Annotated in this window: 83 protein-coding genes and 5 tRNA genes; 41 read left to right on the top strand and 47 right to left on the bottom strand. The window is 39.2% G+C overall.

What is annotated here, in order from left to right; translation table 11 throughout:
- Window positions 1-103 precede the first annotated feature (103 nt).
- From HCG49_RS16255 to HCG49_RS16240, 4 genes are all read right to left on the bottom strand, one after another.
- On the bottom strand, window positions 104-2,374 hold the full coding sequence (locus HCG49_RS16255) for a GEVED domain-containing protein (RefSeq protein ID WP_168470574.1): 2,271 nt from the start codon (window positions 2,372-2,374) through the stop codon (window positions 104-106).
- 348 nt (window positions 2,375-2,722) lie between these two features.
- On the bottom strand, window positions 2,723-5,137 hold the full coding sequence (locus tag HCG49_RS18770; RefSeq protein ID WP_168470573.1) for an Ig-like domain-containing protein: 2,415 nt from the start codon (window positions 5,135-5,137) through the stop codon (window positions 2,723-2,725).
- A gap of 298 nt (window positions 5,138-5,435) precedes the next feature.
- Window positions 5,436-7,076 carry a hypothetical protein gene (locus HCG49_RS16245; protein WP_168470572.1) on the bottom strand — a complete coding sequence of 547 codons (1,641 nt, stop codon included), beginning with the start codon at window positions 7,074-7,076 and terminating at the stop codon, window positions 5,436-5,438.
- 237 nt (window positions 7,077-7,313) lie between these two features.
- Entirely contained in the window at window positions 7,314-8,267 is a 954-nt protein-coding gene (locus HCG49_RS16240; RefSeq protein ID WP_168470571.1) for a type IX secretion system membrane protein PorP/SprF, read from the bottom strand.
- A 390-nt stretch (window positions 8,268-8,657) separates the two neighbouring features.
- Between HCG49_RS16240 and HCG49_RS16235 the strand changes: the two genes are divergently transcribed.
- Window positions 8,658-10,247: a peptide chain release factor 3 gene (locus HCG49_RS16235; protein ID WP_072764661.1), complete on the top strand. Its 1,590-nt coding sequence runs from the start codon at window positions 8,658-8,660 to the stop codon at window positions 10,245-10,247.
- A gap of 78 nt (window positions 10,248-10,325) precedes the next feature.
- Here the strand turns inward: HCG49_RS16235 and HCG49_RS16230 are convergent, their stop codons facing one another.
- The 27 genes from HCG49_RS16230 to HCG49_RS16100 form a co-directional block, all read right to left on the bottom strand.
- Entirely contained in the window at window positions 10,326-10,637 is a 312-nt protein-coding gene (locus tag HCG49_RS16230; RefSeq protein ID WP_072764662.1) for a DUF3467 domain-containing protein, read from the bottom strand.
- 97 nt (window positions 10,638-10,734) lie between these two features.
- Window positions 10,735-15,033: a DNA-directed RNA polymerase subunit beta' gene (gene rpoC / locus HCG49_RS16225; protein WP_168470570.1), complete on the bottom strand. Its 4,299-nt coding sequence runs from the start codon at window positions 15,031-15,033 to the stop codon at window positions 10,735-10,737.
- A 62-nt stretch (window positions 15,034-15,095) separates the two neighbouring features.
- Window positions 15,096-18,905, bottom strand: coding sequence for a DNA-directed RNA polymerase subunit beta (gene rpoB, locus HCG49_RS16220; RefSeq protein WP_168470569.1), 3,810 nt, complete (start codon window positions 18,903-18,905; stop codon window positions 15,096-15,098).
- Window positions 18,906-19,039: 134 nt separating this feature from the next.
- Window positions 19,040-19,417, bottom strand: a complete 378-nt coding sequence (gene rplL, locus HCG49_RS16215; protein ID WP_168470568.1) for a 50S ribosomal protein L7/L12 — start codon at window positions 19,415-19,417, stop codon at window positions 19,040-19,042.
- A 54-nt stretch (window positions 19,418-19,471) separates the two neighbouring features.
- Complete coding sequence (gene rplJ / locus HCG49_RS16210) at window positions 19,472-19,987, bottom strand: 50S ribosomal protein L10 (protein WP_072764666.1); 516 nt, start codon at window positions 19,985-19,987, stop codon at window positions 19,472-19,474.
- A gap of 22 nt (window positions 19,988-20,009) precedes the next feature.
- Window positions 20,010-20,699 carry a 50S ribosomal protein L1 gene (rplA, locus tag HCG49_RS16205; protein ID WP_072764667.1) on the bottom strand — a complete coding sequence of 230 codons (690 nt, stop codon included), beginning with the start codon at window positions 20,697-20,699 and terminating at the stop codon, window positions 20,010-20,012.
- Between the two features lie 20 nt (window positions 20,700-20,719).
- Complete coding sequence (gene rplK, locus HCG49_RS16200) at window positions 20,720-21,157, bottom strand: 50S ribosomal protein L11 (protein WP_072764668.1); 438 nt, start codon at window positions 21,155-21,157, stop codon at window positions 20,720-20,722.
- Between the two features lie 74 nt (window positions 21,158-21,231).
- On the bottom strand, window positions 21,232-21,783 hold the full coding sequence (nusG, locus tag HCG49_RS16195; RefSeq protein ID WP_168470567.1) for a transcription termination/antitermination protein NusG: 552 nt from the start codon (window positions 21,781-21,783) through the stop codon (window positions 21,232-21,234).
- A gap of 10 nt (window positions 21,784-21,793) precedes the next feature.
- Window positions 21,794-21,982 carry a preprotein translocase subunit SecE gene (secE, locus tag HCG49_RS16190; RefSeq protein WP_072764670.1) on the bottom strand — a complete coding sequence of 63 codons (189 nt, stop codon included), beginning with the start codon at window positions 21,980-21,982 and terminating at the stop codon, window positions 21,794-21,796.
- A gap of 177 nt (window positions 21,983-22,159) precedes the next feature.
- Window positions 22,160-22,232: transfer RNA gene (locus HCG49_RS16185), tRNA-Trp, on the bottom strand.
- Window positions 22,233-22,292: 60 nt separating this feature from the next.
- Window positions 22,293-23,480, bottom strand: a complete 1,188-nt coding sequence (gene tuf / locus HCG49_RS16180) for an elongation factor Tu (protein WP_168470566.1) — start codon at window positions 23,478-23,480, stop codon at window positions 22,293-22,295.
- A gap of 54 nt (window positions 23,481-23,534) precedes the next feature.
- Window positions 23,535-23,606 (bottom strand) — tRNA-Thr (locus tag HCG49_RS16175).
- Between the two features lie 170 nt (window positions 23,607-23,776).
- A tRNA-Gly gene (locus HCG49_RS16170) sits at window positions 23,777-23,849 on the bottom strand.
- Between the two features lie 90 nt (window positions 23,850-23,939).
- Window positions 23,940-24,021: transfer RNA gene (locus HCG49_RS16165), tRNA-Tyr, on the bottom strand.
- 55 nt (window positions 24,022-24,076) lie between these two features.
- Window positions 24,077-24,150 (bottom strand) — tRNA-Thr (locus HCG49_RS16160).
- 96 nt (window positions 24,151-24,246) lie between these two features.
- Entirely contained in the window at window positions 24,247-24,549 is a 303-nt protein-coding gene (gene hpf / locus HCG49_RS16155) for a ribosome hibernation-promoting factor, HPF/YfiA family (RefSeq protein WP_072764672.1), read from the bottom strand.
- Between the two features lie 48 nt (window positions 24,550-24,597).
- Window positions 24,598-25,488, bottom strand: a complete 891-nt coding sequence (locus HCG49_RS16150; RefSeq protein WP_168470565.1) for a tyrosine-type recombinase/integrase — start codon at window positions 25,486-25,488, stop codon at window positions 24,598-24,600.
- 776 nt (window positions 25,489-26,264) lie between these two features.
- Complete coding sequence (rpsU, locus tag HCG49_RS16145) at window positions 26,265-26,459, bottom strand: 30S ribosomal protein S21 (protein ID WP_072764674.1); 195 nt, start codon at window positions 26,457-26,459, stop codon at window positions 26,265-26,267.
- A 68-nt stretch (window positions 26,460-26,527) separates the two neighbouring features.
- Complete coding sequence (locus tag HCG49_RS16140) at window positions 26,528-27,667, bottom strand: acyl-CoA dehydrogenase family protein (protein ID WP_168470578.1); 1,140 nt, start codon at window positions 27,665-27,667, stop codon at window positions 26,528-26,530.
- A gap of 36 nt (window positions 27,668-27,703) precedes the next feature.
- Complete coding sequence (locus tag HCG49_RS16135; RefSeq protein WP_168470564.1) at window positions 27,704-28,582, bottom strand: ComEA family DNA-binding protein; 879 nt, start codon at window positions 28,580-28,582, stop codon at window positions 27,704-27,706.
- Window positions 28,583-28,585: 3 nt separating this feature from the next.
- Window positions 28,586-28,741 carry a hypothetical protein gene (locus HCG49_RS16130; RefSeq protein WP_168470563.1) on the bottom strand — a complete coding sequence of 52 codons (156 nt, stop codon included), beginning with the start codon at window positions 28,739-28,741 and terminating at the stop codon, window positions 28,586-28,588.
- The gene (locus HCG49_RS16125; RefSeq protein ID WP_168470562.1) at window positions 28,738-30,552 is read right to left on the bottom strand and encodes a sodium:calcium symporter; all 1,815 of its coding nucleotides are present in this window, start codon (window positions 30,550-30,552) and stop codon (window positions 28,738-28,740) included. The genes HCG49_RS16130 and HCG49_RS16125 overlap by 4 nt, the downstream gene beginning before the upstream one ends.
- A 156-nt stretch (window positions 30,553-30,708) precedes the next feature.
- Window positions 30,709-32,772 (bottom strand): amino acid carrier protein, encoded by a 2,064-nt coding sequence (locus tag HCG49_RS16120; RefSeq protein WP_168470561.1) that lies wholly within the window; start codon window positions 32,770-32,772, stop codon window positions 30,709-30,711.
- 94 nt (window positions 32,773-32,866) lie between these two features.
- A complete protein-coding gene (locus HCG49_RS16115; RefSeq protein WP_168470560.1) occupies window positions 32,867-33,871 on the bottom strand; it encodes a potassium channel family protein in 1,005 nt (334 codons plus the stop codon).
- 2 nt (window positions 33,872-33,873) lie between these two features.
- Complete coding sequence (locus HCG49_RS16110; protein ID WP_168470559.1) at window positions 33,874-34,101, bottom strand: PspC domain-containing protein; 228 nt, start codon at window positions 34,099-34,101, stop codon at window positions 33,874-33,876.
- Between the two features lie 9 nt (window positions 34,102-34,110).
- Window positions 34,111-35,394, bottom strand: coding sequence for a DUF2851 family protein (locus HCG49_RS16105; protein WP_168470558.1), 1,284 nt, complete (start codon window positions 35,392-35,394; stop codon window positions 34,111-34,113).
- A gap of 119 nt (window positions 35,395-35,513) precedes the next feature.
- Window positions 35,514-35,825, bottom strand: coding sequence for a rhodanese-like domain-containing protein (locus HCG49_RS16100; RefSeq protein ID WP_168470557.1), 312 nt, complete (start codon window positions 35,823-35,825; stop codon window positions 35,514-35,516).
- 211 nt (window positions 35,826-36,036) lie between these two features.
- Between HCG49_RS16100 and HCG49_RS16095 the strand changes: the two genes are divergently transcribed.
- From HCG49_RS16095 to HCG49_RS16045, 11 genes are all read left to right on the top strand, one after another.
- Entirely contained in the window at window positions 36,037-36,483 is a 447-nt protein-coding gene (locus tag HCG49_RS16095) for a MarR family winged helix-turn-helix transcriptional regulator (protein WP_168470556.1), read from the top strand.
- Window positions 36,484-36,495: 12 nt separating this feature from the next.
- Window positions 36,496-37,128: an NAD(P)H-dependent oxidoreductase gene (locus tag HCG49_RS16090; RefSeq protein WP_168470555.1), complete on the top strand. Its 633-nt coding sequence runs from the start codon at window positions 36,496-36,498 to the stop codon at window positions 37,126-37,128.
- Window positions 37,129-37,160: 32 nt separating this feature from the next.
- Entirely contained in the window at window positions 37,161-37,739 is a 579-nt protein-coding gene (locus tag HCG49_RS16085) for a YceI family protein (protein WP_168470554.1), read from the top strand.
- A gap of 276 nt (window positions 37,740-38,015) precedes the next feature.
- Window positions 38,016-39,413 (top strand): anthranilate synthase component I family protein, encoded by a 1,398-nt coding sequence (locus tag HCG49_RS16080; protein WP_168470553.1) that lies wholly within the window; start codon window positions 38,016-38,018, stop codon window positions 39,411-39,413.
- 48 nt (window positions 39,414-39,461) lie between these two features.
- A complete protein-coding gene (locus tag HCG49_RS16075; RefSeq protein WP_168470552.1) occupies window positions 39,462-40,076 on the top strand; it encodes an anthranilate synthase component II in 615 nt (204 codons plus the stop codon).
- Between the two features lie 118 nt (window positions 40,077-40,194).
- Entirely contained in the window at window positions 40,195-41,190 is a 996-nt protein-coding gene (gene trpD / locus HCG49_RS16070; RefSeq protein ID WP_168470551.1) for an anthranilate phosphoribosyltransferase, read from the top strand.
- Between the two features lie 30 nt (window positions 41,191-41,220).
- The gene (trpC, locus tag HCG49_RS16065; RefSeq protein ID WP_168470550.1) at window positions 41,221-42,003 is read left to right on the top strand and encodes an indole-3-glycerol phosphate synthase TrpC; all 783 of its coding nucleotides are present in this window, start codon (window positions 41,221-41,223) and stop codon (window positions 42,001-42,003) included.
- On the top strand, window positions 42,003-42,623 hold the full coding sequence (locus HCG49_RS16060) for a phosphoribosylanthranilate isomerase (protein WP_168470549.1): 621 nt from the start codon (window positions 42,003-42,005) through the stop codon (window positions 42,621-42,623). Before trpC ends, HCG49_RS16060 begins: the two co-directional genes overlap by 1 nt.
- A gap of 65 nt (window positions 42,624-42,688) precedes the next feature.
- Entirely contained in the window at window positions 42,689-43,870 is a 1,182-nt protein-coding gene (gene trpB, locus HCG49_RS16055; RefSeq protein ID WP_168470548.1) for a tryptophan synthase subunit beta, read from the top strand.
- Between the two features lie 69 nt (window positions 43,871-43,939).
- On the top strand, window positions 43,940-44,713 hold the full coding sequence (trpA, locus tag HCG49_RS16050) for a tryptophan synthase subunit alpha (protein WP_168470547.1): 774 nt from the start codon (window positions 43,940-43,942) through the stop codon (window positions 44,711-44,713).
- A gap of 239 nt (window positions 44,714-44,952) precedes the next feature.
- A complete protein-coding gene (locus HCG49_RS16045) occupies window positions 44,953-45,096 on the top strand; it encodes a hypothetical protein (RefSeq protein WP_168470546.1) in 144 nt (47 codons plus the stop codon).
- A gap of 59 nt (window positions 45,097-45,155) precedes the next feature.
- Here HCG49_RS16045 and HCG49_RS16040 read toward each other — a convergent pair whose 3' ends face one another.
- Window positions 45,156-45,887: a uracil-DNA glycosylase family protein gene (locus HCG49_RS16040; RefSeq protein ID WP_168470545.1), complete on the bottom strand. Its 732-nt coding sequence runs from the start codon at window positions 45,885-45,887 to the stop codon at window positions 45,156-45,158.
- Window positions 45,888-45,901: 14 nt separating this feature from the next.
- A complete protein-coding gene (locus HCG49_RS16035) occupies window positions 45,902-49,354 on the bottom strand; it encodes a pyruvate carboxylase (protein ID WP_168470544.1) in 3,453 nt (1,150 codons plus the stop codon).
- 284 nt (window positions 49,355-49,638) lie between these two features.
- On the opposite strand from HCG49_RS16035, the gene HCG49_RS18875 reads away from it, so the two are divergent.
- The gene (locus HCG49_RS18875) at window positions 49,639-49,767 is read left to right on the top strand and encodes a 30S ribosomal protein THX (RefSeq protein ID WP_168470543.1); all 129 of its coding nucleotides are present in this window, start codon (window positions 49,639-49,641) and stop codon (window positions 49,765-49,767) included.
- A 43-nt stretch (window positions 49,768-49,810) separates the two neighbouring features.
- Here the strand turns inward: HCG49_RS18875 and yaaA are convergent, their stop codons facing one another.
- The 3 genes from yaaA to HCG49_RS16015 form a co-directional block, all read right to left on the bottom strand.
- Window positions 49,811-50,572 (bottom strand): peroxide stress protein YaaA, encoded by a 762-nt coding sequence (yaaA, locus tag HCG49_RS16025; RefSeq protein WP_168470542.1) that lies wholly within the window; start codon window positions 50,570-50,572, stop codon window positions 49,811-49,813.
- Between the two features lie 131 nt (window positions 50,573-50,703).
- Window positions 50,704-51,735 carry an RluA family pseudouridine synthase gene (locus tag HCG49_RS16020; RefSeq protein ID WP_168470541.1) on the bottom strand — a complete coding sequence of 344 codons (1,032 nt, stop codon included), beginning with the start codon at window positions 51,733-51,735 and terminating at the stop codon, window positions 50,704-50,706.
- A gap of 3 nt (window positions 51,736-51,738) precedes the next feature.
- A complete protein-coding gene (locus HCG49_RS16015) occupies window positions 51,739-52,326 on the bottom strand; it encodes a PASTA domain-containing protein (protein ID WP_168470540.1) in 588 nt (195 codons plus the stop codon).
- A gap of 97 nt (window positions 52,327-52,423) precedes the next feature.
- Here HCG49_RS16015 and HCG49_RS16010 point away from each other — a divergent pair, with 97 nt between their 5' ends.
- The 5 genes from HCG49_RS16010 to HCG49_RS15990 all read left to right on the top strand — a co-directional run bounded on the left by HCG49_RS16010 (window position 52,424) and on the right by HCG49_RS15990 (window position 58,247).
- The gene (locus HCG49_RS16010) at window positions 52,424-53,407 is read left to right on the top strand and encodes a D-alanine--D-alanine ligase (protein WP_168470539.1); all 984 of its coding nucleotides are present in this window, start codon (window positions 52,424-52,426) and stop codon (window positions 53,405-53,407) included.
- Window positions 53,408-53,527: 120 nt separating this feature from the next.
- Window positions 53,528-53,983 (top strand): pantetheine-phosphate adenylyltransferase, encoded by a 456-nt coding sequence (gene coaD, locus HCG49_RS16005; protein WP_168470577.1) that lies wholly within the window; start codon window positions 53,528-53,530, stop codon window positions 53,981-53,983.
- 150 nt (window positions 53,984-54,133) lie between these two features.
- Entirely contained in the window at window positions 54,134-55,984 is a 1,851-nt protein-coding gene (locus HCG49_RS16000; protein ID WP_168470538.1) for a PAS domain-containing protein, read from the top strand.
- Window positions 55,971-56,375, top strand: a complete 405-nt coding sequence (locus HCG49_RS15995; protein WP_168470537.1) for a two-component system response regulator — start codon at window positions 55,971-55,973, stop codon at window positions 56,373-56,375. Before HCG49_RS16000 ends, HCG49_RS15995 begins: the two co-directional genes overlap by 14 nt.
- Window positions 56,376-56,498: 123 nt before the next feature.
- Window positions 56,499-58,247, top strand: a complete 1,749-nt coding sequence (locus tag HCG49_RS15990) for a M14 family metallopeptidase (RefSeq protein ID WP_168470536.1) — start codon at window positions 56,499-56,501, stop codon at window positions 58,245-58,247.
- A gap of 3 nt (window positions 58,248-58,250) precedes the next feature.
- Here the strand turns inward: HCG49_RS15990 and HCG49_RS15985 are convergent, their stop codons facing one another.
- Complete coding sequence (locus HCG49_RS15985; protein WP_168470535.1) at window positions 58,251-58,838, bottom strand: NUDIX hydrolase; 588 nt, start codon at window positions 58,836-58,838, stop codon at window positions 58,251-58,253.
- Between the two features lie 7 nt (window positions 58,839-58,845).
- Here HCG49_RS15985 and pyrE point away from each other — a divergent pair, with 7 nt between their 5' ends.
- Both pyrE and HCG49_RS15975 read left to right on the top strand, forming a co-directional pair.
- Window positions 58,846-59,487, top strand: a complete 642-nt coding sequence (gene pyrE / locus HCG49_RS15980) for an orotate phosphoribosyltransferase (protein ID WP_168470534.1) — start codon at window positions 58,846-58,848, stop codon at window positions 59,485-59,487.
- 4 nt (window positions 59,488-59,491) lie between these two features.
- Window positions 59,492-59,884, top strand: coding sequence for an SRPBCC family protein (locus HCG49_RS15975; protein WP_168470533.1), 393 nt, complete (start codon window positions 59,492-59,494; stop codon window positions 59,882-59,884).
- 34 nt (window positions 59,885-59,918) lie between these two features.
- Here HCG49_RS15975 and HCG49_RS15970 read toward each other — a convergent pair whose 3' ends face one another.
- The gene (locus HCG49_RS15970; RefSeq protein ID WP_168470532.1) at window positions 59,919-60,650 is read right to left on the bottom strand and encodes a biotin--[acetyl-CoA-carboxylase] ligase; all 732 of its coding nucleotides are present in this window, start codon (window positions 60,648-60,650) and stop codon (window positions 59,919-59,921) included.
- A gap of 93 nt (window positions 60,651-60,743) precedes the next feature.
- On the opposite strand from HCG49_RS15970, the gene rsfS reads away from it, so the two are divergent.
- Genes rsfS through HCG49_RS15940 form a run of 6 tightly spaced genes read left to right on the top strand, consistent with a single transcriptional unit; the run spans window position 60,744 to window position 65,545 of the window.
- Window positions 60,744-61,121, top strand: coding sequence for a ribosome silencing factor (rsfS, locus tag HCG49_RS15965; RefSeq protein WP_168470531.1), 378 nt, complete (start codon window positions 60,744-60,746; stop codon window positions 61,119-61,121).
- 9 nt (window positions 61,122-61,130) lie between these two features.
- Window positions 61,131-63,146 carry an ATP-dependent zinc metalloprotease FtsH gene (gene ftsH / locus HCG49_RS15960; protein WP_168470530.1) on the top strand — a complete coding sequence of 672 codons (2,016 nt, stop codon included), beginning with the start codon at window positions 61,131-61,133 and terminating at the stop codon, window positions 63,144-63,146.
- A 59-nt stretch (window positions 63,147-63,205) separates the two neighbouring features.
- A complete protein-coding gene (locus HCG49_RS15955; protein WP_240938722.1) occupies window positions 63,206-63,820 on the top strand; it encodes an LUD domain-containing protein in 615 nt (204 codons plus the stop codon).
- Window position 63,821: 1 nt separating this feature from the next.
- Window positions 63,822-64,625, top strand: coding sequence for a phosphatidate cytidylyltransferase (locus tag HCG49_RS15950; protein ID WP_168470529.1), 804 nt, complete (start codon window positions 63,822-63,824; stop codon window positions 64,623-64,625).
- Window positions 64,615-65,289 (top strand): phosphatidylserine decarboxylase family protein, encoded by a 675-nt coding sequence (locus HCG49_RS15945; RefSeq protein ID WP_168470528.1) that lies wholly within the window; start codon window positions 64,615-64,617, stop codon window positions 65,287-65,289. The genes HCG49_RS15950 and HCG49_RS15945 overlap by 11 nt, the downstream gene beginning before the upstream one ends.
- On the top strand, window positions 65,279-65,545 hold the full coding sequence (locus HCG49_RS15940) for an acyl-CoA-binding protein (protein WP_168470527.1): 267 nt from the start codon (window positions 65,279-65,281) through the stop codon (window positions 65,543-65,545). The genes HCG49_RS15945 and HCG49_RS15940 overlap by 11 nt, the downstream gene beginning before the upstream one ends.
- Window positions 65,546-66,128: 583 nt before the next feature.
- Here the strand turns inward: HCG49_RS15940 and HCG49_RS15935 are convergent.
- The 3 genes from HCG49_RS15935 to HCG49_RS15925 all read right to left on the bottom strand — a co-directional run bounded on the left by HCG49_RS15935 (window position 66,129) and on the right by HCG49_RS15925 (window position 69,784).
- Window positions 66,129-67,397 (bottom strand): sterol desaturase family protein, encoded by a 1,269-nt coding sequence (locus tag HCG49_RS15935; RefSeq protein WP_168470526.1) that lies wholly within the window; start codon window positions 67,395-67,397, stop codon window positions 66,129-66,131.
- A gap of 59 nt (window positions 67,398-67,456) precedes the next feature.
- The gene (locus HCG49_RS15930; protein WP_168470525.1) at window positions 67,457-69,028 is read right to left on the bottom strand and encodes an SDR family NAD(P)-dependent oxidoreductase; all 1,572 of its coding nucleotides are present in this window, start codon (window positions 69,026-69,028) and stop codon (window positions 67,457-67,459) included.
- Window positions 69,029-69,190: 162 nt separating this feature from the next.
- Window positions 69,191-69,784, bottom strand: coding sequence for a hypothetical protein (locus tag HCG49_RS15925; RefSeq protein ID WP_168470524.1), 594 nt, complete (start codon window positions 69,782-69,784; stop codon window positions 69,191-69,193).
- A 124-nt stretch (window positions 69,785-69,908) separates the two neighbouring features.
- Between HCG49_RS15925 and HCG49_RS15920 the strand changes: the two genes are divergently transcribed.
- Window positions 69,909-70,253 carry a HopJ type III effector protein gene (locus HCG49_RS15920; protein WP_168470523.1) on the top strand — a complete coding sequence of 115 codons (345 nt, stop codon included), beginning with the start codon at window positions 69,909-69,911 and terminating at the stop codon, window positions 70,251-70,253.
- Window positions 70,254-70,384: 131 nt separating this feature from the next.
- Here the strand turns inward: HCG49_RS15920 and HCG49_RS15915 are convergent, their stop codons facing one another.
- Both HCG49_RS15915 and HCG49_RS15910 read right to left on the bottom strand, forming a co-directional pair.
- Window positions 70,385-71,623, bottom strand: coding sequence for a DUF2130 domain-containing protein (locus tag HCG49_RS15915; protein WP_168470522.1), 1,239 nt, complete (start codon window positions 71,621-71,623; stop codon window positions 70,385-70,387).
- A gap of 179 nt (window positions 71,624-71,802) precedes the next feature.
- On the bottom strand, window positions 71,803-74,439 hold the full coding sequence (locus HCG49_RS15910) for a valine--tRNA ligase (RefSeq protein WP_168470521.1): 2,637 nt from the start codon (window positions 74,437-74,439) through the stop codon (window positions 71,803-71,805).
- 200 nt (window positions 74,440-74,639) lie between these two features.
- Here HCG49_RS15910 and HCG49_RS15905 point away from each other — a divergent pair, with 200 nt between their 5' ends.
- On the top strand, window positions 74,640-75,026 hold the full coding sequence (locus tag HCG49_RS15905; RefSeq protein ID WP_168470520.1) for a DUF1573 domain-containing protein: 387 nt from the start codon (window positions 74,640-74,642) through the stop codon (window positions 75,024-75,026).
- A gap of 62 nt (window positions 75,027-75,088) precedes the next feature.
- Here HCG49_RS15905 and HCG49_RS15900 read toward each other — a convergent pair whose 3' ends face one another.
- Window positions 75,089-76,420, bottom strand: a complete 1,332-nt coding sequence (locus tag HCG49_RS15900) for an aspartyl protease family protein (RefSeq protein WP_168470519.1) — start codon at window positions 76,418-76,420, stop codon at window positions 75,089-75,091.
- Between the two features lie 151 nt (window positions 76,421-76,571).
- On the opposite strand from HCG49_RS15900, the gene HCG49_RS15895 reads away from it, so the two are divergent.
- From HCG49_RS15895 to HCG49_RS15855, 9 genes are all read left to right on the top strand, one after another.
- Complete coding sequence (locus tag HCG49_RS15895) at window positions 76,572-77,762, top strand: pyridoxal phosphate-dependent aminotransferase (protein ID WP_168470518.1); 1,191 nt, start codon at window positions 76,572-76,574, stop codon at window positions 77,760-77,762.
- Window positions 77,762-78,778, top strand: coding sequence for a UDP-N-acetylmuramate dehydrogenase (gene murB / locus HCG49_RS15890; RefSeq protein WP_168470517.1), 1,017 nt, complete (start codon window positions 77,762-77,764; stop codon window positions 78,776-78,778). Before HCG49_RS15895 ends, murB begins: the two co-directional genes overlap by 1 nt.
- Before the next feature lie 193 nt (window positions 78,779-78,971).
- Entirely contained in the window at window positions 78,972-79,541 is a 570-nt protein-coding gene (locus tag HCG49_RS15885; RefSeq protein WP_168470516.1) for an RNA polymerase sigma factor, read from the top strand.
- Window positions 79,542-79,624: 83 nt separating this feature from the next.
- On the top strand, window positions 79,625-80,383 hold the full coding sequence (locus HCG49_RS15880; RefSeq protein WP_168470515.1) for an anti-sigma factor domain-containing protein: 759 nt from the start codon (window positions 79,625-79,627) through the stop codon (window positions 80,381-80,383).
- Between the two features lie 79 nt (window positions 80,384-80,462).
- Window positions 80,463-80,675 carry a membrane or secreted protein gene (locus HCG49_RS15875; RefSeq protein ID WP_168470514.1) on the top strand — a complete coding sequence of 71 codons (213 nt, stop codon included), beginning with the start codon at window positions 80,463-80,465 and terminating at the stop codon, window positions 80,673-80,675.
- A gap of 26 nt (window positions 80,676-80,701) precedes the next feature.
- Window positions 80,702-81,271, top strand: coding sequence for an RNA polymerase sigma factor (locus HCG49_RS15870; RefSeq protein WP_168470513.1), 570 nt, complete (start codon window positions 80,702-80,704; stop codon window positions 81,269-81,271).
- Window positions 81,272-81,349: 78 nt separating this feature from the next.
- Window positions 81,350-82,225, top strand: coding sequence for a lipoyl synthase (gene lipA, locus HCG49_RS15865; RefSeq protein ID WP_168470512.1), 876 nt, complete (start codon window positions 81,350-81,352; stop codon window positions 82,223-82,225).
- A gap of 67 nt (window positions 82,226-82,292) precedes the next feature.
- Window positions 82,293-83,303 (top strand): type I glyceraldehyde-3-phosphate dehydrogenase, encoded by a 1,011-nt coding sequence (gap, locus tag HCG49_RS15860; RefSeq protein ID WP_168470511.1) that lies wholly within the window; start codon window positions 82,293-82,295, stop codon window positions 83,301-83,303.
- The gene (locus HCG49_RS15855) at window positions 83,300-85,525 is read left to right on the top strand and encodes an ATP-binding protein (RefSeq protein WP_240938721.1); all 2,226 of its coding nucleotides are present in this window, start codon (window positions 83,300-83,302) and stop codon (window positions 85,523-85,525) included. Before gap ends, HCG49_RS15855 begins: the two co-directional genes overlap by 4 nt.
- Here the strand turns inward: HCG49_RS15855 and lpxK are convergent.
- Complete coding sequence (gene lpxK, locus HCG49_RS15850) at window positions 85,512-86,504, bottom strand: tetraacyldisaccharide 4'-kinase (protein WP_168470510.1); 993 nt, start codon at window positions 86,502-86,504, stop codon at window positions 85,512-85,514. The genes HCG49_RS15855 and lpxK overlap by 14 nt on opposite strands.
- 49 nt (window positions 86,505-86,553) lie before the next feature.
- Here lpxK and HCG49_RS15845 point away from each other — a divergent pair, with 49 nt between their 5' ends.
- Together HCG49_RS15845 and HCG49_RS15840 are read left to right on the top strand one after the other, a co-directional pair.
- Window positions 86,554-87,648 carry a Nif3-like dinuclear metal center hexameric protein gene (locus HCG49_RS15845; protein WP_168470509.1) on the top strand — a complete coding sequence of 365 codons (1,095 nt, stop codon included), beginning with the start codon at window positions 86,554-86,556 and terminating at the stop codon, window positions 87,646-87,648.
- Between the two features lie 2 nt (window positions 87,649-87,650).
- Window positions 87,651-88,430: a zinc ribbon domain-containing protein gene (locus HCG49_RS15840; RefSeq protein ID WP_168470508.1), complete on the top strand. Its 780-nt coding sequence runs from the start codon at window positions 87,651-87,653 to the stop codon at window positions 88,428-88,430.
- Between the two features lie 80 nt (window positions 88,431-88,510).
- On the opposite strand, the gene HCG49_RS15835 is transcribed toward HCG49_RS15840, so the two are convergent.
- Window positions 88,511-89,851 carry an FAD-dependent oxidoreductase gene (locus tag HCG49_RS15835; RefSeq protein WP_168470507.1) on the bottom strand — a complete coding sequence of 447 codons (1,341 nt, stop codon included), beginning with the start codon at window positions 89,849-89,851 and terminating at the stop codon, window positions 88,511-88,513.
- Window positions 89,852-90,130: 279 nt separating this feature from the next.
- On the opposite strand from HCG49_RS15835, the gene HCG49_RS15830 reads away from it, so the two are divergent.
- Window positions 90,131-90,289, top strand: a complete 159-nt coding sequence (locus tag HCG49_RS15830; protein WP_143150493.1) for a lmo0937 family membrane protein — start codon at window positions 90,131-90,133, stop codon at window positions 90,287-90,289.
- A gap of 62 nt (window positions 90,290-90,351) precedes the next feature.
- Here the strand turns inward: HCG49_RS15830 and HCG49_RS15825 are convergent, their stop codons facing one another.
- Window positions 90,352-90,900: a ClpP family protease gene (locus HCG49_RS15825; protein WP_168470506.1), complete on the bottom strand. Its 549-nt coding sequence runs from the start codon at window positions 90,898-90,900 to the stop codon at window positions 90,352-90,354.
- Window positions 90,901-91,391: 491 nt separating this feature from the next.
- Here HCG49_RS15825 and HCG49_RS15820 point away from each other — a divergent pair.
- Window positions 91,392-96,007, top strand: a 4,616-nt coding sequence (locus HCG49_RS15820; RefSeq protein WP_317167511.1) for a Calx-beta domain-containing protein, incomplete at its 3' end; no start/stop codon positions are given.

The following is a 96,007-nucleotide window of genomic DNA, read 5'->3' as shown; positions in this document are numbered from 1 at the left end:
TTTACTCATGCCGGTAAAAAGTAGATGGAAAATTCAAAATACCGAACCTGAAAAAAATATAGGGCAACTCAATTTAATGCTCAATTAAAAAAACGGGGGATGGCTAAATATCGTTAAAGTTCATAAAGAATTTATTGATAATCACAGGGGTGGACCCACCAGAATTTACAAAATCAATTTTGTATTCTATATACCCCCTATCTCCTACATTGGCAAAATTAAAAGCCGTTTGCGGTTTAAAAGCAGCGGGCTCCGTACTATTGTTATCCAAGTTGGCCACGGTCGCATTTACGGTTTTGGCAATAGTAATGAGGGCGTCTGTTCCTGCTGTTATATTCGGTATCCTATACACGGCACCTTGGGTCAAGGCTGTACCAGATACCAAGGTAGCCGCAGCGCTAAAATCGAGGGTTGTTTCCCCTCCACAAGAAGGTTGGGAATTACTAATAATGGTGCTTAACTCAAGATCGTCAGGAATTCCATCGTTATCGTCATCCAAATCGGTTCTGTCGGGAATGCCGTCTCCATCATTATCTGGAGCACAGTTATAAGTAGAAATAGATTTATCAGCTTCGATATAACTGATATGATTATCTCCTCCTGATCCTCTTTTAAGTCTTATATACAACCAATTAAATGGCGAGGAGAAAGTATAATCCAAAGCGGCAGCATTTCCTACCTGTGTCCAAGGCCCCGTAGCACTAGAGGAAACCCAAATATCAAAAACATCTTCATCAGGACCATTGACTGTTACGGCATCTCCCTTATTGATCTCTTCCCCCATTTCAAGAATCAATTCGTCGTTATCATTATTAAATCTTGCCGTAGTACTGTCATTATTACCCAGGGAGTTACTAGCATTATTTACACTGTCATCAGTAGTAACCGATGTCGCATAAACTTGAGTATAACTTATGGATTCTGTCATGGTATATCCAGGACCACAACTTATATTGTCCCTAAAAATCACTTGGTAATCTTCAACTTCCCCATTACTTGCCTCAGAATTGCCCGGTGGCAATCCGGTATCCGAAGAAAATCTAAACCGGGCATAGGAAGTCCCTATACTTGCCGTTGCTGGCACTGCAACATTTAGTGTAATACTACCTCCACTAGGAGCTACATCGGAGGCGATTTGTTCTCCTATGTCATCAAAATCGCCATCCCTGTTAAAATCGATCCAAGCGTTTAGAACACCTGCACCGTTAGTAATTATATCTATAACCTTAGTGCTTCCTAAATCTAAGAGCTGTCCATTAAAATCGATTCCTCCACTGGTTACGCCATCTTCATCGTCACCATTGTTATCGTCACTAGAACCGGTACTAAAATTAACAAAGGGATCTTCGCTGTCTGGGGCGATATTCCCTAGATAAATGGAAACAGGTGTCGCTACAAGAACGGGTAATATATGTGCGGCATACCCATAGGTTGAAGGAGCATCACCAGCATCGTTACGGACGCCTAAATTCCCCATAATAGATTCCACATCGCCCGTACTTCCTAGTTCTGCTACGGGAATAAGGTTTCCAGTAGTAATGTCAACCTTAAATATTTTTCGACCTTGCCCCGCTTGCCCCTCATCTTCAATATAATTTTCCCCATCACTGGCATAGGTAATACCCTCCCCGTCTACTGCCAAAGAAGTCCTAAAGGCATAAGTGGTTACCCCAGTTGCAATATCGATGGTATAATAATCTACGGTATCATCATTTTGGATATAAAAATTAGAAGAAACAGGGTCCCAAGAAATACCATCTGCTGTTGTTCTATCCCCAGAAATGTTTTTAGGGTAACCAGCATAAGGCGACCAGGCCGGGTTCGTCCCATTAGCATTTGGATTAATGGCCATTATTTGATGAGATCCTCCACTAGTACCATTTCGATGAACAACCACTAAAACCTCTTCACCCGTTACATTGTTTATATAAAACTCTGCCCCTTCCACGTGGCCAGGAACAATATCAGATTTGGCTAAGGTTGTTATTCCTGTTGAGGGATCTATCGCATATAAATCTGATGTTGCATTACTATTTCGACCTTGAAAAACATATACCATCCTATCAATGGACCTATATCCTCCTCCTTCTCCAGAGAAAGTGATGGGTGTCCCTCCAAAGGTTATATTTATAAAGGTCGGACTTGGAAGTGGCGATGCCATTGGATCTGGTGCTACAAAATACAATTCCGATCTATTATCTGCAATACTATACAATAAGGGCAAACCTCTATTGGGATTAGGCACTATTGAAGGTAATGGATCTAACTGAGCAAAAGCAGCGTTAGATATTATTAAAAGAACTAGAAGGAGCAATGTTTTCATAGACATTATACATTGCTCCTTTAAAATACGTTTTTTGACGGTTCGTTTCATATATTGCTTTTGAACTATACTACTGTAAAAGATTCGTTGCCGTCTTTTCTGAAATAAAATCCTCATCAACGAAAATATTAATTCGCATTTGAAGGTTTTATAAATGGCCAGTACACCATCATAGTCTTTTAACACAAGGTCAAACTTCTTAATGATTTGTTAAATAAAATGTTGTGTATGCCCTATTCTATAGTGTAAAACGTAATTTTTCAAGGGTAGCCTATCTTAAAACCTTTCCCTATTTTGTGGTCATTGCTCGATTATTTATGTATTTAGCCCACCTCTAAAATGGCTATTAAAGAAATAAAAAGGAGTGTTTTATATAGGGACGGTAAAAGAATTTAAGCACTAATTCATTCCAACCCTATGGGTAATTCTTTTATTGGTAATTACCGACCTAACTACTACTTTTAAATATGCAGGAACAGTGGTATCCGTAGGATCACAATTAAAGGCGTCATTAGAAACAATTACTCTAAACTGATAGCTATTCATAGCTAATTGAACCGAGTTTATTTGAAGTGTAGCGGTATCACTACCGGAGTATTTCCCTCCATTGGATAGATTAGAAAAGGAACTGCCTCCATCGGTACTTATCTGCCATTGATAAGTTATTGCCGAAGTAGCGGTAATTGTAAAAGAAGTATCAGCGCCATCTAACACATTAGTATCAGTTGGCTGCATTGTAATAACAGCAGCTTGCCCGACTTCCAAGAAGTCATAAATACTATTGTTATCACCATCTTTGGGAGTGGTATAGCCATCTGAAACGTTGGTTCCGATAACAAGTCCATTAGCATCGACCGTTGTCGCTAAATCTCCTAATATACCATCACCGTTAGCATCTGTAAATCCGGCTTCAGTCACATCGTTACAACCATCGCCGTCACTGTCCAAATCTAAGTGATTAGGAATCCCATCTCCATCTGGATCCAGGTTTTCACAGACGCCATGGATATTTAAAGTACAAAAGTCAGGATCTCTATAATTAGGAATCCCATCACCATCATGATCCGCACTGGGATCTATACCATTGGACTCTGTAGTATCTAGGATACCGTCATTGTCATCATCCAAATCATCAATATCAATAATTCCATCTCCATCAAAATCTGCAAACACAACAAGGCTAACCACTGCTGTATCACATAAACCAAAAAAATCGCATACCTGATATGTAAAAGTATCTACTCCTGTAAATCCAGGATTTGGCAGGTAGGTAAAGCTACCATCAGAGGCTAAGTTAAGGGTCCCATTAGAAACATCTACCACAGGAATAGTCGTTACGGTTAGGGTATCATTGCTATCGTCATCGGTATCATTTCCTATCAATCCACTTGCTGCCACGTTTAAGCTGATATTTTCTGTAACATTATAGCTATCGGCAAAGGCACATGGTTTTGCACGAATACTAATAATATCTGTCGGGTCGGTTGCCGGGGTACACCCTAACAAAGGTGCTATCCCCAATTGATAGTCTCCCATAGTATCTATAACAACCTCATCCATTCCTACTCCGGATATTTGTGAAAGCCCATTGGCTGGAAAAACCACTCCGGGTGTTAGTGAATACCAAACATATTCCGAGGAAGTCGAAATAAACTCTGCCTTCAGGGTTAAGGTTTCTCCCGTAACACAAGAATCGAAATCTCCGGGATCGACTAAAGTGGTATTTACCTGAGTCCCTTCGGCAGAACCCAAAAACGCATAAGGCCCGGCAAAATCTTTAAGAGCGGAAGTGAACGATTCCGAAGTTCTAGATTTTGCCAACACCGCACTAAAAGGTGAATCGCAGGCCGCACCATTTCCAAATAGCGCTCGTGGGTCAAATCCTAATTTGGTAAAATTCACACCAACTTCCGCAAAAACTCCCCTACCATAATTGTTTACATAACCTTTAGTATCTGCGGTTCCCCAAGGCGGTCCGGTTTTAGCAAGAAGGCTGTTTACATTACTTAATAAGGCGCCAGGAGGAACGACGATTTGTGCGTATCCGTAGGTACTTCCTCCGTCTATGTTATTTCCCCAGGTAAAGGTAGAAGTGCCTCCCGGTGAAGTTCCAGGTTTATGGACTTTCCTATCTACCCAAAGCCTTACTTCTAAACCAGAAACTCCCGATCCCCCAAAAGAAAACCCTATAATCATATCCCCAATAGTGATTACATTTCCACTTGAATCGAAAACCCAGGCTGTATGTCCTTCTTGTGGCCCCGAATTGGTGAATCCATTACTGGTGGTCTGTAATTCGGATACAAATAACTCAAAATCTATAAAGTGACTACCAGAAGAAGACAAGGTCGATATCATCAAATTCACCCATAGGTCATCAGTGACATTTATTCCGTTTCTTCTCATATGTACCCCTGCATCCACGATATCTGATTTATCGGGCACCTGACCTGAACCTATCGGCCATGATGTATTGGGGTTATCCCCGTTCTTACCTCCTGTAAATGTTGTAAGATCTGGAGAAGATATATTTACGTAATCCCGTCCATATCGGGTACTATACCAGATGTACCCTCCATTTGTGGCGTAATTGGGGATGCTTTGTCGTAAATCGAAAGCTATATTTTGATTAGCCATCAGTTGTGCTTTATAGCCCATAGTGATAGCTGTGGCTTCATCTACAACTCCTGCGCCAGAACTTCCGTTATAAAACCAGTCGTCGGTAGAGAGTCCAGATATTGCATCTCCTGAATACACATCGGCTTCTATCCCAAAATTTGCACCTACTCCTATTTGGGCACAAATTTGATTCACAGATAAAAACAAAGCCCATATAATCAGATAAACAAAGATGTTACGTTTAAAGGAATGCATTTGAAATTGTTATATTGGTTAATCACCATGATTTAATGATTATAAATACAAAGTTAGTCCACCTACGATCACGGCAAATTAATTGTTGCAAAAAGCTTGTTTTATGAAGTGTAAACAACATATTAGTCATATCCGTGACGAATAAGCCTTATTAAAATTCAGGGTAAGTCCTTGCCACGTAAATCGGCTATATAGAAGTTTGATAGCTACTCAAAAACTAATAGCGAGCCCTATTTATTTAAAAGACTCTATGGCTAATTCTTCTGTTAGTAATAACGGTTTCTACTTTTACCGTTAACAAAGCGGAAGCAGAAGTTGTTGCCGGGCAACTAGATCCCGACTTTGAAGCCAGAACGCGATACCTGTATCCATTTTTATTAACACCGGCAGTCTTGACGGTTAAGGCAGTTGATTGTGTTCCGGCGTATTCCATTCCATCACCAATAGTATTGAAGACGGTTCCCCCATCTGTACTGACTTGCCATTGATAGGTATCTGCATTGGTAGAAGTTATAGTAAAAATAGCATTCCCGCCCACAAAAACAGTTTCATCGGCATTAATAGAAACGGAGGAGGGAGCGTTTTGTATAACTGTAATAGCGGTTCTGGCCCCACTTATACAATTGGAAATCGTATTTCTTGCTTCGGCATAATAGGTCCCAGGTCCGGCCGGTTGGTATGTTGTATTTCCCAAGAGCAGTAAGTTTCCACCACTGGCCGAATCATACCAATCTACTGTATCTCCAAAATCAACCGATGCTGTTATAGAGGGAACGGTATCTCCGGCACAATAAAATTTGTTACCGTCGCTGCTAGGGTCATTTACCAATGGACAAGTGCAATTAGGTGCGGTTACCGGGAGTTGTTCGGTACAACTATTGGCATCGGTCACTGTTACTACAATATTGGTTCCCGAGGGCACATTGGCAATATCCCAAACATTGCCCGCGGTATTGGTCACCGTACCTGCGGTGCTGGTTACAGTTCCCGAACTCACGGTAACCTCTAGTGAGTAATTCGTAAAAAGCAAATTACACTCTGGAGAACGAGTGACTGCAATAATAGGCCTTGGATGAATGGTAAGTTTCACCGGAGTTCTAAAAAGACTTCTTCGATTGGAATCTGAATTATCGACACTTTCTCCATAATAGGTAACATTTCCTACCGTACTTAAAGTTGGAGAAACTGAAGATCCACCACTGGTAGCGGTATACCACACCACATGGGCACCCGAGGGCGGCGTGGCGGAAGCCGTTAAGGTTTGGATGGGATTTTCTGCACATTCGGTAATATCCCCATTACTGCTTGGCGGGGGCAAGGCCCCTTCTATATCATCAAAAGAGTAGTCAGAACCTCCCTTTCCGTTACAGTTTGAGAATTTACTGTTCCCAATAAAAATGTTTTGCGAAGCATTACAATTGTTGTTCGTTGTAATCTTTCCTCCGTTATTGTAAATCATTGCCCCATTGGGCAAATGAAGATCCGCATTCTTTACCCAGGAGAGAATACCGTCACTTTGCACAGCGACCAACATAATATTGACTGTAAAATCCCCATTATCCGGCAGTGATAAAGTGTCCTTGCCCCCCGATTCATCTCCAATGATAAGCTGGTTTATGGTATAGGATGTTATATTAGTGTTTAATGTCACCGTATTATCACTCCCAATAGTTACCGTAGCCACATTACTGTTTTGGCCGGGATATGACGTGGCATTCACCCATGAGGCACCATTAAAGAATTGCCAAGTACTGGGGCTATTCCAGTTACCGGTTGCCTTGGATCTGTAATCACCGGTAACCTGTGCAAATACAGGGAGTCCTACCAAAAAGGAAAATACTAATATTACAAAACATTTTAATTTATGCTTTAAACACATAGACCCATGTACTTATTTTTCTGGTTCTTGTTAGCTATTACCAACAACTTCCTAATAGTTAACAACAAATAGATTAATACCGGAAAGTATAGAATTTCTAAAAGAATTAAAATTTAATGTTGTGAATGTTCTCTATCCCCTAGTCAAAGGGACTTTTGTATATGCCAAACCACAATAGGAGAGTATTATATTTGGCTATTTCCTTATCCATAAAAAGGCAGTCAAATGGATATCCTTTTAAAAGAAACGTCTTGACCTTATTCTTCGGATGGACTTTTCTACTTCAAATCTTAAAAACACCTCAAAAGAGCCATCATTAAATTGGGTATTTCCCAAGGCTGTTGTTTCTCTGTCATATGCTAAACCAATCATAAATTGGTCGCTAATTTGGAAACCTACCATCCCACTTACAGCAGCATCCCATCTATAGGCAGCCCCAAAGCTAAACTTTTCATTATACAGAAAATTGGCAGAAACATCTAGTTGCAAAGGGGCACCACCAACTACCTTTGTCAATAAGGCGGGTTTAAATTTAAAACCACCTTCTAGGTCAAATACATAGCCGGTAATCATATAAAAGTTGATTCGTTCTGCGGCCAGGAACTGAGTGTCCTTCGCATTTCTTTGTGAATTATCAAAATGTTTGGTTTCTATCAGATTGGGAACAGACAGGCCTGCATAAAATGTATCGGTATGGTAATACAGTCCAACCCCAAAGTTTGGCGACACCTTGTTATCTATATTATCTCCTTGCACATTTTCGGACTCATAATTTTTCAATCCGTTAAAATCCAGGTTTAGAATATTGGCACTTGCTTTTAGTCCAAAGGACAGTTTTCCCTCTAGTGACACTTCTATGCTATACGAGATCATAGCGTCTAGGTACGTCTCTTGCACCACGCCATTCCCTATTTCATCGTTTACAATAGATATTCCATATCCCAGCTTACTGTCCCTTATAGGAGCATGCAGGTTTATAGTTTGGGTTTTTGGAGCTCCTTCTACGCCCACCCATTGTGAACGATATAGCCCTGCAATGCTCAATTGGCCTCTAGACCCGGCATAGGCAGGATTAATACTGATAGTATTAAACATATACTGCGTAAATTGAGCATCTTGTTGTGCATAAAGCCCAGAAAAAACGGTACAAAGCAACAAAACCAACAGTAAGGACCTCCTTTGATGTCTCATTTAAAATAGCTAAATTGTTTATTAAAAAGAACCATAGCGAGTTTCATGCTATTCTCTATTACTTAGAAAGTTATAGCAAAAACTCGGCTAACAGGTAATTATTCTTTTAAACGCTATAACACCCTTTTGTATTGCCGAACGATATGAATATTTACAAGCACCAATTGTCTGCCTCCCCATACAACTCATTCAATGGTTTACATATTAAAGGTTTTACGGTCCATATAAGGCTTCCATCCTGGCCCCTTTTAGCACTCCATAAAAAAATGTATTCCTCTCCCTTTGGTGCTATTTTTACAACTATATAAATTCCATTATTTGGTGATATTTAAAGTATTTAGGGCCTTCAAGAAGATTTATTTACATTATTTTTGCGGAAATCATTGATGAATGAGTTTCAAGACAGAAATAGAAAGAAGAAGAACTTTCGGCATCATATCGCATCCAGATGCCGGTAAAACCACCCTAACCGAAAAACTATTATTGTTTGGAGGTGCTATTCAGGAGGCTGGTGCAGTAAAAAACAATAAAATAAAAAAGGGAGCTACCAGTGACTTTATGGAGATTGAGAGACAAAGAGGGATCTCTGTAGCTACTTCTGTTTTAGCTTTTCTTTATAAGGACAAAAAAATTAACATTCTAGATACCCCCGGGCACAAAGATTTTGCAGAGGATACCTTTAGGACGCTTACCGCGGTAGATAGTGTTATTGTAGTTATAGATGTTGCCAAAGGTGTTGAGGAACAAACCGAAAAATTGGTGGAAGTCTGTCGCATGCGTAACATTCCCATGATTGTTTTTATAAACAAACTAGATAGGGAAGGAAAAGATGCCTTCGATCTTTTGGATGAAGTAGAACAAAAACTAGGCTTATCTGTTAGTCCTCTTAGTTTTCCGATAGGAATGGGATACGATTTTAAGGGGATATATAATATCTACGAGAAAAATATAAATCTATTTAGTGGGGACAGTAAAAAGAATATTGAAGAAACAATTGCTTTTGATGATATAGATAGCCCAGAACTAGAAAACATCATAGGGACCAAAGCAGCCGCCGATCTACGAGATAATATAGAATTGGTGAAAGGTGTTTACCCAGACTTTGATAAGGAAAGTTATTTGGCAGCCAAGCAGCAACCTGTATTTTTTGGCTCGGCACTGAACAATTTCGGTGTCAGAGAACTATTGGATTGTTTTATTGACATAGCGCCTTCTCCAAGGGCCAAAGCAGCCGAAGAACGCACGGTACAAGCCAATGAAACTGCATTGACAGGGTTTGTATTTAAGATCCATGCCAATATGGACCCGAAACACAGAGATAGACTTGCTTTTATAAAAATTGTATCGGGAACCTTTGAAAGGAACAAACCTTATTTACATGTTCGCCAAGGCAAAAAGTTTAAATTTTCAAGTCCAAATGCCTTCTTTGCAGAGAAAAAGGAGATTGTTGACATTTCTTATCCAGGAGACATTGTAGGATTACACGATACCGGTAACTTTAAAATCGGAGATACTCTTACAGAGGGCGAAATATTAAATTACAAAGGAATTCCTAGTTTCTCTCCGGAGCATTTTAGATATATAAACAATGCCGATCCTTTAAAATCCAAACAGCTTTACAAGGGTATTGACCAACTTATGGACGAAGGTGTTGCCCAGTTATTTACGCTAGAGATGAACGGAAGAAAGGTTATCGGTACTGTAGGAGCCCTTCAGTTCGAGGTCATCCAATATCGATTGGAGCACGAATATGGCGCCAAATGCACCTACGAGAATTTCCCTGTTTACAAGGCTTGTTGGGTACAGGCAAAGGATAAAAACAGTGAAGAGTTTAAAGAGTTTAAAAGGGTAAAACAAAAGTTTTTAGCCATGGATAAAAGAAAGCAATTGGTATTTCTTGCCGATTCTCAATTTTCTTTACAAATGACACAACAAAAATATCCGAATGTAACGCTTCATTTCACCTCGGAATTTGAATAGTAGTTGTTTTGAATTGCCTAATTAAGGCAGGTACAAAAGGTAAAAAGCCCCATGAATTAATATTCATGGGGCTTTTTATTATGCTTCACCAGTGGGTCCAAAATTCATTGGAATCGGAGGTTGTTCATAATCTTTTATGGTTCCATGGGCATTCTCAAAACGTTGAACGTTATCGCTCAGCGCTTTTAAAAACTTTTTGGCATGTTGCGGAGTAAGTACAATTCTACTCTTCACCTTAGCCTTTGGCGCCCCGGGCATTAAACTTATAAAGTCTACCACAAATTCGGATACCGAATGGTTGATAATTGCCAAGTTAGAATAAATTCCCTCGGCAGTCTTCTCATCCAATTCGATATTGATCTGCTGTTGTTCTGATTTTTTATCGCTCATTGTAATAGTTTAAGTTACTAAAATATTAAAACAACCTTAATATAATGGTATGCTTATAAAAAAAAACCTCGGTGATGATCACCGAGGTTTTTAATATTTAGAATTTCAATTCCTCTTTACGAGCCATTATCTCGTCGTATTCTTCTTTAGAACCGACAATGATATTATCATATTCTCTCATACCAGTACCTGCTGGTATTTTGTGTCCTACGATTACATTTTCTTTCAATCCTTCCAAAGTATCTACTTTACCATTTACTGCGGCTTCGTTTAATACTTTAGTTGTCTCTTGGAACGATGCAGCCGATATAAACGATTTCGTCTGTAAGGATGCACGTGTAATACCTTGTAGAATTGGCGTTGCTGTTGCTGCTACTGCATCTCTAGCCGATACCAAATTCTTATCGGAACGTTTCAAGATAGAATTCTCATCTCTTAATTCACGTGAAGTGATAATTTGACCTGGCTTAAGATTCGTAGACTCTCCAGCATCCTCGACCACTTTCTTACCAAACATCTCATCATTTTCTCTGATGAAATCGTCTTTATGAATCAATTGATTCTCTAAGAAAATAGTATCTCCCGGATCTTGAATACGTACTTTACGCATCATCTGACGTACTACAACTTCAAAATGTTTATCATTAATTTTCACCCCTTGCAAACGATATACTTCTTGCACTTCATTTACCAAGTACTGCTGTACAGCAGATGGCCCTTTAATTCTAAGGATATCTTCTGGCGTAATAGAACCATCGGATAATGGCATACCTGCACGTACATAATCATTTTCTTGTACAAGGACTTGATTTGATAATTTCACCAAATACTTTTTAACCTCGCCCAATTTAGACTCGATAATGATTTCGCGGTTACCACGTTTAATTTTTCCGAAGGAAACAACTCCGTCAATTTCAGAAACCACCGCTGGGTTAGATGGGTTACGCGCTTCAAACAATTCAGTAACTCTTGGTAGACCCCCTGTAATATCTCCAGACTTGGCAGATTTACGTGGTATTTTAACCAAAATTTTACCTTCTTTAATTTTATCGCCATCATCAACCATGATGTGAGAACCAACAGGCAAGTTGTATGAACGCAACACCTCGTCATTATTGTTTTTAATCAATAATGTTGGGATAAGTTTCTTGTTCCTTGATTCAGAAATTACTTTCTCTTGGAATCCGGTCTGCTCATCGATTTCAACTTGATAAGTAACACCTTGCTCAATATTTTCGTAAGCAATTTTACCAGGGAATTCTGAAACGATTACACCGTTATAAGGATCCCAAGAACAAACTACCTTCCCTTTTTCAACTTTATCACCATTTTTGATGAACAATTGAGAACCGTAAGGAATGTTATTTGTACTTAAGGTAATTCCTGTCTTAGCATCAACAATTTTTATTTCAGAAGTTCTAGAAATAACGATTTCAGCATTGTTACCTTCTGCATCTAAGCTAGTAACGGTCCTTAAATCTTCAATCTCTGCAATACCTGAGAATTTAGCCTCTAGCTTGCTATCTTCGGAAATGTTCCCTGCAATACCTCCCACGTGGAAAGTACGCAATGTCAACTGTGTTCCTGGTTCTCCAATTGATTGTGCTGCCACAACCCCTACGGCTTCCCCTCTTTGAACCATTTTATTGGTCGAAAGGTTTCTACCATAACATTTACCACAGATACCTTTAGAGGCCTCACAGGTCAATGCTGAACGCACTTCTATTTTTTCGACAGGAGAAGCTGTAATCTTCTTCACATCGCTCTCCATGATTTCCTGACCAGCTTTCAGCAATAACTCTTCTGAAATCGGATCGTACACATCATGTAAAGAAACCCTACCTAATATTCTTTCCCCTAAGGATTCAACAATCTCTTCATTTTTCCTAAGTGCTTCCACCTGAATACCTCTTAGGGTACCACAGTCCTCAGTATTGATAATCACATCTTGGGAAACGTCTACCAATCTACGGGTTAGGTATCCTGCATCTGCCGTTTTTAACGCAGTATCCGCAAGACCTTTACGCGCACCGTGAGTAGAAATAAAGTATTCCAAAATTGAAAGTCCCTCTTTAAAGTTCGATAAAATCGGGTTTTCAATAATTTCTCCACCTCCTGCGGTCGATTTTTTCGGTTTCGCCATCAATCCACGCATACCGGTAAGCTGACGGATCTGTTCTTTAGATCCCCTTGCTCCAGAATCCAACATCATATACACAGAGTTAAATCCTTGTTGGTCTTCACGAATACGTTTCATAGCCAACTCGGTCAACATGGCATTGGTAGATGTCCAAACATCAATCACCTGGTTGTAACGTTCGTTGTTAGTAATAAGCCCCATGTTATAGTTGGCCATAATACCTTCAACCTGTCCGTTAGCATCGGCAATCATTTCATGCTTTTCTGGCGGGATAATAATATCACCTAAACTAAAGGACAATCCACCTTTGAAAGCGAACTCGTACCCCATAGTTTTAATCTTATCCAAAAACTCAGCCGTTGTAGGAACATCGGTAACATTTAAAATATTACCAATAATATCTCTTAAAGATTTCTTGTTCAATACATCGTTGATATATCCTGCTGCCTCTGGTACAACCATGTTAAACAACACTCTACCAACGGTTGTAGGTATCACTTGGTACACAAGCTCTCCTGCTTCGTTGAAATCTTTTGCTCTTACTTTAACGCCGGCATTCAAGTGTAATCTTCCTTCGTTGAAGGCAATCACTACCTCTTCATAAGAATAGAACGTTAACCCTTCCCCTCTAACAGGTACTTCTGGTGTAGACTTTCTTTCCTTAGTCATATAATACAGACCCAAGACCATATCCTGAGAAGGTACGGTAATAGGAGATCCATTTGCAGGGTTCAAGATATTGTGAGAAGCCAACATTAAAAGTTGGGCTTCCAAAATAGCCTCTGGTCCTAATGGAAGGTGAACCGCCATCTGATCCCCATCAAAATCCGCGTTAAATGCGGTACATACCAATGGGTGTAAACGGATCGCCTTTCCTTCAATAAGTTTTGGCTGGAACGCTTGAATACCCAAACGGTGCAATGTAGGAGCACGGTTTAGCAATACAGGATGTCCTTTTAGGACGTTCTCTAAAATATCCCATACTACCGGTTCTTTTTTGTCTATAATTTTCTTAGCAGACTTTACCGTTTTTACAATTCCTCTTTCGATCAACTTACGGATCACAAAAGGTTTGTACAGTTCAGCAGCCATATCTTTAGGCAAACCACATTCGAACAATTTCATTTCCGGTCCAACGACGATTACCGAACGCGCAGAATAATCTACACGTTTACCCAATAGGTTTTGACGGAAACGACCTTGTTTACCTTTTAATGAATCTGAAAGTGACTTTAAAGGTCTGTTAGATTCGGTTTTAACTGCCGATGCTTTACGTGTATTATCAAAAAGAGAATCCACTGCTTCTTGAAGCATACGTTTCTCATTTCTAAGAATCACTTCAGGAGCTTTTATCTCTACCAAACGCTTTAAACGGTTGTTTCTGATAATAACCCTTCTATAAAGGTCATTTAAATCCGATGTAGCGAAACGACCACCATCTAATGGTACCAAAGGACGTAATTCTGGTGGAATTACAGGGATCACTTTCATGATCATCCAATCTGGTCTGTTTTCTCTATTTTCTTGAGACTCTCTTAAGGCTTCAACTACTTGAAGTCTTTTTAAAGCCTCTGTCTTACGTTGTTTAGACGTTTCGGTATTTGCTTTGTGTCTTAGTTCGTAAGACAAATCGCTTAAGTCTATTCTTGCCAATAGATCGATAAGGCATTCTGCCCCCATCTTAGCAATAAACTTATTTGGATCCGTATCGTCTAAATACTGGTTATCCTGAGGAATAGTCTCTAAAATATTTAGGTACTCCTCTTCGGTCAAGAAATCCATTTTCTGGATTTCTTCACCTTCAGGACCTTTGGCTACACCTGGCTGAATTACTACATAACGTTCGTAGTAAATGATCATATCCAATTTCTTGGAAGGCAAACCTAAAAGGTAACCGATTTTATTTGGCAGGGAACGGAAATACCAGATATGAGCTACAGGAACCACCAAATTAATGTGTCCTACTCTGTCTCTACGTACCTTTTTCTCTGTTACCTCTACCCCACAACGATCACAAACGATACCGCGGTAACGGATTCTCTTATATTTTCCACAGGCACACTCATAATCCTTTACAGGACCAAAGATACGCTCACAAAAAAGACCATCACGCTCAGGTTTGTGCGTTCTATAGTTAATAGTTTCAGGTTTCAAAACCTCACCTCTTGACTCTGCCAAAATAGATTCTGGAGAAGCCAAACCGATGGAAATTTTATCAAACCTTTTTATGGTATTATTATCTTTTAGTCTAGCCATAACTATATTCTGATACTAATTTAATTGTATATGTTAGGAATAGTGTTCAAAACCTATTCTTGTTATTCTTCCAATCTAATGTCTAAACCTAATCCCTTAAGTTCGTGCATTAATACGTTGAAAGATTCTGGTAAACCAGGTTCTGGCATGGTTTCTCCCTTAACGATTGCCTCATATGTTTTTGCTCTACCAATAACATCATCCGACTTCACCGTTAATATTTCCCTTAGGGTTGCCGAGGCACCATATGCTTCCAAGGCCCAAACTTCCATTTCCCCAAAACGCTGACCACCAAACTGGGCTTTACCACCCAATGGCTGCTGCGTAATCAATGAGTATGGTCCTATAGAACGAGCGTGCATCTTATCGTCGACCATATGCCCTAATTTAAGCATATAGATAACCCCTACAGTTGCAGGCTGATCAAAACGTTGACCAGTACCACCATCGTGTAGGTAGGTATGACCAAACCTAGGAATTCCGGCCTCATCGGTATAGTTATTGATCTGTTCCAAGGTAGCCCCGTCAAAAATTGGCGTTGCATACTTCTTCCCTAATTTAAGACCTGCCCAACCAAGAACAGTTTCATAAATCTGACCAATGTTCATACGAGATGGTACCCCTAGTGGATTCAATACGATATCTACAGGTGTTCCGTCTGCCAAGAACGGCATATCCTCATGACGTACAATTCTAGAAACGATACCTTTGTTTCCGTGACGTCCTGCCATTTTATCACCAACCTTTAGTTTACGTTTTTTAGCTATGTAAACTTTTGCCAATTTCATAATACCAGCTGGCAATTCATCTCCTACAGATATTGTAAACTTGTCTCTTCTTAGGTTTCCTTGAAGGTCGTTTAACTTTATCTTATAGTTATGTAATAGATCTGCTACTAAAGTATTACAATCCTTATCTGTTGTCCAACTTCCACCAACTAAATGGGCAAAATCGTCTACAGCGTTAAGCATTTTCATACTGTACTTCTTACCTTTTGGAAGAACTTCTTCGCCAAGATCGTTCAGAACGCCTTGAGATGTTTTTCCATTGATAAGGGTAAATAACTTCTCTACCAATACATCTTTTAGTTGTTGGAATTTTACTTCGTACTCCAACTCCAATTTAGAAATAGCTTCTTTATCTTCAGAACGCTTACGCTTATCTTTTATAGAACGCGAGAACAATTTCTTATCAATAACAACTCCTCTTAAAGAAGGAGAAGCTTTTAGAGAAGCATCTTTCACATCACCGGCTTTATCACCGAAGATGGCACGTAATAATTTTTCTTCTGGTGTAGGATCTGATTCCCCTTTTGGAGTAATCTTACCTATTAAAATATCACCAGGTTTTACTTCTGCCCCAATACGGATCATACCGTATTCGTCCAAGTCTTTAGTAGCTTCCTCAGAAACGTTTGGAATATCATTGGTCAACTCTTCAGCCCCCAACTTAGTATCCCTAACTTCCAAAGCGTACTCATCTACGTGGATAGAAGTAAATATATCTTCGCGAACAACCTTTTCAGAAATTACGATAGCATCCTCAAAGTTATACCCTTTCCAAGGCATAAAGGCCACTACCAAGTTTCTTCCTAAGGCCAATTCACCTTTTTCCGTTGCATATCCTTCACAAAGTACTTGACCTTTATTAACTCTATCGCCTTTTCTAACAATAGGCTTAAGGTTAATACTTGTCCCTTGGTTTGTTTTTCTAAACTTCACCAAATCGTACGTCTTGGAATCTTCTTCAAAACTTACCAAACGCTCTTCTTCGGTACGGTCGTATTTAATAGTAATTTTCTGAGAATCTACATATTCAATAACCCCATTACCTTCAGCGTTGATCAATACTCTTGAATCTGAAGCTACCTGACGTTCCAATCCAGTACCAACGATCGGCGATTCTGGTTTTAATAATGGAACTGCCTGACGCATCATGTTCGATCCCATCAAAGCACGGTTAGCATCATCATGCTCCAAGAATGGAATTAAAGATGCCGAAATAGAAGCAATTTGATTAGGAGCAACATCGGTATAATTAATTTCTGCTGGATCCAAAACTGGGAAATCCCCTTCATCTCTAGCAATAACCTTTTCTGCAGTAATAGTACCATCTTCTTCCATAGGAATGTTTGCCTGGGCAATTTTCATTCCTTCTTCTTCCTCTGCACTTAGGTATGCATAATTCTCTAAATCCACTTTTCCGTTTTCTACTTTACGGTATGGTGTTTCCAAGAAGCCCATTGGGTCTACTTTAGCAAACACAGATAAAGAAGAAATAAGACCAATGTTCGGTCCTTCCGGTGTTTCGATAGGACAAAGTCTACCGTAGTGAGTATAGTGAACATCTCGCACTTCGAAACCGGCTCTTTCTCTTGAAAGACCACCTGGTCCTAATGCTGACAATCTTCTCTTATGTGTAATTTCGGCCAATGGATTGGTTTGATCCATGAACTGAGATAACTGGTTGGTACCAAAGAAAGAATTAATAACAGAAGACAAGGTCTTTGCATTAATTAAATCGATAGGTGTAAACACCTCGTTATCACGAACGTTCATACGCTCACGAATGGTTCTGGCCATACGAGCAAGCCCCACACCGAATTGTTGAGACAACTGCTCCCCTACGGTTCTAACTCTACGGTTAGAAAGGTGGTCAATATCATCAATCTCGGCCTTAGAGTTAATTAACTCGATCAAATATTTTATAATGGTAATGATATCTTCCTTGGTTAAGACTTGTTTGTCCATTCCAATATCCAAACCAAGTTTTTTGTTCATTCTGTAACGACCAACTTCACCTAAGTTGTAACGTTGATCAGAGAAGAACAATTTATCTATAATACCACGTGCAGTTTCCTCATCTGGCGGTTCTGCGTTACGCAACTGACGATAGATATGTTCAACAGCTTCTTTTTCAGAGTTTGTTGGATCTTTTTGAAGGGTATTATGAATAATTGCATAATCACTTTGTGCATTATTCTCTTTATGTAAAAGAATAGTTTTCACATCGGCATCAATTATCTCTGCGATATGATCTTTTTCTAAAACGGTATCACGATCTAGAATAATTTCGTTTCTTTCAATAGAAACAACTTCACCTGTATCCTCATCCACAAAATCTTCGTGCCAAGTATTCAATACTCTTGCCGCCAATTTACGGCCTAGCACTTTTTTCAACCCTGCGTTAGAAACTTTAATTTCTTCCGAAAGGTCAAAGATTTCCAATATATCCTTATCTCTTTCAAAGCCGATAGCTCTAAATAAGGTTGTTACTGGTAATTTTTTCTTTCTATCAATATAAGCGTACATTACGCCATTGATATCTGTTGCAAATTCTATCCAAGAACCTTTAAAAGGTATTACTCTTGCAGAATACAACTTGGTTCCGTTGGCGTGAAAAGATTGGCCAAAGAAAACCCCTGGGGAACGGTGTAATTGAGAAACTACAACACGCTCAGCTCCATTGATAACGAAGGTACCACTTGGAGTCATGTAAGGAATAGTTCCTAGGTAAACATCCTGTACAATGGTCTCAAAATCCTCGTGTTCTGGATCTGTACAATATAATTTTAATCTTGCTTTTAATGGAACACTATACGTAAGTCCACGCTCAATACATTCTTGGATGGAGTATCTCGGTGGATCAATGAAATAGTCTAAAAATTCTAATACGAACTGGTTCCTGGTGTCTGTAATTGGAAAGTTTTCCATGAAGGTGTTGTACAACCCCTCATTGCCCCTTTCGTCAGATTTAGTTTCAAGTTGGAAAAAATCTTGAAATGATTTAATCTGAATGTCCAAGAAATCCGGATAATTCGGCGTGTTCTTAGCGGATGCGAAACTTATTCTTTCAGTCTGATTTGTGAACATCTATGGACAAAATTTTGATCGTGAATACTATAATTGGGTTGTGTACTCCTAAATACACGATATATATAAATAGGCTTAGGTCTAGCTACAAAAATGCAGAAAGACCTAAACCAAAATTATTATGGTTGTAGCTATTATTTAAGCTCAACTTCAGCTCCAGCTTCTTCCAAAGAATTTTTAATACCTTCAGCTTCGTCCTTAGAGATACCTTCTTTAATAGCTTTTGGTGCGCTATCAACGATATCTTTAGCTTCTTTCAAACCTAAACCAGTTAATTCTTTAACCAATTTAACTACAGCTAATTTAGAAGCTCCAGCAGCTTTCAAAATAACATCAAATTCAGTTTGCTCAGCAGCAGCTTCACCACCGTCAGCAGCTCCACCAGCAGCAACTGCAACAGCAGCAGCAGCAGGCTCGATACCGTACTCTTCTTTTAATATAGCAGCTAACTCATTTACTTCTTTTACTGTAAGGTTAACTAATTGTTCTGCGAAATCTTTTAATTCTGCCATTTTTCTATCGTTTAATAAAATTTTTAAAATATAATTGTTTGTAGTGCGTACGTATTATCTTTCTGATAATGTCTTAAGAATTCCGGCGATTTTTCCACCACCAGATTTAAGTCCAGAAATAACATTCTTGGCTGGAGACTGTAATAATCCAATAACCTCACCAATCATTTCTTCTTTAGACTTGATGCTTACTAAGGCATCCAATTGATCATCACCAATGTAAATTGCTTCAGCGATATAAGCTCCTTTCAACAAAGGCTTCTCAGCCTTTTTTCTAAAAGCTTTGATCAGCTTAGCAGGGGCGTTTCCTGTTTCTGAAAACATTAAAGAAGTACTCCCCTTTAACACCTCTGGAAGCTCACCGAAATCTTTTTCTGAAGCCTCCATTGCTTTTGCAAGCAAGGTATTTTTAACCACGGCCAATCTAATATCTGCCTTAAAACAAGCCTTTCTTAAAGCCGATGTAGCATCCGCGTTTAATCCAGAAATGTCTGCCAAATATATAGAAGGACTATCAGCTAACTGCGCAGTTAAATCCTCTATAACGTTTAATTTATCTTCTCTTGTCATATTAAAAACTTTAAACTACCAGTTAAACTACTTTTGGATCTAATGCAACACTAGGACTCATTGTACTGGACATGTAAATCGTTTTTACATATACACCTTTAGCCGCTGTTGGCTTTAATTTTACCAATGTTTCTAACAGCTCTTTTGCATTTTCTGAGATTTGCTCAGCAGAGAAAGAAACTTTCCCGATTCCTGCATGTACGATACCTGTCTTATCCACCTTAAAATCAATCTTACCAGCTTTTACTTCTGTTACTGCTTTCGCAACATCCATAGTAACGGTACCGGTCTTTGGATTAGGCATCAAACCTCTTGGTCCTAAAATTCTACCCAAAGGTCCTAATTTACCCATTACGCTAGGCATAGTGATGATCACATCAACATCTGTCCAACCGCTTTTTATTTTTTCCAAGTACTCATCCAACCCTACATAGTCAGCACCTGCTTCAGTAGCTTCGGCTGCTTTATCTGGAGTTACCAATGCCAATACTTTTACGTCCTTACCAGTTCCGTGAGGAAGGGTAACAACTCCACGCACCATTTGATTCGCTTTTCTTGGATCTACACCCAAACGTACCGCGATATCAACAGAGGCATCAAAATTTGCATTGGTTATTTCTTTCACTAAAGCAGAAGCTTCTAAAATAGAATAGTTTTTATTCTTATCTATTTTACCGTGCGCTTCCTTTTGCTTTTTTGTTAATTTTGCCATTCTAAATTGCTTTTAAGATTTTAAAAAGGTCTATTACCTGAAACTTTTAAACCCATAGATCTAGCTGTACCAGCTACCATACTCATAGCGGATTCAACCGTAAAAGCATTTAGATCTACCATTTTGTCCTCGGCAATTAACTTGATCTGATCCCAAGATACACTTGCCACTTTGTTTCTGTTAGGCTCGCCAGATCCTTTTTTAATCTTAGCCGCTTCCATTAATTGAACTGCCGCCGGCGGTGTCTTTACAACAAATTCAAATGATTTGTCTTTATAAACCGTGATCGCTACTGGTAAAACTTTACCAGCTTTGTCCTGCGTACGAGCATTAAACTGCTTACAGAACTCCATAATGTTGACCCCGGCAGCACCTAAAGCGGGTCCGACCGGTGGCGATGGATTCGCAGCACCTCCCCTAACTTGTAGTTTAACTACTTTACTTACTTCTTTTGCCATTGTTTAAATTGAATTTAAAGTGTGTTTGTTTTGGAAGCAACAACACTTTTTAACTATATATGTAACAGTTCTTGTTAAATCTTCTCTACCTGCATATAACTTAACTCTAACGGTGTTTTTCTTCCGAAGATCTTCACCATTACCTCAAGCTTACGCTTTTCTTCATTAATCTTTTCAACGGTCCCGTTGAAGCCATTAAATGGTCCGTCGATAACCTTAACAGTTTCGCCGAACGCAAACGGAATCGCCACGCTGTCGGTCTTCACCGCCAACTCATCTACTTTTCCGAGCATTCTATTCACTTCCGATCTTCTTAAAGGCACAGGATCTCCTCCTTTAGTCTCCCCTAAAAACCCGATTACATTAGTAATAGAACGAACAATATGCACCATCTCCCCTCCAAGGTTTGCTTTGATCATGATATAACCAGGGAAATAAACACGTTCTTTGTTTATCTTCTTCCCGTTTCTTATCTGAACAACCTTTTCAGTAGGCACCAATACTTCTTCCAAATAATCTTCGAAACCAAGTCTAGCAACTTCAGCCTCTATATAACCTTTGATTTTATTTTCTTGACCGCTAACTGCCCTTACAACATACCACTTCTTATCCAACACTTCCGACATAAGGCACTTCTTAATTTATTATGCTATTAAAATACAACAGTATTAATTCTCCCAACAAAGTATCAACACCCCAAGTTGCAAGCGCAAAGATAATAGAAAATACCGCAACTACCACCATAAGATTGGTAGATTCCTCTCTCGGAGGCAAAGTCACGTTATTCTTAAGTTCGTCTATAGATTCCTTTATATATGTTAACATGTCGCGAAATATTTTTATTTTAACCAAAAATGAAAGACTCAGATTAGAACAAACTCATAACCTTATCTTTCTATTATAGGGCACGTATATTTTAGCGTATCAGCTTAAAATTTACGGGCCCTATTTCTAAAATTTCTTTAAAACATTATAATCGACCTACTGACCAATCTTGTTTTGCACGGGCGGAGAGACTCGAACTCCCGACACCTGGTTTTGGAGACCAGTGCTCTACCAACTGAGCTACGCCCGTATATTTACATGGAAAGGTGTCTCACAAGAGCAAGACACCCTTCATGTAATATATTCAATATTAGTCTATAATCTTAGTTACCTGACCAGCACCTACTGTTCTACCACCTTCACGGATTGCGAAACGCAAACCTTCATTTAAAGCGATTGGAGACAATAGATCTACAATAATAGTAAGGTTATCACCTGGCATAACCATCTCTACTCCTTCAGGAAGGTTAATAGTACCAGTAACATCAGTTGTTCTTACGTAGAACTGAGGACGGTAGTTATTGTGGAATGGAGTGTGACGTCCACCTTCTTCTTTTTTAAGGATATAAACCTCAGCTTCGAATTTAGCGTGTGGCTTCACAGAACCTGGCTTACAGATTACCATACCTCTTTTGATCTGAGTCTTATCAATACCTCTCAAAAGAAGACCTACGTTATCACCAGCTTCACCTCTATCCAATATCTTACGGAACATCTCTACCCCTGTAATAGTTGAAGTCAATTTCTCAGCACCCATACCGATGATCTCTACTGGATCTCCAGTGTTAGCAACTCCTGTTTCGATACGACCTGTAGCAACAGTTCCACGACCAGTAATTGTAAATACATCTTCAACAGGCATCAAGAAGTTCTTATCAACATCTCTCTGTGGCAATTCAATCCAGCTATCAACAGCTTCCATCAAAGACATAACTGTATCAACCCATTTTTGCTCACCATTCAATGCACCTAAAGCAGAACCAGAAATAACAGGACCATTGTCACCATCATACTCATAGAAAGAAAGCAATTCTCTTACTTCCATCTCTACTAACTCTAACAACTCCTCATCATCAACCATGTCAACTTTGTTCAAGAAAACAACGATTCTTGGAATACCAACCTGACGACCTAAAAGGATGTGCTCACGAGTTTGTGGCATAGGACCATCTGTAGCAGCAACAACTAAAATCGCACCGTCCATTTGAGCAGCACCAGTAACCATGTTCTTAACGTAATCCGCGTGACCTGGACAATCTACGTGTGCATAGTGACGATTCGCAGTAGAATACTCTACGTGAGATGTATTAATTGTAATACCTCTTTCTTTTTCTTCTGGAGCGTTATCAATAGAGTCAAAACTTCTCAATTCAGAAAGACCTGCGTTAGCCAATACCGTAGTAATCGCAGCAGTCAATGTAGTTTTACCGTGATCCACGTGTCCAATAGTACCTATATTTAAATGCGGTTTGGAACGATCAAATGTTGCCTTTGCCATGTTTGTTAAATTTAATTCTTAGTTTATATTAGTGTACAAATTATGCCTTAATTGAGCCAATGATGAGATTTGAACTCATGACCTCTTCCTTACCAAGGAAACGCTCTACCCCTGAGCTACACCGGCATTTTTCTCTTAACACCCGAGAGACTTATACTTATAAGCACTTACTCAAAGATCAAAAATTTCAGACCAAAAACTTTTTGGTCGCGCAAAAAACCCGACGACGACGCCAAGCCCTTTCAAATATAATCACATAAAGCCCCATACGAAGGAGCCTTTTGTTTTTAAAATAGAGCGGGAGACCGGGTTCGAACCGGCGACATTCAGCTTGGAAGGCTGACGCTCTACCAACTGAGCTACTCCCGCAATTTAATTTCCAGGCAAACCTAAAAATTATATTCAATATTTCAAAAATTATTTCGCTGTACTTTCGTACTCAAATCTTTCGATTCGTTGTGGGGAGAGCAGGATTCGAACCTGCGAAGACGTAGTCAGCAGATTTACAGTCTGCCCTCGTTGGCCGCTTGAGTATCTCCCCAACACTTAAAATTTTAAAGAACGTTGAAAATCCGAAGACCTTCTTTTAATTTTTGAGCCGATAGAGGGACTCGAACCCACGACCTGCTGATTACAAATCAGCTGCTCTAGCCAGCTGAGCTACATCGGCTTTTGCTCTTCTTTCTCTTCAAAAGAAGACCGCTATTGCTAACGGTGTGCAAATGTAGAAGGTTTTTTCAGTTCTGCAAAATATTTTTGATTTTTTTTACGCATTTAGACGCATTTTTTCTTTTCGCTTTACCAATTTACGCTCTAAAGAACTGCAAGCCATATCAATAGCCTCCTCAAAAGACTTACACTGTTTTTTTACAATGAAACTATCCTTGGGAACAAGGACTTTAATTTCCACTATTTTGTTCTCCTTGGCACTGGTGTTCTCTACCTTAAGATACACATCCGAACTTATTACCTTATCATAAAAGAGCTCCATCTTATCTAACCTTGTCTGGATAAAGCCTATTAATTGTTCGTTTGCCGTGAAATTTACTGATTGTGCATTTACTTTCATAGAATGAAGTGTTAATTTTGTTATACAATAAAACTGTTCTCTCTAGCGCTATTCCTTGCTCCTTGGATGAGCATTGGAATGCACCTTCTTTAATTCCGATATATTATTATGGGTATACACTTGTGTGGAAGCCAAACTCGCATGTCCCAATAATTCTTTTACAGCATTTAACTCTGCCCCGTTATTAAGCAAATGTGTTGCAAAAGTATGCCTTAAAATATGTGGGCTTTTTTTCACCTTAGAGGACACTAAACTAAAATACTTATTTATTATTCTATACACAAGGGTATCGTACATTTTATCTCCCTTATTGGTAAGAAAAACATATTCCGCATCCGCGATCAACGGCAATTGGGAACGCACCTCCAAATACTCCAAAAACAAGTCTTTGGTAATTTCCAAAATCGGAATCACCCTCTCTTTATTTCTTTTCCCTATTACCTTAATGGTATTGGCCCCTAAATCCAGATTTTGCAAACTAAGACTTATCAGTTCCGCCCTCCTAATTCCGGTAACATAAAAAAGCTCTATAATCAACCTGTCCCTTTTTCCCGCAAAAGTATCCTCGAAGGAAAGCTCAGAAAACACCTTTACCATTTCTGCTTCGGAAAACGGAATCTCAACTTTTTTATCCGTTTTTAACGACCTGTGCTTCGCCAAAGGATTCACATCGATCGCTCCAATTCCCAAAAGAAATTTATAATACGCTTTCAAGGAGGCAATTTTACGGTTAACGGTTCTATTAGAAACCCCGGAATCTACCAAAGCAACAATCCAATTCCTTATAATATTATACGAAACAGAAGCTATATCTTCCAATTCCAACTCCTCCTTACAAAACCCCTTAAATTCTTCTAGATCTTTTTCGTAAGCTACAGAGGTATGCGGAGAGTAGTTCTTCTCCAGGGACAAATAATTTATAAAGGAATCGACAGCCATATCGGAAGCTACAAGGTGAATATAATAAATAGGTAACCTTATAAAATTAAGAAACAATATGCAGAAAACAGCACTTTTACAACAGTAATAATCAACAACTACAAATTAATTCCCCCTTACAAAAACAAGATTACAACCCTCTTGCTCCCTAACTTTTTGACCCCCATCTTTTTCAATATAAAAACAAGCCCTCTATGAACGCCAAAAAAATAGCATATGCCATTAAAAAAAGTAAGGACTTTAGCATTTAATACTAAGCCGTTCCTATTCCCGGTAGCTTTTATCAAGATAATTTGGGCGTTCCCTCCTTCGTCGGGCGGGCTGTTGGCTATATCCCTTGCGCTGCTGCGGGGATGCCGCCGCCATCCCTAACGCAGTTTCGATTAACAATAACAAGTTGGCAATTATCAAATGTCTAAAAACGGTCAACGCTAATCAGGGAAGTACAGAAAGTATATTTATGGATTGAATACTGCTAATTGCTTATCAAAGAAAAGCGTTAGCTATTGCAGCGACATCCTTTTTTAGTTGGCCTGGCCGGCTAAAAAAGATACAGCGGAAAGAGCGACCCGCTAGGGGAACGCCCATATAAAACACCCCCGCCAACCTTAACCAATTAGGGCGGCAACACTTTTACCAGCCATTGCACCGACCACACCCAAAGTCCTACGCCCAAATACCAGGACGACGCAAGCACCGAAAAGGCCTAAAAACAACAAGACCGTCTAAACTTGCATTTAGACGGTCTTATAAATTATTTTAAGAAACTTTAAAATCTAGATTTCTTCTTGATCTCTTAGTCCTTGAATATAGGCAGCTTTTTGAATCTTAGCTCTATTAAGCACAGATGGCTTATTAAACTGCTGACGACTTCTTAACTGACGCATTGTACCTGTTTTGTCGAACTTACGCTTGAAACGCTTTAAAGCTCTATCGATATTCTCTCCTTCTTTTATTGGTATAATTAACATGGGCGATAACCTCCTCTCTTTTATGATTAAGGCTGCAAATATAAAGATTAATACTAGAAATCAAATAATTATTTTAAAATATTTCTTGCAATGACGATTTTCTGGATTTCGGTTGTCCCCTCGCCTATGGTACACAGTTTAGAATCCCTGTAAAACTTCTCTACAGGAAAGTCTTTGGTATAACCATAGCCACCGTGAATCTGTACCGCTTCGTTAGCAACTCTCACACAAACCTCGGAAGCGTACATTTTTGCCATAGCCCCTAATTTGGTTACGTTGCGCCCTTCATTTTTCAGAAAGGCAGCCTTGTGCAACAATAATTCGGAAGCTTCTATTTCTGTTGCCATATCGGCCAACTTAAAGGAAATAGCCTGAAACTTGCTTATTGGCTTCCCAAATTGCACTCTTTCCTTGGAATATTTTAAAGCGGCCTCATAGGCACCTTTGGCAATCCCCAAAGACAAAGCGCCGATAGAGATCCTACCTCCGTCCAATATTTTCATGGACTGTATAAAACCATCTCCTACTTCTCCTAATCGGTTGGCATCGGGCACTCGACAGTTATCGAAAACCAATTCTGCCGTTTCACTGGCCCTCATCCCAAGTTTATTCTCTTTTTTCCCACTGCTAAAACCTGGCGTACCCTTTTCAATCACAAAAGCTGTCATACCATGGCTATCACCTTTCTCTCCCGTGCGGACAATTACAACTGCTATATCCCCACTTTTACCATGGGTTATAAAGTTTTTTGCCCCATTGATTACCCAGGAATCTCCATCTTTTACAGCTGTAGTGCTCATACCGGCCGCATCGGAACCGGTATTGTGTTCCGTTAACCCCCAGGCCCCTATCCATTCGGCCGTGGCCAACTTAGGGATCCATTTCTTTTTCTGCGCTTCGTTTCCAAAAGACAAAATATGGTTGGTACATAAAGAATTATGTGCAGCGATAGAAAGCCCTATAGAAGGATCTACGATGGAAATCTCCTCAATTACTTTAATATATTCGTGATACCCCAGATCGGAACCCCCTAGCTCTTGCGGTACCAACACCCCCATAAAGCCCAGTTCTCCCGCTTTTTTAAAAACTTCTACAGGAAAGGTTTGCGCCTCGTCCCATTCCATGACATGTGGTCTAATATATTGTTCTGCGAATTCCCTGGCAGAAGAAGCTACCAATTCCAAAGTTTCTGAATAATCAAAATTCATTTCCGCACCTGAGTTCAAGTTCATTGAATAAGTTTTTTATTTTAACGCCAAATATAATTGAATTACCGCTATTTTTTCGGTTGGAAAATTTTCTATTTTCGTTAATTCATCAAATGAATGAATTAATCTGTTCTCTTCCCTATACCGTACAATTTCCTTTGCAAGGACTTTGTTAATGTACACTAATTTTGCTATATCACTGGCAGTAGCACTGTTAATATTAATTTTTTGCACTTCTGGAGTACTAAGCACCTTATACTTTTCTAGGATTTTTTTCACCACTTGCCTCTCCAAGCCATACACGTGGTACAGTTGTTCTTCCGTTATAAAACCACCCAATCTATCCCTAAACTTAACAATGCGCTGAGACAGCACCTCCCCCACTCCTTTTATCAATCTAAGATCGTCCGGACTGGCCAAATTTATATCCTGATAAGAATAGGACGAAGCAACCACTTTAGTTTTCTTTTTAATTGGTTTGCCTCTTGACTCTTGTGTCCATTTAGGAAACTTAAAAAAAGGAGCTATCTCCTTTAACAAAGAATCTGAAATTAAGGTCAGCTCTTGAAATTCTATAGCCGAGTTTACAAAGCGCCCCTTTTCCCTAAAACGGTGCAACCTATCAATCTCAACAGGTGTCATCCCTAAGGCATAGCCTTTATAATCTGTGATAAAATTAGGATTAAACGGAAAAGGTTTTATGGTGTCCTGCAGGGCGGCCTGTTTCTTTAGTTCCTCTAACTGCAACTGAACTTCATGATCTACCTGTAGGCTGTGCTTGTCAATTGGCACATAATATGCCTTCGCAAAGAAATAAAGGAGCTGAATAAACACTATGATAAAAAGCAAAAAGAAAATCCCACTTCGTTCTTGTCTATTAAAACTGAAATGGGATTTACCTAGCTTCTTATTCAAAACCTACTCTTTTTGTCTGTTTGCAACATCGTCATTCTCGGAGTAGGAATCGGGCTCTTGTTTTGGCGGGGTAGTCAATACCCTATAAAAAAAATATCCTGCCAAAAATATCATGGTCCCTTGTGCCAATAACATTATTATTAATGCTGATGAATTCATAATGTTGCCCTCCCTTCTTTTCTTCGTTTATTGAATGCTAAATATACTAATAATGAAATAAATAAAAACAACACCACTAACATAACTCTACCGATGTTTTTATAAAATACATCATTTACAAAAGATCCTGTCGCAATTTGTGCGCCAGGTTTTATTTGATCCCCTACCCTAACGATCGTTTTCTGATCTTCCTCGAAACGGTACTCTTTATAATCTACAAACTTTTCGTCCAAGGATACTTGATTCTCCTTATCATATCGTTTACGTGTATTTTCGAAAGAAAACTTGATGTATTGCGGATTCACCTCCTCTACGGTTCCTATGGCATTTCCTGACCTATCGAAATTTTCGGCATAATAAACCTCCGCAAAGGAATCTCTATTAAAGGTATCCTGATGTGTTATTTTATCGAGCATACTGGGCAAACTTGCCAAGAACACCCAACCTAGCAATACCGGGGTCACAAACTTTATGACATACTTGTATACTAGCGGCACTTTAATATCGGCCCCTGAATTAATTTCTGCCCATCCTTTATTCATACCAAAAACCCAGGAATAGGTAATTACTTCAAAAAACGCAAAGAACACCAAACTCACGGTACCGGCCCAATAATCGTAATCATCGAATACTCCTTTTTGGAAAAAGAATACTGTCGGCAATCCCATAATCAGGGCTAAAGCTCCAAAAGACCAAGCCCCCTTATTGGTACTCCATCCAAACTCATCTCTCATAAATCCTAACCAAGGAGTCCCCATGGCCAAGGAACTGGTAATCCCTGAAAAGAACAAAAGGCCAAACCACATAACTCCGCCTACAGCGGCCAATATAGGCCCCCATTGTTGAAACAAATAAGGCATTGTTTGAAAAGCCATTCCAAAACCGGCATTGTTAATTACCCAGTCCAAGCCTAAATATCCGGCCGCAATTGGAATAACGATAGCACTACCCAATACCACCTCTACAAATCCGTTCATAAATCCGGCAGACACCGAATTAAGAGCAATATCGTCCTTGCTTTTAACATAAGAGGCATAGCAATGAATGGTACCCATACCTACGGAGAGCGTAAAGAATATTTGACCTGCAGCAGCCAACCACACCTTCGGATTCAATAAAGAATCATATTGCGGAGTCCATAAAAAGTTCAGTCCATCCCAAGCGTTGGCATCTGGAAAAAGCGCCGAAGCCCCACTATCACCCAAGGTATACCCTCTTATTGCCAGAACAACGCCAAATAATATCAATAACGGCATTCCTATTTTAGCTACTTTCTCTACCCCTTTGATCCCCTTTGACAAAATATAGGTGTTAAAGGCAAGACAGAGGACATAAAAAACAATCGCTTCGTATGGGATTCCCGTAGAACTACGGGTAACATCGACATAAGAATTAAAAAATCCGGCTACTTCACCTTGGGACATCCCTTCAAAAGTCCCCCTTAGGGAATGGTACACATAGGACAAGGTCCACGATTCTATATAGGCATAATAGGCCACAATAGCCAAATTGGTAAAGATCCCGAAGACCCCAATATATTTAAAGACCCTACCTTTAATCATAGTATCCAAAATATAAGGAGTACTATGGTTTCCAAACTTACCACCGTATCGGCCAGAAGACCATTCGATAAAAAGCAATGGGATTCCCATTAACAAGAAACATACCAGATATGGAATAATAAATGCTCCACCTCCATTTTCAACAGCCTGTACAGGAAATCGCAAAAAATTCCCTAAACCTACCGCATTACCCGCCATTGCCAATATGAGTCCCAAACGCGAGCCCCATGATTCTGCTGATTTTGCCATTCTTAAATTCTACTGATTATAACTATTTAATAAAAGTTTCGCAAGATCGTAAAATTTGGATAGACAACACACAATAAAATAAGAATTCCGCTTATCACCGTTGCTTTTAACACAATGATAAGCGGAATTCTTTACATAATTCTTAACGAAAACTCTCTAAACTTTTTGCTTTTTAAACAGCTGATTAGCTTTCAGTTTCGTCCAATAATCTTCTAAGTCCACTTTTACTTCTCCGGACATAATATAAAGTCCGATTATATTAGGAAAAGCCATGGCTAAAATCATCATATCCGAAAAATCCAATACGGCACCCAAGCTTACAGAGGCCCCTATAACAACAAAGACCAAGAACAGCATTTTATATACAAACTCTGTTTTTTTGCTTTTCCCAAAAAGATAGGTCCAAGCTCTCATGCCGTAATACGACCAAGAGATCATGGTAGAAAATGCAAACAAGAACACTGCTAATGCCAACACATATGGGAACCAAGAGATGACACTACCAAAGGCATCTGAAGTCAATTGTGCTCCGGCCAATCCGTCTACCTCGTGCATTCCTGTAAAGATAAGCACCAGGGCCGTTAGGGTACAAACCACGACCGTATCTATAAAAGGTTCTAACAAGGCAACAAACCCTTCTGATGGCGGGTGATTTGTTTTGGCGGTACTATGGGCAATTGCAGCCGATCCTACCCCTGCTTCATTAGAGAAGGCTGCCCTTTGAAACCCTACGATTAACACTCCTATTACGCCACCTTTAATAGCACTTGGACTAAAAGCACCGTCTACGATAGCGGAAAATGCAGGCCCTATATTTTCAATATTAATAATAATTACGGCCATGGCCGCTAAAATATAAATAGAAGCCATTACGGGCACCACTCTTCCGGTAACCTGTGCGATACTATTGATACCACCAATAATTACCACGCCTACAAGAATAGCTGTAATGACCCCAAACCAAAATCCGTTTCCTTCCAATACCGGAAACTGGCCGGACAGCTGTTCAAAGGATTGGTTTGCCTGAAACATATTCCCGCCTCCAAAGGATGCTCCTACTGCCAACACGGCAAATAAGCTGGCTAACACTTTACCCAATCCTTTCAAGTTTCTTTTTTCGAGCCCATAACGCAAGTAATTCATAGGTCCGCCAAAGACCCTACCATCGGGAAGGATATCCCTATATTTAACCCCTAGGGTACACTCCACAAATTTCGAAGACATTCCTAACAAGCCACATACGATCATCCAAAAGGTTGCCCCAGCCCCCCCTAGGGAAACCGCAACACCAACTCCGGCAATATTCCCGAGTCCGACGGTCCCCGACACGGCTGTTGCCAACGCCTGAAAATGGGTCACCTGTCCCGGTGCATCCGGATCGTCGTATTTTCCTTTGGCCAATTCTAAAGCGTGTCTAAAGCCCCTTATATTGATAAAGCCCATTCTTAAGGTAAAAAACAAAGCCCCTACCACTAACCAAATAACGATAAATGGAATAGCCTTTTCCTGAGGGTCTCCGTTAGGATGTGTTATAGCTACTGGTTCATCATAAGATATAGCGGCCAAAAAATTTGCGCCTTGTTCTATAACATGTTCCATGTTTTCGGAATTATAAATGACGCCACCTTCCTTGACCAAATATTGTAATCCGCCATTAACGGGTGCCAAAATAGTCTCCGTGGTACCGCTCTTGTTTTCAATAACAGCGATAGCTTCCCCTTTTTTCACTTTACTACCCTCTGGTCGCAACCATTCCTTAAGCGTATATTTATCTTCTACTTCTGGCGACCAATTAGGGATAGACACTCTTTTTACATCGGCATAGACAACAGGATCGTATATCCCTATTGCCGCAAAAGGATCCCAAAACAGTACCGCCCCCATAGCACTTACGGCAGGAGTCATAGCACCATTAAATATTTCTGTTATTGCTTTGGCCGGCACCTTATAGGATTTGGTAAGCTGTGCGCCACTGGCATCTGAAATTACGACTTCATAAGATAAGCCTTCTACCAAATTTACCGATTCATTAGAATTAAGGGAGGTAGCCTGATTGCTCCATTTATATTGGTAGGGCGGCGTACCCCCCTCGACTTCCAGTTTTATGACTCCGTCATTAATCTTATTGGAAGGGTTTAATAAAGTTTCCTTGACTTTAAGCTCTTGAGCAAACAAGCTTATGGAAAAAAGCAAAAAAACGAATGACATGTATTTCTTCATAATCTATTTTAAGGTTTTGTTGGTTTTATTTAAATTTTTTAACAATATCACAATAATATAACTCCTATTCAAATATTAATTCTAAGGATCGTTATTAGATCTTAAACATTTCATTTAATTTTTTTATTTGTTCTGGTCTCCCAAGGACAATTACTTTCCCTTTTGGATGTAATTGCAAATCTGCCTCGGGGTTAATAATATAGTTGCCATCGGGCTCTACATAACCGATAATGGTACAACCTGTTTTGCGTCTCAAATCTAGGTCGCGCAGGGAACTACTATTTATTTTGGCCGTAAAACTTTCTACGGCAACTTCCTCCAAGTTGGTAGTGTCTTCCCCTTCGGTAGAAAGTTTGTCCATAAAGGTGATCAAATTAGGCATCACCACCAGGGAGGCCATATGATCGCCCCCAATTTTATCGGGCATAATTACCTTATCGGCCCCGGCCAACATCAATTTTTTTTGGGAAGTAATCTGTGAAGCCCTACTGATGACAAACAGCTTCTTATTTAATTGCTTTGCAGAGAGTACTACAAAAAGATTATCGGCATCTTCGGGCATAGCCGTAATTAGAAATTGAGCCCTTTTTATCCCAGCTTGGATCAATACCTCATCTTCGTTCGCATCGCCTTCGACAAATAAAACATCATTCTCGTACTTTAGAATTACTTCTTTATCCTTTTCAATGACCACAAATGGTTTTTTATATGCCTGTAGCTTTTCTGCTGCTTGGTTTCCATTTCTTCCAAACCCACAAATAATCACATGATTGGTCAAACTATCAATAGTATTTTTCACTTTTTTGTTCTTTAAAAGTTGCAGTGTGTTTTTACTTAGGATATACTCTGTTATTACCGAAATCGCGAAGGCAAAAATAAATACACTAGAAATGATTAGTAATACGGTGAAAAGTTTCGAAGAAACATCCAAGGGCCTTACTTCGGAAAAACCAACCGTTGTGACCGTGATAATGGTCATATAAAAGGCATCTACCCATGTATAACCAGAAAGAAATCTATATCCAAGAACGCCAATTAATAAGACCAGCACTAATAACGTCAGTGCTAAATATATCTTGGAACGAAAAAGCTTTATCATATTTATAGATCAAAAACCGAGGTCCTTTTGGTATATATCAAATCTTTAATTTTTAACCAAAAAGCAAGGAACAGATACAAGGCAAATCCAAATCCCAAGGTCACAAAGGTTAGATAGATAAAGGTAGTGCGGACTACTCTAGTACGCATCCCTAACCTTTCGGCAATTCTACGACACACCTCAAAACCACGTTTCTGAAAATAATATAATAACTTATAAAAATTACTCATAGGATGTATTTAAGCTTTTCGGTTCATTAATTGATTGCCAACCGCACATTGCAGGCATTTATTTTTTGTACAGTAATTATTATATAACTCCAATACACCTTGACTTTCCTTGGCCGAAGGCACTGTTATTTGTAAGCCATGGAAACTTGAAACTATATGATTGCTTTCTGCTTTTATTCCTGTTATTATTCTAAGGATCTGATCATTTTCTTCTTGCCCCAAATACTTGGCATAAGACAGTTTAAGCGGCAAGATAGTATTGATCACCAATAAATCTATAAATCGTTTCGTAAGCCTTTTAGGGCTCTTTTTAGACAGCTTTCCAAAAGTATAATGGTTGTCCCAATACGCATTGGCCGACACATTAAAAATATTATAAAACTCCTCTATATGGGAGGCATTTATAATTTTGCTAAATAGATTTTGGTGCTTCGCATACACCGCCGTCAGCTGCGACAGCCTAATAGTGGGAAAATTATGTGGCCTTAATTTAAAAAACTCGGCCTTTTGAAACGGCTCTTCCAAGATATTAAATTTTAGTCCTATATAATGGTACTCCTTTTTTAACAGGCCCAAGTACTCTTCTCCCTGGGTTTCTACAGACAACAACCCCGCCTTTCCCAACAAGAGAGCCTCTAATTGAAGAGGGTTGTTCTGGATCTTTCTCACTATTGAGAAATCTATTTCTTTTGCGATTCTAAAAAATATATCCCCATTTATTTTCAGTCCAAAACTTTTGGCCAACAACGCAAAAAACACAGCTTCCCAATCGTTCTTAGATTGTTCTAATAGCCCCATAACCTGTAAAGATTTTTGCTCTAGTCGTTCAAAATACAAGCGTTCTACCCAATTGTCAAAAACAAAAGGTTCTATATGGGCTATTTCCTTTTCGCAATTGATAAAACCATTCCCCTTAGTGAGAAACAATTTTTGATAGGCCCCTAGAATACTGGACGAAATATAATCCTTAAGCACTAGTGTGGGAATCTCGGTATTATTACTACTGAACACAGCTATGTCATCTTCCCAAACCACATGCAATATTACATTGTTATAATTATCGTCTACTTCATGGTGGTGTGCGTACCAGTCTGAAGATTTTACATGTATCTCTACAGTCCCAGCCCAAAGCTGCCCCCCTATTTCAATTTTTGAATTGAAAAAATCGGGACCGGATAACATATTATGAACGCCGACATCCATAATGGTAACCTCTTCATTTTTGGAGGTATACAATTCCTCTAAAGGAAGTTTTTTATATTTCCATATAAAATGCAAAAGGTCTTCGCGCATAATCCAAATTAAGGAAAAAAATTATACAAGATCCATTTTCCTAGAAATTAAGATTATTTGATCGACTAAAAATAAAAAGAGGCTGCCTTATGGGGCAACCTCTAAATATATTTTCATAACTACTCTACTACTTCTCCCTGCCAGTTCATAAAACCACCTTCTAAATTAAAGGCGTTTTCAAAACCTAATTGATTCATTAAAGCACAGGCTTGACCGCTTCGGTTACCAGACCTGCAATACACATAATAGTTTTTCGTCTTATCTAGTTTCTCTAATTCGTCAATAAATTCTTGTCCTAAATAAATATCGATATGGATAGAATTAGGAATATATCCTTCCTCTACTTCCTCCTGGGTCCTAACATCCAATATCAATGCATTATTGTCGTTCTCTAATTGCGAACTCCACTCTTCTTGCGATAAATCTGCCATTACTTTTTTTAATTTAAAGGTCAAATTTAAGTTTTTCCAAAACTACATCCAATATTTAAGCGATAAATCAAAGCACACTTTTAATTTACTGTTAAGACTTGGTAAAACAATGGTTAGCCTCATTTTTTCATAAATAATTGTTAATTACGAAAAAGACTCCCTACAATCTAATTAAAAACCATACATTTGTATATACAATTATTGTATCGACATGAATGTAGAGAAAATAATAAAAACAGAGAAACAACTTCCTTTAGAGGGCAGGACACTTATTCATATAAGTTTGGTTCAAAATAAGATCAACGAAGTTATGATCAATAGTTTAAAACCACATGATGTTTCGCCCCAACAATTTAATGTCCTTAGGATATTAAGGGGCCAAAAAGGGAATCCTGCGAACTTATCTACGCTAAACGAACGTATGGTCACCAAAATGAGCAACACGACAAGGTTGGTCGATAAATTGATCTTAAAGGGTTTTGTTCATCGTACTGTATGTGAATCGAACAGAAGGAAGGTAGAAATAAACATTACCCCCGAAGGGCTAGAAGCCTTGTCCAACATGGACGTTGCCATAAAAGCTGCGGAGAAAGAACTGTTACAAAACTTTACAAACGAAGACCTCATATTATTAAACAACTTTTTAGACAAATTTTAATTCTACAATATAATGAGTAAATATATAGACAATTTAAACTGGCGTTATGCCACCAAAAAATTTGATGTTACTAAAAAAATACCTTCAGAAGATTTAGAGTTATTAACGGAGGCTATTACCTTAAGTCCGTCTTCTTATGGCTTACAGCCGTACAAGGTTCTTATTATAGAAGACCAAGACCTTAGAAAGAAATTGCAACCGGCCGCTTGGGGACAATCTCAGATTACCGAGGCTTCTCATTTAGTTGTTCTTGCCAATCTAACAAGTTTCGGAGAGGAACTTGTAGATGACCACTTGAATAATGTTAGCGAGACCCGTGGCATTCCGTCCGAAAATCTAGAAGGGTATGCGACTTTTATGAAGTCTAAAGTAGTCACCATGTCCGATGAAGACAAGGCTACATGGACTGCAAAGCAAGCCTACATTGCCTTGGGAAATTTACTGTCCGCCGCCGCAGATTTAAAAATAGACGCTTGTCCCATGGAAGGTTTCGATGCTGTTGAGTTCAACGATATATTGGGATTAAACTCCAAAAATCTAAACACGGCAGTTCTAGCAACTATAGGCTACCGCTCTGAGGAAGACGAGACCCAACATTATAAAAAAGTACGAAAATCAAAAGAAAATTTAATTACCTTAATATAAACCTAAACACAAATAAATTAAAAATCAGCATTATGAAAAAAAGTATTTTAAGCTTAGTATTGGCCGTTGTAACAGGTTTTACAGCAACAGCAGCAACACCGATAGACGGCGTTAAAAAAGAAGTTAAAACCGCTGAGAGTACTGTAACCTGGAAAGGATACAAGGTTACAGGATCTCATTATGGAACTATTGCATTAAAAGAAGGTGCTTTAATTTTCGATGGCGACAAACTTACCGGAGGTGAATTCGTAGTAGATATGACTACTTTAATAGCTACCGACTTAGAAGGCGAGTATAGAACAAAATTAGAAGGCCATCTTAAATCTGATGATTTCTTTGGTGTTACCAAGAACCCGACTTCTAAACTAGTCTTTAAAAAAGTAAAAGCAACCGGAAAAAACTCCTATAAAGTTACTGGAGATTTAACCATTAAAGGAATTACCAAGCCTGTGACCTTCGATATCTCTGTTTACGGTAGCAAGGCCTCTGCAAACTTAAAAGTAGACCGTTCTTTGTACAATGTACAATATGGTTCTGGTAGTTTCTTTGATAACCTAGGAGACAAAACAATTTATGACGAATTTGATTTGGTGGTAGATTTAGCTTTCTAAGACCATTTTATATAAGAATGTTTTAAACCTCACTATTGTGGGGTTTTTTATTTAATAATCTAACATTGATTTGTTATTAAGGAATTCATTCTTATATTTGAGGCAATGAATAACAGAATATCAAATACTTGGTGGTGGAATAACTTACGGCAAACATCGTGAGCAAAGCACCCTTGTAGTTAAACTATAGAAAAAGGCTTGTCATCACGACAAGCCTTTTTTCTTTTTAAATAAAAATCGCAGATCAACAGCAATAACATCGAATAAAACCAGCACATGAAGTACCCATTACATTCTCACCACAAAAAAATCCTTGCAGATACCATTACCCCTGTAAGTGTATATCTAAAAATAAGGGACAGGTTCCCCAATAGTATTCTATTAGAAAGTAGCGATTACCATGCTAACGACAATAGCTTTTCATATATCTGCTGTAATCCCATTGCTTCGATTAGAGTAGAAAACGAAATGGTAGTACAACAGTTTCCTGATGGAAGTTCTGAAGAGATCCCCATTGACAAGGACACCAATATTCCAATGATACTGCACGATTTCAGTCGCAAATTTGAATCGGACACCAACGATTTTAAATTCATCAACAATGGTTTGTTTGGGTATATGTCTTATAACGCGGTGCGTTATTATGAAGACCTAGAAATTTCAAAAAAACCAGATTCTTTGGAGATTCCGGATATCTATTATGCGGTTTACCAAAATATCATTGCGATCAACCACTTTAAGAACGAGGCCTATATTTTTGCCCATTGTTATAAATCCGAAAATAATATTTCAGAAATACAACAAATCCTAAGCGCCAAAACCTTCGCTTCCTATAATTTCTCTAAAGAAGGTCTTCCCGAATCTAACCTTAAAGACGAGGAGTATATAGCGCAAGTAGAACAGGCAAAAAAACACTGTCAACGCGGCGATGTTTTTCAATTGGTACTCTCTAGAAGATTTTCACAAGATTTTAAGGGAGACGAATTCAATGTATATAGAGCCTTGCGCTCCATAAACCCTTCTCCTTATTTGTTTTATTTCGACTATGGCGATTTTAAAATTTTCGGGAGTTCCCCAGAAGCCCAATTGATCGTAAAGGAAGGCAAGGCCGAGATTCACCCCATAGCAGGTACTTTTAAAAGAACCGGTAATGATGAGCAGGATGCAGAACTTGCCAAACAATTAAGGGCCGATGACAAGGAAAATAGCGAGCATGTTATGTTGGTAGATCTCGCGAGGAACGACCTTAGCAGAAATGGCAGTGAGGTAGCCGTGGAAAAATACAGGGAAGTTCAATTTTTCTCACATGTTATTCACTTAGTTTCAAAAGTTTCCGGGAAAATCAAAAAAGAAATCTCTACCATGAAAGTCGTGGCAGACACCTTCCCTGCCGGAACATTAAGTGGTGCTCCCAAGCATATGGCCATGCAATTGATAGAGAAGTATGAAAAAACCAGTAGAGGCTATTATGGCGGAGCCATTGGTTTTATGGATTTTAACGGCAATTTTAATCACGCTATCATGATCCGTACTTTCTTAAGCAAAAACCATCAATTACATTATCAGGCCGGTGCTGGTTTGGTTGCTGCTTCTAACCCCGCCGATGAATTACAGGAAACCTATAACAAATTAGGAGCCTTGACCAAAGCCTTAGAAATAGCAGAGACCCTATAATCCGATCATTCCTTAATGGCGGAACTATTAAATACAGAGATAAAAAATATGAACAACAACATACATTCCGATTCTAACCCCTCTTCCTCAAAGCCATCAACTTTGGAAGTCTTAGTGATAGACAACTACGATAGTTTTACCTATAACCTTGTGCACTACCTAGAAGATTTAGGTTGTGTGGTAACGGTAAAAAGAAACAATCAATTACGTCTGGAAGAAGTTGACGCCTTTGATAAAATTGTTCTTTCTCCAGGCCCCGGGATTCCGGACGAAGCTGGACTATTAAAGGAAATTATTGCAACCTACGCTCCGACCAAAAGCATTTTTGGCGTTTGTCTAGGCCAACAGGCCATTGCGGAGGTTTTCGGTGGCTCACTAATAAACATAGACCAAGTATACCACGGTATTGCTACGAGTATAAATATTATTAAAGACGATGTCCTATTTAAAGGAATGCCCAAGGAAATTGAAGTTGGACGTTATCATTCTTGGGTAGTGCACCCTGAATTGCCCGATGTTTTGGAAGCCACTTCCTTGGATGAAAACGGACAAGTAATGTCCTTGCGCCACAAATTATATGATGTGTGTGCCGTACAATTTCATCCAGAGTCCGTACTTACCCCAAATGGAAAGGATATGCTTAAGAATTGGCTCGAAAAGTAAAAATCGGACATTAAAGAACTCATAGGACTAGTATACCTATTAGTATCCCATTAAAAAATAGCGAAACGGGTACTGAGATGTATAATCATCGGCACCGTTCGCATAAAAAGGAATTAAAATGAAAGATATATTAAACAGACTCATCAATCACGATGTTCTTCCCAAGGAAGTAGCCAAGGAAGTTTTGGTCAATATTGCAAAAGGAGATTACAACACTAGTCAGATTGCGGCTTTTTTAACCGTATATATGATGCGTAGCGTTACCATTGAAGAACTGGAAGGTTTTAGAGATGCTTTATTAGAATTGTGTTTGGCGGTCGATTTATCGGCATACAACCCTATAGATCTCTGTGGTACCGGTGGCGACGGCAAGGATACTTTTAACATCTCTACACTTGCAAGTTTTGTAACTGCCGGGGCCGATGTCAAAGTAAGTAAGCATGGTAATTACGGGGTATCTTCTTCTTGTGGCAGTAGTAATGTTATGGAATACCTGGGCGTTAAATTTAGTAATGAGCCCGATTTTTTAGAAAAATGCATCGATAAGGCTGGCATATGTGTTTTACATGCCCCTCTGTTTCACCCTGCCATGAAAAATGTAGCCCCCATTCGCCGAGAACTAGGTGTAAAAACCTTCTTCAATATGTTGGGGCCTATGGTAAATCCGGCTTTCCCGAATAATCAGACCGTAGGGGTGTTTAATTTAGAATTGGCTCGAATGTACGGGTATCTATATCAGAAGACCGATATAAATTTTACGGTATTACATGCCTTGGACGGTTATGATGAAATTTCATTGACCGGAGACACCAAAACCATCACCAATCATAGTGAGGGAATGTTAAAACCCTCCGATTTTGGAGTACCAACCATCTCCCAAAACGATATTACAGGAGGCGGAAGTATCGAAAAATCGGCCCAAATATTCCTTAACGTCCTGGAAGGAAAAGGTACGGAAGCTCAAAATAATGTTGTCTGTGCCAATGCTGGGATGGCGATTGCTACCGTAAAAGGCTTGAGTCCGTTGCAAGGTTTTGAACAGGCGATGGAATCCTTACAGAGTGGTAAGGGATTGGCTTCTCTTAAAAAATTACAGACATTAAGCGCACTATAAATTTAAACACTACCTCTCAAGGTTAAAAAAATGAATATACTCGATAAAATAGTCATTGACAAACGCAAGGAAGTAGCCTTAAAAAAATCTATCATTCCTATTTCCCAATTGGAAAACTCCGTGCTTTTTGATCGTCCTACCGTATCCTTGGCACAAGCCCTAAGGAACAGTGGTACGGGTATTATTGCAGAACACAAGCGCAGGTCGCCCTCTAAAGCTGTCATCAACCAAAACAGCAGTGTGAGCGAGGTAGCCGTAGGCTACGAGCATGCCGGGGTATGCGGTATGTCGGTACTAACCGATGGCAAGTACTTCGGAGGTTCTTTGGACGATTTGCTTCTTGCACGGGCCTCGGTACAACTCCCACTTCTTAGGAAAGAATTTATTATTGACGAATATCAGATCATAGAAGCAAAGGCCTATGGGGCCGATGTAATTTTACTGATAGCCGCAATTCTGAGCAGGGAAGAAATAAAAGCCTATTCTGAATTGGCCAAGCAATTGCAGCTCGACGTATTGTTAGAGGTGCATAATGAAGAAGAACTACACAAGTCTATTATGCCCAGCATAGACATGTTAGGGGTAAATAATAGAAACTTAAAGACCTTTGAGCTTAGTTTAGAAACCAGCAAATCTCTTTCTAGCTTAATCCCCAACGATTTTGTCAAGGTTTCCGAAAGCGGCATTAGCAATATACCCGCCATTAAAGAATTACAACCATATGGTTACCAAGGCTTTTTGATTGGAGAGAATTTTATGAAAACCGACACTCCCGGAAAAAGCGCTACTGACTTCATAAATCAATTAAAGTGATGAAACTCAAAGTATGCGGAATGAAATACCATGATAATATGTTGGCTGTCGCAAATTTACAGCCCGATTACATGGGGTATATATTTTGGGAACCTTCTTCCCGTTATTTTAATGGCAGCATGCCGAAGATTCCTGACAATATTAAAAAAGTAGGTGTTTTTGTCGACACCTCTCTTTCCGATATTATAAAAACTATTGCAACCTATGACCTACAGGCAGTACAGTTGCACGGAAAAGAATCGCCAGATTTTTGTAAGGCTTTAGGCGCTACAGCCCAGGGGATCGAAATCATAAAGGTATTTTCTATTAAAGACGATTTCGATTTTCAATTGTTAACTCCCTACGAAAAGGTATGCGATTATTTTTTATTCGATACCAAGGGAAAACTACCTGGAGGAAACGGCTATACATTTAGTTGGGAGGTTTTACAAAGCTACCCTTCCACCAAACCTTATTTTTTAAGCGGCGGTATTGGACTAGAAGAAGCGGGCAAGGTGGCCGATTTCCTTAGTAGACCTGAATCTGAATATTGCTACGCCATTGACGTGAACAGCAAATTCGAAATTAAACCTGGTGAAAAGGACATAGCGCTTTTAAAAGCATTTAAGCAAAACATATAAAAAGACCTTCCTTCTTTGGCCATCGTTATTGGCTAATAAAGTATAGGGATAAAACACTTTAAAGAATGAATTATAACGTAGACGAAAAAGGATATTACGGTGAATTTGGCGGAGCCTTTATTCCCGAAATGTTGTACCCCAATGTAGAGAACCTGAGACAGCAGTATTTAAAGGTGATGGCAGACCCTACATTTATCGCTGAATTTGACCAATTATTAAAGGATTATGTAGGTAGGCCTTCTCCCCTATATTTTGCCAAGCGCCTTTCGGAAAGATACAACACCAAAATATACTTAAAACGCGAAGACCTTAACCATACCGGTGCTCATAAGGTAAACAATACCATTGGGCAAATATTAATGGCCAAACGTTTGGGCAAGACCAGAATTATTGCTGAGACTGGCGCCGGACAGCACGGTGTGGCCACCGCTACGGTGTGTGCCCTGATGGGAATGGCATGTATTGTGTATATGGGTGAAATTGATATTGCCCGGCAGGCCCCCAATGTTGCTAGAATGAAGATGTTGGGTGCCGAAGTAAGGCCTGCCCTTTCCGGGAGCCGAACCTTAAAGGATGCGACCAATGAAGCCATTCGCGATTGGATCAATAATCCGGTAGACACGCATTATATTATAGGTTCCGCTATTGGCCCACACCCCTACCCAGATATGGTGACCAGGTTTCAGTCTATCATCTCCGAAGAAATAAAATGGCAGTTAAAAGAAAAGGAAGGCAAGGAAAACCCAGATTACGTGGTAGCCTGTGTTGGGGGTGGTAGTAATGCTGCCGGTACCTTCTATCATTTTTTACACGAAAAAGAAGTTGGTATCATTGCTGTTGAAGCGGCCGGAAAAGGTATTGACACTGGAGAAAGTGCCGCCACATCGGTACTGGGCAAAGAAGGTATTATTCACGGTTGTAAAACCTTATTAATGCAGACCCAAGATGGTCAGATCACAGAACCATATTCTATTTCTGCCGGCTTGGATTACCCTGGTGTTGGCCCAATGCATGCCCATTTGTACAAATCGGGACGGGCAGAATTTATTGCAGTAACCGATGATCAGGCCATGCAGGCCGGAATGCAACTCTCCAAATTAGAAGGTATTATTCCAGCCATAGAATCCTCGCATGCCTTTGCTGTTTTAGAAACAAAAACTTTTAAACCAGATGATGTGGTCGTTATCAACCTATCGGGGCGTGGCGATAAAGATTTAGGTACCTATATCGATTATTTTAAACTATAGATTGGATGGATAAACAAGGAGATAAGCTTATTTCCTTGTTTATCCCCCAACGACACTATTTCCAAAAAGATGAACAGAATAAATCAAAAATTACAAGAGGACAAAAAATTATTGTCCATATATTTTACAGCGGGATACCCTGCTTTAAACGATACGGTAAAAATCATTCAAGATCTCGAAAAAAACGGGGTCGATATGATAGAGATAGGATTGCCCTTTAGCGACCCCTTGGCCGATGGCCCTACCATTCAGGCCAGTTCTACCCAAGCATTAACAAACGGAATGACTACCGCTATTTTATTCGAACAGCTTAAAAACATCCGTAAATCGGTACGCATTCCTTTGATCATCATGGGGTATTTTAATCCTATTTTTCAATACGGCGTAGAAGCCTTTTGTAAAAAATGTCAGGAAATTGGTATAGACGGACTTATATTACCCGATTTGCCTTTAGATGTATATCAGGACCAATACGAGGATATTTTTAAAAAATACGGCCTTGCCCATATCTTTCTAATAACCCCACAGACCAGTGACGAGCGTATTCTAAAAATAGATGCTGCCTCGGACGGGTTTATTTATATGGTTAGTTCTGCCAGCGTAACCGGATCCCAGGATGGTTTTGGAAACACCCAAGAGCAGTATTTCCAAAGGATAGCCGATATGCACCTAAAAAACCCTCAGATTATCGGGTTTGGCATCAGCAATGCCGAAACTTTTCAGCAAGCCACGAAAACGGCCAGCGGGGCCATTATAGGTTCGGCTTTTGTAAAGCATCTCACCAACCATGGTGTAGAAAAGATTCCAGATTTTATAGAGGGAATTCTAGCTGTTAAACAATAAACATTTCCTGTTAAGGAATGCTATACCCGATGGTCCATTTTCTACAATACAGAAGTGGACCATAATGCTTTCATCTATAAGCTGCACACATAAAAGAGCTCACTTATCACTAATACTAATAACACAAAACCCTACCGCACCCCATATTTAACAGTCTATAACAAAGGTTTTATACTTCATTAACGGAAATATTGACAGCTTTTTTTTATGTTATAGGTGAACCTAAAAACATAAAATATATGGGAATAATTAGTGAAAACAGAAAGTTTAAAAGAAAAGTAACACAAGAGAATCCAACCAACCCTACTGGTAATACCAGCATTGAAACCAATAAAATTAATTTCGATGAAGACACCATAAAAAAACAACAAAACAAAAAGTAGGAAGTATCATAATAATAATAGGTCTATTTTTCAAAGGGAGCAAGCTTGTTCTTCATAATTTAGAAAAAAGCCTTATACTGCAACACCCGGAAATCGATAGTATTGAGTTCCGGGTGTTGTTTTTTCATTTCCTTATATGCCTGTAAACTCCCCACTGCCCTATTGGCTGCACCGGACGGGGCTATTAAGGACACGGTTTTTATTTGCCTTGTACTAATTTCTGTTTTAGCGCTTACTAATGGTTGTCTCCCCCTAGAAATCGCAATATCCAAGGCATTTGTAATTGGCAAGTCAAATTCATGGATACGAGGCACCTCATTGGACAGTAGTCTTAATCGCAATCCATTTTCTTTTAAATGTCTCCTGAAAAAATACTCAGGTCCATTTTTACTATTCCCTCCGGTAAATAAAAGGGTATTTACATTGGGATATTCTCGTAAGTATCCCAATAAATTCCGCAATTGGATATTTTCCATGCCGACATCGGAGGCATCAATCTTAGTTCTTTCTGCGCTTGCTACAATATCACAGATACCTATTTTACGTTGCCTCAAAAAATCGATCCGTTGTTGAGCCGCTTCCTCAGTTGTTTCAAACTTTAGATTCAGCTTAAAAATCTCATCTAATATAGGCCATAATTGCCCGTCCCTACTACCGTAACAAAAATCGACATCGCCTTCCTTTAAATCGCCGATGGTAAACCTTGGTGGCGGTAGGGTACCTACAATTAATTTAGTCGCCTCTTTAAATAAAAAAGGTTCGTACGGATGGGTATGTAAAAAAGGCGCCATGGGTGATTTTCAGTTTACTTTAAGACCAGCACCAAATCTTCGGAGTTTACCAAGGATCCGCCTTTTAACTGAATTCTATCTACTATTCCGGCTTCGGCTGCAGTTACGGTAGTCTCCATTTTCATAGCTTCTATGACAAATAAGGGTTGATTTTTTTTCACCTCTTCCCCCCTTTTTACCAGTACCGAAGATAGCATTCCTTGTAAAGGGGCACCAACTTCTTTGGTATTGGACATATCTGCTTTGGCATTTTCTACCTTTAATACTTTTACCGAACGGTCTTTGATGACCACGTTACGCATTTGTCCATTGACCTTAAAGAAAACATTTACATTTCCCGAATCATCTGGTTCTCCCTTTAACATCAAGGATATCAAAACATTTTTCCCCCTATCCAATTCTACCATAATCTCCTCCCCTATATCCATCCCATAGAAGAAGTTCTTGGTAGGAATACGCATTACATTCCCGTATTTTAAATGATTATTATAGGCTTCCGTAAAAACTTTGGGGTACAATTTAAAGGATAAAAAATCGGTGATCATCAGTTCACGTCCCATACCGTGGTTAAAGTCGCGCTTAAAAGCGGCAAATTCCTTTTCAAAATCTATGGCTTCTAAATGTGCATTGGGTCTTTCGGAATATGATTTTTGATCTTTGAGGACAAGTTTTTTTATATTTTCCGGAAAGCCTCCTACGGGCTGTCCCAAATCTCCTTTAAAGAATCCTATCACCGATTGCGGAAAGGAAATGGTGTCGCCTTTTTCCAAGACATCCGCAACCGTTAAGTTATTACTGATCATGTATTGGGCCATATCCCCGACTACTTTCGAACTAGGCGTTACCTTAATAATATCGCCGAATAAGGTATTCACTTCCCCATACATTTTAGTCACTTCAGGAAATTTGTCCTCCAATCCCAAGGCTATGGCCTGTCCTTTTAGGTTGGAATATTGGCCACCTGGAATTTCATGTTTATACACCTCTCCCGTACCCGATTTTAAGCCAGATTCAAAAGGGTAGTAATACTTCCGAACAGCTTCCCAATAATTAGAATACGCTGCCAATGTATCGGTATCGAATTTATTTTCGCGCTCGTGAAACCTCAGCATTTCTACCATGGCATTGAAGTTGGGCTGTGCTGTTAATCCGGATAGTCCTCCTAGGGCCACATCGACCACATCGACCCCTGCTTCTATTGCTTTTAAATAGGTTGCCGATTGTATGGAGGAGGTATCGTGGGTATGCAAGTGAATAGGAATATTTATTTCTGCTTTTAAGGCCGATATCAATTCATAGGCCGCATATGGTTTTAACAGGCCTGCCATATCCTTGACCCCCAAAATATGAGCCCCCGAATTTTCGATATCCTTGGCCAAGCGCAGGTAATACTTTAGATCGTATTTAGATTTGGAGGGGTCTAGAATATCGCCGGTGTAGCAAATGGAACCTTCTGCTAGTCCGTCTGTTTTAGTGCGGACATATTCTATACATGGGGCAATCGATTTCATCCAGTTCAGGGAATCGAAAATCCGAAAAACATCGATCCCGGAATTCCATGATTCTTCTACAAAGCGCTGAATCAGGTTATCGGGATATGCGGTATATCCGACACCGTTAGACCCTCTTATAAGCATTTGCAATAATATATTGGGGATAGCTTTTCGCAGCAGACTTAAGCGTTCCCAAGGGTTTTCTTGCAAAAACCGCAGACAAACATCGAAAGTCGCTCCCCCCCAGACTTCCATACTAAATACTTCTGGATGATTTTTGGCATAGCCCTCGGCCACTTTTAGCATATCTGCCGTTCTCATCCGTGTCGCCAACAAACTTTGGTGAGCATCGCGCATGGTAGTATCGGTAAAATGAACCTTCTTTTCTGCTTTTAACCATTGGGAAAAATTCTCTGGCCCCAGTTCAGTCAACAGATCTTTACTTCCTTTTGGGTACGCTTCGGTTTTTGAAAAGGCAGGTACCTTAGGTTTGGTAAATACTACGTTGGGCGTTATGTTTTTTACATCTGGATTGCCGTTGACGATTACCTCGCCCAAATATTCCAATAATTTATTGGCGCGGTTCCTAGATTCGATAAACTCGAATAAGCTGGGCTCGTTTTTTATAAAATTCACCGTCACCTTACCTTCCCTAAAAGTGGGATGTTTCAGAATATTATCTAGAAATGCCATATTGGTCTTCACCCCTCTGATACGAAACTCGGCCAAGGCCCTGCGCATTTTCCTGCAAGAGCCATCCAAAGTTCTACTAATGGCAGAAACCTTTACAAGCATAGAATCGAAGAAGGGAGAAATAGTCACTCCCTGATAAATACTTCCGGCATCTAGTCGGATCCCTAAGCCCGAAGCGCTCCTATAAGTAGTAACCACCCCGTAATCTGGTTTAAAATCGTTGGCAGGATCTTCGGTGGTTATCCGGCATTGCAGGGCAAATCCAGTTACCCGGATTGCATCTTGGTCTTGGATTTTAATTTGCTTATCGGACAATTTATATCCCCCAGCGATAAATATTTGGGTCTTTACCAAGTCTATATTGGTAATCATTTCGGTAACGGTATGCTCTACTTGTATTCTGGGATTTACTTCGATAAAATAAATACTCCCGTCCTCATCGAGCAGAAATTCGACCGTACCAATATTATTATAATCTACTGCCTTACAAATATCAATGGCATAGCGGTATAGCTGCTCTTTGGTTTTTTCTTCCAGGCCTACCGACGGGGCAAATTCTATTACTTTCTGATACCGGCGCTGCACGGAACAATCGCGTTCGTACAAGTGTACCATATTGCCGTGGGTATCGGCCACTATTTGAATTTCTATATGTTTTGGATTGGCTACAAATTTCTCTAGAAACACTGTATCATCACCAAAAGCATTCAGCGACTCACGTCTGGCCACATCGAACTCTTTTCGAAGGTCGTTATCGCTAAGGATCACCCTCATTCCACGTCCACCGCCCCCCGAAGCCGCTTTTAGCATCAGCGGATAACCGATTTTTGACGCTTCCGAGAGGGCGACATCTATATTGATCAGTGCTAGCTCACTACTTCTAATGATGGGGATATTATTGTCTACAGCTACCCTTTTCGCCGTTATTTTATCGCCCAAGGCCTTTAAAACAGCTACTTTAGGGCCTATAAAAATAATCCCATGGTCCTCACATTTTTGCGCAAATTTTGGGTTTTCAGACAAAAATCCGTATCCAGGATGTATGGCATCAACATTATTCTCTTTTGCCACCTGAATAAGGCTGTCCATATCCAAATATGGTTTTAATGGCTCATGGTCCTCTCCTATTTGGTAGCTTTCATCGGCCTTATAGCGATGTAGTGAATACCGGTCTTCATAGGTATATACCCCCACTGTTTTTATTCCTATTTCTACACAAGCTCTAAAAATCCGAATAGCTATCTCTCCTCTGTTTGCAACTAAAACCTTTTTGATATTCACGCTTATAAGTTTTTATTATAAATTCTTTTTTTGCTGGGCAGGACCAAAAACATTTATAATTTATACATTTTCATCCAATCAAGAGCCTTTCTAAAGCTACATTTTTTTATTTAAGAGATTTTATATCAACGTTTAACTTTCCTTAATGCCCGACAAAAAGCGTTCTATCGACTTCTAAGGAATATCGGTATGGATAAAAACCAAAAAACTACTTTTGAATGGACCTAAAACTTGACAATGGCTTTTAAAAAGTATAACTTCAAGAAAAATTTAAAATCCGAAAAATGGGAAAAGGCGATAAAAAATCGAAAAGAGGTAAGATTATCAATGGAACCTACGGGACAAGGCGAAAACGAAAGTTAAAAAGAAAGCCTTCTATTGAAGAAAAGATAAGTGTAGGCAAAAAAAAATAAGCCTCTGAGAGAGGCTTATTCTATTATGTATAACATTTTGTTTCTACCTGATAAATACGGGCTGATGCTCCTTTAAGGTATGTTCCTTACTGAACATATAGCCATCGCGGTCAAAAGCACGTATATCATCCAAAGTTGCGGCATCGGTGTCTAAAATATACCTCGCCATGGTACCACGGGCCTTTTTAGCATAAAAACTGATAATCTTTAAGTTATCGTTTTTCCACTCTTTAAAAACCGGGCTTATGACGGTCGCCTGTAATACTTTTGTATCTACGGCACTGAAATACTCGTTACTGGCCAAGTTTACCAACAACTCCCCTTCTTCCATTTCGGAATTTAATTGGGCTGTCAGTGGTGTTTTCCAATACTCGTATAAATTCTTCTTTCTTCCTACTTTTAATTGGGTCCCCATTTCCAATCGGTATGCCTGAATTAAATCTAAAGGTTTTAATACCCCATACAAGCCCGACAGTATCCTAAGGGTCCCCTGTAGCCTTTCCAATGCCGAAGTTGGTATACTATAGGCATCCAATCCTTGGTAGACATCACCATTAAAAGCATAAACGGCTGCCCTAGCATTTTCTGGCGTAAAGGGAGTAGAAAACGCTTGATTCCTTTCCCAATTTAATTGCGCCAAATTGTCCGAAATCCCCATAAGAGCTGATAGATCTTTGGGCTTTTTTTTGGCAAGTACCTTATTTAATTCTGCCGCTTGTTCTAAAAAAACCGGCAGGGAAAAGTCTTTTGTGGGTACTGTACTTTTTAAATCTAGCGACTTTGCAGGCGAAATTACTATTTTCATTATAATGCTTATCTTCTGTATTAATTCTTAATTTACCGTTGTTGGTACAAAACGACACTCAAAAATAACTTTCAAAACTTAGATTTCCCAAAAACCACCACTGTAGTTATCGATACGGAAATCAATTAAATCTATTCTGCTTGACTGTGTTTGGCGTAATGTCTCCATTTTTCGATACAACTAACCATATCTTCCGGAATTTCAGAATCGAACCTCATATATTCCCCACTCACGGGATGCACAAATCCTAAGGTTTTTGCATGCAGGGCCTGTCGCGGCAAAATTTTAAAGGCATTATCTACAAACTGTTTATATTTTGTAAAAGTGGTTCCTTTTAAGATCTTATCTCCGCCATATCTTTCATCGTTAAACAGGGTATGTCCTATATGCTTTAGGTGTACACGGATCTGATGCGTTCTTCCCGTTTCTAGCCTACAGGATATTAAGGTTACATAGCCCAATCTTTCTACCACCTTGTAATGGGTCACCGCTTCTTTCCCTTGCTCTCCTTCTAGAAACACCTGCATTTGCAGCCTGTTTTTAGGATTACGGCCAATATGTCCTTCTATAGTCCCTTCATCTTCTTCTACATTACCCCAAACCAAGGCTATATATTCGCGTTCGCTACTTTTATCAAAAAATTGCTTGGCCAGATGTGTCATGGCCATTTCTGTCTTGGCCACTACCAAGAGCCCCGAAGTATCCTTATCTATACGATGCACCAAACCTGGGCGTTCGTCGCTGTTCTTGGGCAAATTAGCACTGTGAAACAACAAGGCATTGATCAATGTACCGGAGTAGTTGCCATGTCCAGGATGTACTACCATACCGGCTGGCTTGTTAACCACCATCAGCGCATCGTCTTCATAAACAATATCTATCGGAATATCTTCTGGCACCAGCAACATCTCGTGTGGAGGATGCGCAAACATAACCCGCACATTATCACCGGCCTTTACCTTGTAATTTTGTTTAACAGTTAGTCCGTTAACCCATATATTACCATCTTTGGCTGCTTGTTGAATTTTATTTCTTGTAGCGTTTTCAATAAAATTCATTAAAAACTTATCTACTCTTAGGGGATCCTGACCTTTAGAGGCACTAAAACTAAAATGCTCAAAAAGTTCTTCTTCATTAAAATCCTTATCGTCTAATGTATCCATATGCTATTGTGAATCTGTTTCTACTGGGATATTTCCGGCAATATTACCGTTCCCACAAACCAATTCTATTTTTGAGGTCTTAGGCAATTTATCCCCAGGAGAAATACTCTTGCCTTTATATTTAATTTCGTACACCATATCTTTTCCCAATTTATCAATATAGCTCACCCGCTCTACCTCCAAGCCTACTGCCTTTAGCATGGCGCTTGCGTTCCTTTGGGTAACTTGAATAATATTGGGGATACTTACCTTTTGGTAGCCAGAAGGGTTTACGGTGATGTAGAGTTTTCTGTTTTCCTTGACCTTGTTCCCGGCAGGGGGATTTTGATCTATTATAGAAAACCGCGGATAATCGGGATTATAGTTAGCAGAATCTAACACTTCATATCTCAATTTTGCCTTTTCGACCACTGATCTCATCTCACTGATCGACATTTTAGAGAGATCCGGGACTTCTACAAATTCGCCGTGATTGGTAGAATTTTTCAGCCACTGCATGGCACCTATCACCAAAACCACCGTTACAATTAGCGCTAGCACCAATTGCACAAAAAATGATTTACTAAATAAAAATTTAAAAAAATTTCCCATGTTATATTTTATAGTCTGGCAAAGATAGAAAACCGAATGCTTTTTCTTTACTTTGAACACATGATATTTGTTTATTGATTTTACCCTTAACAGAACTATGAAAATAAATGTTGCGATCATAATGGGCGGCTACTCTAGCGAGTACAAAATCTCCCTAATAAGCGGCCAAGTTGTTTACGACTATTTAAACAAAGAAAAATTTAATGCCTTCAGAATCCATATTTTAAAGGAAAAGTGGGTGTATGTAGATGAGAACGATCGGGAACACCCTGTAAACAAGGACGATTTTTCGGTAGACACCCCCACTGAATCCATCAAATTCGACTGTGTTTTTAATGCTATCCACGGTTCGCCCGGGGAAGACGGCCTAATGCAGGCATATTTCGAACTTTTGGGCATCAAACAAACTTCATGTGACTATTATCAAGCATCCCTAACGTTTAACAAACGAGACCTGTTAAGTGTTTTAAAACCATATGGAATTAAATCGGCCGCGTCTTACTACTTAAATCTTGGAGATGAAATTAGGGAGGACGAGATTATTGCTGCCGTGGGACTTCCGTGTTTTGTAAAGGCCAATAAGGCCGGTAGTAGTTTTGGGATAAGCAAAGTCTATGAAAAAGAGGCTTTGGCAAAAGCCATAGAAAAGGCCTTTGCCGAAGATAATGAAATCATTATCGAAGCCTTTTTAAATGGTACCGAAGTGTCTGTAGGGGTCATCAAATATCAAGGTCAGACCAAAGTGCTGCCTATCACAGAAATTGTATCGGAAAACGACTTTTTTGATTACGCTGCCAAATACGAAGGCAAATCCCAGGAAATTACCCCGGCAAGAATAAGCGAACAACAAGCCTTACGAGTGGCAAACATAGCTAAACTAGCGTACGAGCGCTTAAAAATGCGTGGTTTCTCTAGAAGTGAATTTATTTTCGTCGATGACGAACCCTATATGTTAGAAATGAATACCACCCCCGGCCTTACCACCGAAAGTATCTTGCCACAACAGGCACAGGCTGCCGGTATTTCCTTGGCTGAACTTTTTGAAAGTGCTATTTGGGAAGCTTTGAAACAAAATAATTAACTTTAGGCTATATAAACCAAACCAATACGCCTTGTTCATTTTTAAGAACAAGGCTCATGACCACCTTTAACAAAGGTCAATTACAATCTCAGGTGGTCGCCCTAAAAAGAAAAATCAATGATAAGACGTGCAGTATTTCCAGGTTCTTTTGATCCTTTAACCTTAGGACATGCCGATATTATTCAAAGAGGCATTACTCTTTTTGATGAATTGGTGATAGCGATCGGCATCAATTCGGATAAAAAATACATGTTTTCCCTAGAAGAACGTAAAAAATTCATCACAGAAGCTTTTAAGGACGAACCAAAAATATCGGTTCTTACCTATGAGGGCTTAACGGTAGATTTTTGTAAAAAAATTAATGCTGGCTTTATTCTCAGAGGATTAAGGAATCCTGCGGATTTCGAATTTGAGAAAGCCATCGCACATACCAACAGAAAACTATCAGAAATAGAAACCGTATTTTTGCTTACCTCTTCGGGAAAATCATACATCAGTTCTTCCATCGTTAGGGATGTTATTAGAAATGGTGGCGACTATACCGGACTGGTTCCAGATTCGGTTCGATGGAAATAAGCTTTAGGGCTTTGGATATTTCCTAGAGATTAAAAAAAACGCATTCTTTTTTTTTGTGCAATTAGGCACTAAACCACTTATTATATGGAGTTCACAACAAAGAATTTCAATATTTATAAATTCTAACTAATTTTACAGAAACCATTAATCATGTTGAGATCCCCCCTCAAAGCCAATGACAACATATTAATCAGACAACTACCAACACCAATAGCCTTTATAAACAAGGATTTTAAGGTAGTGTTTGCGGCCGATAAATGGACTCAAGAATTTAATTTCAACCATGGTGAAGTTATTGACAAAAACCTTCGGGATCTTTTCGAAAAACTAGGAGACACTACCATAAAATCCCTAAGGGAATGTTTTCGCGGCCAACAGCCACAACCCAATATAGAGGTCTATACAGACCCTACTTTTAAGGAAAGCTATTTTGAGTGGTCTTTTTCCCCTTGGTACGATGAACATGGGAATGCTATTGGCGCCATCATTCAAACCGAAGATGTGGGGCAAAGAATAAAAAGTGACTTAGAAAAGGATAAGTTAGAATTCCTTCTTCAAGAAACCTCCCGTTCTGGAAAAATTGGAAATTGGGAGTATATTAAAACCCAAGAAACGGTCATTGGCTGTCCGGTCTTCAGGAACATATTGGAAATAGATGAGCATTTTGAGTTAAACTTAAACAACATCATAGATTTTTTCAAGTCGGGATACGACAGGAATACCATTTCCATGGCCATATTCTCTTCTACGGAAAACAAAACCTCCTGGAAGGAAAAATTACAGATTATCACCGCTAAAGGGAATTTAAAATGGGTAATGGTTTCCGGAAAACCATTTTATAAAAGCGGAAAATATGCCGGATTGATCGTGGTTACCCAAGACATTACGGACTTTGTACACAAGGAACAAAAAACCAAAGCCAACGAACATCTATTAAGAACCTTAATCAATAATATTCCGATACAAGTTCATATCAAGGACACAAAGTTTAGAAAAATTTTAGCCAATAAATCCGAACTACAATTCTGCGGATTTCAAAGCGATACTGATATTATTGGGAAAACAGATTTTGATATTTTCGATAAAGAAACTGCCCAAAAATATCGTGACCACGATTTGGAGGTCATGATTTCCCAAACCCCATCCTTAAATACGGAACTTATCCATAAGCATGCTGACGGAAGCTTTTCGACCTTTTTAACATCAAAAATCCCCTTAAAGGGCGAAAATGGTGAAATTACCGGTTTAGTAGGTATCAATATGGACATCACCGATCTTAAAAAAAAGGAAAAGGAACTAAAAACCCTCAATCACGTCACTACCCAACAAAATAAAAAACTCATTAATTTTGCCCATATCGTTTCCCACAACCTAAGATCCCATTCGGCAAATTTTTCCATGTTGCTCGATTTCCTGACCACTGAAGAAGATGAAGAAGAAAAAGCTAGAATTATGAAGATGCTAAGGGAATCTTCGGACAATCTTATGGAGACCCTACACAACTTAAATGACATAGTGACGATTAGTAGTGAGCAAACCTTATTGAAGAAAAAAATAAATATAAACGAAAAGATTCATTCAGTTTTAAAAAATATTTCTACCTTATTGGATCAAAATAAGGCAACCGTGGTCTGTGAAATTCCAGATGGCGTTTTTATAAATGTAATTCCCTCTTATTTTGAATCCATAATTTTAAGCATCTTAACCAATGCCGTTCGATTTAAAAAGCCAGAAATAGATCCTGTTATTAAAATAAGTGTTAATTATGTTCAAAATTATACTCAAATTAAAATTGAAGATAACGGCTTGGGCATTGACATGAAAAAAAATGGTCATAAGTTATTTGGCATGTACAAGACATTCCACAATAATACCAGCACAAAAGGGTTAGGATTGTTTATTGTTAAAAACCAAATAGAAGCCATGGGAGGGAAAATTAACGCACAAAGCCAAATTGATGTTGGCTCCACTTTTAATTTATACTTTAATGAAGAACATTAATACTATTTTCATTATTGATGACGACCCCATAACCGTTTATGGGATAAAAAAAATATTAAATTCCGTAGCGGTTTGTCAGCACATCCATGAGTTTAAGAACGGTCAGACAGCCATTGATGAGATCAGGAAAATAATTATTGAAAACACCCATTTACCGGAATTGATTTTCTTGGACATTAATATGCCCGTAATGGACGGATGGGAGTTTTTAGAGGCGTTTATCTCCTTGCCTATTTCCAAAAACATCAATATCAATATAGTTACTTCCTCTATTGACCAGTACGACAAAGAAAAATCGGAAAATTTTAAATCATTGACCCACCATCACATTGCCTTTAATAGCAAACCTATCCGAAAATCTGAAATTGAAGAAATCACCAAAGCAATTTAGAAATTACCTTCGTTTTTTTAATTAATTTTGATTGCTTGTTACAAGCGGAGCGTTAGGCTTCACCCCCACACATCACTCTATTTTTTAAGCTAATTACCAACATACTAAAACCACAACCCAGCTTTGAAGAGATTCCTCCTATCCCTATGTTTACTTTTTCATTTTTCCTCTTGCAAGGATAAGGATACAAAGGAGACCACTACTTTCAAAACCGTATTTGAACAAAGCAAAGGCGAGGAAACAGCCACTTACGACCAAACCATAGCCTTTTATAAAGCGTTAGCGAAAGAATTCCCCCAAGTTGGTATACGGAGCGTAGGAAGTACGGATAGCGGCTTGCCGTTGCATATGGTGACTTTTAATGCGGAATCGGAGTTTAACTTCCAAAAAATAGGCAAAACCAAAACAGTCATTCTAATTAATAACGGCATACACCCCGGAGAGAGCGATGGAATTGATGCTACTATGATGCTCTTCAGGGATTTGGCGCTAAAAAAAATATCGTCACCAAAAAACACTGTAGTCGTCACCATTCCTATTTACAATATTGGTGGGGCTCTAAACAGAAACTCCTTTACTAGGGCCAACCAAAACGGCCCCAAATCTTATGGTTTTAGGGGAAACACCAAAAATTACGACCTGAATCGCGATTTTATCAAAACGGACACCAAAAATATGCACAGTTTTGCTGCTATTTTTCATATGATAAAACCCGATATATTTATCGACAACCATGTAAGCAATGGTGCCGATTACCAATATACCCTCACCCATCTCTTCACTCAGCACAATAAACTAGACGGAGCATTAGGCGAATACATCCACCAGGAAATGATGCCTTCCCTAGAAAAATCACTAGCTAAAGTGCAATGGGATATAACACCCTATGTCAACGTATTTAATGAAGTACCGGAGAAAGGCTTTTCCCAGTTCATGGATTACCCCCGATATTCTACTGGTTATGCAAGCCTGTGGAATACCTTAGGGTTAATGGTCGAGACCCATAGGCTTAAGCCCTACCCCAAAAGAGTTGAAGGCACCTATGTGCTGATGACAAAGATGCTAGAAATTGCGGATCGCGACACTAAAAAAATAAAACAGTTAAGAGAGAGGACCTTTGAATCCTACCTAGAAAAACAAGACTACCCCATTCAATGGGCCATTGACACTACCAAAAGCACTACCCTTCGGTTCAAAGGGTTTGAAGCCGATATCATTCCTAGCGAAGTCACTGGTTTTCCTCGACTTAAGTACCATCGGGACAGACCTTTTACAAAAGAAGTCGAGTATCAAAATTATTTCACCCCTACCAAGACGGTAAAGATTCCCAAGGCCTATATCCTAAAAAAGGGCTGGGATAGGATCCTTGAACTATTTAGCGTAAACCAAATAAGCTTTGAGACCTTAAAAAAAGACAGCAGCATTACCGTTGAGGCTTATAAGATTAAAACTTATGATACTTACAGCCAGCCTTACGAGGGCCACTATCCCCATTACAACACCCAAGTAAGCTCTAATCTCCAAAAAATAAACTTTTCTGCCGGCGATATTATAGTGCCGACCAATCAAAAAGGGGTGCGCTATTTACTAGAAACCCTAGAACCAGAGGCCACGGATTCTTTTTTTAATTGGAATTTCTTCGATGCCATTCTGCAACAAAAAGAGGGGTTTTCGCCTTATGTTTTCGAAGATATAGCCACAGCACTCCTACAAGAGGATATACACCTAAAAGAGCGCTTTAATACCAAGAAAGAAAACGACAGTCTTTTTGCAAATAGCTGGTATTCGCAACTAGACTGGATTTATAAACAGTCGCCATATTACGAACAAGCCCATATGCAATACCCTATATACCGGATTTTAAAGGAATAAGGATTAATCTTCGAAAAGAATCCTAATATTGGCATAGGAATTTTCCAAGGCCTTTTTTATTTTTTTAGGCCCTTTCCATTTTACTTTTTCAATCCCTTCGTCTACCTGGCCGGTAAGCTCGCCTTTGTAAGTAGTATTCATGGCAAACCAATGAACTTCTTTTAATTTATATACCCCATTGCGCTTGAACAAGTGGTAGGTAGTTCTTAGGAAATTCTCAATTTTCAGGCCTTTTACCCCTGTTTCTTCCTCAACTTCCCTAATAGCACACTCCTCAATAGACTCTCCCTTATCGAGTTTTCCCTTGGGCAAATCCCATTTATTGTTCCTATAAATAAAAAGAACTTTCCCTTCTTTGTTGGTTACCACCCCTCCCGCAGCCACTACAATCGGAATTTTCTTGGAAAATTTCTTCAAAATCTCCTCATGGTTAGGATGATAAACAAAAGCCTGGCCTAATTTTTTGTTCACCAAAGAATCTATGGCTTCATTAATAGCCGTACCGTTTAATAAAAAATATTTATTATTTGCAGCGTCTGACAGCTTATTTGTTAAAATCAAAGGTGACTCATTAACAAAAACTTTATACATTTGCGTTATGATTTTAGATAAAGACACTGCGAAAAAAACAGCAGAACTTCTGCTACAAATTAATGCAATAAAGTTGAATCCTGAAAATCCATTTACATGGGCTTCAGGATGGAAGTCTCCAATTTATTGCGATAATAGGATTATTCTCTCTTATCCTATAATAAGAAACTACGTAAGAGAGCAAATGGCAAAACAGCTAGAAAACCTATATGGGAAACCCGATGTCATCGCCGGAGTTGCTACGGGAGCTATCGGTATTGGTATGCTGGTAGCCGAATACCTAGGTTTACCTTTTGTATATGTCAGGCCCGAACCAAAATCTCATGGTCGTCAAAATCAAATTGAGGGACATTTAGAACCCAACCAAAATGTAGTGGTCATAGAAGATTTGATCAGTACCGGTAAAAGTAGCTTAAATGCCGTCGAAGCCCTAAAAAACAGTGGTGCCAACGTTAAGGGAATGATCGCTATATTTACGTATGGCTTTGATGTTGCCAATGAAAACTTTAAAAACAGCAATTTAGATTTACATACTTTAAGCGATTATGAGCATCTAATTCAACAAGCTTCGGACACCAACTACATTAAGGAAGAGCAATTAAATACACTTTTAGAGTGGAAAAGCAACCCTTCAACCTGGAAACAATAATACTATGCATCTAGAAACACCCATTAAAACGGTATCAAAAAGCAGTAAAGAAGTTTTTGATTTTCTTAGTGATATTAAAAATTTCGAAAAATTGATGCCTGAAAATATCAGCAAATTTGAAATTTTAAACGAAAACAGATTTCTTTTTGCCTTAAAAGGGATGCCGGAAATTGTTTTACAAAAAAAACAAGAAACTCCAAATTCTCAGGTAGTATTGGGTGCAGCCAGTGAAAAACTGCCATTTACCCTTACTGCAGACATCAAGGAGATCGATGCCAACAAAAGCGAAGTATCCCTTAGCTTTGAAGGCGATTTTAACCCTATGATGGCTATGATGATTAAATCGCCTATCACTAATTTCATAGGAACTTTATCAGACAATCTCAGTAAGCTTTAAATAGCTTTACTATTTCATAAGTGATTTCGGGAGTTTAATATAAAAGCTTTACCTCTTTTAAATTAAACTCCTTTTTTATATTGTCCTCCAAAAGAATTATTAGTGTGCCAGAGTCGGACACACCATTAATAAAGCCCATAAACAGCTCCCCATTCTCATCCTTAAAGGTCGAGGGCTTATCTTTTCGAAACAACAGACTTTCATAATAGGATTTCAGTTGATCGACTCCTTCTTGTTCAAATGCTACAAAAAGCACCTTTAACTTTGCGACAATAGCCTGCAGCAATTCTTCCAGATCAAAATGCACCCCCATCAATAACTTTAAGGACGATACATTTGCCAGGGCATTAAATTCCAATTGATTTACATTTAAGCCTATTCCGATAATAGCCGACTGTATATTATGGCCAGATAAAATATTTTCTATTAGAATTCCACATATTTTTGAATGACCTGACATAATGTCGTTAGGCCATTTTATCCTCAAATCTGGCACCTGATACTGCTCTAGCACCTCATAAATAGCTATGGAGACCAATATATTTAAATTAAACTGCTCCGTTACATTTAGCGAACCGAGGTTATTCAACACACTAAAGGTTAAGTTCTTACCAGGCGCTGCCTCCCAGGTTGTGCCCATTTGCCCCCTGCCTTTTAACTGGGCATCCGTTGTCACTACGGTAAAATCGGCCTGTTTTTGTACCGACAACAATTCCTTTAAAAAGGCGTTTGTGGAATCTGTGGCACTAAGTTTGATTAATTGCATGTACAATCTTATGGAAAATTCTATAATCTATTGTTAAAAACAATAGTTAAAAAAACAAAAAAACAATAACTTTGTAAAAATTAAATTTTTTGAATGCAAAATAGAAAAAGTAGTGTAGATGAGTTAATTGCTTTAATTTTAACTGGAATAGAAGATGTTAAAGGGCACGATATAAATATACTTGATCTAAGAGAAATTGAAAATACGGTTTGTGACTACTTTATAATTTGTAATGGTACTTCCAACACCCACGTAAACGCCATAGTAGGCTCCGTCCAAAAAACAGTAAGCAAGGCCATCCATGACAAGCCTTGGCATGTCGAAGGATCCGATAACGCCGAATGGATATTAATGGACTATGTAAATGTCGTTGTACACGTGTTTCAAAAACATGCGCGAACTTATTATGACATTGAAGGACTTTGGGGCGATGCCAAAGTCACCTCCATTGAAAGTAGTTTCAATCAGTAAAAATATATAATGGCAAAAGACAACAATTCAACTCCAAATAAGCCAAAATTCAACACTTGGTGGATTTATGGTTTAATAGCAATTTTATTAATTGGTTTTCAATTTTTTGGCAGCGGTAATTTCTCCAACACCAAAAAGGCTAGTATTTCCGAAGTTCAAGAATATCTTCGCAATGGGGACATTAGCAAAATCCAGGCGATTATAAACACCCATCAGGCCAAAATTTACCTAACGGAAGAAGCTTTGGCGAAAGATGTACACAAAGATGTTTCGGGCCAGCCATTTTCATTAAGTGCTACGGCATCGCCACAATATATTGTCAATTATGGTGATCAGGCGATTTTTGAACAAACTATCAACAAGATCAAGGAAGATAATGAGCTAACTGGAACCGTTGTGACTTTTGAGTCAGAATCTAATTTATTGACTGACTTTATTATCACCCTGTTGCCATTTGTACTTATTATTGGGATATGGTTATACCTTATGCGAAGAATGTCTGGTGGTGCCGGTGGTGGTGCAGGCGGACAGATCTTTAACATAGGGAAATCTAAAGCAAAACTATTTGACGAAAAGACAGATACCAGAACTTCTTTTAAGGATGTTGCGGGTCTGGAAGGGGCCAAGGAAGAAATCGAAGAAATCGTAGAGTTCCTTAAGAACCCAGATAAATATACCTCTTTAGGAGGAAAAATTCCTAAGGGAGCTTTATTGGTAGGCCCTCCGGGAACGGGAAAAACCTTATTGGCCAAGGCTGTTGCCGGTGAAGCAAAGGTTCCTTTCTTCTCTCTATCTGGTTCCGATTTTGTCGAGATGTTCGTAGGAGTTGGTGCTTCTAGGGTAAGAGACCTGTTTAAACAAGCAAAGGACAAATCTCCTGCTATAATCTTTATTGATGAGATTGATGCCATAGGTAGGGCAAGAGGGAAAAGCAATTTCACCGGGTCTAACGATGAAAGAGAAAATACCCTTAACCAGTTATTGACAGAAATGGATGGTTTTGGAACCAATACCAATGTTATTGTATTGGCGGCCACCAACCGTGCCGATGTATTGGACAAGGCTTTGATGAGAGCTGGTAGATTTGACAGACAGATCTATGTAGATTTACCAGACATCAGAGAGCGTAAAGAGATTTTCGAGGTCCATTTAAGACCTATTAAAACGGCAGAAACCCTAGATGTAGATTTCTTGGCAAAACAAACTCCGGGCTTCTCGGGTGCCGATATTGCCAATGTTTGTAACGAAGCAGCCTTAATTGCTGCCCGTAAGGAAAAGAAAGCCGTAAACAAACAAGATTTCTTGGACGCCGTAGACAGAATTGTTGGCGGATTAGAGAAAAAGAACAAAATAATAACGCCAAGAGAGAAAAAGACCATCGCCTACCACGAGGCAGGACATGCCACGGTAAGCTGGATGCTAGAGCACGCTGCTCCATTGGTTAAGGTTACTATTGTTCCTAGAGGACAATCCTTAGGAGCCGCTTGGTATTTACCGGAAGAGCGCTTAATTGTACGTCCAGATCAAATGAAGGACGAAATGTGTGCTACCTTAGGAGGTAGAGCTGCAGAGAAAGTGATTTTTGACGAAATTTCGACAGGAGCATTAAGCGATTTAGAAAAAGTGACCAAACAAGCAAGAGCTATGGTTACCATCTATGGTCTGAATGATGAAATTGGAAACTTAACGTATTACGATTCCTCAGGTCAGAACGAATATGGCTTCTCTAAACCGTATAGTGAGCAAACAGCACTGACTATTGACAAGGAAATCTCTAAGCTTATTGAAGAACAATATATCAGAGCCATAGAGTTATTATCGAACAATAAAGATAAACTTACAGAGTTAGCAGAGCGTTTGTTAGAAAAAGAAGTTATATTTAAGGACGATTTGGAAAAGATTTTCGGAAAACGACCCTTTGAGAAAGATCTATTGGAAGCTGAAGCAGCATTGGAGGAAAAATCCACCCAAGAGAAACTGCAATCGGAAACCGAATCGGAAACTGAATCAGAACCTGAAAAATAAACCAGTAATTTATTTGTTTTTAATGGTTTATGAGTACATAATAAGAACTCTTTTTAATTTTGAAGAAATTATATAATATACTTTTCGGGGGAGGAAAAAAGAAAGTTCCCAAAGAAACTGTGGAAACCAGAGGCATGCATATGCCCGCATTGGATATCCCGGTTGACGAAAAGTTCACTATGAATTTTAAACAAAACGGCGGAAAGTTCCTGTATTGCGACTCTATTGACGAAATTTACAGCACCTTGGACAAAATAATCATTGAGAACGAATGGCAAGACCAGACATTCTTCTCAATGGATCCAAGACTGATAGAGAAATTTTCTAGTCAGGACATTAATTTCACAGACAAGCCTAATAAAAGCGATGTTTTTTTCACCACCTGCGAGCATTTAATAGCTCAAAACGGTTCCATATTAGTTAGTGAAAACCAATTAAAGGAAAGAAAACTGCACGATTTACCTTCTAATTTAATTGTCTTTGCTACTACCAGCCAAATGATAGAAAATATTGGCGAAGGATTAAAGATTATAAAAAAGAAGTACAAGAATTCTATCCCTACAAATATTACGACTATTAAACATTTCCAGCCAACACCCGATAATTCAGATGATTTCTTAACTTACGGAAGTAGTTCTAAAAATCTTTATCTGTTACTTCTGGAAGACCTATAACATGAGAGAAATTTTAAGGCGCCTACTTACGGGTGCAGTATATGTATTTTTACTGCTTTCTGCTATATTCCTAAGTTCCGATGCATTCGACTTTTTATTTATGACCTTCGGACTTACTTGTTTGTACGAGTACAAACGGATGGTTAAATTAAGAGGCTACTATATTTTTGTAGCGTATTTGGCCCTATGGTGGGCCTATATCTACCTTGTTCAGGACAAAATCCTGATCAACCTTCTGATGTTGGCTACCATCAGTGTTAATTTTATACTACTGTACTATCTATTTTCTGGTAAGGACAAGTTATTTACCAACATCCAAAAATTTTTCATTGGCCTATTTTATATTGGCGGTGGCTGTATTTTCCTAACAATGATTCCTTACAAGGATAATGATTTCGCGCAGTTTTTAATCATGGGAGTGTTCATTCTTATCTGGATAAACGATACCTTTGCCTACTTGGTAGGAAAAAGCATAGGGAAACATAAATTGTTCCCCTCTATTTCCCCAAAGAAAACTATAGAAGGCACAATGGGAGGCTTTGTATTTGCGTTGATTGGCGCCTATTTTATGTCTAAGTACGAAACTAACATTTCTCTTATTCAATGGCTGATACTCGCTTCTATCATTGTACTAACAGGTAGTTTGGGCGATCTCATTGAATCTAAGTTCAAAAGGGCCGCAGGAGTAAAAGATAGCGGGGCTATTTTACCGGGACACGGTGGAATGCTCGATCGTTTGGATAGTTTGGTGTTTGCTGCACCATTTGCATATTTAACTTTAATTATTTTTACCCATGTTTCATAAAGAAGGCCAAAGAATTATTATCACTACCTTTTTGTTAGTGGCTGTTACTGTATTATTGGCAAACCAATTTATAACCATCCCATGGTTACAAATGAGCGTACAAATTTTAGCTTTAGTAATTTTAATTCTAATTCTACAATTTTTTAGAAACCCCACCCGCAAGCCCGCCAAGTCTTTTGATGATATCCTGGCTCCTGTAGATGGCAAGGTAGTAGTAATTGAAGAAGTTGAGGAAAACGAATATTTTAAAGACAAACGTATTCAGGTATCTATCTTTATGTCGCCTGTTAACGTACATGTCACAAGATATGCTGCCAGCGGACAGATAAAATTTTCCAAATACCATCCTGGAAAATACTTAGTAGCCTGGCACCCAAAAGCCAGCGAGGAAAACGAAAGAACAACAGTCGTTATTAACACCCCTAAATTTGGAGATGTCCTTTATCGCCAAATTGCAGGTGCCTTGGCGCGTCGTATTGTAAACTATGCCGAAGTAGGCGAAAGTGTTCAGCAAGGAGACGATGCCGGGTTCATTAAATTTGGTTCAAGAGTAGATTTGTTCTTACCTTTGGACGCTGCCATTACGGTTAAGTTAAACCAGAAGGTTATTGGCGCCAAAACTTGTATAGCAACTACTAGGATTAAAAAGGAAAATGAAGACTGATAAATTAGAAGAAGAATTTTTAGAAGCGGTCAATTTTGTCAATGGCTATACAGATCCTTTACCAGCAGACTTATTATTAAAATTGTACGCATATTTTAAAATTGCCAGTCGCAATTCTAGTCATCCAGGAAGCAAAACTCCCTTAATCAATGCTTTTAAGGCAAATGCCTTAATTCAGGCTAAAAACGTCAGTATTGAAGAAGCGATGGAAAAATACATTCTCCTGGTCAAAAAAGAAATTAAGAAGCAAGAGTAACACCACTCTTGCTTTTTTTATGTGCTGTTTATCATCCTCCAGCAGTTACATACTACCTCCCCTATTTCTATTTAGCTTATTAATTTGGGCGTTCCCTCCTTCGTCGGGCGGGCCCTTGGCTATATCCCTTGCGTTGCTGCGGGGATGCCGCCGCGGTCCCTAACGCTTTTACAATGGAAATGAAACAATTTTTCGATGCAACCATTAGAGAAGGAGCTCACTTTAATATTTGCACATGGTTATTGGTGATTATGGGGCCATTGTTATTAGCTGGATAACAAGATAACTGATTTGATGTACTACCCTGAATAGCGTTGACCTTTTTAAACATTGTTAATTGCAAACTGCTTATTGCAAACTGCTTATTGCAAATTAAAAAAAGCGTTAGCTATTGCAGCGGCATCCTTTTTTGGGAGGCCATAGGGCTCCTAAAAAAGATACAGCGAAAAGAGCGACCCGACAGGGGAACGCCCAAAGAGCAATAAACCAGGCCGTTCATTTTAAAATTATTACAAGCGCTACAAGACCATTGCTGCTCATTGCAGTTCCGAAGACAGCCCAGCACTTATAACACCACGCACCACTACCCTATACGACTATCCAAACTGCTATATTTTTCGAGATAGGTAAAATAAACGGCGCCTACCACGGTAAGCACCAAATAAGCCAACACCGCGAAAGCCCCGTAAGGCACAAGGGCATTTATCCCAAACCAATCGCCGGAAAATAGAATTAGCATAATACCTAGCGCGGCACGGAAGATCTCTAAGCCAACAGCATATTTTTCCCTATCCATGAGGGCGGAATAGCCATAAATACTTAAAAACAAGAATCCGCCATATAAAAGAAGGCGGTTAAAGCCTATTTCCGAGTAGTTAAAAAACATAAACATCATTAGCAACAGGACCACGGACAACTGAAAAACCGCATAACCCTTTAGGAGGTTAGAAGCCATGGGTTGATATTTGTTAAATCGGTATACGTCATTAATAATGGTCACCGGAAATTTCTCCTGAACATCTAGAGGCCTCCAACCAGTAGGCATAAACCATATTCTGCATTTGTCCCAAATCTTACGGGTACGCCAGGCATCTTGCAACAATAGCCAAAAATGTTGAAAATTTATCAGGAAAGGATTCCAAGTAGCCACTGGTTTTAACACCCCATATTGAGGAGGCACTTCCTTTAGTTCTTCCTGAAAAGTACCGAACATCCTATCCCATATACAGAGTATCTGCCCTAAATTCTTATCGATATATTCGGGATTTATAGCATGGTGTACCCTGTGTTGGGAAGGCGTCACCAGAACATACTCTACCCATCCCATCTTACCTATATGCTGGGTATGATACCAAAACTGTGCAAACAGATGTATTGGCGCCAACACCGCGATAACCACAGAAGGAACGCCAAGAACGGCAGCTGGAAGTAAGAAGAGGGAAAAGTACCCTATTAAATTAGATACCGGTTGCCGCAGCGCACAGGCCAGGTTAAATTCTTCACTACTATGGTGAATAACATGTTGGTTCCAGAATATATTCACCCTATGGCTTAAGCGATGGTTCCAATAGCCAGCAAAATCCAAGGTCAAAAATGCAATGCCCCAGACCAACCACGTAGCCTCTAAAGAAATGAGCGCTACATGCGATTCTAAGAAAGGATAGGAAATAACTATAACGGCCAGCCCAAGAGAATCCTTTATAATATTGGTTAAGCCGGCGCTAATACTAGAAACCGAATCCATGAGCCGGTGTTTCTGGTTCTTAACAAAAAAGCCATACCCTATTTCTATACTCAGTAAAAGCACAAAAAAAGGTATGGCATATAACAAGGCTTTTGCGTAGGCTTCCATAAATTAATGAGCTATTGTATCAAATTTAATAAAATAGCCTCAAAGAATCTAGCCCACGACTACCAATCTATTGGCATATAATCTTTTAGAAATTTCCCGCACCAATGTTTTCCGGTATTGATTCCGTCAATTAAAGGATCGAGTACCCTTGCCGCACCGTCGACAATATCCAAAGGCGGTTGAAAATCGTGAATTTCTACTTTTCTTTTAGACAATTCCGCAGGATCCTCATCGGTTACCCAACCGGTATCCACGGCGTTCATAAACACACCGTCCTTGGCAAAATCCAAGGCCGAAGTATGCGTCATCATATTCAGGGCCGCCTTGGCCATATTGGTATGCGGATGGCGGTCTTCCTTAAAGAACCTATGAAATTTACCTTCCATGGCCGATACGTTTATAATATGTTTTTTCCCGGTATTCTCCTGACGCATCAACTTAGACAACCTATTACAAAGCACAAAGGGAGCTATAGCATTCACCAATTGTACTTCTATCATTTCCGGAGTTTCTATTTCCCCTAATTTTAAGCGCCAACTATTGGTTTTCCTTAAATCTACCTGTTGCAGATCGGCATCCAATTGGCCTTCTGGAAACACCTCTTTTACCGATAACGAACTATCGAAACTATACGGTATCTGTGACAATTTTGCCGAAGCCCTAATACCAATCCCTGGTTCTGGCGCATGCCAAGTAACGGGCAAGGCATTGTTTTGTGGACTGGCCGTATCCTTTGTCAAGGCATTTAATTCATTCAGGCAAAAATTGTGATCTGCCAAAAGCTCCTTGGCAAAAGGAGGCAAGGTTTCATAGGGCATTTCTTCATTTTTCATCAAATGCTGAAAAAATCCTGCCGGTCTTCTTACGGTTTGTGCCGCGTTATTGATCAATATATCCAATCGGTCATACTGCTGTTCAATAAAATTACAGAAGATTTCTACGCTCGGAATATGCCTTAGATCGAGGCCATGGATTTTTAATCGATGTCCCCATTTGTGAAAATCTTCTTCTTTGGAAAAACGCAAGGCAGAATCTACCGGAAAGCGGGTAGTAGCTACCACCGTTGCCCCAGCACGCAATAATATTAAAGTGATATGATACCCTATTTTTAACCTAGAACCGGTTACTATGGCAACCTGTCCGGTAAGGTCGGCCGTTTGAAAGCGTTTGGCGTAGTTAAAATCGCCGCATTCGGGACACATGGTATCATAAAAATGATGCAGCTTCGTATAGACGGTCTTGCAGACATAGCAATTTCTTGGGGATTGCAATTCGCGCCCCTCCAATTGTTCCGGAGTTGGGGCCGTCAATAATTTAGGGGCCACAAAAACTGCTGCCTCCCTGGCACTCCTTATTCCGGTTTCTTTACGAGCGTGCTTGTCGCGCTCTATCATTTTTCTTTTGGCAGCTTTGGCAGCATCTTTTTTACGCTGCTTAAACTCGTGCCTGCTAGGTCTAGAGAGTTTCCCCGCAGCTGTTAGCAAAGCCACCCTTTTTTCTTCTGGAAGCTCTAAAACTTCATAGCCGGTATCTACCAATTTATTTAAAATGGAAATACAATGATCTATTTCTTCCGAGCTAATATTTTTTGACTGCTGTATCAGCTCATCTTTCAGGTCGTTACTACTCATATTCCTATGATTATCTGTAAATTTAAAACCCGGCAAAGGTACGTTTAATATTGCTTGGATTTACCAGTGTCTTTTAAAGCTCTCAGCAGAGCAACCAATAGCCTTGTAGGCATGGCTATATGGCCAAGTCCCTACATTAGCTCGGCAAGCGCCGATCTAAAATCAATGAAAAGGCCCCACCATGATATGGGCCCTATAGGTTCCTGGATCCATCAACCATGGCATTCCTGGGGCATGGGGTTTGGCAGGCAAGCCAGTAGACTCCGTTGTTGCAAAAGGAGTGTATATTACATATCTAAAATTGCCATTATTGAGGTGTCCGGTTGTTTTATCATAATCTTCCGATTTACCGTAATACACATACAACATACTGGGAACATCTGGCATTTTTAAGCTGCCCTGAGCCACTTCCTTTTCCCGAATCGCCTCCCTTTCTTCGGAAGATTTCCCCTGAAGGTTCAATTCGCGCCCACGGGCCATAAAGGGCTCTAATTTTTTGGAATAACACGCCACGTTTATACCATCCTTTTTTGGGTTGTCGGCAATACAAACCAAGTTATTGGTTCCTTTACGAAGTACCACCAAGGTTCCGGCGGCATTATAACCATACACCATAGCCCCATCCTTATCGGCATCAGGCGCTGGCAATACAGCGGTTTTTATTTGAATTTCTGCAGGAAGAATTTCCACTTTTACTTCTTGAGCCATAAGAGGCATCAGTACACAAAACAAGCAACCGAACAATAAAGCTTTCATAGATATCTGTTTTTCTTAAAGATAGAAAAACTAGCGGAATAAAGGGCATAAATAATTCTCGAACTAAGGCTAAAATTGTTCGGGATATCTTAATTTTAACGGTTAAATTTTAATCCACTAAGCCATGACGGTTCATGAATTTATTACCAAACTAAAAACGAATCCGGAAGAGATCGTTTTTGGCGACACTTTAGAAGTAATTGAGAAGTATTTTAATTTTAAACCTACCTCGTTTACCAATGGCACCTTAGTGAACGAAGCCGGCCAAAATTCTGGTTCTTGTAAGATATTTTCTTTTGGGGCGCATCATAAATTAAGCAAAGAGGAGACCTTGGCTTGTTTTGGTTCTTATTACAGAAATGATGTCTTAAAAAACCCAACGGGTACCGACCACCAGAATATCCGCAATTTTATGGCGACTGGTTGGGATGGCATTTCGTTTGAAAAAGAAGCCCTGAGCTCTAAATAACACATTATACCAAAGCTCCACTACAAGTACCTATTATTGGGGGATCAAAACGCTTCTCCCTTATAATTTGGCAAGTCCTACTAAAAGGTACTTGCAGTGTGCTGGGTTTTGATTAGGAAAGCTGTCAGTCCCTATTCCTCAATGGATGTGTCTGGCAATTCCAAGACCGAAGCAGTGGCCAGTTCTTTACCGGCAATACCCTTTATAGAACCAAAGAGGGCTGATATATTTTCCTGAACTACCCATATCTGCTTTTCCCGAGAAGCCCAAATTTTGTGCATCGCCTTTTTTTCAGAATTCAACTGGTTGATCATACCGTCGTAATTCTCTACAATTCTTTTAATATTTTGAACAAATTCATTGCTGGTCAAATAGGTATAAAGCAATTCCATTTTATCGCCTTTATTCTCGTCGGATGATTTTACCGACTGGGTTTTCACCAACATTTCCCGCAACACAAAGGAAACACTCTTTACTTCGTGGAAGCCACAGATCCACACGCCATTTTTCTCCCCAAAACGATCCATGCCGTTGGGAAAGGTTTCGGTAACAATTACCGCTATATCGGCCTTGCATGTTATTTGATCTTGCTTGAGCTTATCGATCCAATCGTTAGAGAAGTTTTTGGTCCTTTTACTTTCATATACGATGGTACCACAAGATTGCTGTAAGGCATTCACCACCGTTTGAATGCAATCGGCACCGCGCACCCCCTTAGCTACCTCATCGATCTCATCGAACGGATAGGTTGTACGCAATAGCTCTTCTAGGGCCAATTCCTGAATTTCTCCTTGCATTTGCATGGACCCTTGTTCGGCCTTTCGTTTCATTTCATCGATCAGTTTTTTCTGATCATCCAATTGTTTTTGGTATTCTTTTTCCTTTAAGGTCATAGACTCCCGTTCCTTGGCTCTAGCCTTCTCCTCTATCTCTTTTTGTCTTTCTAAAAGTTGTTTTTGCATGCTGAGCTGTAATTCCTCGGCCTGTTCTTTTAATTGATTTTCACGTTTTAGGAGATCTAACTCCTGCGTTTTCAGCAATCTATTTTCCGCTTTCTTCTTTTCATTTTCTTCCTGAAGCGCCTTCAGCTCGAGCTCAAAACTCTCCTTGGTCTGAAGTTGTATTTTTTCGGTTTCCTGACTGAGTCTTTGTGCTAGTTTTTCCTTGAACAATTCATTTTCCTTCTCCTTTTTACGCTGAAATTCCTCGATCTCCTTTTCTAGGGACAACCGTTCTGCATTAAATTTCTTTGCTTGTTCTGCTACTTTCTTCTCGAATTCGGCTTTAAAATGAGCCTCTAATTTCCCAGATAGGGCCTCTTCTACATCGAAGTTGTGACCGCAATTAGGACATTTTATTTTATCAATCATAGGGTAGTTTTTATTTCAGGATTACTAGATAAATATAAGCCTAGTTGCTTTTAAAATTCGCAACTAGGCTTAAAAATTTGTTAGTCCCCTTAACAATAGTTCTTCATTCGGGGCCTCGGTTTTTATATAAAGGAAGGAAGCCTGCTTCAATGTACTTTTCAGCGACTTCCTTTTATAGGCTATGCTTGCTCTAAACTTGCCAAACTCTTTTCCAAAGTTTCTATTTTAGCCAAGGCATCGGCTTCTTTCTGACGTTCTATGGTGATGACCTGCTCTGGGGCATTACTCACAAAACGCTCGTTAGACAGCTTCTTTTGTACGGACATTAAAAAGCCTTTGGTATATTTTAATTCCTCTTTTATCTTTTCTATTTCGGCCTCTACATCAATAGCTCCGACCATAGGAATAAAATACTCATTAGATTTTGCCCTAAAAGACAGGGCGCCATCTACTGCTTCGGAAACATAGGTAATTTCAGAAACATTGGTCAATTTTGCGATCACCACATCCCATCGATTAGTTAAGTCTCCCTCGTTTAACACAGAAAGTTCTAGCGACTCTTTCATTGGGATATTCTTTTCCTTTCTAATGGTTCTGATCCCTGAAATAACCTCTGCTGAATGCTCAAATTCGGCTATAAGCTGTTCGTTAACCGCTTCTGGGGCTGGCCATTTTGCCACTACCAATGCCTCTTCAGGGCTACGCTCAGCTATATGTTGCCATACCTCTTCCGTTAAGAAAGGCATAAACGGGTGCAATAGTTTTAAATTACCTTCAAAGATTTCAATAACGGCATCAAAAGTAGTCTTATCTATAGGCTGCTGATAAGCTGGTTTAATAATTTCTAACAACCAAGAACTATAATCGTCCCAGACCAATTTGTAGATCGCCATAAGAGCATCAGAAATTCTGTACTTACTAAAGTGATCTTCAATTTCAACCAAGGTCTTATTAAACTTTGCTTGGTACCATTCTATCCCTAGTTTCGAAGCTTCAGGTTGCGGTAGGTCGGCTACTTCCCATCCTTTTAGGAGTCGGAAACCGTTCCATATTTTATTGGCAAAATTCTTCCCTTGTTGACAAAGGGCTTCATCGAACATTAGATCGTTTCCTGCTGCGGAGCTCAATAGTAGTCCCACACGCACCCCATCGGCACCATAATCTTCAATTAATTTTAAGGCATCCGGAGAATTCCCTAGGGATTTAGACATTTTTCTCCTTTGCTTATCGCGCACCAATCCGGTTAGGTAAACATTTTCAAAAGGTTTTTCATCGCGATATTCATAGCCAGAAACAATCATCCTAGCCACCCAGAAAAACAAAATATCGGGTCCTGTCACCAAATCATTGGTAGGATAATAATATTCTATTTCTTTGTTATTGGGCTCCATGATACCGTTAAATACACTTATTGGCCATAACCAAGAGGAAAACCAGGTATCCAAGGCATCTTCATCTTGTCGTAATTCATCTGCGGCCAAAGTCGGATTTCCAGATTTCTTTCTGGCCAGCTCCAAGGCTTCTTCTTTGGATGCTGCCACCACGAAATCTTCTTGACCATCGCCAAAATAATAGGCAGGTATTTGTTGCCCCCACCACAATTGGCGCGAAATGTTCCAATCACGGATATTTTCCATCCAGTGACGGTAGGTATTTTCGAACTTCTTAGGAAACAACTTTACATCTCCATCTTCCAAAACAGCTTTAATGGCAGGTTTTGCCAATTCTTCCATTTTTAAGAACCACTGATCGGACAGTCTTGGCTCAATGACGGCCTTAGTTCTTTCCGAAGTCCCTACTTTATTAAGGTGTTGTTCTGTTTTTACTAAAAAGCCTTTTTCTTCCAGTTCCTTACTGATAGCCTTACGAACCACAAAACGGTCCTGTCCTTCGTAATGCAGACCAAAACTATTTAGGGTTGCATCGTCGTTAAAGATATCAACAGTCTCTAATTGATGTTTATCTCCTAGGGCTTTATCGTTTATATCATGCGCGGGGGTTACTTTTAAACAACCGGTTCCGAACTCAACATCTACATATTCGTCCTCGATAATCGGAATAACCCTGTTACAAATAGGAACAATAGCCTTTTTGCCTCGTAAATGGGCATATCTTTCATCATTTGGGTTTATACATATAGCAGTATCCCCCAAAATGGTTTCAGGCCTGGTGGTTGCGATGGTTACCGTCTCATCAGAGCCTTCTATTTTATACGACAGATAATAAAGCAACCCTTGTCTTTCTTCATAGATCACCTCTTCGTCTGACAAGGTCGTTTTGGCTTCTGGATCCCAGTTTACCATTCGGTACCCTCTATATATCTGGCCTTTATTAAACAAATCGACAAAAACTTTTATCACGGAAGCCGACATATTGTCATCCATGGTAAAGGTTGTTCTATCCCAATCGCAAGAACAGCCAAGTTTTTTTAATTGTTCCAAAATAACGCCACCGTATTCATGGGTCCAATCCCAAGCATGTCCTAGAAACTCTTCCCTAGAAATATCTGCTTTATTAATTCCCTGTTCTTTAAGTTTTGCTACAACCTTGGCTTCAGTGGCTATAGAAGCATGGTCGGTACCGGGTACCCAGCAGGCATTTTTACCCATCAAACGCGCCCTACGGATTAAAACATCCTGTATGGTATTGTTCAGCATATGTCCCATATGAAGGACTCCAGTAACATTTGGAGGCGGAATTACGATGGTATAAGGCTCCCTTTCATCTGGGGTAGAATGAAAATAATTATGCTTGATCCAATAGTCATACCATTGGGACTCAACTTTTTGAGGTTCGTATTTTGAAGGAATTTCCATTGTTTGGAACAGTTTTTGTTTACCCTAACAGGGCGATTACTAAAATGATTGCAATATAAAAGTTAAACTCGAGGTAATCCGTATGGTTTTTGTCCAATTAGAAATACGAAACAAAAATAAGTAACGTTATAACATAACAAAAGGATTTTGAGGGTTCATTAAAAACATTTACTTTTGAAATTCACCCAAAACTAAAAATAATGAAGAAAATAGTACTAGTTTTATTTATTGGGCTATTAGGATTTGGCCTTACCGCCCAAGAAAATGGCGCTAAAATTAAATTTAAGACTGAAACCGTTGATTACGGTGAGATTGCTAAAGGAAGTGATGGTGTTCGGGTGTTTGAATTTACAAATACAGGAAACGCTCCTTTAATCATAAGTAAAGTAAGTTCTAGCTGCGGATGTACCATCCCTAAAAAACCCGAAGCTCCAATATTACCTGGCAAAAAAGGTGAGATTCAAGTGAAATACGATACTAACAGGGTAGGCCCTATCAGAAAAGCCATTACGGTTATTTCTAATGCGGATACACCAACAATTGTATTAAAAATAAAAGGAGACATTAAGGAGCCTAGCGGCAAATAATCCAAAACCTATTTTAAAAGCCCGTTTTTACTGCTATCATAACAGTTAAAACGGGCTTTTTTTTATTTAAACATATCCTTTAAAACAAAACTAAAGAGCATGTCTTTATTGTACCGCTCTATAAGCACCTTAACCCGTTTCCCTTGCTTATCATTGAGCATTTTTATAATTTCCTGAAGCTTGTAATCATAGATCTTTTTACCATTGACCGAAAGGATAATATCTCCTTCCTTCAGCCCTGCTTCTTGGGCAGGACTACCGGCCCTTATCCCAGAAACAACAATTTCGGGCACCAAACTAAGTCTGGTTTTACCTTCGAACAATATCTGCACATCCCCAAAAGACTCTTCATCGTTTATAACCACCCCTCTGCCATCGGTTATACTTTCCGAAATATAGCGAACACCGTTATGTTGTATATCCAACCCACTTAAGTTAAAATGGAAGGGATCTTTAAAATAGCCGTTCTTTTTTAGGGATATTTGCTGATTGTGATAATCGAATACTACTGAAAACCTTTTTAAAATTTCACCTCCCAAACTGCCATCCCTATCGCCCATGGCTCCAAGGATACTATAATATTCCATATCAGGAAAAGCCGCTTTGGCATCCTTGAAGTGAAATGTCCCCAAAGAAACTCCTTCGATCTTAGTTCTTTTTCCGAAGACTTTTCCACTTAACCCTTGCCCCAAAAAGTCTTCATAACTGTTTTCGGGCAGGCCTATACCTTTAGTGTTATTTTCGAAAAGCCAAACAGCATCGCTACTCCCAGTATCTATCAATAATTTAACAGGAATAGGTTTGTTGTCTTTCAGAAAAACCGTACCCTGTATATATGCCTTATTATTTTCTACCACCAAGGGCAGAGTTTCGCTTTTAGTTTTTTTGGGAGGGGTATAGTTTTCCGGATCATATAGTTTGATTGTTTGTGATCCATAATTAATTTTAACCACAAAATCCCGAAAAAGATCATACCCTATAATCCCGTGAATAGCCATTCCTAGTTTAGGCGAGAAATTAATATCCTTATCCATCACTATATACAGCAATTGATCATAATTAACACTCTTGCCTATTTTAAACACATTATTAGAAGACTTTAGGGCACTAATAGGTTCTCCATCTCCAAGCCCCCTAATGGTCACTTCGGTTACATTATTAATCTGAACAGAATCTTTATCGGATATATTAAAAAGAATAGGTTTATACACACCGGAATCAAGAATAAACGAGAGCTTTGCCCCATTCACTTCCACGGGAAGGACAATGAGGTTATTTACTAATTTGAATTTAACCTTCTGATATCTTTCTCCACGGGGCAACTTATATTCTTGTGCTGGCAGTAGTATGGGAAGACACCATATAAGGTAAATTAAATACCTTAAAATATTCATGAGTGCTTTATTTTTACCAACTGATTATCTTAAATTTACGAACTAATTTTTGCGAAAGCACGAACATTAACATTAAATACGACATCAAAAAGGGAGGTTATATTGGATAGTCCATGTCGATTTCCCATTTTTGCTAAAAATTCCAACCCATATGCCTACAATATCACGTAAAGGGCTATTAATGCCTGAATCCCCCATTAGAAAATTAGTTCCTTTTGCTGAAGAAGCTAAAAAAAGAGGAATTAAGGTTATTCACCTTAACATTGGACAGCCCGACATTAAAACTCCGCAAATAGCCCTAGATGCAATTAAGAATTGCGACATGGATATTTTATCCTATAGCCGCACAGAAGGTTCTGACACCTATAGGGAAAAGATAGCGCAATATTACGCCAAGAACGATATTCATGTATCGGCACAAGATATTATCGTTACCACAGGTGGTTCCGAAGCTTTGTCTTTTACCATGGGTACAATAGCCGATGCGGAAGACGAGATTATTATTCCGGAACCTTTTTATGCCAACTACAATGGTTTTGCCACAGCCGCAGGCATTAAGGTAGTACCGGTAGTATCGCATATAGAAACCAATTTCGCCCTCCCTCCCATTGAGGAATTTGAAAAATTAATTACGCCAAATACCAAGGCTATCCTTATATGTAACCCAGGGAACCCTACTGGCTACCTTTACAGTAGGGAAGAGATAAAAAAGCTGGCCAAGATCGTAAAAAAGCACAATTTGTTTTTAATAGCCGACGAGGTATACAGAGAGTTCACCTATGACGGGAAGGAACACTATTCTATCTTACAGGAAGAGGGTCTTGAGGAGAATGCTATTATTGTAGATAGTGTATCGAAAAGATATAGCATGTGCGGAGCGCGAATAGGTTATTTGGTTTCCAGAAACAAGGAGTTCATTAAAACGGCCCTAAAATTTGCACAGGCCAGACTATCGCCACCTACTTACGCCCAAATTGCCAGTGAAGCGGCTTTGGATACTCCACAACAGTATTTTGATGACGTAAAGCAGGAATATGTGGCCCGCAGAAATGTCTTGATCTCCGAACTCAAGAAGATAGAAGGTATTAAAGTAGCAGCGCCACAAGGGGCCTTTTATTGTATTGCTGAACTTCCCATAGACAATTCGGACACTTTTGCCCAATGGTTACTAGAAGATTTCAATGTAGATGGAGAAACCGTAATGGTTGCCCCGGCAGCCGGATTTTACGCTACGGAAGGATTGGGAACCAAACAAATACGCATTGCCTATGTATTGGAAAAACAAGAACTCATACGGGCCGTTTCTATTTTAAAAGAAGCGCTTAAAGTCTATAAGTCTTAATGATGGTTCAAAAAGACTTTTCCTTAAAAGAGTACAATACATTTGGAATCGATGTCAAAACTAAGTGCTTCCTTGAGGTATCCTCTATGGAAGCACTCTTACAAGCCCTGGAATTATATCGGCATGACGATATTTTTATCCTAGGTGGAGGCAGCAACATATTAATTACCAAAGATATAAATGCCGTGGTATTGTATATCAATATTAAAGGCATTTCGGTTATCTCTGAAGATGACGACCACGTTATCCTAAAAGTTAATGCTGGGGAAAACTGGCACGAGATGGTACTTTGGACATTAGAACAGAATTATGGCGGCTTGGAAAATCTGTCCCTGATACCTGGCAATACCGGAACTGCGCCCATACAGAACATCGGGGCCTATGGGGTAGAACTAAAAGATTCCTTTATAAGTTGTGAAGCTTTAGAAATAGACACCTTAAAATTGAGTACCTTTGATAGGGAAGCTTGCCAATTTGGGTATCGCGATTCTTATTTTAAAAACGAAGGCAAAGGAAAGTTCGTGATTACCTCCGTATGCTTTAAACTCACCAAAAGAAACCATAAAAAAAACGTTGCTTATGGTGCTATAGAATCCGAGCTTCAACAACAAAATATTGACAATCCTAGTATTAAGGATATATCGAATGCGGTAGTAGCGATAAGAAAAAGCAAGTTACCGGACCCTAAAGAACTGGGCAACAGCGGAAGTTTCTTTAAAAATCCGATAATTAACAAACAAGAATTTGATAAATTTACTATAAATTGGCCCGAGGCGCCTTTTTATAAAGTATCGGAAAACGAATACAAGATTCCGGCTGGCTGGCTAATAGAGCAGTGTGGATTTAAGGGAAAACGATTTGGCGATGCGGGAATTCATAAAAACCAAGCCTTGGTTTTAGTCAATTATGGCAATGCTAGCGGAGCCGAAATAATAGCTTTGGCCAACACCATTATGACAGCCGTTTTACAAAGGTTTAATATACGTATCAACCCGGAAGTTAATATAATAAAATAGCCCCTGCACTTTATCATCCAGGGGCTATACCAAACCAATCTAACCAAAAAATTAATACACAGTTACCAGCTGTAGATTAATTAAATGAACCTATGATGCTAAGCTTGGTCTATAAGCAAAGCACACTTTTATATACGGTATAATTACCGTATTGGATGATTGGATTTAAACTTTTGGTAAAACCACCCTAGGTATGAGCATATTACTTGAAAACCATATTGCCGAACTTCTCAAAGAACGCAATGAAAAAGCCATTTCGTTACTGTATGAACACTATGGTGACGCCTTGTACGGGGTGGCTTTCAAAGTAGTACGCAATGAGGATTTAGCCCAAGATATTTTGCAGGAAAGTTTTGTGAAAATTTGGAAAAAATCTGACTCCTACGACCCCACCAAGGCTAAACTTTTTACTTGGCTCTTTAGAATAACCCGTAACACTGCCATAGATAAACTTAGAAGTGCCAACACTAAATCTGAAAAGGAGATCCAAATGGATATTTCCGACGTATATAGTCTTGGAAGTGAAGGCATAAAACCCGATTTAATCGACGTTCAAGAAAATTTGGAAAAAATTGACCCTAAGTACCAAATAGTATTAGACGCTTTATTTTTTCAAGGAATGACCCAACAAGAAGCTAGCGAAGAGTTAAACATACCCTTGGGCACTATAAAATCTAGATTGAAAATTGGATTAAGGGAATTAAGAAAAATATATGGCGCTTCGGTCGCCTTAGTGTTTCTTGTACGTTTGCTAACACAATAAAACAACACTGCTCTGTCAGGTTGCGGGAAGGTTCCCGTAGGTTACAGGGCTTATTTATCTAATAAGGCAAGAATAAAATAGTAATGAAAGAAAAAATCCGAATATTTTTGGACACAGACCTTCTAGAGAAGTATCTTCTTGGCAACACTACCCAAGAAGAGTCCATGCAAGTAGAACGATACATTGCAATGCACCCTGAGGTTCGGGAAACCTACGATGAACTTCAGGAAAACCTAGAAATGTTCGCCAAACTTCATGCCATATCTCCCCCAGAAGGATTGAAGGAAAGAATTCTTAACAGGGTAAAATCCGACAATGTTAGGCGAACAAAATTCTATCAATATGCCGTAGCAGCCAGTTTTTCTGCTTTGGTATTTGCCGGTGCTTCCTATTTCTTTTGGAACCAAAATCAAAGTCTACAAGAAGAAAACCATATCGTAAACAACAAGATTCAAACCTTAGAGGAAAACATGAGGTTACAGTTGGAAGAGGTAAGGAATCAGTTTATTGTCCTCAACAACCCTAAGACCAAACGCCTTAAGGTTAATGGCAATGAAAAAGCGAAAGAACTAAAGGCTGTAGCGTATGTTAACCCGGTTAAAAAACTATCCTATATCAACCTTAGTAAATTGCCTAATTTACCAGACAACAAATGCTATCAAATGTGGGCAGAAGTCAATGGGCAAATGATTAATTTGGGAATCGTTCAAGAAGCAAATGACAGCGAGAAGCTTATGCCCCTCCCCTATGGCGAAAACGCTATCGGATACATTACCATTGAGCCTACTGGCGGTAATTCTACCCCTACCACAGAAAATATAGTAGCTAATATTGACTACTAATTTCTATATACTTAAAGAATTCCCAAACCTTTTTGGAAGGTTATAATTTTCATATCTTTGCACAAACAATTGCAAGGATATGAAATTATTACTTTTAACCGTAGGCTTATTGGCACTTGCTTTTGCAGGTATCGCCATCAAAATTTGGTCCAAAAAAGACGGTAAATTTGCCGGGACCTGTGCTAGCCAAAATCCGTTTTTAAACAAAGAAGGCGAAGCATGTGGATTTTGTGGTAAACTCCCCACCGAACAGGATTGTAAAAAGGACGACGCAACCGATGCTATACGTTAAATCCCAGTTTCCTCTAAACCCTTATTTTGGATAAAAACGAAGAAACGCTTCACAAACTTATAGATAAAGCTAAACAGGGCAATCAGATAGCCTTTAGTAGTCTATTGGACTATTTCTGGAACGACGTTTATGGTTTTCAGTTAATCCGCACCAAAAACGAGAATGATGCCGAAGACATTACCATCCAAACCTTTTCAAAGGCTTTTGACAAAATACATTCCTTTGACGATTCTTACGAGTTTAAGACTTGGCTGATCACAATTTCCAAAAACCTTCATGTAGACCTTATTCGAAAAAGAAAAAGGAATATTCTAGAAAGCAGTGAAGGCCGAAATAATGATGTGGTACAAAAAGCTTTGGACGATGCTCCATCAGCCGAAGACAGCCTTATTACCGAACAAAATTTAGCAGCCTTATTGGGGTATATAAAGAAGTTAAAGCCCCATTACCAGGAAGTCATAAACCTTCGATATTTCCACGAACTTTCCTATGCCGAAATTGCCGAAAAACTGGGCGAACCAATCAACAATATTAAGGTAAAACTTCTTAGGGCCAAAAAATTATTGGCCGAGGTAATTACCACCCAAAAGCAATAGGAAAAAGCTTTCCTATACTTTGCTCTCAAATCGTATTTTTACTTATTACCATTTTGTATATTTGCACAAAATCACACTATGAGTACTGAAACGATTGAAAGTGTAATTCCACCTAAGGGCAAGCCGAAATGGCTTCGTGTTAAACTTCCAACTGGCAAAAAATACACCCAACTAAGGGGACTGGTAGATAAATATAACCTTCACACCATATGTACTTCGGGCAGTTGTCCCAATATGGGAGAGTGTTGGGGGGAAGGAACGGCCACATTTATGATTTTAGGAAATATCTGTACCCGTTCTTGTGGTTTTTGTGGTGTTAAAACAGGACGCCCAGAAGATTTAGATTGGGAAGAACCAGAAAAGGTAGCGAGATCTATAAAATTAATGAGCATTAAGCATGCCGTTATTACTTCGGTAGACCGTGACGACATAAAGGATATGGGGTCTATTATGTGGGCAGAAACCGTGAAGGCCATTAGAAGAATGAACCCAACGACTACCTTAGAAACCTTAATCCCCGATTTCCAAGGCATAGAAACTCATCTAGACCGAATTATAGCCGTAGCCCCAGAAGTTGTTTCCCATAACATGGAAACCGTAAAACGACTGACTAGAGAGGTACGTATACAGGCAAAATACGAGCGGAGTTTAGGGGTATTAAAATACTTAAAAGACAACGGTGCCAACAGGACCAAGTCGGGTATTATGCTAGGGCTAGGAGAAAGGGAAGAAGAAGTCATAGAAACCTTGGAAGACCTTAGACGAGCCAATGTAGATGTAGTGACCATTGGGCAATACTTACAACCATCTAAAAAACACCTTCCGGTAAAAGAATTTATTTTGCCAGAACAATTCAAAAAATATGAAGAAATAGGTCTAAAATTAGGTTTTAGACATGTAGAAAGTGGTGCTTTGGTACGTTCGTCCTATAAGGCTCACAAGCATATTGAGTAATTAATTTATACGTCTTAATTATAGTCGCTTTCTCTTTTTTAATAAAGAAGGATTGGCTTTTAGTCAAATGAAGAAAATCAACATAGGCATAAACGGCTTTGGTAGAATAGGACGTACGCTTTTTAGACTGCTTAGCAACCAACCCCATTTAAACGTGGTTGCCATAAATGATGTAGCGGATAGCTATACCCTAGCCCATCTATTAAAATACGATAGCATCCACGGTGTTTTCCAAAAGGAAATAACACACGATAAGGGGCATATCATCGTTGATGACTGCCCCATTGCACTGCTAAATTTTGCAAGCCCAAAAGACATCCCTTGGTCTAATCACCAAGTAGATATTGTTGTGGAATGCTCCGGAAAATTCAAGAAAAAGGATATTCTACAGTACCACCTCGACAATGGCGCCAAAAAAGTTATTCTTTCTGTTCCTCCTGAGGAAGACGACCTAAAAATGATCGTATACGGTATCAATGACGACACCCTGTATAAGGAAGACCATATTATATCGGCAGCTTCTTGTACCACCAATAATGCGGCACCTATGATACAGGTCATAAAGGACTTATGCGGTATTGAGCAGGCCTACATCACTACTATCCATTCCTATACGACCGATCAAAGCTTGCACGATCAGCCTCATAGGGACCTCAGACGGGCTAGAGCAGCGGCACAATCTATAGTCCCGACCACCACGGGCGCAGCCAAGGCTTTGACAAGAATTTTCCCTGAATTGTCAGATGTAATTGGAGGCTGTGGCATTAGAGTACCCGTACCAAATGGGTCCTTGACAGATATCACTTTTAACGTAAAAAAATCTGCTTCCATAGAAGAAATAAATGAAGCTTTTTACCAAAGTTCACAACAGGAATTAAAAAACATCCTATATTACACTAAAGATCCTATAGTTTCTATTGATATAAACAATAGTTATTATTCTTGTACGTTTGATTCTTTGATGACCTCGGTGATTGGAAAAATGGTAAAGATCATTGGTTGGTACGACAACGAATCCGGTTACAGCAGTAGGCTCGTAGATATCATAAACCTATTAATTAGGAAGAAATACCTTTGAAAATAATATTTCGACATATAAAACCGCTTACAATACTCTTATTAATGGCCGTGCTGCTATTTCCAAGCATGGGCCACTCCCAAGAGATGCCGACTGCGGAAACCAATACTATCGAATATTATTTTGATCAAGCGAGGGACTACGGAAATACAAACCAAACAATTCTCGCTTTAGAAAGCCTTAACAAAGCCATTACTATCGCCAATGAAAACAAGGATACCAAATCATTAATAGACTGCTACCATAAATTTGCCCTTCTTTATTCAAAAATGAATAAAGACGATACTTCTAAATTTTACTGGGAAAGGGCTCAATCGCTCCTAAAGGATATTGCTTACCCTTATGGAAATGCTGTTCATAAATATATCGAAGCTATCAGGTCGTATCGGATAGGAAAAAATTTCCTTGCCAAATCCAAGTTGTACGAAGCCCAAAAGCTTAACAACGACCGCAATCTGCTGAACCATATTCTTTTTTTGGAAGGGGTCATTTTTATGAAATTGGAAAAATATGATGATGCGATAAAGAATTTCAATTCGCTCCTTGTTAACTCGGACTTATATGAAAAAGACTATTTAACCACTATTTCATACCTTAAGCTTGCCGAGGTTTACCACCATACAGTTCAAATTGAAGAAAGCATCAAGAATGCAGAAAGCGCCTTGTCCTTAGCCAAACAGCATGGATTTTACGAGGAAATGGTAGAGGCAAACAGGCTTTTAAGTGAAGTGAACCGAAATATCGGCAATTTTCAAACCGCACTATCTTACACTAACGACATTGTAAATATTAAGGATTCCGTTTTAACGATCGAAAAAGTAAAGGCTGAGGAAAAAACAGCAGAAAAGATACAGTTCACCATCATGAACGAGGAGATTAAAAAACAGGAAGCCAAAATTGAAGATCTTAACAAATCGGCCAACCGGTCAGAGATCACTGCTATTTTAACTTCCGCATTTTTAACGATCATCTCATTATTGGCAGTATCCTTGTACAGAAATAATCAGATAAAAGTAAAGACCAACGATCTTTTACAAACCAAGAACCGTGAATTACAGGCTGCTACCGATGCTGCTGTTCAGGCTATGGAGGCCAAAACCAACTTTTTATCGACCGTAAGTCATGAATTAAGGACGCCCCTGTATGCTGTAACCGGACTGACTCACCTGCTATTGGAAGAAAATCCAAGCCCCAGTCAAAAAGAACATTTGAAGTCCCTAAAATATTCGGGAGATTACTTGTTAAATTTTATAAATGATATACTTCAAATAAATAAGATTGACGCCCAAAAATCCGAAGCCTTAAAAATTGATTTTAACATTCAAAAAATATTGTGGGAGGTTATCAATTCATTACAACAAAGCGCCAAGGAAAACAACACGGTCATTAAATTAGATTTCGACAACAATATACCGTCGCATCTATTAGGCGATCCCTTAAAATTATCCCAAGTATTCATCAATCTTATAGGGAATGCCATTAAGTTTACCAGAGGTGGAGAAGTCCAAGTCATCGGCAAATTGGTTAAAAAAGAAATTGATGAAGCCATACTTTATTTCGAGGTAAAAGATAATGGTATAGGAATTACCCCAGATAGACAGAAAACGATTTTTGAAAGCTTTGAGCAAGGCTCCGTTCAAATAAACAGGGAATATGGAGGTACAGGTCTTGGACTTACTATTGTTAAGAGCTTATTAAACCAATTTGGCAGTAAAATTCACCTTAAAAGTGAATTAGGAAAGGGAAGTTCCTTTTTCTTTGAAATAGCACTAAAGAGCAACAAGGATTTAAACGATGATACTCCCTTTGAAAACGTCCCAAGAGATTACGATTTTAAGGGATTGCACATGCTTATTGTAGAAGACAATAAAATAAACCAGGTCATTACCAAAAAGATGCTCAATAAGAAGGAAATTAGTTGTGACATTGCCAACAACGGCATGGAAGCCATTGATATGGTAAAGAACAATTATTACGACGGTATTTTAATGGATATCCATATGCCTGGAATAAGTGGTGATGAAGCTACAATTGAAATAAGAAAATTTAATCGGTTAATCCCTATTATTGCCCTTACTGCTATCTCTTTGGATGATAGTTTGGAAAGTTTCTTTGCCGCTGGTGTCAATGATGTAGTCACCAAGCCATTTAGGCCAGAGGTATTCTATCAGAAAATTGGCGAGAACATTTTTGATACTAAAAACAATACTAGTGTTTCGTAATTTCTTCTAAAAGCTGTTGTTCTCCCTTGTTCAAAAATTTATGGGTAACTCCAATATAGTAAAGGTTAGCTACTTTTCCTTTTAGCCTGACATAATCTTTTTCGGTAGTAAGTACCATTTCTTTTGTATTCATAAGAGCAATTTCTTTGTCTGAAAAAAAATGGTGATCCCTAAAAGCCAAATGCTCTAGTTGTACTTCTTTTTCTGTCAAATAAGTTACCAGCGGCGTCGGGTTTGCAATACCGGTAACCAAGGTAATCTTCTTACCCCTCACATTTTCCAAGGGCATTAGGTCTTTGTCACCTTTTAAGTCGTTGCTATAATCTAAATAACTAAACACCACATTTTGATCATCTCTGGGCTTCAATTTTTTCAAGATCAACTGCTGTTGGGCTGTATTTAAATCCTTAGGGCATTTGGTAACTATTATTATATTGGCCCGCCTAGCTTCCCTCTTACTATCCCTTAAGCTGCCTGTAGGCATATACCAATCGTCTACATATAAATTAGAATAGGCTGTTAGTAATATATAACAATCACAACTTACCTTCCTGTGTTGATAGGCATCATCTAACAAGACAACATCAACTTCTTTTGTTTTTTCCAAGATAGAAATCCCATTACGCCTATCCGCATCAACGGCTAGCACGATCTCTGGGAAGTTTTTAAAAATTTGAAAGGGCTCATCACCCAGCGTCTCTACGGATACACCAGGCTTTGCCAAAACAAAGCCTTTAGATTTACGTCCGTATCCACGGCTTAACACCGCTACTTTTTGGGATTGTTTTAAACGTGACACCAAAAATTCTATCATCGGGGTTTTTCCAGTACCTCCAACACTCAGGTTACCAACACATATTGTCTTAACCTTAAATTTTGAGGAGTTAAAAACTCCTATGTCATAAAGATAATTTCGGACATATACCACCATGGCATATACTAACGAAACGGGGAATAATAATTTTCTCAATAGCTGCATTAGAACGAAATTATAATATTTTATCTTTGATATACTATAAAAATGAAAAATGATCGTAAAAGAAGTTATTGACATCCTTGAAGAGCTAGCTCCCTTACCCTATGCCGAAGATTTTGACAACGTAGGATTATTGGTTGGAGATAAGCAGACCGAGGTCACCGGAGTATTGGTAACCTTGGACACCTTGGAAAAGGTCGTAGACGAGGCAATTCTTAAAAAATGTAATCTAATCGTAAGTTTCCACCCCATTATTTTCAGTGGTTTAAAAAAACTCAACGGTGCCAATTACGTAGAACGTGTGGTGATAAAAGCGATTCGGCACAACATTGCCATTTACAGTATGCACACGGCATTGGACAACAGCCACAGGGGTGTTAATGCAAAAATTTGTGATATACTAGGGCTGAGCAACCCAAGCATTTTAATGCCCCAGAAAGGGACCATAAAAAAATTGACTACCTACGTGCCCAAATCCAATGAAAACGCCTTAAAACAAGCTCTATTCGATGCTGGGGCCGGTAATATTGGCAATTATAGTCATTGTAGTTTCGCTACTCAAGGAGTCGGAAGCTTCAAACCTAACTCGGATGCCAATCCGGTAAAGGGAGAAATAGGGACCACCCATTACGAGGAAGAGTCCCAGCTAAACATCACTTTTCCCAAGGCCAATGAAGCAAAAATTTTGAAGGCGCTATTTAACCATCATCCGTATGAAGAAGTCGCTTATGAAATTCAGACTTTAGAAAATATCAACCAAAATATCGGCATGGGAATGGTCGGATATCTGGACAAACCCATGTCTGAAGCCGATTTTTTTGCTTTTATTAAGAAAAAAATGAATGTTTCTTGCATCCGACATTCCGAATTCCTAGGAAAGGATATTCGGAAAGTTGCGGTATTAGGGGGTAGCGGCTCTTTTGCCATTTCAGCGGCAAAGGCCACAAACGCTGATATTTTCATCACAGCGGACCTAAAGTACCACCAATTTTACGAAGCAGAAGGCAAAATACTATTGGCCGATATTGGCCACTATGAAACAGAGCAATTTACAAAAAATCTGATAGTTGACTTTCTTACAAAAAAAATTGCTAATTTTGCAATCTCTCTCTCGGAGAGTAAAACAAATCCCATCAAGTATTTTTAAATATGGCAACAAAGACAGAAGCAACGGTAGAAGAAAAGTTAAGAGCATTATATGACTTGCAATTAATCGATTCTAGAGTTGATGAGATAAGAAACGTTAGAGGGGAATTACCCCTAGAGGTAGAAGATTTAGAAGACGAGGTTCTTGGCCTTAAAACAAGACTCGATAAGTTGAAAACTGATGTTGAGACCATTAACTTCGAAATTACAGCCAAAAAGAACCTTATGGACGAGGCTAAGGTTTTAATTAAAAAATATGCTGAACAACAAAAGAATGTTCGTAACAGCAGGGAATTTAACTCTTTAACCAAAGAAGTCGAATTTCAAGAGTTGGAAATTCAATTAGCCGAGAAGAACATTAAGGAGTTTAAGGCTCAAATAGAACAAAAGAAAGAAATTATTTCTTCTACTAAAGAACGTTTAAGCGAAAGAGATTCACACTTAAAGCACAAGAAGAGTGAATTGAACAATATTTTGGCAGAAACTGAAAAAGAAGAAATAGCACTTCTAAAAAAATCTGAAGAATTTCAAACGCAAATAGAGGACCGTTTAGTAAAAGCTTACAAAAGAATCCGTAATAATGTTAAGAACGGATTGGCAGTAGTTCCTATCGAAAGAGGTGCTTCTGGAGGTTCTTTCTTTACAATTCCACCGCAGGTACAAGTAGAGATTGCTTCTCGCAAAAAAATAATCAGTGACGAACACAGTGGTAGAATTTTGGTTGACCCTGTTTTAGCTGAAGAAGAGCAAGAAAAAATGCAGGCTTACTTTTCTAAGTTATAGAAAGTAAGCTTATTAAAACAAAAAAGCCATCTTATTAAATAAGATGGCTTTTTTGTTTATAACACTTTATTTTAATGCTTCTAAAGCAGTCTCAAAATAGTATCTTCAACCTCCTTGCTATCCCAAATATCGGCTATATTGGGCAGCTGCATCACTTGTTTCATAATTTCCTCTTGGGCATCCCCTATGGCTAGGGCATCGACATAAGGCTGATCGGAAAAGGTAACCCTAGAATAGGATGGAATCCATTTTTCGGGATATTTATCCGCAAATGCCTTTTCGATTTTTTTCTGTAATAAAAATTTAGGATCTGCCGTTTTACTGCTCATTTCCATGAAATTCCTATAACTCAGTTCAGCAATAGCATCGGCATTAGGCTTCCGATCCTTTTGATACTCCTCAAAGATCTTTTCCCAATCGTCACCATATCGGGCTATAATCCTATTTAACTCAAATATATCTTCAAAACCTGCATTCATCCCTTGTCCATAAAAAGGAACTATGGCATGGGCCGAGTCGCCTACCAAGGCAACTTTATCCCAATAGGTCCATGGAAAGCATTTCATAGTGACCAATGCGCTGGTTGGATTGGTAAAAAAATCTTCGGCCAAATTTTCTATCTTATCAGCTGCAGTAGGAAAGTGGGTAGCGAAGAACTCTTCTGCCTTTTCCTTAGTATTGATACTCTCAAAAGACTCCTTACCTTCAAAAGGCAAAAACAGGGTACATGTAAAACTACCATCTAAATTAGGCATAGCGATAAACATGAACTTTCCTCTAGGCCAAATATGAAAAGAATTCTTTTCTAATTTATGTGAGCCGTCAGCTTTGGCAGGTATTGTGAGTTCTTTATAACCAACATCTATAAAATCTTGGGAATAATCGAACCTACTTCGTCGTTGCATTTTATGGCGCACACGTGAAAAAGCCCCATCACATCCAAAAACAATATCATAGGTATATTCTTCCCAGGCTCCTTTTTCTGTCTCGCCCGTATATATTTTACCTTCTGACAAGTTTACATCCCATACCTTTTCGTTAAAACGGAACTCCACTCCTTCTTTCTCGGCCAGTTCGATCATTTTACGATTTAACACCCCTCTTGAAATAGACCAGATAGCCTCTCCTTCCTTGCCGTATTTTTGGTAATACTCCTCTTGCCCCAAAACATGAATAGCACGTTTATCTAAGGGAATCCCTAATTCCTTAATCTGATCTTCAATACCGACCTCCCTCAAGGCCTTCCAACCCCTATTGCTCATGGCCAAATTAATAGATCGGCCAGAAAATTTTACATTTCGGATGTCCGGTCTACGATCAAATACGGTAATAGTGTGTCCTAGCTTCCGAAGATAAATTGCCAATAAAGAACCAACTAATCCGGAACCGATAATGGCAATTGTTTTGGGAGTTTGTGTCATAATAATGTGAAAAGGAAAAATCTTATGGTTAAAGCCATAAAAGTACTAAAATTAAGTAACATCGAGGAAAAGCTAGCATAACATCACAATCTTAATGAAAAATATATTTTATAGGCTAACATCCAAATTCAGGGATTCGTGCGTAGATATCTTACACACCGCTTCGGCGTCCATATATAAAAAAGTCCTTCACATTCATAGTGTGAAGGACTTTTTGCTTTTTTAGCAAACTCATAATAATTTTTCTTACATTTATAAGAACCTAAAACACACCCTATTATGAGAGATATCGTTTCGATTCTTATTGTATTGTTAATTATTGGTTGGTTAGTGGGTTATATTGGATTCGGCGAAGCCGTAGGCAATCTCATCCACATTTTACTAGTCTTAGCGGTTATTGGATTATTATATCGGCTAGCGACAGGAAAAAGGCTTTAGTTTCATTATTTTAAAAAAAGCACCACTTGGTTTTTTATTAAGTGGTGCTTTTCTATAACGTCTTATTCCAATACTCCGTCTACAATACCGTATGCAATAGATTCTTCTGCGTTCATCCAGAAATCCCTATCGAAATCTTTCATCACTTTTTCAAAATCCTGTCCACAGTTTTCTGCTAGGATTTTAGCGCTGAGTTCTCTAGTTTTTATAATTTCCCTTGCTTGTATTTCAATATTAGAAGCCTGTCCTCTAGCACCTCCACTAGGCTGATGTATCATTACTTGGGCGTGAGGCTGAATAAAACGTCTCCCTTTTTGCCCTACCGATAACAAAATAGAACCCATAGATGCTGCCAAACCAGAACAAATAGTTGAAACTGGACTTTTTAAGGATTTAATGGTATCGTACATGGCAAAACCAGAGGTTACGTACCCTCCCGGACTGTTTATGTACAATTGTATCTCCTTATTGTTCTGCATATCTAAATACAATAAACGATCTATAACGTGTTTTGCAGAATCATCATCGACCATACCCCATAAAAACACTTTTCTTTCGTCTAACAATTTTTCATCAATTGCCTCCTGTATTTTTCCTTTTTTTGAACTCATTTTTTGATTTCTTGTTAAGTTTCAAATGTAATGAATTTCCTTTAACCAAGCCAAGTTTCTTCGCATCTAATTACACTGCAATTAACGCCTCCATTTCATTGTTTTTCTAAAATCGCCCAATAAATAACAAGGTAGTTCACAGATAATTAACGTCCACTTATCGAACAATTCCCCAAGGTGATGGTTTATATACGTCCCATATTTAGAACCTTTTAACGAGGGCTATGCTACATGTCGAATATATAGCAATATTAAACGCTTATTTTCAATTTCTTACCAAGGTTTACCCGTACTTCACCCACGTACTTAACCTATTTACTGTACTATAACTTGCAAATTCATTCGCTATGGAATACACACTCTTTAGACGTAAAAACATAAAGTTTCGAGATTATTTCGAGACTCATTTCTCGATTAAAATATATGAAGGCGTACCGCCTTTTTAACCAGCCAAATTGTCTCAAGATTTATCCATCAAAAAAAAGTCGCTTATGCAAAACTCTACTATACGGAATTTTAAGTTCCCTTATTTTATAGCTTTATTCTTTTTACTGGCCGTCTTTAGTTCCTACGGTCAAGTGAAAAAGACATTTGCGCCTCGATATAATGCCACTATTCAGGGTGATGTTACCATGATCGCTAACAATATGTTGTCTGCCCATAAGACAAATAGTTTTAATGGCACTGGAGATAACCAAGATAGCAACGACAGGGTTTATGTAGATATAGACTCTGATAATAGCACCTTTAACTCTAGTAGTGCCAACCTTACCGATCCCAACCCAGGGTTGGCTTGTAAAGAGTTTATAAGAGCCTATTTGTATTGGGCCGCTTCCGATAAGGAAGCCGGAGGGGTTTCGAATAACATTGAAACTTGGCAGCATAACCAGGTTAAAATTATGCTCCCAGGTGAAACCAGCTATACGACCATTACTGCCGATGAAGTTTTGTACCGAGGAAGAGATGAAGCCGGTCACTTCCATAATGATCCTTATATAAGCGTAAAGGATATTACCGATGACGTACTTAATTTAAGCAACCCTTATGGTAAATACCAAGTAGCGAATGTAAAGGCTACTTCTGGAGGTTTACAACCTCATGGAGGTGGTAATTACGGAGTTGCTGGCGGATGGCAAATTGTTTTTGTATACCAGTCTACAGAATTACAAACAAGGAATATTACCCTTTTTGACGGCTATGCACACGTAGATAACAATCAAACCACAGATTTTGTGGTTGATGGTTTTAAATCTATCCCAACGGGTGATGTGAAAGCCGATATTATCCTTGGTGCTATTGAAGGGGATAGGGTGTTGGACAAAGACAATTTACAAATCAAAAAACCAGATAATACCTGGCAAAAAATAAGCACAACCTTGCGGGGTGCAGATAACTTTTTTAATAGTAGAATTACTTTAAAAGGAGCAAATTTTGTTAACAGGAATCCGGCTAGTACCAATACTTTAGGGTACGATGCTTCCATTTTTCCATTAAACAACGCTGGAAACCTGCTTATTGCCAATAACCAAACAAGTACAACCTTAAGAGCTACCTCTGGTAGTGAATCTTATGGTCTATATTTATTAGGATTTTCAATTGAAGTTTACGAGCCTAGTTTAGGTGCGTTGGAATTTACGACCTCCCCAGCAAACAGCACCTATAACCCTGGGGATATTGCTACACTTTCTATCAGCATCAAAAATTCTGGGAATGATAATATTAGAGATCTTGTTATCAGCACTACCCTACCCGATGAAGTGGAATTTGATGCTACCAAACCTTTACCTGCGGGGGTTAGTTATGGCATTTCAGGAAACACACTTACATTTACTGTTGCCAATGGTTATGTGGATACTGATGATCCATTATTTAATATAGACTTTGATGTAAAAGTTAAGGAGAAATGTTACTTTTTAGAGTCTGCATGTTCTGCCAATTTTGTGGTTCAGGCAACCGCTACTTTTAAGGGAGAAATTAATACGACTCCACAAACCACCAACAGTTCCAGCACCAAAGATGGTTGTGGATTTGGCAATCACGATCCTAGTGTTGTTGTTGTGAACAAACCGGCTCAAGTAAATTGGACTAGTTTGGCTAACGAGTTAGATCGTACCGTTTCTTGTGATGACAACGGTACTTTAAGCGATGCCCAAGAGCTAGCTCCTACTACCGAGTTTTGTGAATTCACCATGAATAAGGTTTCTGGTGTATTCCAACCAGCTTCGGGATGTGGATATTTAGGGACTTATACCAATACTTGGACTTTTACCGATGCTTGTGGTAGGATCAGTGATCCGTTTACTCAAGTTATTACCATCGTAGATACTTCCCCGCCCACATTTGTCGAATCACTTCCTCAGAATACCGTAGCTGCTTATAACAGTATACCGAGCGCTGCTACATTAACCGCTAGCGATAATTGTGATATTAATGCATCTGTGGCTTTTGTAGAAACCTATATTGGTGACAACACAAGCACAACATATACGATCGTTAGAACTTGGACAGCTTCTGATTGCGCAGGTAATGACACGGTACATACGCAATATATCTATGTGACTGAAGATGGTGACCCTATTGGCTTAAAGATATATGATGTTACGGTTGATGAAGCAGATAATACCGCCGACTTTACCGTAACCCTTACCGGTAAGGTCTCTGGAGGATTTAATGTTGACTATAATTCAGTAAACGGAACAGCCATTGCCCCTAACGATTTTACTGCTATAGGCATTACTTCTTTGTCCTTCTCAGGGAACCATGGAGAAAAAAAGACAATTTCTGTATCCATAAAAGAAGACCAATTTGTAGAGGATGAGGAAATATTTACAATTGTACTTTCTAATTTATCTACCACAGAAATCCCTATCAATAAAGCCACTGGAACGGGTACTATATTAGATAATGATTCTGCGACCATATCTATCGCCGATATGGAAATTAATGAAGGGGCCGGAATTTTCAATATTCAAGTAACATTGAATGGAAAAACCCAAGATCCTTTTACCATCCAATACAGTACTGCCGATGGTTCAGCAATAAAGGTCGACGACTATGTTGAAGCTATAGGGCAAATTACTTTTCCTGCAAATTCCACCAACGGATCGGTGCAAAATATCAGTTTAGAGGTTATCGATGATAATATCATTGAATTCACAGAAAACTTCCTGGTAAACCTAAATAGCATCTCTGGTTTTGGCGACATTAGTTTTCTGGACAATCAGGCTAATGTTGACATTATAGATAATGATGCCATTACAGGAACGGGAATTAGTTTTGACAAAACCAATGTTATCGTAAACGAAGATGCCGGGACCGCTATTTTTACAGTACGACTTACAGGACAGGTATTTGGAGGATTTACGCTAGACTATACTACCGCCAATGTAACTGCTATGGCCGGTAGCGATTATACGTTAACGAAAGGAAAATTATATTTTGAAGGAAACAATAACGAATCCCATACTATTGAAGTTCCTATTATTGACGATACACTAATAGAACCTACGGAAACTTTTGTAGTTAACCTATCAAATATAGATCCTGCTATTGTTAGTATAAATACAGCCCAGGCGACGGGTACCATTATAGACAACGACGCTACAGCAGGAACAGGAATCAGCTTTGACAATACCGATATCACCGTAAACGAAGATGCCGGCACAGCTACCTTTACAGTAGTGCTTAGCGGAAACGTTCAGGGAGGATTTACGCTAGATTATACCACTAATAATGGTTCTGCCGTTCAACCGGATGACTATAGCTTGACCTATGACACACTTACCTTTGTTGGAAACGATGGAGAGACAAAAGAGATTACAGTACCCATTATTGATGATCTTTTAATTGAGCCAACGGAAAATTTCGTAGTTGACCTATCCAACTTGTCCACTACCCTGATCGGGATTCTTACCCCACAGGCAAATGGAAACATCCTAGACAATGATGCAATAGCAGGAACCGGAATTGCCTTCACCAATACCAATGTAACGGTGACAGAGGGAACCGATGCCTTCGCTGTATTCGAGGTGACCTTGACCGGGGATATTTCAGAAGATGTTAGCGTGGACTATACCACGATCGATGGTACTGCCGTAGATCCAAGTGATTACTTGACGACTGCCAGCACCATCACCTTTACTCCGACTATCAAATCCTATGAAATTCAGGTGCCGATTATTGACGATGCTATCATTGAGCCTAGCGAGGCCTTTACCGTAGAGCTATCGAACATTCAATCGAACCTGGGAATTGGGTTTGTTGATGGAAACACTACCAACACCGCTACAGGGAATATCCTGGATGATGACGCTGTAGGGGGAACCGGAATTGCATTCACCAATACCAATGTAACGGTGACAGAGGGAACCGATGCTTTCGCTATATTCGAAGTGACCTTGACCGGAGATATATCAGAAAATGTTAGCGTGGACTACACTACGAACAATGGAACGGCGGTGCATCCAACTGATTACACTACTACCGCGAATACCATCACCTTTACTCCTTCTAGTAAGTCATACGATATTAAGGTGCCGATTATTGACGATGCTATCATAGAGCCTAGCGAGGCCTTTACCGTAGAATTGTCCAATATACAATCGAACCTGGGAATAGGGTTTGTTGATGGAAACACCACCAACACCGCTACAGGAAATATCCTGGATGATGATGCTGTAGGGGGAACCGGAATTGCATTCACCAATACCAATGTGACGGTGACAGAGGGAACCGATGCCTTTGCCATATTCGAGGTGACCTTGACCGGAGATATTTCGGAAAATGTTAGCGTGGACTATACCACGATCGATGGTACCGCTGTAGATCCTAGTGATTACTTGACTACTGCCAGCACCATCACCTTTACCCCGACGATCAAATCCTACGAAATTCAGGTGCCGATTATTGACGATGCTATCATTGAGCCTAGCGAGGCCTTTACCGTAGAGCTATCGAACATACAATCGAACCTGGGAATTGGGTTTGTTGATGGAAACACTACCAACACCGCTACTGGGAATATTCTGGATGATGATGCTGTAGGGGGAACCGGAATTGCATTCACCAATACCAATGTGACGGTGACAGAGGGAACAGATGCCTTCGC

It is taken from the genome of Arenibacter sp. 6A1 (genome assembly GCF_012272855.1).
GTDB lineage: Bacteria > Bacteroidota > Bacteroidia > Flavobacteriales > Flavobacteriaceae > Arenibacter.
This window is presented reverse-complemented; position numbering and strand designations above follow the sequence as displayed.

Bases quoted from the DNA above. Each gene is read 5' to 3' on its own strand.
- HCG49_RS15915 (WP_168470522.1), bottom strand. From the start codon at position 71,623: ATGATTGATAAAATAAAATGTCCTAATTGCGGTCACAACTTCGATGTA.
- secE (WP_072764670.1), bottom strand. From the start codon at position 21,982: ATGTTAACATATATAAAGGAATCTATAGACGAACTTAAGAATAACGTG.
- HCG49_RS15970 (WP_168470532.1), bottom strand. From the start codon at position 60,650: ATGCAATTAATCAAACTTAGTGCCACAGATTCCACAAACGCCTTTTTA.
- HCG49_RS15895 (WP_168470518.1), top strand. From the start codon at position 76,572: ATGCCTACAATATCACGTAAAGGGCTATTAATGCCTGAATCCCCCATT.
- HCG49_RS15940 (WP_168470527.1), top strand. From the start codon at position 65,279: ATGAAGACTGATAAATTAGAAGAAGAATTTTTAGAAGCGGTCAATTTT.
- rplA (WP_072764667.1), bottom strand. From the start codon at position 20,699: ATGGCAAAATTAACAAAAAAGCAAAAGGAAGCGCACGGTAAAATAGAT.
- HCG49_RS15900 (WP_168470519.1), bottom strand. From the start codon at position 76,420: ATGAATATTTTAAGGTATTTAATTTACCTTATATGGTGTCTTCCCATA.
- HCG49_RS15995 (WP_168470537.1), top strand. From the start codon at position 55,971: ATGAAGAACATTAATACTATTTTCATTATTGATGACGACCCCATAACC.
- HCG49_RS16110 (WP_168470559.1), bottom strand. From the start codon at position 34,101: ATGAGTAATTTTTATAAGTTATTATATTATTTTCAGAAACGTGGTTTT.
- HCG49_RS15910 (WP_168470521.1), bottom strand. From the start codon at position 74,439: ATGGAAATTCCTTCAAAATACGAACCTCAAAAAGTTGAGTCCCAATGG.
- HCG49_RS16020 (WP_168470541.1), bottom strand. From the start codon at position 51,735: ATGGATACATTAGACGATAAGGATTTTAATGAAGAAGAACTTTTTGAG.
- HCG49_RS15845 (WP_168470509.1), top strand. From the start codon at position 86,554: ATGATCGTAAAAGAAGTTATTGACATCCTTGAAGAGCTAGCTCCCTTA.
- yaaA (WP_168470542.1), bottom strand. From the start codon at position 50,572: ATGAAAATAGTAATTTCGCCTGCAAAGTCGCTAGATTTAAAAAGTACA.
- HCG49_RS15930 (WP_168470525.1), bottom strand. From the start codon at position 69,028: ATGAGTAGTAACGACCTGAAAGATGAGCTGATACAGCAGTCAAAAAAT.
- HCG49_RS16075 (WP_168470552.1), top strand. From the start codon at position 39,462: ATGAACAACAACATACATTCCGATTCTAACCCCTCTTCCTCAAAGCCA.
- trpB (WP_168470548.1), top strand. From the start codon at position 42,689: ATGAATTATAACGTAGACGAAAAAGGATATTACGGTGAATTTGGCGGA.
- rplL (WP_168470568.1), bottom strand. From the start codon at position 19,417: ATGGCAGAATTAAAAGATTTCGCAGAACAATTAGTTAACCTTACAGTA.
- HCG49_RS15925 (WP_168470524.1), bottom strand. From the start codon at position 69,784: ATGAAAGCTTTATTGTTCGGTTGCTTGTTTTGTGTACTGATGCCTCTT.
- HCG49_RS15935 (WP_168470526.1), bottom strand. From the start codon at position 67,397: ATGGAAGCCTACGCAAAAGCCTTGTTATATGCCATACCTTTTTTTGTG.
- gap (WP_168470511.1), top strand. From the start codon at position 82,293: ATGAAGAAAATCAACATAGGCATAAACGGCTTTGGTAGAATAGGACGT.
- trpA (WP_168470547.1), top strand. From the start codon at position 43,940: ATGAACAGAATAAATCAAAAATTACAAGAGGACAAAAAATTATTGTCC.
- HCG49_RS16140 (WP_168470578.1), bottom strand. From the start codon at position 27,667: ATGAATTTTGATTATTCAGAAACTTTGGAATTGGTAGCTTCTTCTGCC.
- tuf (WP_168470566.1), bottom strand. From the start codon at position 23,480: ATGGCAAAGGCAACATTTGATCGTTCCAAACCGCATTTAAATATAGGT.
- rplJ (WP_072764666.1), bottom strand. From the start codon at position 19,987: ATGACAAGAGAAGATAAATTAAACGTTATAGAGGATTTAACTGCGCAG.
- HCG49_RS16000 (WP_168470538.1), top strand. From the start codon at position 54,134: ATGTTGAGATCCCCCCTCAAAGCCAATGACAACATATTAATCAGACAA.
- murB (WP_168470517.1), top strand. From the start codon at position 77,762: ATGATGGTTCAAAAAGACTTTTCCTTAAAAGAGTACAATACATTTGGA.
- ftsH (WP_168470530.1), top strand. From the start codon at position 61,131: ATGGCAAAAGACAACAATTCAACTCCAAATAAGCCAAAATTCAACACT.
- HCG49_RS15840 (WP_168470508.1), top strand. From the start codon at position 87,651: ATGGCAACAAAGACAGAAGCAACGGTAGAAGAAAAGTTAAGAGCATTA.
- HCG49_RS16090 (WP_168470555.1), top strand. From the start codon at position 36,496: ATGAGTAAATATATAGACAATTTAAACTGGCGTTATGCCACCAAAAAA.
- HCG49_RS16130 (WP_168470563.1), bottom strand. From the start codon at position 28,741: ATGAATTCATCAGCATTAATAATAATGTTATTGGCACAAGGGACCATG.
- rplK (WP_072764668.1), bottom strand. From the start codon at position 21,157: ATGGCAAAAGAAGTAAGTAAAGTAGTTAAACTACAAGTTAGGGGAGGT.
- HCG49_RS16115 (WP_168470560.1), bottom strand. From the start codon at position 33,871: ATGATAAAGCTTTTTCGTTCCAAGATATATTTAGCACTGACGTTATTA.
- HCG49_RS15905 (WP_168470520.1), top strand. From the start codon at position 74,640: ATGAAGAAAATAGTACTAGTTTTATTTATTGGGCTATTAGGATTTGGC.
- pyrE (WP_168470534.1), top strand. From the start codon at position 58,846: ATGATTTTAGATAAAGACACTGCGAAAAAAACAGCAGAACTTCTGCTA.
- HCG49_RS16120 (WP_168470561.1), bottom strand. From the start codon at position 32,772: ATGAAGAAATACATGTCATTCGTTTTTTTGCTTTTTTCCATAAGCTTG.
- HCG49_RS16085 (WP_168470554.1), top strand. From the start codon at position 37,161: ATGAAAAAAAGTATTTTAAGCTTAGTATTGGCCGTTGTAACAGGTTTT.
- HCG49_RS15875 (WP_168470514.1), top strand. From the start codon at position 80,463: ATGAAATTATTACTTTTAACCGTAGGCTTATTGGCACTTGCTTTTGCA.
- HCG49_RS16100 (WP_168470557.1), bottom strand. From the start codon at position 35,825: ATGGCAGATTTATCGCAAGAAGAGTGGAGTTCGCAATTAGAGAACGAC.
- HCG49_RS16105 (WP_168470558.1), bottom strand. From the start codon at position 35,394: ATGCGCGAAGACCTTTTGCATTTTATATGGAAATATAAAAAACTTCCT.
- HCG49_RS16080 (WP_168470553.1), top strand. From the start codon at position 38,016: ATGAAGTACCCATTACATTCTCACCACAAAAAAATCCTTGCAGATACC.
- HCG49_RS16040 (WP_168470545.1), bottom strand. From the start codon at position 45,887: ATGGCGCCTTTTTTACATACCCATCCGTACGAACCTTTTTTATTTAAA.
- lpxK (WP_168470510.1), bottom strand. From the start codon at position 86,504: ATGCAGCTATTGAGAAAATTATTATTCCCCGTTTCGTTAGTATATGCC.
- HCG49_RS16125 (WP_168470562.1), bottom strand. From the start codon at position 30,552: ATGGCAAAATCAGCAGAATCATGGGGCTCGCGTTTGGGACTCATATTG.
- HCG49_RS16015 (WP_168470540.1), bottom strand. From the start codon at position 52,326: ATGGGAAATTTTTTTAAATTTTTATTTAGTAAATCATTTTTTGTGCAA.
- HCG49_RS15920 (WP_168470523.1), top strand. From the start codon at position 69,909: ATGACGGTTCATGAATTTATTACCAAACTAAAAACGAATCCGGAAGAG.
- nusG (WP_168470567.1), bottom strand. From the start codon at position 21,783: ATGTCGGAAGTGTTGGATAAGAAGTGGTATGTTGTAAGGGCAGTTAGC.
- trpD (WP_168470551.1), top strand. From the start codon at position 40,195: ATGAAAGATATATTAAACAGACTCATCAATCACGATGTTCTTCCCAAG.
- rpoC (WP_168470570.1), bottom strand. From the start codon at position 15,033: ATGGCTAGACTAAAAGATAATAATACCATAAAAAGGTTTGATAAAATT.
- HCG49_RS16245 (WP_168470572.1), bottom strand. From the start codon at position 7,076: ATGTGTTTAAAGCATAAATTAAAATGTTTTGTAATATTAGTATTTTCC.
- rpsU (WP_072764674.1), bottom strand. From the start codon at position 26,459: ATGTTAATTATACCAATAAAAGAAGGAGAGAATATCGATAGAGCTTTA.
- HCG49_RS18875 (WP_168470543.1), top strand. From the start codon at position 49,639: ATGGGAAAAGGCGATAAAAAATCGAAAAGAGGTAAGATTATCAATGGA.
- HCG49_RS15950 (WP_168470529.1), top strand. From the start codon at position 63,822: ATGAGAGAAATTTTAAGGCGCCTACTTACGGGTGCAGTATATGTATTT.
- rsfS (WP_168470531.1), top strand. From the start codon at position 60,744: ATGCAAAATAGAAAAAGTAGTGTAGATGAGTTAATTGCTTTAATTTTA.
- HCG49_RS16230 (WP_072764662.1), bottom strand. From the start codon at position 10,637: ATGAGCGATAAAAAATCAGAACAACAGCAGATCAATATCGAATTGGAT.
- HCG49_RS16045 (WP_168470546.1), top strand. From the start codon at position 44,953: ATGGGAATAATTAGTGAAAACAGAAAGTTTAAAAGAAAAGTAACACAA.
- HCG49_RS16240 (WP_168470571.1), bottom strand. From the start codon at position 8,267: ATGAGACATCAAAGGAGGTCCTTACTGTTGGTTTTGTTGCTTTGTACC.
- HCG49_RS15885 (WP_168470516.1), top strand. From the start codon at position 78,972: ATGAGCATATTACTTGAAAACCATATTGCCGAACTTCTCAAAGAACGC.
- HCG49_RS15825 (WP_168470506.1), bottom strand. From the start codon at position 90,900: ATGAGTTCAAAAAAAGGAAAAATACAGGAGGCAATTGATGAAAAATTG.
- hpf (WP_072764672.1), bottom strand. From the start codon at position 24,549: ATGAAAGTAAATGCACAATCAGTAAATTTCACGGCAAACGAACAATTA.
- HCG49_RS16060 (WP_168470549.1), top strand. From the start codon at position 42,003: ATGAAACTCAAAGTATGCGGAATGAAATACCATGATAATATGTTGGCT.
- HCG49_RS15830 (WP_143150493.1), top strand. From the start codon at position 90,131: ATGAGAGATATCGTTTCGATTCTTATTGTATTGTTAATTATTGGTTGG.
- HCG49_RS15835 (WP_168470507.1), bottom strand. From the start codon at position 89,851: ATGACACAAACTCCCAAAACAATTGCCATTATCGGTTCCGGATTAGTT.
- lipA (WP_168470512.1), top strand. From the start codon at position 81,350: ATGAGTACTGAAACGATTGAAAGTGTAATTCCACCTAAGGGCAAGCCG.
- HCG49_RS16235 (WP_072764661.1), top strand. From the start codon at position 8,658: ATGAGTTTCAAGACAGAAATAGAAAGAAGAAGAACTTTCGGCATCATA.
- HCG49_RS16255 (WP_168470574.1), bottom strand. From the start codon at position 2,374: ATGAAACGAACCGTCAAAAAACGTATTTTAAAGGAGCAATGTATAATG.
- rpoB (WP_168470569.1), bottom strand. From the start codon at position 18,905: ATGTTCACAAATCAGACTGAAAGAATAAGTTTCGCATCCGCTAAGAAC.
- HCG49_RS15945 (WP_168470528.1), top strand. From the start codon at position 64,615: ATGTTTCATAAAGAAGGCCAAAGAATTATTATCACTACCTTTTTGTTA.
- HCG49_RS15975 (WP_168470533.1), top strand. From the start codon at position 59,492: ATGCATCTAGAAACACCCATTAAAACGGTATCAAAAAGCAGTAAAGAA.
- trpC (WP_168470550.1), top strand. From the start codon at position 41,221: ATGAATATACTCGATAAAATAGTCATTGACAAACGCAAGGAAGTAGCC.
- HCG49_RS16095 (WP_168470556.1), top strand. From the start codon at position 36,037: ATGAATGTAGAGAAAATAATAAAAACAGAGAAACAACTTCCTTTAGAG.
- HCG49_RS16010 (WP_168470539.1), top strand. From the start codon at position 52,424: ATGAAAATAAATGTTGCGATCATAATGGGCGGCTACTCTAGCGAGTAC.
- HCG49_RS16150 (WP_168470565.1), bottom strand. From the start codon at position 25,488: ATGGCTGTCGATTCCTTTATAAATTATTTGTCCCTGGAGAAGAACTAC.
- HCG49_RS15985 (WP_168470535.1), bottom strand. From the start codon at position 58,838: ATGTATAAAGTTTTTGTTAATGAGTCACCTTTGATTTTAACAAATAAG.
- HCG49_RS15880 (WP_168470515.1), top strand. From the start codon at position 79,625: ATGAAAGAAAAAATCCGAATATTTTTGGACACAGACCTTCTAGAGAAG.